The organism is Colwellia hornerae, from assembly GCF_007954355.1.
Lineage (GTDB): Bacteria > Pseudomonadota > Gammaproteobacteria > Enterobacterales > Alteromonadaceae > Colwellia_A > Colwellia_A hornerae.
The window spans coordinates 1-115,343 of record NZ_VOLR01000001.1 but is presented as its reverse complement, the minus strand read 5'-3'; the positions used below and the strand labels follow the sequence as shown (position 1 = coordinate 115,343).

Annotated in this window: 84 protein-coding genes, 1 tRNA gene, 1 pseudogene and 1 CRISPR repeat array (1 of these 87 running past the window's edge); of the genes and pseudogenes, 35 read left to right on the top strand and 51 right to left on the bottom strand. The window is 38.8% G+C overall.

The genetic code is table 11. From position 1 onward, the window contains the following. From ESZ26_RS00420 to ESZ26_RS00410, 3 genes are all read left to right on the top strand, one after another. Positions 1-2,716: the 3' portion of a hypothetical protein gene (locus tag ESZ26_RS00420; RefSeq protein WP_146795994.1), read on the top strand. It extends 947 nt beyond the left edge of the window; 2,716 of the gene's 3,663 nt are visible here — the last part of the coding sequence; the start codon falls outside the window, past its left edge; it ends in the stop codon at positions 2,714-2,716. A gap of 154 nt (positions 2,717-2,870) precedes the next feature. Further along, the gene (locus ESZ26_RS00415) at positions 2,871-3,950 is read left to right on the top strand and encodes a hypothetical protein (RefSeq protein ID WP_146795991.1); all 1,080 of its coding nucleotides are present in this window, start codon (positions 2,871-2,873) and stop codon (positions 3,948-3,950) included. Between the two features lie 93 nt (positions 3,951-4,043). Then, positions 4,044-6,035 (top strand): TonB-dependent receptor plug domain-containing protein, encoded by a 1,992-nt coding sequence (locus ESZ26_RS00410; RefSeq protein WP_146795988.1) that lies wholly within the window; start codon positions 4,044-4,046, stop codon positions 6,033-6,035. 69 nt (positions 6,036-6,104) lie between these two features. On the opposite strand, the gene ribBA is transcribed toward ESZ26_RS00410, so the two are convergent. The 11 genes from ribBA to ESZ26_RS00355 form a co-directional block, all read right to left on the bottom strand. Continuing rightward, positions 6,105-7,214 (bottom strand): bifunctional 3,4-dihydroxy-2-butanone-4-phosphate synthase/GTP cyclohydrolase II, encoded by a 1,110-nt coding sequence (ribBA, locus tag ESZ26_RS00405; RefSeq protein ID WP_146795986.1) that lies wholly within the window; start codon positions 7,212-7,214, stop codon positions 6,105-6,107. Positions 7,215-7,296: 82 nt separating this feature from the next. Beyond that, the gene (locus ESZ26_RS00400) at positions 7,297-7,962 is read right to left on the bottom strand and encodes a riboflavin synthase (protein WP_146795983.1); all 666 of its coding nucleotides are present in this window, start codon (positions 7,960-7,962) and stop codon (positions 7,297-7,299) included. 55 nt (positions 7,963-8,017) lie between these two features. Continuing rightward, the gene (gene ribD, locus ESZ26_RS00395) at positions 8,018-9,154 is read right to left on the bottom strand and encodes a bifunctional diaminohydroxyphosphoribosylaminopyrimidine deaminase/5-amino-6-(5-phosphoribosylamino)uracil reductase RibD (RefSeq protein ID WP_223271725.1); all 1,137 of its coding nucleotides are present in this window, start codon (positions 9,152-9,154) and stop codon (positions 8,018-8,020) included. 1 nt (position 9,155) lies between these two features. Beyond that, complete coding sequence (nrdR, locus tag ESZ26_RS00390) at positions 9,156-9,611, bottom strand: transcriptional regulator NrdR (protein WP_146795977.1); 456 nt, start codon at positions 9,609-9,611, stop codon at positions 9,156-9,158. A 230-nt stretch (positions 9,612-9,841) separates the two neighbouring features. After that, positions 9,842-11,098 carry a serine hydroxymethyltransferase gene (glyA, locus tag ESZ26_RS00385; protein ID WP_146795974.1) on the bottom strand — a complete coding sequence of 419 codons (1,257 nt, stop codon included), beginning with the start codon at positions 11,096-11,098 and terminating at the stop codon, positions 9,842-9,844. Positions 11,099-11,404: 306 nt separating this feature from the next. After that, the gene (locus ESZ26_RS00380; RefSeq protein ID WP_146795970.1) at positions 11,405-12,094 is read right to left on the bottom strand and encodes a hypothetical protein; all 690 of its coding nucleotides are present in this window, start codon (positions 12,092-12,094) and stop codon (positions 11,405-11,407) included. Then, on the bottom strand, positions 12,091-12,693 hold the full coding sequence (locus tag ESZ26_RS00375) for an RNA polymerase sigma factor (RefSeq protein WP_146795967.1): 603 nt from the start codon (positions 12,691-12,693) through the stop codon (positions 12,091-12,093). Before ESZ26_RS00375 ends, ESZ26_RS00380 begins: the two co-directional genes overlap by 4 nt. 32 nt (positions 12,694-12,725) lie before the next feature. Next, on the bottom strand, positions 12,726-13,889 hold the full coding sequence (locus ESZ26_RS00370; RefSeq protein WP_146795964.1) for an ABC transporter permease: 1,164 nt from the start codon (positions 13,887-13,889) through the stop codon (positions 12,726-12,728). Beyond that, positions 13,886-14,632 carry an ABC transporter ATP-binding protein gene (locus ESZ26_RS00365; RefSeq protein WP_146795962.1) on the bottom strand — a complete coding sequence of 249 codons (747 nt, stop codon included), beginning with the start codon at positions 14,630-14,632 and terminating at the stop codon, positions 13,886-13,888. Before ESZ26_RS00365 ends, ESZ26_RS00370 begins: the two co-directional genes overlap by 4 nt. A gap of 13 nt (positions 14,633-14,645) precedes the next feature. Continuing rightward, positions 14,646-16,112 (bottom strand): alpha/beta fold hydrolase, encoded by a 1,467-nt coding sequence (locus ESZ26_RS00360; protein WP_146795959.1) that lies wholly within the window; start codon positions 16,110-16,112, stop codon positions 14,646-14,648. 665 nt (positions 16,113-16,777) lie between these two features. Further along, entirely contained in the window at positions 16,778-18,361 is a 1,584-nt protein-coding gene (locus ESZ26_RS00355; protein ID WP_146795956.1) for an isocitrate lyase, read from the bottom strand. Positions 18,362-18,703: 342 nt separating this feature from the next. Here ESZ26_RS00355 and ESZ26_RS00350 point away from each other — a divergent pair, with 342 nt between their 5' ends. From ESZ26_RS00350 to ESZ26_RS00330, 5 genes are all read left to right on the top strand, one after another. Further along, positions 18,704-19,639 (top strand): LysR family transcriptional regulator, encoded by a 936-nt coding sequence (locus tag ESZ26_RS00350; RefSeq protein WP_146795953.1) that lies wholly within the window; start codon positions 18,704-18,706, stop codon positions 19,637-19,639. 9 nt (positions 19,640-19,648) lie between these two features. After that, positions 19,649-20,026 carry a CidA/LrgA family protein gene (locus tag ESZ26_RS00345; RefSeq protein WP_146795950.1) on the top strand — a complete coding sequence of 126 codons (378 nt, stop codon included), beginning with the start codon at positions 19,649-19,651 and terminating at the stop codon, positions 20,024-20,026. Then, complete coding sequence (locus ESZ26_RS00340) at positions 20,023-20,742, top strand: LrgB family protein (RefSeq protein WP_223271637.1); 720 nt, start codon at positions 20,023-20,025, stop codon at positions 20,740-20,742. Before ESZ26_RS00345 ends, ESZ26_RS00340 begins: the two co-directional genes overlap by 4 nt. Positions 20,743-21,213: 471 nt before the next feature. After that, positions 21,214-23,394, top strand: coding sequence for a malate synthase G (locus ESZ26_RS00335; RefSeq protein ID WP_146795947.1), 2,181 nt, complete (start codon positions 21,214-21,216; stop codon positions 23,392-23,394). A gap of 336 nt (positions 23,395-23,730) precedes the next feature. After that, positions 23,731-24,096 (top strand): hypothetical protein, encoded by a 366-nt coding sequence (locus tag ESZ26_RS00330; protein ID WP_146795945.1) that lies wholly within the window; start codon positions 23,731-23,733, stop codon positions 24,094-24,096. A 362-nt stretch (positions 24,097-24,458) separates the two neighbouring features. Here the strand turns inward: ESZ26_RS00330 and ESZ26_RS00325 are convergent, their stop codons facing one another. The 3 genes from ESZ26_RS00325 to ESZ26_RS00315 all read right to left on the bottom strand — a co-directional run bounded on the left by ESZ26_RS00325 (position 24,459) and on the right by ESZ26_RS00315 (position 27,625). Then, positions 24,459-26,030, bottom strand: coding sequence for an ATP-binding protein (locus tag ESZ26_RS00325; RefSeq protein ID WP_146795942.1), 1,572 nt, complete (start codon positions 26,028-26,030; stop codon positions 24,459-24,461). 163 nt (positions 26,031-26,193) lie between these two features. Further along, positions 26,194-26,520 carry a hypothetical protein gene (locus tag ESZ26_RS00320; RefSeq protein ID WP_146795940.1) on the bottom strand — a complete coding sequence of 109 codons (327 nt, stop codon included), beginning with the start codon at positions 26,518-26,520 and terminating at the stop codon, positions 26,194-26,196. Between the two features lie 706 nt (positions 26,521-27,226). Further along, positions 27,227-27,625, bottom strand: coding sequence for a hypothetical protein (locus ESZ26_RS00315; RefSeq protein ID WP_146795937.1), 399 nt, complete (start codon positions 27,623-27,625; stop codon positions 27,227-27,229). Positions 27,626-27,850: 225 nt separating this feature from the next. On the opposite strand from ESZ26_RS00315, the gene ESZ26_RS00310 reads away from it, so the two are divergent. After that, positions 27,851-28,540: a hypothetical protein gene (locus tag ESZ26_RS00310; RefSeq protein WP_146795935.1), complete on the top strand. Its 690-nt coding sequence runs from the start codon at positions 27,851-27,853 to the stop codon at positions 28,538-28,540. A 78-nt stretch (positions 28,541-28,618) separates the two neighbouring features. After that, positions 28,619-29,233, top strand: coding sequence for a hypothetical protein (locus ESZ26_RS00305; RefSeq protein ID WP_146795932.1), 615 nt, complete (start codon positions 28,619-28,621; stop codon positions 29,231-29,233). Positions 29,234-29,486: 253 nt separating this feature from the next. On the opposite strand, the gene ppiC is transcribed toward ESZ26_RS00305, so the two are convergent. Then, complete coding sequence (gene ppiC, locus ESZ26_RS00300; protein ID WP_146795930.1) at positions 29,487-29,765, bottom strand: peptidylprolyl isomerase PpiC; 279 nt, start codon at positions 29,763-29,765, stop codon at positions 29,487-29,489. 125 nt (positions 29,766-29,890) lie between these two features. Further along, positions 29,891-29,975, bottom strand: a tRNA-Leu gene (locus tag ESZ26_RS00295). 391 nt (positions 29,976-30,366) lie between these two features. Here ESZ26_RS00295 and ESZ26_RS00290 point away from each other — a divergent pair. Then, on the top strand, positions 30,367-31,131 hold the full coding sequence (locus ESZ26_RS00290; RefSeq protein WP_146795928.1) for an ice-binding family protein: 765 nt from the start codon (positions 30,367-30,369) through the stop codon (positions 31,129-31,131). Positions 31,132-31,313: 182 nt separating this feature from the next. Next, on the top strand, positions 31,314-31,814 hold the full coding sequence (locus ESZ26_RS00285) for an RDD family protein (RefSeq protein WP_146795925.1): 501 nt from the start codon (positions 31,314-31,316) through the stop codon (positions 31,812-31,814). 102 nt (positions 31,815-31,916) lie between these two features. On the opposite strand, the gene lptG is transcribed toward ESZ26_RS00285, so the two are convergent. Further along, entirely contained in the window at positions 31,917-32,984 is a 1,068-nt protein-coding gene (lptG, locus tag ESZ26_RS00280; protein ID WP_211361190.1) for an LPS export ABC transporter permease LptG, read from the bottom strand. After that, complete coding sequence (gene lptF / locus ESZ26_RS00275) at positions 32,984-34,129, bottom strand: LPS export ABC transporter permease LptF (protein WP_146795920.1); 1,146 nt, start codon at positions 34,127-34,129, stop codon at positions 32,984-32,986. The genes lptG and lptF overlap by 1 nt, the downstream gene beginning before the upstream one ends. A 241-nt stretch (positions 34,130-34,370) precedes the next feature. Here lptF and pepA point away from each other — a divergent pair, with 241 nt between their 5' ends. The 4 genes from pepA to ESZ26_RS00255 all read left to right on the top strand — a co-directional run bounded on the left by pepA (position 34,371) and on the right by ESZ26_RS00255 (position 39,874). Beyond that, on the top strand, positions 34,371-35,879 hold the full coding sequence (gene pepA / locus ESZ26_RS00270) for a leucyl aminopeptidase (protein ID WP_146795918.1): 1,509 nt from the start codon (positions 34,371-34,373) through the stop codon (positions 35,877-35,879). A 37-nt stretch (positions 35,880-35,916) separates the two neighbouring features. Next, a complete protein-coding gene (locus ESZ26_RS00265) occupies positions 35,917-36,396 on the top strand; it encodes a DNA polymerase III subunit chi (protein ID WP_146795915.1) in 480 nt (159 codons plus the stop codon). Between the two features lie 12 nt (positions 36,397-36,408). Then, the gene (locus ESZ26_RS00260) at positions 36,409-39,291 is read left to right on the top strand and encodes a valine--tRNA ligase (RefSeq protein ID WP_146795913.1); all 2,883 of its coding nucleotides are present in this window, start codon (positions 36,409-36,411) and stop codon (positions 39,289-39,291) included. A 373-nt stretch (positions 39,292-39,664) separates the two neighbouring features. Further along, the gene (locus tag ESZ26_RS00255; protein ID WP_070375833.1) at positions 39,665-39,874 is read left to right on the top strand and encodes a cold-shock protein; all 210 of its coding nucleotides are present in this window, start codon (positions 39,665-39,667) and stop codon (positions 39,872-39,874) included. A gap of 425 nt (positions 39,875-40,299) precedes the next feature. Here ESZ26_RS00255 and hemH read toward each other — a convergent pair whose 3' ends face one another. The 5 genes from hemH to ESZ26_RS00230 form a co-directional block, all read right to left on the bottom strand. Next, positions 40,300-41,328 carry a ferrochelatase gene (gene hemH / locus ESZ26_RS00250; protein ID WP_146795911.1) on the bottom strand — a complete coding sequence of 343 codons (1,029 nt, stop codon included), beginning with the start codon at positions 41,326-41,328 and terminating at the stop codon, positions 40,300-40,302. A gap of 124 nt (positions 41,329-41,452) precedes the next feature. Next, on the bottom strand, positions 41,453-42,718 hold the full coding sequence (gene ccmI, locus ESZ26_RS00245; protein WP_146795908.1) for a c-type cytochrome biogenesis protein CcmI: 1,266 nt from the start codon (positions 42,716-42,718) through the stop codon (positions 41,453-41,455). A gap of 9 nt (positions 42,719-42,727) precedes the next feature. Further along, the gene (locus tag ESZ26_RS00240; protein WP_395880321.1) at positions 42,728-43,201 is read right to left on the bottom strand and encodes a cytochrome c-type biogenesis protein; all 474 of its coding nucleotides are present in this window, start codon (positions 43,199-43,201) and stop codon (positions 42,728-42,730) included. Continuing rightward, a complete protein-coding gene (locus ESZ26_RS00235) occupies positions 43,201-43,767 on the bottom strand; it encodes a DsbE family thiol:disulfide interchange protein (RefSeq protein WP_146795906.1) in 567 nt (188 codons plus the stop codon). The genes ESZ26_RS00240 and ESZ26_RS00235 overlap by 1 nt, the downstream gene beginning before the upstream one ends. Further along, complete coding sequence (locus ESZ26_RS00230) at positions 43,767-45,782, bottom strand: heme lyase CcmF/NrfE family subunit (protein ID WP_146796366.1); 2,016 nt, start codon at positions 45,780-45,782, stop codon at positions 43,767-43,769. The genes ESZ26_RS00235 and ESZ26_RS00230 overlap by 1 nt, the downstream gene beginning before the upstream one ends. A gap of 366 nt (positions 45,783-46,148) precedes the next feature. Here ESZ26_RS00230 and ccmA point away from each other — a divergent pair, with 366 nt between their 5' ends. From ccmA to ccmE, 5 genes are read left to right on the top strand one after another with little or no spacing between them, the layout of a single operon-like run. Beyond that, positions 46,149-46,823 (top strand): cytochrome c biogenesis heme-transporting ATPase CcmA, encoded by a 675-nt coding sequence (gene ccmA, locus ESZ26_RS00225; RefSeq protein ID WP_223271636.1) that lies wholly within the window; start codon positions 46,149-46,151, stop codon positions 46,821-46,823. 11 nt (positions 46,824-46,834) lie between these two features. After that, complete coding sequence (gene ccmB, locus ESZ26_RS00220) at positions 46,835-47,527, top strand: heme exporter protein CcmB (protein ID WP_146795903.1); 693 nt, start codon at positions 46,835-46,837, stop codon at positions 47,525-47,527. Further along, on the top strand, positions 47,527-48,273 hold the full coding sequence (locus ESZ26_RS00215) for a heme ABC transporter permease (RefSeq protein WP_146795901.1): 747 nt from the start codon (positions 47,527-47,529) through the stop codon (positions 48,271-48,273). Before ccmB ends, ESZ26_RS00215 begins: the two co-directional genes overlap by 1 nt. Further along, positions 48,273-48,548 carry a heme exporter protein CcmD gene (gene ccmD, locus ESZ26_RS00210; RefSeq protein ID WP_146795897.1) on the top strand — a complete coding sequence of 92 codons (276 nt, stop codon included), beginning with the start codon at positions 48,273-48,275 and terminating at the stop codon, positions 48,546-48,548. The genes ESZ26_RS00215 and ccmD overlap by 1 nt, the downstream gene beginning before the upstream one ends. After that, the gene (ccmE, locus tag ESZ26_RS00205; RefSeq protein WP_146795895.1) at positions 48,545-49,060 is read left to right on the top strand and encodes a cytochrome c maturation protein CcmE; all 516 of its coding nucleotides are present in this window, start codon (positions 48,545-48,547) and stop codon (positions 49,058-49,060) included. The genes ccmD and ccmE overlap by 4 nt, the downstream gene beginning before the upstream one ends. A gap of 79 nt (positions 49,061-49,139) precedes the next feature. On the opposite strand, the gene ESZ26_RS00200 is transcribed toward ccmE, so the two are convergent. Further along, positions 49,140-49,361, bottom strand: a complete 222-nt coding sequence (locus ESZ26_RS00200; protein WP_146795892.1) for a TIGR02922 family protein — start codon at positions 49,359-49,361, stop codon at positions 49,140-49,142. Positions 49,362-50,303: 942 nt separating this feature from the next. After that, positions 50,304-51,404 (bottom strand): WD40/YVTN/BNR-like repeat-containing protein, encoded by a 1,101-nt coding sequence (locus ESZ26_RS00195; RefSeq protein WP_170246273.1) that lies wholly within the window; start codon positions 51,402-51,404, stop codon positions 50,304-50,306. A 202-nt stretch (positions 51,405-51,606) separates the two neighbouring features. Between ESZ26_RS00195 and ESZ26_RS00190 the strand changes: the two genes are divergently transcribed. Then, positions 51,607-52,458: an HDOD domain-containing protein gene (locus tag ESZ26_RS00190; protein ID WP_146795886.1), complete on the top strand. Its 852-nt coding sequence runs from the start codon at positions 51,607-51,609 to the stop codon at positions 52,456-52,458. Positions 52,459-52,496: 38 nt separating this feature from the next. On the opposite strand, the gene ESZ26_RS19535 is transcribed toward ESZ26_RS00190, so the two are convergent. From ESZ26_RS19535 to ESZ26_RS00165, 7 genes and pseudogenes are all read right to left on the bottom strand, one after another. Then, entirely contained in the window at positions 52,497-52,718 is a 222-nt protein-coding gene (locus ESZ26_RS19535; protein WP_223271638.1) for a response regulator transcription factor, read from the bottom strand. Positions 52,719-52,769: 51 nt separating this feature from the next. Then, positions 52,770-53,108: pseudogene (locus tag ESZ26_RS19390) on the bottom strand (response regulator); the annotation flags it as partial. 75 nt (positions 53,109-53,183) lie between these two features. Beyond that, positions 53,184-53,336: a hypothetical protein gene (locus ESZ26_RS19140; protein ID WP_170246272.1), complete on the bottom strand. Its 153-nt coding sequence runs from the start codon at positions 53,334-53,336 to the stop codon at positions 53,184-53,186. 375 nt (positions 53,337-53,711) lie between these two features. Continuing rightward, the gene (locus tag ESZ26_RS00180; protein WP_146795883.1) at positions 53,712-54,089 is read right to left on the bottom strand and encodes a YacL family protein; all 378 of its coding nucleotides are present in this window, start codon (positions 54,087-54,089) and stop codon (positions 53,712-53,714) included. 106 nt (positions 54,090-54,195) lie between these two features. Beyond that, positions 54,196-57,285 carry an efflux RND transporter permease subunit gene (locus ESZ26_RS00175; RefSeq protein WP_170246271.1) on the bottom strand — a complete coding sequence of 1,030 codons (3,090 nt, stop codon included), beginning with the start codon at positions 57,283-57,285 and terminating at the stop codon, positions 54,196-54,198. 1 nt (position 57,286) lies between these two features. Next, on the bottom strand, positions 57,287-60,607 hold the full coding sequence (locus ESZ26_RS00170) for an efflux RND transporter permease subunit (RefSeq protein ID WP_146795877.1): 3,321 nt from the start codon (positions 60,605-60,607) through the stop codon (positions 57,287-57,289). 53 nt (positions 60,608-60,660) lie between these two features. Then, on the bottom strand, positions 60,661-61,788 hold the full coding sequence (locus ESZ26_RS00165; protein WP_146795874.1) for an efflux RND transporter periplasmic adaptor subunit: 1,128 nt from the start codon (positions 61,786-61,788) through the stop codon (positions 60,661-60,663). A 318-nt stretch (positions 61,789-62,106) separates the two neighbouring features. On the opposite strand from ESZ26_RS00165, the gene ESZ26_RS00160 reads away from it, so the two are divergent. Continuing rightward, complete coding sequence (locus ESZ26_RS00160) at positions 62,107-63,006, top strand: MipA/OmpV family protein (protein WP_146795871.1); 900 nt, start codon at positions 62,107-62,109, stop codon at positions 63,004-63,006. 66 nt (positions 63,007-63,072) lie between these two features. Here the strand turns inward: ESZ26_RS00160 and ESZ26_RS00155 are convergent, their stop codons facing one another. Both ESZ26_RS00155 and ESZ26_RS00150 read right to left on the bottom strand, forming a co-directional pair. After that, positions 63,073-64,959 (bottom strand): Lnb N-terminal periplasmic domain-containing protein, encoded by a 1,887-nt coding sequence (locus ESZ26_RS00155; protein WP_170246270.1) that lies wholly within the window; start codon positions 64,957-64,959, stop codon positions 63,073-63,075. A gap of 79 nt (positions 64,960-65,038) precedes the next feature. After that, a complete protein-coding gene (locus ESZ26_RS00150) occupies positions 65,039-65,524 on the bottom strand; it encodes a DUF3015 family protein (RefSeq protein WP_146795865.1) in 486 nt (161 codons plus the stop codon). A gap of 524 nt (positions 65,525-66,048) precedes the next feature. Here ESZ26_RS00150 and ESZ26_RS00145 point away from each other — a divergent pair. Together ESZ26_RS00145 and ESZ26_RS00140 are read left to right on the top strand one after the other, a co-directional pair. After that, positions 66,049-66,669: a hypothetical protein gene (locus tag ESZ26_RS00145; RefSeq protein ID WP_146795862.1), complete on the top strand. Its 621-nt coding sequence runs from the start codon at positions 66,049-66,051 to the stop codon at positions 66,667-66,669. Between the two features lie 298 nt (positions 66,670-66,967). Next, the gene (locus ESZ26_RS00140) at positions 66,968-69,775 is read left to right on the top strand and encodes a bifunctional aconitate hydratase 2/2-methylisocitrate dehydratase (RefSeq protein ID WP_146795860.1); all 2,808 of its coding nucleotides are present in this window, start codon (positions 66,968-66,970) and stop codon (positions 69,773-69,775) included. A 247-nt stretch (positions 69,776-70,022) separates the two neighbouring features. On the opposite strand, the gene ESZ26_RS00135 is transcribed toward ESZ26_RS00140, so the two are convergent. The 7 genes from ESZ26_RS00135 to ESZ26_RS00105 all read right to left on the bottom strand — a co-directional run bounded on the left by ESZ26_RS00135 (position 70,023) and on the right by ESZ26_RS00105 (position 82,099). Continuing rightward, entirely contained in the window at positions 70,023-70,361 is a 339-nt protein-coding gene (locus tag ESZ26_RS00135; protein ID WP_146795857.1) for a hypothetical protein, read from the bottom strand. Between the two features lie 174 nt (positions 70,362-70,535). Continuing rightward, positions 70,536-72,488, bottom strand: coding sequence for a S9 family peptidase (locus ESZ26_RS00130; protein WP_146795855.1), 1,953 nt, complete (start codon positions 72,486-72,488; stop codon positions 70,536-70,538). 382 nt (positions 72,489-72,870) lie between these two features. Then, the gene (gene lpdA / locus ESZ26_RS00125) at positions 72,871-74,304 is read right to left on the bottom strand and encodes a dihydrolipoyl dehydrogenase (RefSeq protein WP_146795852.1); all 1,434 of its coding nucleotides are present in this window, start codon (positions 74,302-74,304) and stop codon (positions 72,871-72,873) included. 212 nt (positions 74,305-74,516) lie between these two features. Continuing rightward, entirely contained in the window at positions 74,517-76,202 is a 1,686-nt protein-coding gene (gene aceF / locus ESZ26_RS00120; protein ID WP_146795849.1) for a dihydrolipoyllysine-residue acetyltransferase, read from the bottom strand. A gap of 19 nt (positions 76,203-76,221) precedes the next feature. Then, entirely contained in the window at positions 76,222-78,897 is a 2,676-nt protein-coding gene (gene aceE / locus ESZ26_RS00115) for a pyruvate dehydrogenase (acetyl-transferring), homodimeric type (RefSeq protein ID WP_146795846.1), read from the bottom strand. Positions 78,898-79,194: 297 nt separating this feature from the next. Further along, complete coding sequence (gene pdhR / locus ESZ26_RS00110; RefSeq protein ID WP_146796360.1) at positions 79,195-79,956, bottom strand: pyruvate dehydrogenase complex transcriptional repressor PdhR; 762 nt, start codon at positions 79,954-79,956, stop codon at positions 79,195-79,197. Positions 79,957-80,485: 529 nt separating this feature from the next. Further along, the gene (locus ESZ26_RS00105) at positions 80,486-82,099 is read right to left on the bottom strand and encodes a hypothetical protein (RefSeq protein WP_211361189.1); all 1,614 of its coding nucleotides are present in this window, start codon (positions 82,097-82,099) and stop codon (positions 80,486-80,488) included. Between the two features lie 208 nt (positions 82,100-82,307). On the opposite strand from ESZ26_RS00105, the gene ESZ26_RS00100 reads away from it, so the two are divergent. Both ESZ26_RS00100 and putA read left to right on the top strand, forming a co-directional pair. After that, on the top strand, positions 82,308-84,086 hold the full coding sequence (locus ESZ26_RS00100; RefSeq protein WP_146795840.1) for a PhoX family protein: 1,779 nt from the start codon (positions 82,308-82,310) through the stop codon (positions 84,084-84,086). A 420-nt stretch (positions 84,087-84,506) separates the two neighbouring features. Continuing rightward, the gene (gene putA, locus ESZ26_RS00095; protein ID WP_146795838.1) at positions 84,507-88,331 is read left to right on the top strand and encodes a bifunctional proline dehydrogenase/L-glutamate gamma-semialdehyde dehydrogenase PutA; all 3,825 of its coding nucleotides are present in this window, start codon (positions 84,507-84,509) and stop codon (positions 88,329-88,331) included. 109 nt (positions 88,332-88,440) lie between these two features. Here putA and ESZ26_RS00090 read toward each other — a convergent pair whose 3' ends face one another. The 6 genes from ESZ26_RS00090 to proB form a co-directional block, all read right to left on the bottom strand. Further along, a complete protein-coding gene (locus tag ESZ26_RS00090; protein WP_146795835.1) occupies positions 88,441-88,692 on the bottom strand; it encodes a TIGR03643 family protein in 252 nt (83 codons plus the stop codon). Positions 88,693-88,820: 128 nt separating this feature from the next. Next, entirely contained in the window at positions 88,821-90,371 is a 1,551-nt protein-coding gene (locus ESZ26_RS00085) for a cryptochrome/photolyase family protein (RefSeq protein ID WP_146795832.1), read from the bottom strand. Between the two features lie 51 nt (positions 90,372-90,422). After that, positions 90,423-90,569, bottom strand: a complete 147-nt coding sequence (locus tag ESZ26_RS00080) for a DUF2256 domain-containing protein (protein WP_146795829.1) — start codon at positions 90,567-90,569, stop codon at positions 90,423-90,425. A gap of 6 nt (positions 90,570-90,575) precedes the next feature. Further along, positions 90,576-92,132 (bottom strand): cryptochrome/deoxyribodipyrimidine photo-lyase family protein, encoded by a 1,557-nt coding sequence (locus ESZ26_RS00075; RefSeq protein ID WP_223271635.1) that lies wholly within the window; start codon positions 92,130-92,132, stop codon positions 90,576-90,578. Next, complete coding sequence (locus tag ESZ26_RS00070) at positions 92,125-93,471, bottom strand: DASH family cryptochrome (RefSeq protein WP_146795826.1); 1,347 nt, start codon at positions 93,469-93,471, stop codon at positions 92,125-92,127. Before ESZ26_RS00070 ends, ESZ26_RS00075 begins: the two co-directional genes overlap by 8 nt. A 227-nt stretch (positions 93,472-93,698) precedes the next feature. Beyond that, on the bottom strand, positions 93,699-94,877 hold the full coding sequence (gene proB / locus ESZ26_RS00065; RefSeq protein WP_146795823.1) for a glutamate 5-kinase: 1,179 nt from the start codon (positions 94,875-94,877) through the stop codon (positions 93,699-93,701). Between the two features lie 382 nt (positions 94,878-95,259). Between proB and ESZ26_RS00060 the strand changes: the two genes are divergently transcribed. From ESZ26_RS00060 to ESZ26_RS00035, 6 genes are all read left to right on the top strand, one after another. Beyond that, complete coding sequence (locus ESZ26_RS00060) at positions 95,260-96,039, top strand: pyrroline-5-carboxylate reductase family protein (RefSeq protein WP_146795820.1); 780 nt, start codon at positions 95,260-95,262, stop codon at positions 96,037-96,039. Between the two features lie 189 nt (positions 96,040-96,228). Further along, positions 96,229-97,488: a glutamate-5-semialdehyde dehydrogenase gene (locus ESZ26_RS00055; RefSeq protein ID WP_146795817.1), complete on the top strand. Its 1,260-nt coding sequence runs from the start codon at positions 96,229-96,231 to the stop codon at positions 97,486-97,488. Between the two features lie 404 nt (positions 97,489-97,892). Further along, positions 97,893-99,065: a beta-aspartyl-peptidase gene (iadA, locus tag ESZ26_RS00050; protein ID WP_146795815.1), complete on the top strand. Its 1,173-nt coding sequence runs from the start codon at positions 97,893-97,895 to the stop codon at positions 99,063-99,065. A gap of 8 nt (positions 99,066-99,073) precedes the next feature. Beyond that, the gene (locus ESZ26_RS00045; RefSeq protein WP_146795812.1) at positions 99,074-99,901 is read left to right on the top strand and encodes a cyanophycinase; all 828 of its coding nucleotides are present in this window, start codon (positions 99,074-99,076) and stop codon (positions 99,899-99,901) included. 499 nt (positions 99,902-100,400) lie between these two features. Further along, entirely contained in the window at positions 100,401-103,220 is a 2,820-nt protein-coding gene (gene cphA / locus ESZ26_RS00040; RefSeq protein WP_146795809.1) for a cyanophycin synthetase, read from the top strand. Between the two features lie 285 nt (positions 103,221-103,505). Beyond that, complete coding sequence (locus ESZ26_RS00035; RefSeq protein WP_223271634.1) at positions 103,506-105,251, top strand: Mur ligase family protein; 1,746 nt, start codon at positions 103,506-103,508, stop codon at positions 105,249-105,251. Positions 105,252-105,761: 510 nt separating this feature from the next. Here the strand turns inward: ESZ26_RS00035 and ESZ26_RS00030 are convergent. The 3 genes from ESZ26_RS00030 to norR form a co-directional block, all read right to left on the bottom strand. Then, positions 105,762-108,098 carry a PAS domain-containing hybrid sensor histidine kinase/response regulator gene (locus ESZ26_RS00030; protein ID WP_146795807.1) on the bottom strand — a complete coding sequence of 779 codons (2,337 nt, stop codon included), beginning with the start codon at positions 108,096-108,098 and terminating at the stop codon, positions 105,762-105,764. Between the two features lie 17 nt (positions 108,099-108,115). Beyond that, positions 108,116-108,736, bottom strand: a complete 621-nt coding sequence (locus ESZ26_RS00025; protein WP_170246269.1) for a histidine phosphatase family protein — start codon at positions 108,734-108,736, stop codon at positions 108,116-108,118. Between the two features lie 559 nt (positions 108,737-109,295). Beyond that, the gene (gene norR / locus ESZ26_RS00020; protein ID WP_146795803.1) at positions 109,296-110,876 is read right to left on the bottom strand and encodes a nitric oxide reductase transcriptional regulator NorR; all 1,581 of its coding nucleotides are present in this window, start codon (positions 110,874-110,876) and stop codon (positions 109,296-109,298) included. A 186-nt stretch (positions 110,877-111,062) separates the two neighbouring features. Here norR and ESZ26_RS00015 point away from each other — a divergent pair, with 186 nt between their 5' ends. Both ESZ26_RS00015 and hmpA read left to right on the top strand, forming a co-directional pair. Further along, positions 111,063-111,335, top strand: coding sequence for a hypothetical protein (locus ESZ26_RS00015; protein WP_146795800.1), 273 nt, complete (start codon positions 111,063-111,065; stop codon positions 111,333-111,335). A gap of 290 nt (positions 111,336-111,625) precedes the next feature. After that, the gene (hmpA, locus tag ESZ26_RS00010) at positions 111,626-112,807 is read left to right on the top strand and encodes an NO-inducible flavohemoprotein (RefSeq protein WP_146795798.1); all 1,182 of its coding nucleotides are present in this window, start codon (positions 111,626-111,628) and stop codon (positions 112,805-112,807) included. A gap of 246 nt (positions 112,808-113,053) precedes the next feature. Here the strand turns inward: hmpA and ESZ26_RS00005 are convergent, their stop codons facing one another. Continuing rightward, the gene (locus ESZ26_RS00005; protein ID WP_146795795.1) at positions 113,054-114,400 is read right to left on the bottom strand and encodes an ABC1 kinase family protein; all 1,347 of its coding nucleotides are present in this window, start codon (positions 114,398-114,400) and stop codon (positions 113,054-113,056) included. Between the two features lie 574 nt (positions 114,401-114,974). After that, positions 114,975-115,242: a CRISPR direct-repeat array (repeat unit 27 nt; unit sequence ACAGTTAACTATGCCACCCATAATAAC). Positions 115,243-115,343: the final 101 nt, after the last annotated feature.

The window sequence follows — 115,343 nt, the reverse complement described above, 5'->3', positions numbered from 1 at the left end:
ACAAGAAATCACCTTAGAAAACCAATCAGAATATGAAGAAACCAATGAAGGCGAAGATGGTCGAAGTGAGACAGAAGTTGAGGTACTGACAACCGGTGATGCAATTGCTAAAGCAAAAGCTATGGTTGCTGATGTGCGTCTCTTTAGTCATTTATTTGAAGTGGGTAAAGATGCCAATACAGGTGTAACCACGGAAGGCGACAAATACATCGAGCTTATTGATAGCGCCGGTTTAATGGTTGAGGCTGAAGCAGCTAGCTTTTTATTACTGGCCGACGTTACCGACGCTTTATCAGAAATGGGCATAAGATATGAGGCTGGTACCATTACGGAAGGAACCTTCCCGATAGACCCCTTTTTGAGTATTGATGGCGCGGTAGGCTCTATAACACTTGATGAAGAAACGGCTAATGGCGGTATATTATTTAAAATTAGTGCCACATCAGGTAATGAAAAAATCACCTTAAATGCTTCAGCCGTCTTTGCTGAAGATGGCTTAAGCATTGTTTTGAACCTTGATGGTTCAATTGAATCAGCGGGTGCCATGCTATCGGTAACCCAAGGTAGCTTTGCGAAGGTTAATCTTGATAGTGTGGTCAGTCGAACCTCACTTGAAGATGATACCTACGCGGGAGAGATCACCTCTGGTGAGTTATCACTTGAAGTTATCTTAGAACAAAAAGCAAGTGATACTGTGCTAGACCCCGTCGCTTTTACCGGTATGATTAAAACTAAGTTAATGCCAGTTAAATCGCATGTTTTAGATGCTGTTGAAGAGTTTGCCAGAGATGAAGATGGCAGAGTTATAAGGGATGAAAATGAGATCCCGGTACGTGAAGTTGACCGATACAGGAAAAGTGTTGAAATTAATATTCTTCCTGAGATGTTAACGCTCAGTGGTGGATTTAGCTCACAAACAGGTAACCTGATTAAAGCCACGTTAACCGTTAATATTAATGATCTTGAAAATTATCAAGCACCCGAGTTTCAACATATTGGTGCTCCCGTTGCTGATATCCTTATGGTTACTGTTGCTGAAAATAATAACACGTTGACGGCAATGCCATCAGAATTAGTAGAAAATCCTTATAGCTACAATGTGGTTTTTACTGCTAACGGTGCGCAAGGTGCTTGGTCTATGATAGCAGAAACCTTCGAACTTGATGAAAGTACAAGCGTAGCTGCAAATACGACCACGACCACTCGTATCCCTAAACTGTATGGTTCTATGACAGGTTTTGATACGGCAACAAACTTAGATGACTGGGCTTACTTTGAGACAGTGACCCCAAATGATGACAATGATGATGGTATCGCTGATAGTTATACTTGGCAAGGCTTCTCTGGCTCAGCAATTAATGATGATAATGCCTTAGTTAACAATGAAGGTGATGTTCATGATTTAGTAACGCCTGAATGGGGTTCTCAAACGTGGGATACTTTTGAGCAATTAATGACTGCTCATCGGATGTACCCGGCATCAATAGCGAATGCCGCCGACGTTTATGTATTCGAAATAGACAACTTCAGACGTGGTGAGGTTGAAACTAATTTAACTACGGGTGCGCGCGCTTCGGTTTTCTTTAATGATGATGATTACGCTGCTATTTTAGCTAATTCAGTGACTAAGCTTGCTGCAAACATCACCTCCAAAGCTATTCTTGAAGACACTTTATCTATTCAAGTTAGCGCTGATGCCAATACTGTGACGACACTTTTTGGTAATTTAGTTAGCACAACAACCTTCACTGGTACCCGTGCGGCTAACTTCAGTAGTTCTGTAGAAAACATTTACCCTGATGGCTACTCTTGGACAGATAGTCGAGTTATTAGTACATCTGACAGTGGTTTTGCTACCGAAGAAGTAATGGTGCGAAGAACAAGAGCGAATAATGAAGACTTTACTTTCTATCAACAATTAAAAATCACTCCTATCGATGAGAATGATGATGGCCAAGAAGATGCCTTTATTGTTTATCGATTAGGCAGTAGTTATGCCAATGATAATGGTGAGTTAACTGATGAAGCAGGCACTGTTTTAACTTTTGAGAATGATGGCTGGGAAGCGGGTCGTTTTATCACTTATGATGAAGTTCAGTGGTCAAATTCTCCCTTTATATATGTCGTTCCTTTTAATCCATTTACCACTGAAAATGGATTAATGGCGTTCACAGCTAATGTAAGTAACCGCATGGGTAATACTTTCTATGGCTATGCAGATAATATTGGTGAAATTGAAAGTGAAATCAGCAGTGAAGATTTAGCAACACTTACTGCCGATAGCACCACGATGTTTGATGCTTATCTCATTCACCCTGACTCGCAAGAATCGTTAGAAAACGAAGATGTTTTCTTAGATGTCAGTGCGGCCCTATCATTAGAAGCTATTTTAGGTGATTACCAAGTAAACTTAATGTTATCAGGTAATCGTACGGCTATGAATGAAGGTAAGTTTGATCTTGAAATGAGTTACAAACTACCTGACGATGAAAATATGCGTAAGTTTATCGCTCATATGAAAACCGACCAAGCCGGTAGTTTTAGTGTCAACAATAGTGAAGGCGTATTACTGATAATCAATGAGTCGGATGATTCAACAACTGACGTAATTGGTCATATTGTCGTTGGCTCTTCAGCAACTAAAGTTGCCGATGTTGAAGACCGTGATGGCGTGATTTGGTTTGTGTTTAGTGATGAAACAACCGAAAGCTTATAACAATATTGATTTGTTAACTGAGCAGTAAAAGTAAATTACCAGTCATGAAGGTGACTGGTATTTTTTTATGGCTAAATAAATACGTCCACTAAACGGTAATGTCATTGGTATAGTATCAATACAATGGCAGAGCCGCTCAAATTTAAGGAAATTAATGAACCTTCATTACTTATTTTTATTATGCTTGGTACTTTTATCCCCGCTATCATATGCGGCTAAAAAAATAGAGTTCTTTGCTATAAGCCAATCATTTAGTGATATTTTACCCGTTAAGCAACTTATGGCAGACAACTGGCGACAATCACCAAATAAAAAAGCCAACGACGGTTTCACGCAAAATGAAGTCGGTGTTAGCAGCTATTGGCAAAACTTGTCATTGAGCGTATCCCATCGTTACGATTACTTTGTTTATTCAAACCCTGACACAGCAAAAGTATTCTATTTAGACCGAAGTGATTTAGCACTTGATACACAAGAAAAATACCATATCGCATTAAAGCTATTCCATCAGCGAAGTAATGGTTTACGTGTCGGCTATAAATTTGAATTTGAAAATTTTAGTAGTGAAATACGTGTCGGTTACTGGGACTTAAATGTCACGAGGGAGTCAAATTTAACTGGCACCCTTGCCAGTGATCTTAATGGTAATATATCTGCCACTGCACAATTAGATGAGTTTTATACGGCCAATAACTTCTTACATCGTCGCAATAGTCATGATTGGGATAGCAATGGATCAGGTATAACGATTGATGTTCACTTAACTTGGCAACCGACACAATACCTTACTATTAATGCTGATTTAAAAGATATCTATAGCAATTTCACCGTTGACAATTCTGGTTTTAGTGCAGGAAATATAGATACCGATGGGACTTTTATTAACAGTGTTGGCGGTGTCGCCTATTTACCTGTTTATCGTGGTAAGGAAACCGCTGACAAACATCAGTTTGAATTACCTGAACAATTAAGCTTTATCAGTCTTTATCATCACAGCGAACAAATAAGTTATTTAGCTCGCTACAAAAGACAAGGTGAGCAAAATTTTTATTATTTAGGGGTGGATATCACACACCAAAATTCGTCAACACGCCTTTCGTTTGATATTGAAAATACCGCGCCTGAAATTCAATATAAAAGTGACTGGTTTTCAGTTGTTTTTGCTATTGATAGTTTAAAAATCGAACGGGCGATGCTGCTAAACTTGGCTTTTAATATCTACTATCGCTTCTAAAGCTAGCCTAGGTTGCTGTGATACTGTTTTTAGCTTGCATTGCACGGCAGAACCAACTAATTTAATGACAAAGCTATTAATTTATTAATTTATATGAGAATTCTCGTTTGGGTTATTAGCTGTCTTTTCATTGTTACTCTTAATAGTAGTTTTGCTGCTGTCGCTGAAAAAGACATCTTTGATCTCAGCATAAAAGAGCTAATGCAAGTACGGATTAGCTTAGCCACAAAAACTGAAGAAACGGCCTTAACAGTACCTTCGACCATCACGGTCTTTGAACGTGCCGACATTGAATCATTAGGGGTGAAGAATGCCTATGATGTGATGAACTTCGTCCCAGGTTTTCAAATGACTCGTGGTGACTGGGTGGGTGCTGTACCTAAAGAACATGCTCGTGGCGTTTATTTAGATAATGGTTACCTGCTAGTCATGATCAATGGTGAGCGGATGAATGAAATATCTTTTGGTAAAGCCTCGGTTTATACCCCGCACATTCCTATTGATATCATTGATCGTATTGAAGTGATACGTGGTCCTGGTTCAGCACTTTATGGCAGTAATGCCTTCTTAGGCGTATTAAATATTATCACCCGAACAACAGATAAACAGCTTACGGTCAGTATAGGAGAAAAGGGTTATCAGCAGTTTTCGACAAGTTGGCAACAAGAAGTTTCTACCGATTTAAAGTTGCATAGTAATATTTCAGTGGAAAAATCTACGGGTCATCAATATCTTTCTCCTCTTAATCGCAAAGTAAGAGATCCTTATAAAAACACTTATTTAGAACTCGGTGCACGCTATAAAAACAGTCAAATAAACATTCGATACAGCGAAAATGAACTCAACGAATTTATCAATATTGGCAGTTACTCTGTTGATAACATTCACACCAGTAAAAGCTTTTCAATATCAGGAAAAAGTAAAATTTGGCACAATGAAACGCATCAAGTAGATATTAAAACTGCTTATAGCTTATTTAACATAAAGTCAGCAGGAATGGCTTTAGCAAAAGATTCTGGTTTTATTGAAGATGATTTTTTGGTCGGTCCTTTCTGGCGCACACAGTCAAGTGATTTAAGCCTAGATCACAGTTGGAAAATCAATCAGAATATTAACCTAAACTCTGGTTTTGAATATAGACAAGCCAAGCAATTTCAATCGGGAAATGCGGTTACACATTATGATTATAACCAAGAGCTTATTATTGTTAATGATGAGAATTACCTAGGGAGAATTGTCGCTATTGCCGATATGCCTGAGACTAAAGCATTAAATCAATCCCATGAAATGCAAGGGGTTTACAGTCAACTTAAGTGGCAAATAGCCAGTGATGTTAATTTATTTTTAGGAGTAAGGTATGACAATGTAAAAGGCATTGATCACAAACTGTCACCGCGTGCCGCAGCAGTTTGGCAAGTAAATGCCAACCATAGTGTAAAATTACAATATGGTGAGGCATTTCGTACGCCAGTTAATAACGAGCTTTATTCAAATGACAGTGTTACTACGGGTAACTCTAATTTAAGCGCTGAATTTGTCAAAACCACAGAATTAGTTTGGATATATCAGCACAGTGATTTTTCCAGTGAAGTGGTCTTTTTTCATAATGATTTACGGGACTTTATTAATAAAGTTCCCTACAGCGGTGAGGCACAATTTACTTTTGATAATTCGGTTGATATCAAGATTAGTGGTTTGGAAAGCAGTGCAAGTTTTGCACTAACTCAACAATTAACATGGTCGTTCAATTACACTCATCTCATTGATGAGCCTATTAATAAAAGTTTTAAACACTTTGCCAGCACTAATCTTACCTATAACTCAGGGCAATGGAAATTTAATGCTAATGCGATTTGGCGTGATGACGTTAAACGCCCAAAATTTGATGATGTGGGTTTTATTCAAAAACAATACTTGCTCGTTTCAGCAAAGGTCAGTTACGACTTTGATGAAAAACAAAGGCTTTCGTTAATCGCGCAAAACTTATTGAACAAAAACTATGTTGTCTTCGACCCTAGGGTGTTTAACGGCGAAGTGCCCGGAAAAGGCAGAGAAATATCGGTGAGTTATCATTATCAGTTTTAATCGCACCATCAGTATCGTTGCTCATCTATAAAAGTAGTTTATAAATGAGCAATATGCTGTTGTCAGTAATTATTCAGCTATATATTCAACAACTTCAAGGCCGAATCCAGATAACGAATGATACTTAGTTTGTGAACTTAACAAACGCATTTTACTGACACCTAAGTTAGAAAGGATCTGTGAGCCTACGCCAACGTTACGAGAGCCAACATGACGTTTTATTTCATTAACGACTTCACCCGCATCAATTTTTGCATACTTTTCAACTTGCGCAATTAACTCAGCAGTAGATTCATGCTTACCCAACAGCACTAAGACACCACCCTCTTTAGCAATTTTTTCTAAAGCATTAGCCATTGGCCATTGAGCAACACTCTCACGTTGGCTGAATAATAGATCTCTAAAGGTATTTTCTAAATGAACACGGACGAGTGTCGGTTCATCAGCTTTAATTTCACCTTTAGTTAAGGCAAAGTGCGCTTGACCATCAATAGTGTCTTTAAATACCGTTAAATCAAATTCACCGAAGGCTGTGGGGAGTTTACATTGAGAAACGCGCTCAATGGTTGTTTCGTTAGCATTTCGGTATTCAATTAAATCGGCAATGGTACCCATTTTTAAATCATGCTTTTCAGCAATAATTTCTAAGTCTGGTCGACGCGCCATAGTACCGTCTTCATTGAGTATTTCAACAATAACAGCAGCAGGCTCTAAACCGGCTAAACGCGCTAAATCGGTACCCGCTTCCGTATGGCCTGCGCGATTTAATACGCCACCATCTTTGGCAATTAACGGAAAAATATGACCTGGCTGAACAATGCTTAAATGATTGGCATCTTTGGCAACAGCGGCTAAAACCGTGGTGGCACGATCGCCAGCAGAAATACCTGTGGTTACCCCCTGGGCAGCCTCAATGGAAACAGTAAAATTAGTGCTAAATTGAGCATCATTTTTTTCAACCATCAGCGGTAATTTCAACTGCTGACATTTTTCAACAGTCATCGGCATACAAATTAAACCACGACCGTGAGTTGCCATAAAATTAATGGCTTCGGGTGTTACTTTTTCAGCCGCCATAATGAAGTCACCTTCATTTTCTCTATCTTCATCGTCCATCAAAATGACCATTTTACCTTGAGCAATATCGTCAATAATTTCTTGTGGGGTATTTAAATTCATGATCATCTCTTTTATTTAATTTTTTTCATAATTTTTGAGGAATACAATAGTGCGCTTAGTCTAAAAACGCCATATTGTTTGTTTACTTCATAAAACCGCTACGTGCTAATAATTCATGAGTCACGCCTGAACTATGATGTTCGGCTGAACTAGCATCTTTTTTTGTTAATAGTCGCTCGATATAACGGGCAATTAAATCAACTTCTAAATTTACTTTAGTGCCAGCTTTATATTGAGCAATAATGGTTTGCGCGTTAGTGTGAGGAACAATCGTTAAACGAAATTTATCATCGGTGACACTGTTAACCGTTAAACTTGTGCCATCAATAGTAATAGAACCTTTTTCGGCAATATATGGCGCTAAAGCACTGGGCATTTCGAGCCAGTATTCAAGACTATTACCATTATGTTCAATCGAGGTAATAGCAACTACAGCATCAACATGACCAGATACCATATGCCCACCGAAACGTGTGGTTGGTAACATGGCTTTTTCTAAATTAACAGACTGCCCCGTTTGATAATCAACAAAACCGGTACGCTGTAAGGTTTCATTAGAGACATCGGCACTATAAGTTGATGAGTCGAAAGCGACAACGGTTAAACAAATGCCATTGGTCGCTATTGAATCACCCAATTTAACATCACTCATGTCTAATAAACCGCTAGAAATAACAAGTCTTGCGCCCTGCCCAGTAATGTTTATCGCTTGAATGGTACCAACTGCTTCAATTATTCCTGTGAACATAATCACTCTTTAAGTCATTTTTAGGTCGAGTAAAACTCAACACCATACGAAAATTTTAAGCTAAAAATTTAGCAATAATACGGATATCTTCACCGATCATACGTAGATCAATAATATTTAGTTCTTTTGCTTGGCTCAAGCTTTCAATGTTTGCCATATTCACTAAGCTTTTACTGTCTGCCCCCATCAATTTAGGGGCTTGATATAAAACCAATTCATCAACTAAATCTCGTTCAATAAAAGCGCCGGCTAATTGAGCACCTGATTCAATGAGCACGTCATTCAAATTTAGCTTAGCTAAATATTGTAATAAAGCATGCAAGTCAATGTGCTGTTCATTGGCTGATGTGTTGACTATAGGTAAAGACACTTGCTTAACAAAATGAGGCCATTGATGAATGTTTTCAATGGTACGACGAATTAATATTATTGGGCTATGCTCATTAAATAAAGCTAAATTAGGCGTTAAGCGATTTTTTGTATCTATAATCACCCTTATCGGTTGCCTAACGTTTTCCTTTTGGTAGCTATTTTTTAACACTCCAAGCTCTGACCAACGTACCGTCATTTTTGCATCATCGGTTAATATACTGTCAGCACCACTGATGATCGCACAGCTTTGAGCGCGTAAACGCTGGACATCTTGTCGAGCTTGAGGGGAAGTAATCCATTTACTTTCGCCATTTTTCATCGCGGTTTTTCCGTCTAAACTCGCCGCTAATTTGCACCGGACATAAGGTAAACCTGTAGTCATTTGTTTGATAAAACCAACATTTAACGCTTCAGCCGCCTCCCTTAACAAACCGTGCTGCGAAGATATTCCCGCTTGTGCTAACATTTTCAAACCATTACCCGCAACTTTAGGGTTTGGATCAACCATCGCCGCTATCACATGCTTAATACCGGCAAGAATAAGTCCTTTAGCACAAGGTGGCGTTAGCCCGTAATGGCTACAAGGCTCAAGTGTTACATAAGCGGTTGCGCCTTGTGCATTTTTACCCGCCATTGCTAACGCATTAACTTCAGCATGACCTTCACCGGCTTTTTGATGAAAACCTTCACCAACAATCTCACCATTTTTTACCAAAACACAACCAACGCGCGGATTAGGCGAGGTAGTAAAATATCCTTGCTTAGCAAGCGTTATAGCGCGTTGCATAAAATGGTAATCTTTGGCTGAAAATTCTCTCATCTTATTTTTCATTACCCAAGCGCGCAATTTCCTCACTGAACTCGCGAATATCTTCAAAAGAGCGATAAACCGAGGCAAAACGCACATAAGCTACTTTATCTAATTCTTTTAATTGTTCCATGATGATATTGCCGAGCAGCTCACTCGATACTTCTCGCTCACCGGTAGCACGTAGCTTTGATTTGACTTTATTAATAGACAGTTCGACTTGTTCGACACTTACCGGGCGTTTTTCTAGTGCTCGCACTAAACCATTACGCATTTTATCTTCATTGAAAGGTTCACGTGAACCATCATTTTTGATAATACGTGGCATCACTAATTCAGCGGTTTCAAAGGTAGTGTAACGCTCATGACAAGCTAGACATTCGCGGCGACGACGAACTTGATGACCGTCAGAGACCAAACGAGAGTCAATAACTTTGGTGTCTACCGCTCGACAAAAAGGACAATACATGGAAAGCTCCAATAAAGGTTATACCAATGCCAAGAAGTATATTCCATCTCTTAATGGCTTCGGTACGCTCGGCACATAGCTCTGTTTAACTGACAGAAACAATAATGGCCGCTAATGCGGCCATTTTAGTCTAATTAAGCTATTGTTACATTAACTTATTTATCGCGATAGCCATTCGACTCCAAGTGCCAAAGCTATATCACTTAAGACTCTGAAGTCGTCAGCTTAATTTATGCGTAAACAGGGAAGCGTGAACAAAGTTCTTTGACACTGGCTTTCACATCAGTAATCGTCTGTTCATTGTTAATATCATCTAAAATATCACAAATCCAACCCGTTAATGCTTGTGTTTCAACAACGCCAAAACCACGACGCGTAATAGCCGGAGTACCTAAACGTAAACCAGAAGTTACAAACGGAGAACGTGGGTCGTTAGGTACTGAATTTTTATTTACCGTAATGTGAGCTCGGCCTAATGCAGCATCAGCATCTTTACCTGTAATATCTTTATCAATTAAATCAAGTAACAACAAATGATTTTCAGTGCCGTTAGAAACAACTTTATAACCACGTTCTTGAAGAACAGCAACCATGGCTTTAGCATTGTCTAAAACATTCTGTTGATAAACTTTAAACTCAGGCTCTAATGCTTCTTTAAATGCGACCGCTTTAGCAGCAATAATGTGCATTAATGGGCCACCTTGGCCACCAGGGAAAACAGCAGAGTTTAATTTTTTATAGATAGCTTCATCATCACAACCCGAAATAATTAAACCACCACGAGGGCCGGCTAATGTTTTATGGGTCGTTGTCGTAACCACATGGGCATGTGGCACTGGATTTGGATATAAACCCGCAGCAATTAAACCAGCAACATGAGCCATATCAACAAAGAAGTATGCGCCAACACCGTCAGCGATTTTACGCATACGCGCCCAATCGACAACACCAGAGAAGGCAGAAAAACCACCAATGATCATTTCTGGTTTATGTTCTTGTGCTAAACGTTCCATTTCTTCGTAATCAATATCACCTGTTTCTGGGTGAAGACCGTATTGAAATGCTTCGTAAGACTTACCAGAAAAACTGACATGAGAACCATGCGTTAAATGGCCACCGTGCGCTAAACTCATCCCTAACACTTTGCCACCTGGCGTCACAAGTGCTTGGAAAACAGCAGCGTTAGCTTGAGAACCCGCATGAGGTTGCACGTTCGCGTAAGTCGCGCCAAATAATTCTTTTGCACGGTCTATCGCTAACTGCTCAGCGATATCTACGTATTCACAACCACCGTAGTAACGTTTCCCTGGGTAACCTTCAGCATATTTATTGGTTAATTGAGAACCTTGTGCTTCAAGAACACGCGGGCTACAGTAATTTTCAGAAGCAATAAGTTCGATGTGCTCTTCTTGGCGAACTTTCTCATTGCTCATCGCTTGATAAAGTTCCGGATCAAAATCAGCAATATTCATATCACGTGTAAACATGGTTTTTCCTCAATTATTCAGCCTTGGCTGTTACAGACAATTGTCTAATGGATAGCAAAATTTATGCGGCGTATATTGCCTGAAATCAGCTTAGTTGTACACGGATAAAGGTACAAGTTTTAGCTCATTTAGTAATCTAATATGCCAAGAATGTTGCTATTATTTTCGATAAAAACTTTAAAAGCTCTAATCAACGTTACTAGCCAACAGAATATAACGAAGAAAAAAACCAATAACAAGGAATTTAAAACAGATTAATAAACAATAAACAAAATATAATATAGCTTACCAAGTAATAATCAGTGTTTATTTTGTTAAAACGTCATTTAGTTGTTTTAGCTCTTTTTGCCTTTTTATATAAAAATGCTGACTGACCAACCAAATACTCACCAGCAATATATTCAGAATAGCCAGCCCAACAATGGGCGATTTTTCTACTTGCTCGGTTACAGCAAAAACATACCAATTGGCAAAGGGCCCAATAATGAAACAAGAGAGCTTTATTAACTTAATGTAGCTAATAGACGACTGACAACCGACAATGGCATGTTCAATGGCTTTATCAGGGCTGCCACAATTTATTTTCCATGCCGATAAACGGGCTTTAGTGGCAAATATTACAAAAATAATGGACAGAATACCGCCACCAGCTAAGTAAATAATGGTTGCATGATCTTTGGAGTCACTAAGCCACATATAGGTAGCAGCAAACAACATAGCCAGCGTAGCCATAATATCTATGACTAATAAAGATTTAGCCCACACAGTTCTTTGCTTTGTTTGCTTAAGTAAACGGTTAATATCGGTTTTAATAATAGGTTGGCTTTGCCAGTCTTGGCTCATCTGCGCCCATTGCGCATCAATTACCGAACTATCAAGTGCTTTAGTCGCCTTATTCTTGGGTAAGGTTGTAACATCAAGCAGCGCCTCTGCTTGACTTTGGCTAGATAAAGTCACTTTACTCTTTTCATGTAACAGGGAATCTTTTTCGTTCATACCGCCTCCATTAACTTGCTCAAAGCGATTTTTGCGCGTTGTAAACGCACACCAACAAGGTTAACAGATATGACTAAAATATCGGCAATCTCTTGATAACTCATACCTTCGAGCGCTAAAGTGATCACTTGCTGCTGCTCTAGTTTAAGTTGCCGAATAGATTGAGCTAAACGTTGTTGTCTACGTTGTTTATCTAAGCTCTGAGGGGGTGTAGGTTGAATTTTATCTTGCTCTGTATCTTGGCAAATATCATCAATACTTTGCGCTACCTTAACGGTTCTCACCGCTTTGGCAACATGCGTCGCTAAAACGTTATGAGCAATACGAGCGACAAAAGTTTTTACCGTACAATCATGTCTAAAGCTAGGTAGTGCCCGCCAAAGATTAAGGGCTATCTCTTGAAAAAGCTCATCTTGAATTGCCGGCTTTGCTTCAAAGCCGGTAATAATATGACGGAGTAATTTTTCATACTCTGTCATCCATTGGGTGAATGTTTGCTGATAATTTGCAGTACGGTTCAAAGAATAACTCAATATATGTTGATACGCCGCTTTAGTACGGTCTTGTTGCTGTAATGTTAATTCTATCGAGTTATTCATCTTAATACCAATTCAGCGTATTGTCATAAAGATCAACTTAATGACATCACCACTTTCTCTGATTTTAATTTGTGCGCCAGCGCCAGCACTAATGCCACGGTCATCGCCACCGTAATTGCGGTTGTACTCGCAAGTACTGCCCAATCGACAGGTAAACCTTTGAAGACATCTTCCATCAACATTGATTGTCCTGAAATAGGTAACCAATTCACCCACTCAGGTTTGTCATCAATCATCATAATGGCAAACGGTACCATGGCAGGTAGCATAATCAGCATAGAGACAGTTGACTGCGCTTCTTTAAAACTTTTCGCTTGAAACGAAAAGAATAATTGTAATGCTGTTGCAAAAAAACATAGCGGAATAAGTAGCAGTAATAAGGCGGCAATGCTAAAAGCATTTAAGCTAAAAGTTGCCCCTATTTTAGTCAGGTCAATAAAACCAACAGAAACGGTGGTTAATACCAACATGATGACAATAGACAATACTGAAATAGCACTGGCACAGGTCATTTTCGCCAACACTATTTTAAGGGTACTGACTGGCTGGCATAATAGCATCTCTAAAACATTACGTTCTCGCTCACCGGCACTCGAGTCAATGGCGATTGATAGCCCGGAAACAAAAGCGCCCATCAGTAAGTAGATCCCTAAAAACATCGAGACCATCACTGCATTGCTGGTTGGAAGTGCTGTATCTTGCTCTTGCAAAACAATAGGTTGTAATAAATTAATATCAACACCTCTCACCAATAAACGCTTGTACCCAATAGCCAGTGAATACTCGCGCACCACTTCTTTTACTCTTCGGATCGGCGAACTTGACGCTTTTTTACCAAAATCTGCACGTAAAACCACGTCTATCGCCTTACCCGCTAACATTTTTTCGGCAAAATCTTTTGGTATATCCACTTCAATATTACGTTCTTGCCATGCGTATTTTTCGTCTTCAGGCACATTGGCAAATTGTAAAATATTATTGACTGCAAATTTTTCAATCAATTTTGGTGCAAATTCAGCACCGGTAAATTGCACATAAATCGGTGGGTTATCAACGATTTCTTTAATCATGGTTTTTGATATTACCATGATCATTATTGGCGCAAGTAAGCCCATACTTAACGCTACCATCAAGGCACGTTTATCACGAAAGGCTTCTCTTAATTCTTTAATTAATAACGCTTTAAACTGGATCATGCGGCAACTCCTTCATCTGAACCAATTAATTTAACAAAGGCATCTTCTAATAATTTTTCACCGGCTAAATCACATAACTCTTGTGGTGTACCTTGGGCAGCTAATTTACCGTTAGAAACAATAATGACTCGATCACATAAAGCGGCAACTTCTTGCATGACATGTGATGAAAATAAAATACAATGGCCCTTCTCTTTAAATTTGGCTAAGTGATTACGCAAAACTCGTGTACTCATTACATCGAGACCACGGGTAGGTTCATCAAGCACAAAGTTTTTCGGTTGATGCACTAAAGCCTGAGCTAACGTCACTTTCATCCGCTGGCCTTGCGAAAAGCCTACCGTTTTACGGTGCGCTAATTCTTCCATTTCTAAATCTTTAAATATTTGTACAATCGCCGCTTTTTTCTTCGCTCCTTGCATGCCATGAAGGCTGGCAAAATAGTCCACCTGTTCATAGGCAGTTAAACGTTCGTACAAACCAAATTTGTCGGGAAAAATACCTAATCGTTGCCTAACCGCCAAAGGGTCTTCTAAAACATTAATACCATCGACCAATACCGAACCTTCATCAGCTTTTAGCAAACCATAAAGAGTACGTAAGCAAGTCGTTTTACCCGCACCATTTGGTCCTAAAATACCAGTGATCTCACCATTTTTCGCTGTAAACGACAAACCATCTAGGGCTTTTACCATATTTTTTTTATCGATAAAGCTTTTATGTAAATTGTTAACTTCAATCATAATAATTATATCCTTATAGGTTGCCGTTTAAATGCGTCATAAATGTTTCACTTTTTAACTCAGCTAAACACGACTCATCTAAATTCTTCGGATCGAGTGTTTCGATAAACTCATTAACAATCTCAATACCGCAAGGCGTTGAAGCAACAATGTGTGCACTATTTTTAGAAACAATGTGGTGATTATTAGGTAAGGTTTTCGCAGATTCATCACCGTTACTCGGCGGTGTTACTGGGTCTAAATTTCCTGATAAAATAAGTGTTGGGATATTAGCGGTAACACTTTGATAGAAGTCCTCACTCACCGCATACTTAGGCCATAACGGACACGCTTGCAGCCAAGCACTATGACTATCATTGCCACCAAAGGTATTGTCGGCATCGCCAGCAAACATCTCAGTAGTAATTTTAGGAAAGTCTTCATTGCAGACAACATTTAACGTTAAGCCTACATACATACCCATGCCCCCTTCTGACATAGCAATTAAACCTACCATAGGTTGATAGTTACCTAAAAAAGCCTGATGTATAACCAAGGGCACTAAAGGTCGTGTTTGCATAGAGTATAGTTGCATGCGTAAATTACTAATAAACTTACTACGACTTAATACGAAATCAGTCTTTGTACCTAAGCGGGGATGAGCTATTTTAATATTTACCGGCGCTTGTTCTAGTCGAGTAATAACCGCTTTAAAGTCATCTTTTAATGATGGATAAGCAGTGTTACAACTTTCGTCTTGTTGGCAATTGTCGAGTAATAAATTAAATGAACGCGCGGAACTTTGACCAAAAGTACCAATAGGCACTTCAATCGGACCAACACTATCAAGTACCACACTTTTAAGGGCATTAGGGAAAAGGCGCATATAAACCAAAGCGGCACGTGTGCCATAAGAGCCACCATAGATATTAATTTTGTCATGGCCGAGCGCAACCCGAACTGCATCAAAGTCACGAATAGCATTTTCTGAATTATATTGACTTAAGTCGCCTGTAAATTGTGCGATACAGTCTTTGATTTCTTGTGGCGAAAAGTCTTCAGGTATAATTTCATAAGCGTTGCTTACTTCATTTTCATCACACGCTAAAGGATGTGATTTCCCCGTTCCCCGTTGATCCACTAAAATAATGTCATGCGACTTTTTAATTTCAGCAAAAGTACTAAATATATGCGCGGCTAATTCAACCGATGCTTGACCAGGGCCACCCGCTAAAAACATTAATGGGGTTTTATTTTGACTGCTATCAATAGCCGGTAGTACCGCAAAGTTAACGGTTATTGTTTCACCATCAGGTAAACTATAATTTTCAGGTACTTGTAATGTGCCACATTGAACTTGTGACTTAATGCCTTTTAAGTGGCAGTTTTCTAAAGTTAAAATTTCTTTATTATTTTTTTGTGTATCATTATTATCAGCCAAGAGTAGCGAGCTAAAACTCAGTAAACTTAATGCTAAAAGGCTTTGCCATTTTATGTTCATTATTTTATTCCTTTTAAAATATCGAACCTATAGTCTCAGCCTGAGGTGTTTTATTACAGTTTATTTTAATAAAGTTAAATTTACTTTTAAGTGATTGTTTATATATGATATTTAGCCGTATTATTTTAAGCAAAGATTGGTGGTTTCGACCAAGGCACCGTATTCCTGAGCGCTAAGCCTTCATCCAGAACAATACACAGTCATCCTGATACTTAAATACAGTTTTCTGTTCCAGACAAACACTAAGTCCCTACTTATGATGAGTCTGGAACTAAAATGACGTGCAGGAAGCACTAATGCAGCGAAGGCATGGATGCCTAAGAACTGTCCTGACCATACGTCGTTCATTGCCATCCATGGCACCACGACATACCGTACATCCTGACCATTCGTCGTTCATTGCCATCCATGGCACCACGACATACCGTACATCCTGACCATTCGTCGTTCATTGCCATCCATGGCACCACGACATACCGTACATCCTGACCATTCGTCGTTCATTGCCATCCATGGCACCACGACATACCGTACATCCTGACCATTCGTCGTTCATTGCCATCCATGGCACCACGACATACCGTACATCCTGTACATAAAAAAACCGAATAACAATGAATGCTATTCGGTTTTTTACTTCTAGAGAAAACTGTTTTTAATCGTGATTAGAACTGGTTAGAGGTGTTGTTCTCGCCACCTGCTTTAAGTGCGTTCTCACCAGCAAAGTATTCTTTGTGATCATCACCCATGTCAGAGCCTGACATGTTTTGATGTTTAACACAGGCAATACCTTGACGAATTTCTTTACGTTGTACACCTTCAACATAACCAAGCATCGCCGCATCGCCAAAGTATTCTTTAGCTAAGTTATCTACAGACAATGCTGTTGTATGATAAGTAGGAAGTGTGATTAAGTGATGGAAAATACCCGCTTTGCGTGAAGTCTCAGCTTGGAAACTGCGGATTTTATCATCTGCTGATGCCGCTAACTCAGTCGTATCGTAATCAACATTCATTAAATCACCACGTACATAGTTAGATACATCTTCACCTGCAGCAACCATAGCGTCAAACGCTTGCTGGCGGAAGTTTAATGTCCAGTTGAATGATGGGCTGTTGTTGTAAACAAGTTTAGCATTTGGAATTTCTTTACGAACTTCATCCATCATGGCCGTGATATCGGCAACGTTAGGTGTCGCTGTTTCTATCCATAACAAATCAGCGCCGGCTTTAATTGCTTCGATGCTGTCAAATACACAACGTTCTTCACCAGTACCTTGACGGAATTGGTATAAACCAGAAGGTAAACGTTTAGGACGAACAAGTTTACCGTCACGGTTAAAGCATACATCGCCTTCAGCCATGTCAGCTACGTCAATTTCTTCAACATCTAAGAAAGAGTTATAGATATCACCTTGATCGCCTGGCGTTTTAACAACTGCGATTTCTTTAGTCAGGCCAGCACCTTCAGAGTCAGTACGTGAAACGATAATACCGTTGTCGATACCTAGTTCAAGGAATGCATGACGTAAGGCACGAATTTTTGAATGAAAATCTGCATGAGGAACCGTAACTTTACCATCTTGATGACCACATTGCTTTTCATCAGCAACTTGGTTTTCGATTTGAAGAGCACAAGCGCCCGCTTCAATCATTTGCTTAGCCATAAGGTAAGTGGCTTCTGCATTACCAAAACCAGCGTCGATGTCAGCAATAATTGGTACAACGTGTGTAACATGGTTATCAATCTTATCTTGAATTGCGGCTTTATCAGCGGCACTTGCTGCGTCTAGGTCGCGAAAAAGACCACCTAGTTCACGTGCATCGGCTTGGCGAAGGAAAGTATAAAGTTCTTTAACTAAAGCAGCTACAGATGTTTTTTCGTGCATTGATTGATCAGGAAGAGGACCTAATTCTGAGCGAAGTGCTGCAACCATCCAACCTGAAAGGTATAAGTAACGACGGTCTGTTTTACCACCAAAATGTTTCTTAATAGAAATCATTTTTTGTTGGCCAACAAAACCGTGCCAGCAACCTAAAGACTGAGTATACTTAGAGCTATCAGCATCATAAGCATCCATATCGCGACGCATAATGTCTGCAGTATATTGAGCGATATCTAAACCAGTTTTGAATTTATTCTGTGCTCGCATACGAGCTATTGACTCAGGATTAATAGTATCCCACGAGGTACCTGCATTTGCTTTAATCGCTTTAACCGCTTCTATTGCATTTTGATAATTAGACATAGCACTCTCCAAGAGTCTTGTAATATTTTTAAAAGGTCTTGTTAGCTTCAACACTTAAAATAAAAAGTAAAAATTAAAGCAAACACACCGAACAAGACAAAGTCTAGAACATCCTGAGAGTATTCTTGAAATATATAATATCAATCACTACCATTCACAAGATAAATACCAAGTGTAAAAATAATAATTGTACTTTCTTTTCAATAACTAACGAGCATAAATATCAGTATTACCCGTTAAAAAGGTGATAAATATTTTTATTCAACACTGAAAACTTCTTGATTTATTTTTCTGCCCATGACATATACATTAGTTATATTATTTCTGTTGGTCATAAAAACTATGAATATTGCTAAAATCGATCTAAATCTACTTATTTACCTTGATGTTTTACTAAGAGAAAAAAATGTTACTCGTTCAGCAAGCCAGCTTAATATTACCCAACCGGCAATGAGTAACGGTTTAAAAAGACTAAGAAACTTATTTAATGATCCGATATTAGTAAGAACATCTGATGGCATGGTACCAACAGAACGCTCGCGCGCTTTAGCACCGGTGATCAGAAAAATTTTATTAGAACTTGAAGAAGCACTGCAGGGCGAAGAAGAGTTTAATGAAAAGCACAGTCAACGCGTTTTCCGCATTATGGCAAGTGATTATGCAGCTTCAACGTTACTGCCAAGTTTATTAAGAAAAATAAATGAAATTGCGCCGAATGTGACTATTGATATTATGACGCCAAGTGACGTAACTTTTCATGACGTTGAAGCCGGAAAAATTGATATGGCGATTAACCGCTTTGATGAATTACCACAGTCTTTTCATCAGAAAACTATCTGGCGTGATTCATTCTCATGTTTGTTAAGTGCTAATAGCCCTTATGTTGCTGAATTCAATTTAGACACTTATCTGTCATCAAAGCATGTTTGGGTGTCTAAAACTGGCTTTGGGGTTGGCGTGGGTATGGATCCCAAGGACGTACAAAAATTGGGTTGGGTAGATGAAGCTTTAGCGCGTTTAGGTAAACAACGAGATATAAAGGTTTTTACCCGTAATTATCATGTTGCCATGCAACTCGCTCATGAAGATGGCTTAATCGCGACTTTACCAACAAAAGCGGCTTTATTACACAAAGATGATAATAAATATACTATTGTAGATCCCCCTTTTGACATTCCTGATATCGAATTAAAAATGATTTGGAGCCCGTTATTACATCATGACGCTAGTCATATATGGTTTAGACAATTGGTTATTGAAGCGGCAGCACAAGGGTAATATCACGCGATGTTTAGTCATATAATCTACAGTATATTTTCGGTAGGGCTTTGTTTATTAACAGGAAAAGTGATTGAGGCTTTCCTGCCGATCCTCCCTGCAAGTTTATATGGCATGATGATATTTACCATGTTACTCCATTTCAAAATACTTAATGCTAAGCGCATTCAACCTTGTATTGAATGGGCGTTGGCTAATATGGCCGTTTGTTTTGTTCCGGCGGGTGTTGGCATCATTAATCATTTTGAGTTAATCAAAGCGCATGGTTTTACCTTAGTGACCATTATTTTTTTCACTACCTTTTTATTACTCACTTTTGTTGGCCTTGTTTATCAGCGACAACTTAATCGACAACAATTAACAGCAATTAAAGAGCAAAGTAAGTGATAAGCCCGACCCTAATATCAATGATAAGCGCTGCCTTATTTTTCATACTGCTTACCCTTGCGGTTTATCACAGCTATGCCAAATTGCAGCAAAAACTACAAAAAGCATGGTTAAATCCAATGCTATTATCGATTCTAACGCTGATCCCATTTTTGTTACTATTTAACATTCCTTTTGAACAATATTACCAAGCAACCACCTCATTAAATAAACTCTTAGAGCCTGCGGTTGTGGCTTTGGGCTTCCCGTTATACCAGCATCTGCAAACCATAAAAAAACAATGGCGACATATAATGGTACTATTATTGGTCGGGGTATTTATCGCAATATCGATAAGTTTTATTATTACCTTATTGACTATTAATCAATACGATATTGCCGTATCACTTTCTTTGAAGTCGGTAACAACTCCGATTGGCATAGCATTAACAGAACAGCTCAATGGCAGTAACTCAATCACCGCATTTGCGATAATTTTAGCTGGATTATTTGGCGCGTTATTAGGCCCACCTTGGCTATCATTAATTAAGGTCACCTCACCTAAAGCACAAGGCTTAGCTATTGGCGCGGCTAGCCATGCGTTGGGAACCGCGACAATTAGCAAAGTGAGTTATGAACATGCTGCCTACAGTTCATTGGCTTTGATTATTTCAGCGGTTATCTCTGCCATTTTTAGCCCCATGATCATTAATACCTTGGCCCATTTTTTACAATAACCACCAACAAAAATTGCACTATCTAGGATGATCATCATTAATACTCTATTACAGCTTTACAATAATATTGTTTATAAAAATAATTAAAGCTCTTTATCAAAACTACATTCACAGAAAAAACAAATCAAACAACTTACATTCACAGCACTTATGGTAGCTATTATTAATAACAATAATTAGCTATTGGGTTATTTTTGATAAAATAAAAAACTAAATAGTCTATAGTTATCATTTAGATATAATAAAAACCAATCATCAAAACACAAAAGCAATAACTAATTTTTTTAGGAAACTTTTTTCAGCTCTTGCATGAAAAAATAATACCTCCTACATTGCACTTAGATACTGTTATTAATTATCTTTAATCCCTTTTTAGAAAGAGGATTAAAATACATTTATGATAAAAATATTTACGCCATCGTTAAATATTCAAATAAAAGTTGCGTAAATGATTGCACAAGAGGAAATATGATGACCCCGTACATAAAGATCCAAAATATCCAAGTAGCGCAATGTTTACATCAGTTTATTGAACAAGATGTACTTCCTCATAGCCTAATTTCACCAACAGATTTTTGGCAAAACTTCTCAACAATCATTGAAAAATTAACGCCGATAAATAAAGCTTTGTTGGCTACACGTGATGATTTACAAGCAAGTATAGATGGTTGGCATCAGAATAATTTTGGCGATAACTTCGATTTTTCATCATATAAACAGTTTTTAAAAGACATTAACTACCTAGTACCTGAGGTTGATGACTTTACCATAACAACCGAAAACGTAGATGCTGAGTTAGCAACGATGGCGGGCCCACAACTCGTGGTACCCATAATGAACGCTAGATTTGCTATTAACGCCGTTAATGCACGTTGGGGAAGTTTATATGACGCCCTTTATGGTAGCGACGTGATATCAGCAGAAAATGGGGCTGAAAACGCTGGTGGCTATAATGCTGTTCGTGGTCAAAAGGTTATTGAATTTGCCCGACAATTTTTAGATCAAAGTATTCCATTAATGGCTGGCAGTCACGTCCAAGCGAAGCACTACAAAATATCTGATACTCATTTAACGGTTACACTTGAAAGTGGCGAAACCGTTAGACTTGAAAACGGCGATGCTTTTAAAGGTTATCAAGGCGCAATAGATGCACCAAGCGCACTATTATTTGCACATAATGGTTTACACTTTGAAATTAACTTTGATGAAAACAGTGTAATCGCAAAAAGTGATCAAGCAGGTATTTCTGACATCACCCTTGAGTCGGCTTTAACAACCATTATGGATTGTGAAGACTCTGTCGCGGCGGTAGATGCTGATGATAAAGTAATCGCTTATAAAAACTGGTTAGGCTTAATGCAAGGTAACTTAACCACAGACTTAATCAAAAATGGCAAAACGATTCAACGCACTATGGCGGTTGACAGACAGTATCAGCAAACTGATGGCGCGAATTTAACGCTAAAAGGCCGTAGTTTAATGTTTGTTCGTAATGTCGGCCATTTAATGACAAACAATGCCATTTTATTAGCCGATGGCTCTGAAGTACCAGAAGGTATTATTGATGCCATGGTAACCTCACTCATCGCTAGTCTCAATTTACAGCAAACGGCAGATACCAAGACTTTTTGTAATAGTGCAGAAAAATCTATTTATATTGTTAAACCCAAAATGCATGGTCCAGAAGAAGTCGCTTTTGCGAATACTTTATTTGAACAAGTCGAAGATGCCTTAGCGTTAACAAGAAACACCATAAAAATGGGCATAATGGATGAAGAGCGTCGCACAAGTGTCAATTTAAAGGCTTGTATCGCTCAAGCTAAGTCTCGTGTGGTCTTTATTAACACCGGCTTTTTAGACCGTACCGGTGATGAAATTCATACGTCGATGGCGGCAGGTATTATCGCTAAAAAAGCAGATATCAAGCTAACACCCTGGATAAGTGCTTATGAAGATAATAATGTTGATGTGGGCTTAGCCTGTGGCTTTAGCGGCAAAGCACAAATTGGTAAAGGTATGTGGCCAATCCCTGATCAAATGTTGAATATGCTAGCCACTAAAATAAATCACGTACAAGCTGGGGCAAATACCGCTTGGGTACCGTCTCCAACAGCAGCAACTTTGCATGCCTTACACTATCATAGAGAGAATGTTTTCGCGCTTCAGAAAAAGTTAATGCTACGCACTCCAGCTAACTTAGATGATATCTTAACTATCCCACTGGCAAAAGACACCAACTGGAGTGAGCAGGAGATCTCTGATGAACTCGATAATAACGCTCAGGGTATTTTAGGCTACGTTGTGCGATGGATTGATCAAGGTGTCGGTTGTTCAAAAGTGCTTGATATTAATAATGTCGGTTTAATGGAAGATAGAGCAACTTTACGTATCTCTAGTCAACATATGGCCAATTGGATGAAGCATAAAGTTTGTAGTGAAAAACAAGTGTTAGCCAGTTTGAAAAAGATGGCTAAAACGGTTGATAGCCAAAATAAAAATGATGCTAACTATCAACCAATGGCAAGTAACTTTGAAAAGAGTATCGCTTTTAAAGCCGCTTGCGATTTAGTGTTTTTAGGCACGACACAAGTTAATGGTTATACCGAGCCCTTATTACATAGTTACCGACTAAAAGTGAAGCAACTCGCTTAATCTATTGATTTTCAGTCTCTAAAAAAGAAATATTAATTTTAATTTTAATATTTCTTTTTTTATTTTAGCTCAATGAAACTTTTTCCCGCAATGACCTGTCTACCTAGCTAACACTCATTTAGTGATAAGTTGTCGTGATAAATAAAGGTTAACAGCTATTAAACTCAAATTTTTGGCCTTTGAACTTATATCACTAGCTATATATTTTTTAACAATTTATAGTTGGAGTGTAAACATTCTAGTTACAATTTCAATAAAATAGTAACGGTAACATTGTTTTCAATAGAGAAGTTTTGTAGTCAATGCTCTGTGAATTTATAAGACGAGGATCGCAACATGAAATCACATATTAAAACGCTAGCGTTAAGTGCCATATTCAGCATCATTGGATTGTGCTGTACCCTTTCGACTGCTTCAGCAGAATCAAGTAACCCCAAGATGAACAAAGCACTAACCACTATCACTTATATGTTTGCTTTTCCTAAAGTAGCTAATGAAGGTGGCGCAAAAGAAAAGCCATTACTAAAACCAGACAATGGCTTACAAGAGCTCAACACATGCACAACAACCACTAAAAATGAATATTTTGAGTTGGCCATCATTTTTAATGATAAATTACAGCAGTTGATTTCAACTTTATTTGTTGACGATAAAGCTAACACTCATGAGATACCGTTACAGCAATTAACTCAGCTAGATTAAACGCAGACGACTATTTTTAAATATGTTAAACCAGACATTACCCTAAGTTAGCAGTAAAAAAAAAGCCTCAAGGGCTTTTTGTTGTTCCAATGACCGAGTAAAGTTTAGGCTTCAAGTTCACCTTTTTTCTTCTTTCTCGGTACCCTAAATTAGAACCTGCTTTTGTAGCTAAGCAATACATCAATTTAGACTTCATTTACTAACAATATAAGTATGGCTCGTAATGCCAAGTTACAGCAATTAGCTCAACTAGATTAAACGCAGACAACTATTTTTAAATATGTTAAACCAGACATTACCCTAAGTTAGCAGTAAAAAAAAAGCCTCAAGGGCTTTTTGTTGTTCCTATGACCGAGTAAAGTTTAGGCTTCAAGTTCACCTTTTTTCTTCTTTATCGGTACCCTAACCTCAAAGCTACAGCCTTCTTTTGTATCTAGACATTTAATAGTGCCTTTTAATTTTGCATCCACTAAATTATATACAATATTCATTCCTAGGCCTGAGCCCCCTTGGCCACGTTTAGTGGTTACAAACGGATCAAATATACGGTTAACAACAGTGCTATCTAATCCCTTGCCGTTATCACTATAAGTCAGTGTTAAAAAGCCATCATCCTCAACAAACTTTATTGATATCTCGCCATTTTCTCTTTCGTCAAAACCATGAATGTGTGAATTAGTTAAAAAATTTGTCAGAATTTGATTCCATGCACTTGGATAAGTGATTAAATTAAGTTTTTCATCTATTTCAATATTAATGATATATTTTTTACGTTTAAACAGTGTTTTTACCGTATTAACAACATCGTTAACATGACTGGATAAATTAATCTTCAACTCTGGGTCTGTGTGTTGCTCAACAGCAACTGATTTAAAACCTCGAATTAATTCAACCGCTTTGTTTAAACTCCTTTCAATAATATTTTGGTATTCAATTAGCAGACCCAATGTTTTGGTTAAGTGGGATTTGGTCAGATTTTCAGTCTCTACCGAATGGTTTAATTCCAAGACCTTCTCTTTTAACGCCGTTATTGAGGTCACACAGATACCCAATGGCGTATTGACTTCATGCGCAACACCAGCGACCAATTGCCCTAGAGAGGCCATTTTTTCTGATTGCACTAGTTGATCTTTTGCTAACGTTAAGTCATCTAAGGATTGTTGTAATTGTTTATTGCTCGAAGCCAATTTAGCCGTTCGGTCATAAACCTTTACTTCAAGTTCGCCATTAAGGTTAATCAAGGCATTTTCAGCATCTTCCAGCTTTAAAATATCGTTTTTTAAGGTGGTACGCATATTGTTAATCGTTTCTGCAAGCTCATCGAGTTCGTCTTTGGCTTTTGGACGAGAGCTTAATACTAAAGGAGTATCTATTTTATCAGCAGCGACTTGTTGCGAGTAATAAGTAATATGATAAATATGACGAGTGATAAGCCAATGAACAATAAAAATAATAAAAAATGCGACAATAAAAATCTTGATCACTTCTGCGGTTAAAATAAAGCCCGCTTGCTGCCACAGTCGTTGATAGATATCTTTATAACTTGCAGTAACAATAAGCAAACCAATATCGTTTTCACTGTAAAATATCGGATACTCCACCACTTTATCAGCGGATATATTTTCATCACCAAATTGATAAGTTTTACCAAAGCCGGTGACAATTTTAACATGGCTAATATCGGGTAATTTTACAATACCTTGAATTTGTTGTTGAACTAACGGCTCGTTAAAATCCCACAGACTGGTCGATATGGACTGAAGATAACTTGTTTCAACATTGCTAAATCGTTGATCTAACGTGGTAAGACTTTCATGATAGTTAACATACAATTGAATAAAAGCTGAGCTGATAGATAACACCGAACTACATAGCAAAATGTAAATAAGTACTCTACGGCTTAATTTACTATTAAAGGATCCAGATTTTTCCATTTATCACACCATCAATAAAGCAGTAAAATAGATACGACTATTTGTATTACTTAAAACAAGTTTTATGACATCATTTAAATATTGATCTGGTTTAATGTCAATAGAAATAACCACGTAAACCTATCAATAAAAAATAACACAGGCGTATTTAACGAACTAAGTGTTATTTACTGGCAATAACATATTGAGCAACAAGTTTAGCGGCGCTAATATTTTCTAATACATATCCTACCAATTTCATAATAGTGATATCTGCTATTTTTCGTTCGAAAACATAATATTTATCACACAGAGATAATAAGTCAGCTTTAAGATGTTCAGCAACTATAACCTTAGCTTGTAACCGAAGAGCTAAATCGCCGGTGTCATATAAGGCGCTAAAAATATTATCAACACAAATGTGTGAGTGTAGTAAACATAGATCATCCATTTCACGCGTTTCGGGTCGGTAAGCTTCAACCATATCTAAATGTTGACCTTTTTGTACCATTTACCAACAATAAATCATTCAGTACTTAGCCTAGCACAAGAAATAATATCCGCCTTATTGATGTAGTCTTTTAAATTTTCAATCGCTTAACAATAGCTATCTTGGTATTTTACTTGCTGAGAAAGAAGCTGAGTTTTAACTAAGCTTTTACCCATACATAGGCTACTTTTAATTGCACAAGCACTCGCATGTGCCGCTATTAATTATGATGCCAGAGCACCTTACCAATAATATGTTAAGCGTCACTATTTGCTTTAAAAAGCGATCGATACGCTAATGAAGAAGTTGCCGCGGTGCTCTTTACAGTCAGTGATGGTTCATCAATACTGACTTTTAAAACGCCTGCTTTAACATTAAACAATAAACACATACCTTGAATTAAGGGAAGTTAATGAAGGGACAACAGGGGCACAGTAATAAGTTTAATGCAAATAATATCAAGCACTTGCCATACAAGCATTTCCAAAGCGCTTTTTTCGACTTACCGATGGGATGTTAATATCGAAATGTAACAAGGAAGCACGGTAAAATTTTGTAAAAGCGCCTTGCAAAGCATCAATAAATGTTCGCTATAATAAAGTCTAGTTTAGCGTTTCTGCGGAGGTAGTTTCTTTAATATTTTTATCATGGTTGATTAAAGAATAATATTAATTATTAGATAAACAATCATGATTAAATACTTTATAGCCAAACTTATTTAAGGGCTTTAGGCTAATGTTTTATATTTAGGTATCCGTCTCATTATTGCGCTGCTCAGCATAACAATTAATGCAGGAAATGCGGCATAGAGCATGGTTATTAATATTGACTGACTAAAGAGTATCGCTAAAATAATAAAGCCTAAACTTGGTAACATTAACCAAAAAGTATGCTCACTTGCACAAACATTGAAAAAGCTACGCATAATAAAAATAATAGCACCCGTTAACAAGAATGCGGTAAAAGCGGTTACCACACCAGCATGGTAGTTAAGTATAAAATGGGGGTAGGAATGAAATACTTCAGATATGGGAGCAGAAACCCCAAAACTCACTAACCAAAAAAACGTGCCTGCAATTAGGCAGCCGAAGTTAAACGACCACAACTTTTTATTTATAGATACCACTAACGATCCTTACTTTTACTATTATTATTATTTTTATATATTTTTTATATATTTTTTATTAATTTTCGTTATTCATCCTTTTTATATCCCATGTATAGTTTTTAATCAAGCTGAATAAAAAACACGCTCATTATCATTAAGTTCAGTTAAAATATATATCCATTTAAAATTCAATAATAAAAGTGCGTTATAATAAATTTTTGCTATACAACTTAGGATCAAACCTTGAACAAATTTGCAGCCATAATTTTTGTTTTATTATTATCGTGTGGTGCTGCGCTATGGTTTTTAGCCAGTGACTCTTTAAATTTTCATATTAAAAATCAACTACAGAGTATTGGTTCGCAACTAAGCCAACAAAAAGTAACGGTTGAAAATGTCACTGTCCATGGGTACCAGGGTACAGGCACCATTACCAAGTTTGTTATAAGCCCAACACCATTGTCGAATATTGCGACAACTAAAGAATCGACACTGAGCATTGCTGCCATTAATTTAGTGATTGACCGTGACAGTTTAAAAGAAGATATCATTATTATCGAGAGTATTACTATTGATGGCTTGAGTGCTTTTCTTCATTACAACGAAAATGGTAACAGCTTTAAAGAATTACTCGCAACAGTACAAAAAAATATTGCTCAATTCACCCTCAAAGACAACAGTATTGAAAGTCCCCAACAAATTAAAATAACGCCTCGTTTTTTAAAGGTGACTAAAATCACGGTAAACTCGGCAGTACTTAATTTAATAGGTGATAAAGACGCAGCAATAATCACTAAAAAATTACCTAGCTTTGCATTGAAAAGTATTGATAACGAAGCAGGTAGCCCAGGTGAAACTATTGGTATTAAATTATTTGAAGAATTACTGATCGCATTAAATAACCAAGCAGCTTTACTTACTAAAACTTTGTAAAACTTGAATTAGTCAACTAACCCAGCTAATAATAACTTACTCTTTAATTTTTTATCCCTATTTGAACAAGGTAGTAAAATGCAAACGTCATTAACGCCAGCAAATTTCATTTGCATCATACTTATCAATGCAGCTTTATTGTTATCTCCTATTACCAGCGATGCTCGAGATATAGAAATAACCCCCTTTGTTGGGCAAATGTTCAGTGCTGATCTCATCAACAGCCAAAACGGCACTCGCGTTGTTGTTGCTGATGATACAAATTATGGTTTAGCAATCGCTTGGCAGGATTCACCTAATGGTCAGGGACAAATATTACTTAATACCGTTAGCCACGACTTTATCAGTAGTACAGATTTCCAAGAGCATTCCTTCGATGTTAGCTACTTGCATTTCAGTGGTGTTACCCAACTTAAACAGCAAAATTATGTCACTACCATTTCGCTAGGTATCGGCGCCAGCTATTTTGAAACTGACAGTAAAGACAAAATCTACCCCTCCCTCACTATGGCTTTTGGCACGCGCTACGAACTATCAAATAATGTCGCTCTTGTTACAGAGCTTCGAGGTTATGCAAGTTATATAGAAGAAGATAATCAGTTATTTTGTCAAGAAAGTATCTGCCATGCTTTGTTAGAAGATGGTCTGTGGCTTGATGGAAGTATTTCTGTTGGTTTAGCTATTAAGTTTTAGTCATAGTTTATAAACCATTTCATTATCAACGTCATTACCTATTTATTATCGATAGCATAGATAGAGTAAACCTGCGGTTTTAATTAACATAGCGATCATTTTTTGACCTAGCCAGTGTTGCACACAAAATTCCCATAAAAACTTAATCTGATTAAAAACAGAGCTTTAAATGTGATAATAGCTGTAGGGCTTGAACAAAGATTCTTTGGGAGAAATTTTAAAAAGAAGCTGTATTAAACTCACTCGTTGTAAATTAAGTCCGATAAAGTACTTTAATGACATGCCAGCCAAATTTAGTTTTAACAAGATGAGGTTCTAATATTGCGCCGTTAAAGGCTATTTTATCAAACTGAGGTACCATTTGACCTCGTCTAAACTCGCCTAAATCACCGCCTTTTTTACCCGATGGACATGACGAATGTTTTTTAGCTAATGTTTGAAACTTAGCGCCTTTAGCTAGTTGCTTAATAATATCTTCTGCAATTTCTTTATGCTTAACTAAAATGTGAAGTGCATGCGCTGTTGATGCCATATTGAAACCTTTTTAATACTATCTAATAAACACGCATATTATAGCGGCTTATGACTCATCTATTTGAATATTATCTTTCGGAAATAAAAAAACCCCGACTCTTTCGAATCAGGGCTTTCTATATATGGTACCGCAGGACGGACTTGAACCGTCACTTCTTTCGAAACCGGATTTTGAATCCGGCGTGTCTACCAATTCCACCACTGCGGCTTAAATATTTTTCGTAGTAGCTACCAAAAATTTAAACTGTTTATCAAGAACGCCAGAGCATTAATGAATCTGCTCGGCATTATACGAAAATAACTTTATTAAGCAATAGTTTTTATTCCTCGTTGGTGTGTATGTTTATTATTTGGTCTATTTTGAGCTATTTAGACCTGTATAACTTTAAATGTGGGCCTAAGTTAGTCAACAGATTGAATTTAATCCTCAACAACCGACTCAGCTATACTCCTCGCTGATTGAAAATAAACTGCTTAATATATAAACAAGTCATTTGATCCCAATCTAAAGTGATTCTTGTGTGGTATAACATAGCTATGGAGTGAGCTTAGTAACAATTTACTTACTGTAAATTGATAATTCCATATGGAGAAATATTATGAAAACCTTAATAAGCAATTCGAAAAAAGTACTTATACCCTTAATTATGGGAAGTGTTTTTGCTGGAAATGTTATGGCCGCAGGCCCCTATGCGGTTGAACTTGGCGAAGCAGGTACTTTCACCATATTGAGTAAATCTGGCATTACTGATGTTTATCCGTCTGCTGTAACTGGTAATGTCGGTACTAGCCCAATTACCGGCGCTGCGCTTTTACTCAACTGTGATGAAGTATCCGGCGCTGTATATACGGTTGACTCTGCTGGTCCACTGCCCTGCTCGATAAACTCGCCCTACATTTTGGGATTAGCGGTTAGTGATATGGGCATTGCCTACAATGACGCTGCAGGTAGAGTACCCGCTGATCATACCGAACTTGGTGCCGGAGAGATTGGTGGCCTAACACTAAAGCCCGGTGTTTATAAATGGTCTTCTGATGTAAACATCAGTACAGATGTTACTTTTAATGGCACTATGGATGATGTCTGGATCATGCAAATATCGGGTAATTTAAATCAGGAAAATGCCAAGCGAGTCACTTTAACGGGTGGAGCTTTAGCCAAAAACATTTTCTGGCAAGTAGCTGGCTATACCGCACTTGGCACTTATGCATCTTTTGAAGGTATCGTACTCAGCAAAACCTTGATTTCTGTTAATACTGGAACCACTGTCAACGGTAGACTATTGGCTCAAACTGCGGTCACATTGCAAAAAAACACCATTAACGCACCGACTGAGCAATATATAGAAGACGCACCTCAATAACAGCTTAGAGGAAAGCCGCTAACGACATATAAGTTTAAAGATCGCAATATTCGATACTGCAATCATTTTTATATGTCGTTTCTTAACGCTATTCTAGTGATAAGAAACACAAATAATGATCTCTCTTATACTTTACCTATTGTGTTTGATAAACTGTTGAAAATTTATTATTCATGTGACTTATGACTTTCATTTCATCTCAACATTTCCCCCGTGCTGGTTTTCGCCGCCGCGTAGCTTCTTGGGTTTATGATCTTTTAATTGCCATTGCTGTTTATATGACTGCTGGCGCAATGTCATTTTTATTGATGTACTTAGGTTTTCACTTTGGTTTGTTTGGCTTACAAGGCTACGAACATTTTTCTGATGCTATTGCCAATACGGCTTGGTTAAAGTGGCCAAATGAGTTTTGGAAACTTGCTTGGGTGTCGTTTTTCTTTATTTGGTTTTGGTCTAAAACCGGTCAAACCTTAGGAATGAAAGCGTGGCGTTTACGTGTGCAAAACCAAGATGGTTCTTTAATTAATAAAGTGACTGGCCTAAAAAGGTTACTCCCTACGTTGTTAGGTTTAGGTAACTTTACGGTGATTTTTGATCGTAAAAATAAATTAAGTTTACAAGACAGGTTAACAGATACAGAAGTGGTGGTTTTAACGTTAGAGGCTAACCGTGGTCGTTTGTAGAGCAAATCCCCCCTAGATACAGTGCGAAAAAGTTAGGCATGATAGATGTGATTATCATGCCGTCTAATGACACATATCGGCTAAGAGGCGCGCGGGTAAAAGTTAACTGGGGCGTTTATTCATTAGATATAACGCTAATGATACAAAGATAAAACTGGGCATTAACGCGCCAAAAGCTGCAGGCAATTGATACACTAAACTTAACGACCCCAGTACTTCGTTAGTAATAAAGAACAAAATCCCTGTCGCTACTCCCATCATAATTCTTGCCCCCATCGAAACAGAACGCAAAGGCCCAAAGACAAAAGATAAGGCAAGTAACAGCATTACCGCAACAGTTAGCGGCTGAACTATTTTTCGCCAAAAAGCCAGTTCGTAACGACTTGAGTCTTGGTTGTTTTCTTCCAAATAACTTAAGTATTCAGACAAGCCCCGTAATGATAATGCTTCGGGAGTTACCATAACGACGCCAAGCTTTTCAGGGGTCAAACTTGATGTCCACATTTTTACCGGTGATGACTCGGTGACCATTTGATTTTCACTTAAATGGGTATCGACAACATCACGCAGCTGCCAGGCATCTTTTTGATAAATGGCACTATCTGCAGATAACCAACTTGATAGTTTTAATGACTTATCAAAGCGATATATTTGCACATCGTTTAATTTACCTTTATCTTCGACTTCACCAATATGAACAAAATAATCGCCGTCTTTCGCCCAAGTTCCATCAGCAGATGAAATTAAGCTACCGCCAGAAATAGCCTGTGCTTTAAGCTGTCTTGCTGCTAATTCTCCAACCGGCGCTAACCATTCTCCAACCGCCATGCTGATAAAAACAAGAATTATTGCCGACTTCATCACAGATTTAATAATATCGACTCGAGAAAGACCTGCCGCTTGCATAACAACAAGCTCACTGTTTGTTGCCAGCATGCCCATACCGATTAAACCGCCAATTAATGCTGACATCGGGAAAAACATTTCAATATCGGGTGGGATTTTATAAAGCACAAATAAAGCAGCATGGGCAATATCATAGTTGCCCTTGCCCACGGTTTTCATTTCTTCAACAAACTTAATGATACCACTTAAGCTAACAAACACCGATAACGTTAACAGCGTTGTAGATGCAATAATTCGACCTATGTACATGTCTAATATACGCATTATGATGATGTTCCTTTACGGGTAAAGTTACGAAATAATAGTGGAAGTTTAGCTTTAAATTTCATCCCGAAACTACGATCTTTAATCAGTAGACTTACCCCTAAAACAAGCACAAAAAAGTGTACTGGCCATAAACCTAAATTTTTGGGTATTGTGCCCGACTCAACACCAGAACGCACCGCAGTTAACATTAAAAAATAACCTAAAAATAGCAATAACGCTGGTAACATTTTAGCAAATTTCCCTTGCCTTGGATTGACAACACTTAAGGGCACGGCAATTAATGTCATGATCAAGCACGCAATGGGAAAAGCAATACGCCAATGACTTTCCGCGCTAAAAGCAGCGGTATCTTCTTCAAACAAATCTTGGGTAGGAATAGCTCTTAATTTTCTATTTTTGTGCGCCACTTTTTGATCTTGTATTTGAATATAGTATTTATCAAAAAAGACTTCCTTGAATTCTTTGCTTTTAGTATCGTTCTGATAACGTGTACCGTCACTCAAAACTAAACGCTGTGAGCCACTTTCTTCCTCAATCACTTGTCCGGTTTGTGCATAAACTAAACTGGCATTAATAATACTTTTATCCGTGGCTTTTTTATCGGGTAGTTGCGCAACAAACACTTTTTCAAAGGTGTTGTCATCACGATTTTTGTCATGAATAAAAATTACGGCTTTTTCATTACCTGTCGTTTGAAATCGACCAGCAATAAGCGAACTTAACCCTGAGTCTGCGGCTAATTGTTCTTTAACTTGATACTCATATTCTGAGGCCATAGGTGATAGGTATAGCGTAAAAATACCAGTAAATATCGCAGTCACAAAACTTAAAATCAGTGTAACCCGCACTACGTACCATTCGCTGACGCCACAGGCATGTAATACTGTCATTTCGCTATCGGCATAAATACGGCCGTAAGCGAGTAAAACCCCAAGAAATAAGCTCAAGGGTAAAATCATTCCCGCTAAGTCAGGTATCTTCAAGCCAATAAAGACCATAACCAAGTGTCCAGGGATACCACCTTCGGCTGCATCATCAAGAATACGGACAAATTTATTACTAATAAAAATGGTCATCAGCACTAAGAAAACCGCTAATTGAGTTTTAGCGACTTCTTTAAGTAAATAACGAAAGATAATCATAAGAATTCCCTATAAAAACATCGTTTTTTTCTGACATCTGCTCTATTTTTAAGTAAACTTGTCGTTTTCATAAGTAATATTAATTTTTGCTCTGAGGGTAATTCGCTTGCACCAAGCTATAATTATAGCCTGTAGCTGAATACTTTTAAAAGTAAGCATAACGATTATTTATAGATTTAAACAAGTTTACTCGTAAATTTCATTTAAAAACAGCTTGTTTTTGTACGAATTAGGAGAGCTCATGGAGTTCAACGTAAAAAGTGGTAGTCCCGAAAAGCAACGTAGCGCCTGTATAGTCGTTGGCGTTTTTGAACCTCGCCGCCTTTCAGCGATTGCTGAACAACTTGACGAAATTAGTGAAGGCTATATCAGTAACTTATTACGTCGCGGTGATTTAGAAGGTAAGTCAGGTCAAATGTTACTGCTTCATCACGTGCCTAATATCTTAAGCGAACGTGTTTTGCTGGTTGGCTGTGGTAAAGAACGTGAACTTGATGAACGCCAATACCGACAAATAATCAGTAAAACAATTAGTACGTTAAATGAAACGGGTTCGATGGAAGCGGTTTGTTTTTTATCAGAATTACACGTTAAAGGTCGCGATACCTATTGGAAAGTACGCCAAGCTGTTGAAGCGACTCAAGACTGCTTATACAGCTTTGACGGACTAAAAACTCGCAAGGTTGAAGCACGCCGTCCTCTACGTAAAATGGTTTTTAATGTCCCGACTCGTCGAGAGTTGCCACTGGGCGAACGCGCTATTTCTCATGCGCTTGCTGTTTCAGAAGGTATAACAACCTGTAAAAATGTTGCTAATATGCCGCCAAACATCTGTAACCCAGCTTATTTAGCAGAACAAGCTAAAATTTTAGAAAATGATTACGACAATGTCAGCACCGAAATAATTGGCGAGAAAGAGATGGAAGAATTGGGTATGAACTCATACCTTGCCGTTGGCCGAGCTTCTCGCAACGAATCGATTATGAGCATTATTAAATATAATGGTGCGGGTAGTGATGTTAATCCGATTGTTTTAGTCGGTAAAGGTGTGACTTTCGACGCCGGTGGTATTTCATTAAAGCCCGGCGAAGCCATGGACGAAATGAAATATGACATGGGTGGCGCAGCCGGTGTTTTAGGTGCGATGCATGCCCTAGCAGAATTGCAGTTGCCGATTAACGTTATTGGTGTTTTAGCCGGTTGTGAAAATATGCCCGGTGGTGATGCTTATCGCCCTGGTGATATTTTAACGACCATGTCAGGCCAAACAGTTGAGGTATTAAACACCGATGCAGAAGGTCGTTTGGTCTTGTGTGATGCCCTCACCTATGTTGAACGTTATGACCCTGAACTTGTTATTGATGTGGCAACCCTTACCGGTGCCTGTGTGGTTGCCCTAGGCAAGCATGCATCTGGCTTATTAAGCACGCACAACCCATTAGCACATGAATTATTGAATGCTTCAGAACAAAGTGGTGACCGCGCATGGCGTTTACCGTTATGGGAAGAATATCAAGAACAGCTAGAAAGCCCATTTGCTGATTTCACCAATTTAGGTGGCAAAGCCGCCGGTACTATTACGGCTGCCTGTTTCTTAGCCCGTTTCACTAAAAAGTACCATTGGGCACATCTTGATGTTGCCGGTACTGCTTGGCGCAGCGGTGGTAAAGACAAAGGCTCTACTGGCCGCCCGGTAAGCTTGCTGACGCAATTTTTATTGAATCGTGCTGGTGCAGAGCAAAGCGAATAATTTAAGATTTAAAAGAAATAAAAGGAACAACGCGAACATGCAAACACAAGTAATGTTTTATTTGCTTGAAGAAGATGCAAAGCATGAGCAGGTGGCTGAACAGTCGCATGCTCATGCTTGTTTGCAGGCTGCTAATTTTTATCGCCAAAATCAGCGGGTATTTATTTACTGCGCCGATCAACAGATGGCTCATCAATTGGATGAACTACTTTGGGCATTTGAACCTGACAGTTTTGTTCCTCACAATTTACCGGGCGAAGGCCCTAAAAATGGCGCTGCTGTTGAAATTAGTTGGCAACCGCCCACTAACCGCCGCGCTATTTTAATAAATTTAACCAGCACAGTGCCTCACTTTGCTAATCAGTTTTCACACATTGTTGACTTTGTACCCAGTGATGAAACCCTAAAACAACAAGCTCGAGAGCGCTATAAAGGCTATCGTCAATGGGGATTTCAAGTGGATAATCAAACCGCGCCACAACAGTCAAAGTCAATTAATGCACTTCAATCAAGTTAAGTAGTCATTCCCATGGAAAAAACATTCAATCCTTCAGAAATCGAACAGTCTCTTTATCAAAGTTGGGAAGAGCAAGGTTATTTTAGCCCAACTGGCGAAGGAGATGGCTATAGCATTGCTATACCACCACCAAACGTTACCGGTAGTTTGCATATGGGACACGCGTTCCAACAAACTATTATGGATACCTTAATACGTTATCAACGTATGCAAGGTAAAAATACTTTATGGCAAACCGGCATGGATCACGCAGGTATCGCCACGCAAATGGTAGTAGAACGCAAAATTGCTGCTGAAGAAGATAAAACACGTCACGACTACGGCCGTGAAGCTTTTATTGATAAAGTGTGGGAATGGAAAGACGAGTCTGGTGGCACTATCGGTAAACAAATGCGCCGTTTAGGTAACTCTATTGATTGGTCGCGCGAACGTTTCACTATGGACGATGGCATGTCTGAAGCGGTACAAGAAGTCTTTGTACGCTTATTTGAAGACGACTTAATTTATCGTGGCAAACGCTTAGTTAACTGGGATCCAAAATTCCATACCGCGATTTCTGATTTAGAAGTTGAGAACAAAGATAAAAAAGGTCACATGTGGTACTTACGCTATCCTTTGGCTGATGGCGTTAAAACCGCTGAAGGTAAAGACTACTTAGTGGTAGCAACAACTCGACCAGAAACTGTTTTAGGAGATACCGGTGTCGCGGTAAACCCTAAAGATGATCGTTATAAAAATCTGATCGGTAAGCATATTTTATTACCTTTGGTTAATCGTTTAATCCCTATTGTTGGCGACGACCATGCTGATATGACTAAAGGTTCAGGTTGTGTGAAAATCACACCTGCTCATGACTTTAACGATAATGAAGTCGGTAAACGTCATGACTTGCCTCTCATCAATATTTTAGATAAAAATGCGGCTATCTTAGCAAGCGCCGAAGTTTATAAAAATAATGGCGAGCCATCGACTGCCTACAGTACTGAATTACCGAGTGAATTTGCAGGACTCGACCGTTTTGTGGCCCGCAAAGCCATTGTCGCTAAATTTGACGAGTTAGGTTTACTGGTTGAAGTAAAAGATCATGATTTAGTCGCACCTTATGGTGATCGTTCAGGTGTCATTATTGAGCCGTTATTAACCGACCAATGGTATGTTCGCACCGCACCTTTAGTTGGCCCAGCCGTTGCCGCGGTAGAAACTGGTCAAATTGAATTTGTACCTAAACAGTATGAAAATATGTACAACGCTTGGATGCGTGACCTTCAAGACTGGTGTATTTCTCGTCAGCTTTGGTGGGGACATAGAATTCCAGCCTGGTACGATGAAAATGGCGGTGTTTATGTGGGCAGAACCGAAGCAGAAGTGCGTGCTAAATACACACTATCAGCCGATATTGTTTTAAAGCAAGACGATGATGTGCTCGATACTTGGTTCTCATCAGCATTATGGACGTTTTCAACCTTAGGTTGGCCAAGTAATGTGGAAGATCTTAAAAAATTCCACTCAACTGACGTGCTCGTTACCGGCTTTGATATTATTTTCTTCTGGGTTGCCCGCATGATCATGATGACCATGCATTTTATTAAAGATGAAAATGGTCAGCCACAAGTACCGTTCAAAAAAGTCTACGTTACCGGTCTTATCCGCGATGAAAATGGCGATAAGATGAGTAAATCAAAAGGTAATGTGGTTGATCCACTTGATATGATTGATGGTATTGCCCTTGACGAATTATTAGAAAAACGCACCGGCAATATGATGCAGCCAAAACTGGCAGCAAAAATAACTAAGCTGACCAAGAAAGAATACCCAGCAGGCATTGAAGCACATGGTACTGATGCATTACGCTTTACCTTAACCTCTGTTGCTTCTACGGGACGTGACATTACCTGGGACATGAAACGCTTAGACGGTTACCGTAATTTCTGTAATAAACTATGGAATGCGAGTCGTTATGTATTAATGAATACCGAAGAGCAAGACTGCGGTAAAATCGTGAATGGTCAACAAGGTGAAATGGAATTTTCATTAGCTGACCGTTGGATCTTAGGTCAATTTCAGCAAACGGTAAAAACTGTCCATGAATCTTTTGAAGCCTTTCGTTTCGATTTAGCTTCACAAGCATTGTACGAGTTCACTTGGAACCAATTTTGTGATTGGTACCTCGAGTTAACCAAACCGGTATTATTTAAAGGGAGCGAAGCACAGCAACGTGGTACTCGTCATACCTTAGTAACCGTACTCGAAAGCTTATTACGTTTAATGCACCCTATTATGCCATTTATCACTGAAACAATTTGGCAACGTGTTGTGCCATTAAGTAACTTTGTTGCTGATGATAAAGGTAATGAAAGTGCCAGTATTATGGTGCAGCGTTTTCCACAGTTTGACGAAAGTCAATGTGACCAAACCGCCATTGACGATTTAGAGTGGGTAAAACAGTTTATTGTTGCTATTCGTAATATTCGCGGCGAAATGGACATTTCACCAAGTAAAGAGTTACCGGTATTGCTTAAAAATGTTAATGCTAATGACCAACGTCGCTTAGATGAAAATCAACAATTTTTAAGTGCCTTAGCCAAACTTGACAGTATTACGGTATTAGCCGATAACGACGATGCGCCACTTTCAGCTACCGCTGTTGTTGGCGATTTATCGGTATTAATTCCAATGGCGGGGTTAATTGATAAAGAAGCTGAACTGGCTCGTTTAACAAAAGCGATTGATAAACTAGAGATAGACGCTCAAAGAACCCGCGGTAAACTCAGCAATGAAAAGTTTGTTGGTAAAGCACCGGAGGCAGTAATCAACAAAGAAAAAGCTAAGCTAGCCGATGCCGAGTCGGCCTTAGCCAAGCTTGCTGAGCAAATGGTACAAATTTCAGCCTTGTAGCGTAGTTTATTTTATAACTGATAATAATAATGATTATCAGTTATAAATATTCAATAAAGCCAGCATCTTAGCTGGCTTTTTTATGTCATAAAAAAGTCATCAAATCTTAAGATTTTTATAGGATTTCAAGAAAAGATTGTGCTAACATACTTTCGCGTTGAGTTTTTGCGTTTCGGGAGAAGGATATTTCAACTATTTACCTTAATTTAACAAGGTCGATTATTGATTAACCTCAGACGCTACTAGTTTGTGTTATTGGAAACCTTTCTCTGTCTGTACTTTTATAGGTAGAGAGCATTTACTCCGTATATTTCATAGTGGATAATCCACTTTATTACTATTTTTTAATTAATGACCTACGGGAAATGTTGACATGTCTGATTCAGTAACTGGTAAAGTAAAATTTTTTAACGAATCTAAAGGATTCGGTTTCATCGAGCAAGATAACGGACCTGACGTTTTTGTTCACTTCAGCGCTATCTCTGGTGACGGTTTCCGTACACTAACTGACGGCCAAGCTGTTACTTTTACTATCAAGCAAGGACAAAAAGGTCCTGAAGCTGAAAACGTAATTGCTTCTTAATAACGATTATTGTCGTTATTAAAGGATCTTAAGATCCGAATAAAAAAAGCGGAACAATGAAAATTGTTGCGCTTTTTTTTATAGTTAAATTTAACCTACCACGCTCTTTATAATCTGCACTTACCGTCAAACATCCCTTTGCTCTCAAACTCATTAATAAAGTCATCACTAAGCATCATCAAAAACGCATCGGTAATTGATCGATAGTAGGTGATCTCATTGCTATGCGCTTATTTTTGACAGCTGTGGCGGTTAAATCGCACTTTAAAAGCGGGTTATTGGCAAAGCCACAGTGTTTTATTAATGAATGAAAAGAAGCGGGTTAATTAAAGCAGGCTTAGCATTGTGACACCGTCATTAAATAGCAGAGCGAAAATAGCCGTTAAAGGTATCAACAATACTATAAAATACGGTGTCTATTTTAGTTAGTGGGTTATCTCTGCAGAAATGATATCTACAATTGCATCAATGTGCATTTCATCTGTATTTAAGGCTGGAATGTAATGATACGTTTCGCCACCAGCACCAATAAACATATCACGGTTTTCGTGTACTAATTCTTCTAATGTTTCTAAACAATCCGCACTAAATGCTGGGCTAATAATAGCCACATGCTTATTGTTAGCCGCAAGATCGATAAGCGTTACATCGGTATAAGGCTGTAACCACTCTGCTTTACCAAAACGTGACTGAAAAGTCATCACAAAGTCATCCTCAGTAAAGGCTAACGCTGCCATTAATAAACGTGTTGTCTTTGCACAACAACAATAATAAGGGTCGCCCTGCTCTAAGAAATATTTAGGCATGCCATGAAAAGATAACACCAACTTATCGGGCTTACCATGCTCGGCAATATGCTTGTTTACACTTTCAGCAAGCGCTGCTATGTACTTAGGATTGTCATGATAACCACTAATAAAACTTAAACTTGGGATCCAACGCCACGACTTAATTTTATTAACGACCGCGTCAAAAGTAGAACCCACCGTCGGCCCCGCATATTGTGGATACAGAGGTAAAGTAATTATTTTACTTACCCCAGCAAGTTGCAATCTATCTAAAGCCTCGCTAATTGAAGGCTTGCCATAGCGCATTGCCAGCTCAACTCTGACATCATCACCATATTTTTCTGTAAGGACTTTAGCAACTTCATCTTTTTGCTGTTGGCTAATAACCAGTAAAGGTGAGCCTGATGGTGTCCAAATACTTTCATATAGTTTGGCTGATTTTTTAGGTCTGACCCGTAAAATAATGCCATGCAAAATTATCAACCAAATAAGTCGAGGTATTTCAACGACCCGAGGATCAGATAAAAACTCACCTAAATAACGTCTCAAAGCCGAAGCGGTCGGAGCCTCAGGTGTACCAAGGTTAGTGAGCAACACACCAACTTTTGCAGTTTTATTATGTATTTCTTTGGTACGGCCGTGAAAACGTCCACTAAATTTAGGCATGAATACGATACTCTATTGTTTTAAATTACGACAAAAACACTACGGGTTCGTTTACCCTAACACACCAAACAAGAATCAGCTCAATCTGATGTGTTAAAAGGCTCAAACCCATACTATTTTTAAATTATTGAACGATATTACTAATGACTAAATTTAATTGCTCTGTAGTCGTTACTGCCACATTGTTAAGTTCAGCTTTAAAATCACCTGATTTAATACCAGCACCACCTGCAGCGGAAACGACTGCATAAATGTGCACCACATCGACATCACTCAACTTAGCTTGTGGCGTCATTGCACTTGCATCATTAAGTACTATGGTTATCGGTAAATCACTTGCGACTAATTTAACCGCGGCAAGAGGCATACGCCCCCGCGAAGTATCTGCAGATATCGCATAGATAAAAACCGTTTTATCATCGCCAAGTGACAACAATGCTTGTATTTTATCACTTAATGTAACATTAACCGTTAGCTGGGGACCGACAACATTTGACTCAATTTGATTACTGCTGTCGTCTGCCATATTCGGTTGGGCAAGACGCTTTTTCGCTTCATCAATAACTTCAATTAATGCTTGTTTGTTGACATTCTTTTTATCTGAATCGACAACACGCTGCCAATGAGAAATAGCCACTTGATAATTACCGGCAACAAAACTATGCATACCTAATAATATATTTGTTGAGGGATCATTAGCGTCTATTGCTAAAGCCTGATCAATAAATCCTTGCACCCTTTCATCAATTTTTTGCTCGTTCTTGTAGTAAATCGCTTGGGCTTTAGCACCAAAAACATCGGCTTGTGGGCCTTCTATGCGTAAGACTTGGTCATAAGCTTTTACTGCACTGTCAAATTCACCTACAGTCACCAAAGACTGGCCTAAGCGGTACCACGCATCTGAGTTATCTGGTTCGGTTTTAGTGACATCCATTAAGCGCTTTATTTCATTAATAGTTTGCTGTTCAGCATTAACCGATTGCTGCATTGGCTCTTGGGGGGTCATTGTTGTCAGTTTTTCATAAGTGCCTATTTCGGCATATAAGTAAAAACTAAAAGCTAAAATAAAAACAGACAAGCCAACAGGCCAGGCCATAGCCAATACTTTAGTTTCTTGTGGCGCTTTATCTGCAAGATCCTGATTTTCCATATCTTGCAATAAAGTATTATCAAGCTCAGTTAATAAATATTGGTAATTTTCATCATCAATATTTTTTTGCTGAAAGTCTTTTTCTATCTCAGCTTTATGTTCATGATATAAACGCACATTGGTTTCATCACGCTGAGTGTCATCAATCGAGATGTTATTTTGGTGCTGTTTGATAAAAGGTGCCCACACTACTGCTAATATCAGCAATAAAAAAACGATAATGATAAAAATTAATTCCATGAGACAGCCTTATTTATGCTTTAGAATTTGATCAAGTTTATTTTTTTGATCATTGCTTAATGGTTTTTGGGCATTTTTAACTGGCTTTCGACGAAGAATAATAACAACGACTATCACACCAATAAATAATAACCCTGCTGGGCCATACCATAAAAGATAAGTTAAGCTAGAGACCCTAGGACGATATAAAACAAACTCACCGTAGCGCGACACCATAAAATCAACAATTTCCATATCAGCCTTGCCTTGTTGAAGCATGTCATAAACTTCACGGCGCAAATCTGCAGCAATAGGTGAATTAGAATCGGCCAAATTTTGATTTTGACATTTTGGACAACGTAATTCTTTATTGAGGGCATTAAAACGAATTTCGGTGACCTTATCTTTAAAGACATAAGTATCAACGGGGCTAGCTAAAACCGATGAACTGAACAAAGTAACCGTTGCTAAACATGCGGCAATTAACAATTTACTGAACATCATTACTGGCTTCCTTTGCTCGTTGACGAGGCTAAAAATTCTGCTTCTATTTGAGCAATAAGTGGCTCAAATTCATTTTGCCAAACTTGTGGAGTCAGTGGACCTGCATAGCGCTTACGAATAATATTACTGTGATCAACCACAAAAGTTTCCGGTGCTGCGTAAACGCCTAAATTAACACTTAATTTCCCCTCTTCATCAAAGGCTGAAAATTGATAGGGATTACCTAACTCGGTTAACCATTTTGCCGCATCAACCCGTTGATCATCATAATTTAAACCATAAATAGTAAAACGATTGGTTTGTGACAATTCGTTCAAGTATTCATGCTCATAACGACAAGATGGACACCAAGTCCCCCACACATTGACCAGTTTAATACCTGACTTAAAATCAGCAGTTGTCACTGTTCGCTCAGCATTTAATACTGAGTGTAAGCTAAACTCCGGGAATTTTTTGCCAATCAACGCCGAAGGTAACTCGGTAGGATTAAGCGACAAACCGCGAAATAAAATAGCTCCTAAAGCGATAAATAATATCAGTGGAATTAAACGAATTAACTTACCCATTACATATTTCCCTGATTACTTGTCGCTAGTTCATCAGCGCTAGCTGTGTTTATCGACTTTTTCTCTGAAGTATTAATGACTTTTTTACGACGGTAGCGTTTGTCTAATATCGCTAAAAACCCACCAAATGCCATAAATATTGCGCCCAACCATATCCAACGAACAAAGGGTTTGTAATGGACACGAACTGCCCAAGCATTTCCTACTAAGGGATCTCCTAATGCCACATAAATATCACGGAATAAACCTGGGTCAATACCCGCTTCAGTCATTCCCATGGTTTGTACTAAGTACGTGCGACGTTCAGGTTTCAACAGCGTAACAAATTCACCATCATTATAAACTTCGATCTGGCCTTGCTCAGCACTAAAGTTGGCGCCTTTTACCTGTTTAATACCTTTAAAAGCAATTTCGTAATCGGTATCAGCAATTTGAACTTTCTCATTAACGTGCATTTTTACGTTAGTTTCACTTTCATAAACTGATACTATCGTTACACCAACGATAGTGATGGCTATTCCCATATGAGCACAGGTCATGCCCCATTGGCTTAACGTCAGCTTAGAGAAGTTCCATTTATCATTACCCGAGTTTATTTGATTAATTAACTCTTTTAGAACGACCAGAAAAACCCAACAGGCTAGACCTACACCCATAGTAACCAAAGGGACGAATTCACCACCATACAAAAATGGGAAGGCAATGCCAACAATAACGCTGATCACTAATGGACTCATCATTTGTTTACGCAATTCACCTTGCTTAGCTTTTTTCCAGCGAATTAATGGACCAATCCCCATAACGACAAAAAGAAAACTCATGATCGGCACAAACACCGCATTAAAATACGGAGGTCCAACAGAAATTTTTCCTAAGCCCATAGAATCAACTAACAACGGGTACAAGGTACCAAGCAAGACGGTAAGCGTTGCCACTACTAAAATAATGTTACAAATAAGCAGTGCAGTTTCACGAGAATACAAGGCAAATCGACTAAAGGTTTGCACGGTACTGGCTCTAAAGGCATAAAGCGTTAATGAACCACCGACCGCAATCGCCAGCAATAATAAAATAAATAAACCACGACCAGGATCAGCAGCAAAAGAATGCACAGAAGTAATAACCCCTGAACGTACTAAGAAGGTGCCTAATAGACTTAAACTAAAGGCAAATATTGCCAATAATACGGTCCAATTTCTGAATGTGCCACGTTTTTCAGTCACCGCTAAGGAATGAATCAGTGCCGTACCAACCAACCATGGCATAAAAGAAGCATTTTCTACTGGATCCCAAAACCACCAACCGCCCCAGCCAAGTTCGTAGTAAGCCCACCAACTACCTAAAGCGATACCTAAGGTTAAAAATATCCAGGCGGCAACAGTCCAAGGTCTTGCCCATCGCGCCCAAGCAGCATCTAGCTTGCCACACATTAAAGCAGCAACCGCAAAAGCAAAAGCAACAGAGAAACCGACATAACCTAAATAAAGCATCGGCGGGTGAATAATTAAGCCAATATCTTGTAGCAGTGGGTTTAAATCACGACCTTCAGTCGGCACCATTGGCCACAAGCGTTCAAAGGGATTAGAGGTTAATAACGTAAACAGCATAAAACCAACAGCGACCATACCCAGTACAGCTAATACACGTGCAATAAAGGCTTCATCGATGCCCTTACTAAATTTAGCGACGGCGGCAGTCCAGGCTGTCAGTGAGAAAACCCATAACAACAGCGAACCTTCATGTCCGCCCCATACGGCACTTATTTTAAAGTAATAAGGTAAATGAGAATTAGAATGACCCGCAATATATTTGACGGAAAAATCGTCAACGACAAAGCTCCAACCGAGAATAATAAGGCTAATGGCTGTAAAGGCAAACATACCAAAGGTTAAGGGTTTAGCATAGCCAACTAACCGTTCTTGATGACTTGCCAAGCCTACTAATGGAATGATGCTTAAACATATAGCAAAAGCCAAACCAATTATAAGGGCGAAATGTCCTAACTCAGGGAGCATTACTTCAGGGATCATTATTTTCTCCGATTCAGCGAAATCACTGAATACAAAAATTATCAATTAAAGACACCATTATTATGGCGTTTTAGTGAGTTTATTGTTCAGTTAACTGCAAATAGCAAGCTAAAGAAAAACAATTCAAACTAAAAATTTTGGTAATTCTAGCACTATATGGTGAGTAATTTCATCAATGTAACACGAAAATAAATGATTAATTTTCTCATTGCTAGGGCTAGCCTTTACCGACTGATATAGTATGATAATACCCGACTTGGTATTACGATCTAAATCAACTCTTTATCTGGCAAATTACGTTAATATTTGTTTCATAAATTTGGTATTAAAATTATTCAAAAAGTGATTCTTTTGGCAAACTCTCAAAATATTCAACCATCAAACGAACAAACGGATAAGCAAGTGTTGCTGTCTGCTAACGAATTAACGTGTATTCGTGAAGATAGAATATTATTTGAAGCACTTAATTTTTCAGTATCTAGTGGTGATATTATACAGGTGGAAGGTCCAAATGGATCAGGTAAAACCAGCTTATTACGAATTTTAGCCGGTTTATCACAACCCTATGACGGTAGCGTGTTATTCCAACAACAAAATATTGTTGACCATGCTGATGCCTTTCATCAAAATTTACTCTACTTAGGGCACTTGCCTGGCGTAAAAGGTGAAATGACTGCGCAAGAGAACCTAGCATTTAATCTCGCCTTACATGGTAATGACGTTTCAACAGCAGAAGAAACCTTAGAAGAAGTAAACTTATTAGGTTTTGAAGATGCCCTTGCTTCACATTTAAGTGCCGGGCAGCATCGCCGTATTGCCCTTGCACGTTTATGGCAAAGTATCGCACCTATTTGGATATTAGATGAACCTTTCACCGCAATCGATAAGCGTGGTGTCAATACATTAGAGCAATTGTTTCTCGCACATGCTCAACGCGGGGGCTGTGTTATATTAACTACCCATCAAGACTTATCATTTCCTGAAGATAAGGTGAAAAAAATCACTTTAGATTACCGATTTTATTAGAGATAATAAGCATGAAAACCGATCATAATTTATCATATAAGTCCGCTTTTAGCTTAATCATCAAACGAGATCTTACTATTGCCTTTCGTCATCGTGACGATATTATTAATCCATTATTATTTTTTATCATTGTCGTTACTTTGTTTCCACTTGGTATTGGTCCTGAATCAACAACCTTAGCGCGTATTGCGCCTGGCATTATTTGGGTTGCTGCTCTGCTTTCGACATTATTATCACTCGACCGCTTATTTAAATCTGACCATGAAGATGGTTCTTTAGAACAAATGATGCTCAGTCCTCATCCCATTTTTATCTTAGTACTGGCTAAGATTATTGCGCATTGGCTGGTTACCGGCTTGCCGCTTATTTTTATTGCGCCGTTACTTGCCGTATTGTTACATTTAAATGAAAATAGTTACGGCGCATTAATGCTAACGTTATTATTAGGCACACCGGTACTTAGTTTATTAGGCGCTATTGGTGTTGCGCTAACGGTCGGTATTAAGAAAGGCGGTGTTTTACTCAGTTTATTAGTGTTACCACTTTATATTCCGATATTAATTTTTGCGACTAGCGCCATAGATACTGCAGCAATGAACTTACCTTACAGCGGACAACTTGCTATAATTGCCGCACTGTTTTTTGGCTCGTTAACCTTAGCCCCTTTTGCTGTTAGTGCAGCACTAAAAGTGAGTACCAACTAATGTGGAAATGGTTACACCCTTATGCAAACCCTGAAGTGTCATATCACTTTATCGGTAAATTATTACCTTGGCTTGCCAAGATCACTATGACTTTACTTGCTATTGGCATGGTCTGGGCATTAGTTTTTGCACCCGCAGATTATCAACAAGGCGACAGTTTTAGAATTTTTTATATTCATGTTCCAACGGCTATATTATCGATGAGCATATACTTGGCTATGGCATCAGCAGCTTTTTGTAGCTTGGTATGGCAATTTAGACTTGCCGATGCTTCGGCTGCGGCTATGGCGCCAGTAGGCGCTGTTATTACTGCCATCGCATTATTTACTGGTGCCGCTTGGGGTAAACCTATGTGGGGAACTTGGTGGATTTGGGATGCTCGTTTAACCTCAGAGTTGGTATTACTTTTTCTTTACTTAGGCGTTATTGCTTTACATAATGCTTTTGAAGATAAAAACCTTGCCGGTAAAGCAGCAGGTATTTTATCACTGGTCGGCGTCGTTAACATTCCTATTATTAAGTACTCTGTCGAATGGTGGAATACGCTTCATCAGGGGGCAACGGTCAGTAAAATGAGCGCTCCCTCAATGAGTATGGAGATGTTCTGGCCGTTTGTGATCTGTTTTTTAGCTATCGCTATGCTGGTAACATTTGTTATTTCTATCCGTTTTCGTACTGAAATATTAGCGCGTAATAGTATGCGTCCTTGGGTACGTGAATTGATCACCGCAGAGGGCATTAAATAATGCAGTTTGATAGTATTTCAGCATTTTTTGATATGGGCGGTTATGCTTTTTTTGTTTGGTTGTCTTATGGCGTCAGTGCTTTTTTATTAGCGGCGTTAATTTATAGTAGTCATAGCAACCATAAAAAGGTTAAACAAAAAATAGCACTTCGTTTACAGCGCGAAAAGAAGTTACGCAAAGCGGCTCAACAAAATTCAGTACAAGCAGAGCAAGCTGATAGCAATACCGCAGTTTTACAAAATTTACCCAAAAACTCTAATAAGGTTGTTTCATGAATCCACGTCGTAAAAAACGTTTAACCATCGTTATTTCTATTTTAGTCGGCTTAAGTGTCGTTGCTGGATTCGTGCTTTATGCATTAAGCCAAAACATAGATCTCTTTTATAAACCCTCTGAAATATATCAGGGTAAAGATGATACCGGCATAAAACCTATTAACGGCCAACGTCTTCGCATTGGTGGTTTAGTGGTACCTGGCAGTGTTAAGCGTGACCCGTCAAGTTTAGACGTTACTTTTGAACTGGTTGACATGAGAATGCCGATAGTTTTTAAGGACTCTGATCCCGTCATTAAAGTGCATTATGATGGCATACTGCCTGATTTATTTCGTGAAGGACAAGGTATCGTTGCAAACGGTATGTTAGTTAACGGCAATTTTATTGAAGCATCTGAAGTATTAGCTAAACATGACGAGAACTACATACCCAAAGAATTAGCCGATGACATGGGTGAAAAACATCAAAAACCTAGTTATAGTAAAGAACAGTTAGAAGAACAAAACTACTAGTAAAAATATAATATAAATCGCCATAAAAAAGTAGGCTTTCCCCCTATTTTTTGTGGCGTTTTTTATTCTCTACGCTTAGCTAAATAACCCCATAAGCCGATACTATTCGGTCACCAACCTTATTCATAATATTAATTTCACCTTCACAGACAGCAATAATCGACTTACCTTTCTTAAAGCTTTCAGGAATAACCACGCGCCCTTCTGCAGATTGTAAAAATGATTCAATCTTATGTAAAAGTTCTAGAGAGTCATCACTGTAATAAATCAAGGTTACTATCTTTTCTTGGTAGACTTGCATTATTCACTCTTATTATTGTTGAGTTATAAATTTATCAAGTTAATGTCACTTATAATCTTTATTGTTCAGCAATAGCAAAAAAATAAAAAATCCGTAAACATCATATCGAAGCAAAGTAACACAGCCAAAAACACAAAGCTAATTATACAATAAAATCAATCAATTAAGTTAACACCAAGTTAACTCTTAGTTATCTTTAAGCAATTTTTGTATCTTGCTGTAAATTTTAAGTAAAAAAAAAACTGAGTATATAACCCAGGGTTAAGCAAATGAGATTGTTTAACAACTTTCTAGAGATTTAATATACGCCCTGCCTCTTAATTTATAAAAATCAATGAAATTAAATAGCATCATCCAGTAAGTTGATTGGTATTAATATTGGCTGGAAATAAAAAACGTCAACAAGTGGTTAGGGGTTTTCGATCAAATTAAAATGTTATTAAGTCTTGTTATAATAGTGTATTAACTTAACCCTTAGAGTTTTAGAATATGTAACTATGACAGCGCTGTCGATTTAATTGATGATCATTTATTTGTCTGAGTCAGCAAAAAATTCAGTTGTTTTTATATAGGTGATTGCCGCGCTGCCTAATAAAAATAAGCTGTGCATCGCGATAGGCTTACATAACAAGAATAAGATACAAGGCTTTAACGGATGAAAGCGACAATTAACCTGGGATAAGATTATGACAGCGGTGAATGCATGACATTATCAGCCCAACTTAGCCGCACGTAATTTAGCCGTTGCTACGGCATACAGCATTGCTTTTATTTACAATACCCACAATGTACACATTTAATTGGATTATCCATGATTAACCGGTAAACATAGCTAGCAGTTAATTATTACAAACCAAATTTTATCGACGAGCGCAACACTTAAACGATAAAGTTTGGTTTGCTTATGACTTTAAGCACATATTAATAAGCGGGTATGAAGAGTTACTTTTGTCTAAATGAATAAATGCCAACTTTACCATCCGCGCCTGCCGCCAAAAACATCATCTTATCGCTCGCCAGTGTATAGAAGCCTTTATCGTCTTTTTTACCTTGTGGGTTTGCTAATACTTGCCAAGTTTTTCCAGCGTTAAACGAAATATCACTACTGGTTTTCCCTGTCGCAAGACAAATATCTCCCTGACAACTCATTGCTGAACGCAAACCATATTGTCCGGCATTTACTGACTGCCATTGATTATCAGTAAAAGTTGCCATATTAGGATAGCTTGCAGGGCGCTGCTCATAGTCGCCACCAACAACAAATATTTGTTGGTGGGCATTTAATGCTAAACCATAACCACCCGCGGTTTGTGTTTTAGAGAACAGTGGTACAGTATCGCGTTGCCATGTTTCACCAAAATCAATGCTGCTGTAAACTGATGCTGAAAACCCACCCGTTGTTAGCCAAGCTTTACCTTGTTCGCCAACAATTAAGGTATTCCCGCTGGCTGCAAAAGCCGCTTCTTTTTCAACAAATGTAGGTATATTGGTTTGCTCGATACGACGCCATGTTTTACCACCATCACTGGTTTTTTTTATGACATAAAAGCCATCAACGGGGTCGCCCATCAACAAGCCATTGTTATTATCCCAAAAAGCGATAGAGTCAAAAAAGCCATCTTTATCTTGGTTTTGGTAAAGTAACTGCCAGCTATCGCCGCCATCAATGGTTTTGTAAAGTACGGATTGTTCTCCACTGCCAACGCCCATAACAATAGCTGTGTGCTTATCAAATAAGGCAATATCGCGAAAACCTGTTTTTATAGAGCTATCTACTGATTTATCTAACCATGTTTTGCCTCCATCTTGACTAACAAAAACAGTATTATTACTACCACTAACCCATAATGAATTATCGATAACAGCACTTCCGCGCAAAGAAGGTGAACCTGGCAGTGCCGTATGTTGCCAAGACGGCAAATCAACTATAGTGCTATTGGCAATCGCTGAGTAAAAGACAGTCGCGACACTGAGATATTTTATGGCGCTAATTAAGCGAGTACTTACTTTAACTTTGGCTAGTATTAAAAGAGTCGACGACATGATAATTATCATTTTAAGTGAACATAGCGCTACTATTCAATATTTTCAAATATTTAACAAGTGATAACCCTCAAACGCTGACCAAGAGCAGAGCAACAAAATTCTGTGCCATTGAGTTGTAAATATCGTTAATTTCGGCGATAGTATAATAATAAAAATAGCCGCCATCATACTTAATTGATTAATAAAACAGTAAACTCTTATGCTAGAAGTTGATGATAAAGTACTCGCTGATATACGCCGTGGATTTTCTATTCCAGCTCAGCCAAGTTTGTTGATTAAACTACAAAAAATAATGGCCGAAGCGGAGCCAGACCTAAATGCCTTAGGCGATATTATTTCACAAGATGTCGCTGTCGCTTCAATTATACTAAAAACTATTAACTCGCCACTTTATGGGTTGTCACGTTCAATATCTGATATTCATAAATCCGTACGTTACATTGGTTTACAGGGGATAAACTCATTAGTAACCAACACGCTAATTAAACGTAGTTTTGACCAACAAGGTTGTAGTATTGCTTTAGAAGAGTTTTGGGACAGTGCCACACATATTGCCAACACTTGTGTTCATATTGGTAAAACACTTAAAGTAACGACATCAAAAGATAAGCTTTTTTCACTGGGATTATTCCATGATTGTGGCATTCCCATCATGGCAATGAAGTATAGTGATTATAACGATACCTACCAACTTGCTTATAGCACCCCAGATAAAACACTGCCGATGACTGAAGACCAAGCTTATGGTGTAAACCATGCCACCATTGGTTATTATGTTGCCTCGTCTTGGCGATTACCTAAGGATATTTGCGCGTTGATTTTAGTGCATCACGATCGTGATTTTCTCAAGATGAATAATTCTTGTGCTCAAGAAGTTTACTATGCGATATTAAAACTGGCAGAAAACCTAGTACACAACCATAAACACAATCGCGATTGCGCAGACTGGTTTTATATTCAAGAGATGATTTTTACCTTACTCGATATTGATGAAGACAACTATCAAGATTATCTTGAAGATAGCGAGTCATTCGATGTAAAAGCTGATTAACCGTTGAGCTACCTTAAATAAATCTGTCAAATAAGCCATTAGTTAAGTGCTATCAATACCGCCCGTATTCTGTCTCGGGTATTCAGTTTTGATAGTATCGTTGACACATAATTTTTAATTGTGCCTTCAGCAAGAAAGATACTGCTGGCGATTTCTTTATTGGAAAAACTACCCGCCATCAACTTCAAAATTGGCTGTTCTTTATCGGTCAACTTATCGATAACTGCCGACTCGTTTAAGCCTTTATTTAATTGCTTCATCACTACAGGTTCAGCCACAAAACCGCCGTCAGCAAGTGTTTTAACGGCATTAACGAGCTTATCTAAGGAAACATCTTTGAGTAAAAAACCATTGACACCTGCTTGTAAGCCTTGCATAAAAAGTTCACTATTATCAAAGGTTGTTAGCATTAAAATAGGTAAGGTACTCCCCTGTTTTCTCAGTATTTTTACTCATTCAATACCATTTACTTTTAGCATTCTAATATCGAGTAACAACACATCGGGCGATGGCTCACTGGTCAACATTTGTTGAGCGTGTTCGCCGTTTTCAGCCTGCCAAATAATACTGATATCGTCACTTAACGAGAGTAACCCTGCAATCCCCTGTCTCACTAACTGTTGGTCGTCAACAAGCGCAACATTAATCATAACAATCCTCTACTTGTATTTTTAAGGTGTAGCCACTGTCATTAACAATAAGATCTACCTTGCCAAAAAAATCAATCAATCATTCATGCCCGCTAAACCACTGCCAAAGGCTACCTTATTATTGGCGTTAACTGTGCCGTTATCTGATAATTCAAGCACTAGGTTATTGTGATTTTTCTCACAACAACAGAGCATGACTTTCGGTAGAGTAAGAAAAAAACTCGCCATGAATAATGAATTAATGTTGTTTAATAATGAACAATCTCAGTAACACTTATGGGAAAAATGTCTCTGGCCAACAAAATATAAACTTGTGCAAAGTAAAGTAACCATCAATTAACCGGTATAGTTAACCGATAAACCTACCCTTTTAGGTTGCGGCGTTTTATCAATAGCTAGCTTAGAAAGTTCGAAAGAGGATTTTACTGATTATCGGCATTTTATTCTCTTACAACGTTTGTAAAAGAATAAGAAAAATAGGATTCAGGCAACAGTGCCAAAAATCATTGTGGTAGAAAAGGATTTAATAATAAAAGGGTAAGTCGAGTAAACCGCACTATTCACTCGACAAATAACACATAATGCTAAAACTAAAGAGGTGCATTAATGCGTGGTAAATCTCGCCCAAGACAATAATAACTCGCGAAAGTCTTCCAAACCGCAACTCGCTGATTCTTGCTCATCAAAATCTATATCATCGCCACTGAGTGCTTCAGGTAGAGATTCAATACCATTTAAGCTAGCGTTAGCTGCAATAGCAACATCCTTTTCAATAATTCTAACCGTATACTCACTGCCAACGATTTCATGTTCTTGTGTACTTGCGTGTTCGGCTTTATCGATGAGGTTTAACAGCGCGGTTAATTTTTGTGGATCATTGCCAACTTCAACTTCGAGCCAAGGACCAAAAACTTCATGCTCAAAAGAGAATTTTGCTTTTGCGTAGCGAGTAGTAGGGTCGTTTATAAATTCGTATTCCATAGGATAACTCGGAAATTTTTTGATATCTTTATTATAGAATATTTATCGCATAAGGGGGAGTTAACATTTGCTCTATCCCCCTTGATGAAACGATACAAGTGATAAACTACAGCGGAATTTTTTTATCAGCAAAAGCTTTAGCGATAGAAAAACGCTTGCTTGACCGTTCACCCAATTTAACCAGCATCAAATAACAAAACGGTACCAAAAACAAGCTGGTAAAGGTTGAAAACAACAAACCACCAATAATAGCAACCGCCATCGGATAAGCTTGGCTATCACTTGATGCTAATGCTAACGGCACCATACCAATAATAGTTGTTGCTACCGTCATAAATATCGGCCGAATACGGCTAACACAAGCGTCGATAATTGGCGTCATTATATTCTCCGCGTCTACTTTTAACTTGTTGATTTGATCGATGAGGACAATGCCGTTATTCACCACTATCCCCATTAAAATCAACATACCGATCATGCCTGTATCACCCAAACCCATGCCTAAAATAGCAAAGGTCCAGTAAACACCAATAAAAGCTAAACCAATCGAAGACAAGATAGCGATTGGCATTAATAGTGATTCAAACAGCGCGGCCATAACAATAAAAATAAGCGCTAAGGCAAGCATCATGTTCATCATCATGTCTTTCGCTGCTTTTTCATCTTGCGCAAATTGGCGTCCTAAGTTCCAATCATAACCCGAAGGAAAAACAATATTCTCCATCACTTCTTTAATTTTCATCGACGCTTCAACACGGCTTAAATCAGCTAAATTAATAGAAATCCCTAAGGTGGTTCTGCGGCTTGAGCGCGTAATTTGTTGCATGATCGGTTGTGTGTCAAAAACAACGAGTTGCTGTAAGGTAATCACTCTGCCGTTACTCTCATAAATAGGTAACTCTTTAATACGTTCCAGTGGCACTGCCTGTTCAGCGTGGTAAACCAAGCGAATATCAACTTCACCTAGCTTAGCATCACGAAACGAACGCAAGTTAGTCCCGCGTAGTGCACTCGAAATACGACTAGCGATATCTTGGGTATTTAAACCTAAACGCGACACTTTTTCTCGGTCGATACGTAGCACTAACTCCATATTTTTGTCTTCGTTATCAATGCCAACTTCAGCAAAACCTTCAACATTACTTAACTGACTAATTACTGATTCGCTCAATTGCATTAAACGCTTGGTTGAACTGCCATTTAAAGTAAGTTTGACCAAATTTTCTTTTTGTTCTGACCAGTCAAATGAGGGTTTTGCAATCGCCGTATCGGGGAAACCTTTTTTAATCTCTGCTTTTAAATCATAAAGTGTTTTTGAATAGCCATCATTAAGCTTTATGCGAGACATGGCAAAATCTGACCAAATTCGACTATTCACTTGTTTAAACTCAAAGGCTTGTTGATTATCGTATAAGTACTGCTCCATCTCATCGACTAATTTACTGACATCAGCTAACTTTTGTTGTCCTTGGATATGGTAAACAATATTAATTTCTTTGACAGTTTTCCCCTTTTCGCCATTAATATTGACCATTTGCTTGGTTAACACACCACTAATGCAAAGTAATAAAATGAAAACACCCGTTGTTTTAGGGTGAGTCAGTATTCTTGTTAAATTAGGACGATACCAGTGGTCTAACTTTCCTTGGGTAACGACTGACGACAAGGCCTTTTTGTTAACACGACTAAGCATTAATGGAATGGCGGTTTTTGAAATAATTAATGATGCCAATAAAGGTAAACAAATCGCCACGGCTATTTGCTCAACTAAAATGGTAATAAAGTTTTTTTCACCCATCAACAAGGGCATAAAAACAATGGTGGTGGTGAGTGTGCCACTGATAATGGCAATACTGACATTATCAACGCCATGAAGGATTTTGTCTATTGAGGTTAAGGCTTTATCTTGTTGTTGAAGAATACTTTCACAAATAACGACTGAGTTATCAATCAGTAAACCAACCGCAATAAAAAGCCCCGCCAGCGAGAGCATATTTAAGGTGTAGCCCATAAAATACATGCCAGCTAACGCAAAACTTAACGAAATAGGCACTGAAGCAACAACAATAAAAGTAATGTGGCTATTGCGCAGAAATATAAATAAAACAATAAAAGACAAGACAATACCTAAGGCGCCCGCCTTTAACAAATCACCTAAAGATTCTTGAATTTCTTCACCACTGTTATCTTTAATGCCAATGGTAATTGCTTTAAAATCATCTTCTTGGCGAAGCTCTTCAATTAAAGCAACAATGTTATTTGTTACCTCGACAACATTGGCATCAGACTCTTTAAAGACTTCTAAGCCAACTGACTTCTTTCTATCAGTTCTAATTTCGCTATTCTTAGGAGGAGCGGCTAAACTCACTGTCGCTACTTCACTTAAACGAACTCCTGCTTTAACTTGAAAGTTTTTAATGTCGTCTAAACTGTGATATTCACCGTCAGGGGAAACTCTGAACTTTCTACCCCCATTGAGAATAGAGCCTGACTTCACTAAAAAATTACTGTCACGTAAATCTTGCAATAACTTTGCTTGGTCGACACGATTCATCGCCAGCTTAATACTGTCTAGATGAATTTCTATATGGGGTTGAACAACGCCACGCATTTCGACTTTACCGACACCTTGGAGCCTTTCTAGTGGGTTTTTTAGTTTGTTATCGATAAAGTCATAAGCGGTGGAAAGATTTTTATCACCCGATAACACTAAACTCATAATCGGCAGATCTTCAGTAGAGAACTTTTGTACCATTACTCTTTGCACATCTTCCGGTAAAAGATGGCGCACCATGTCAACTTTTTCTCGCACCTCTAATATCTTACTATCGAGATCACTACTAAGATCCATCATTACCTGAATAGAAGCACCGTTGGCACGGCTTCTTGACTGCATTTCAGTAATGCCACCTAAAGTCGAAACGGCTTCTTCTATCGGCCGGGTGATTAGGCGCTCAACTTCTTCAGGTGTGGCGCCGTTGTACGGCACATTAATAAAAGCCATCGGAATATTCAGTGATGGCCAGCTTTCTTGTGGTAATAATTTACTGGCGACAAGCCCAGTAACAAAAAGCGACAACATCAACATGGCCGTAGTAACAGGTCGCCTTATTGCTAAAGCGGTTAACCAAACAGTAACCGGTAAGTCAAAAATGCTTTGTTTAGCGACTTTCTTTTTAGCCGAAGAGTGTGTCATCTTATGCCTCGGCTGTATTTGTAGACGATTCATTATTAGCTTGCTGACTTTCGAAGCCGTCACTAGCTAGGTCATCATCGCTAACAATATAGCTTTTTCTGTCAAACAAGCTATACAAGACCGGAATTAATAATAAAGTTAACATTGTTGCGACAAGTAAACCGCTCATAACAGTTATGGCAAGAGGAGCTCTTAGTTCTGCCCCTTCACCACTACTAAATGCCAGTGGTGCCAACCCTAAAATAGTCGTTAAAGACGTCATAATAATCGGGCGAAAACGTGAGCGACTGGCTTCCATAATTGCAGCAAGTTTATCAACACCTTGCAGGCGTAATTGATTAATTCTATCCACTAAAACAATGGCATTATTAACCACGATCCCCGTTAGCATAATAATACCAATTAAGACGATAACGCTGATATTAGTGCCGGTAACATACAGACCTAACACTGAGCCTAACACTGCTAATGGTATAGAAAATAAAATAATAAATGGATTTAATAACGACTCAAATTGTGAAGCCATGACTAAATAAACAAGGAATACCGCTAACGCTAACGCCATCATTAAGGAAGAAAAAGAGCTTTCCATTTCTTCATTTTGCCCTGCGACTCGTGCTTTGATATTAAAAGGTAAATAGAGTTCTTTTACTAAGCTTTCAGCTTTCGCGGCCGCTGCGGATAAGTCGCCATAAGCCAGTGATGCGGAAATAATAGCAACACGACTTTGGTCAATACGATTAATTTCATTAGGGCCAATACTTTCGGTAATATCGGCGACGGCTGCTAGTGGTAATGATTTGGCCTGCTGCGAGTTAACCGTTAATTGACGAATAGCTTGTGCGGAATTTCTCGCGTTTTCATTGGCGCGCACTAAAATATCAACTTGTCGGTCTTGTAAGTTGTATTTACTCGCCACCGAGCCGGCAATTTTAGTGACTAACTGATCGGCTATATCCGACGCTTTTAACCCTAAACTTGCTAAGCGCTCATTATCAAAGCTGATTTTTAACTCAGGTTGACCAGCACGTAAACTATTGTTTAAGTCAATAAACTGATTATCCATCGACATAGTTTGTATTAATTGGTCGCTGTATTTTTTCAAGGCCACCAGATCGTATCCTGACAAAATAATTTGCAAAGGACGCTCGGTGGTAAACATTTCTGTTTGCGCTATTTCAGCAGTAACATCGGCCATTTCAGCAACTTTCGCGCGGACCACTGCTTTAACTGATTCAAGATGGTCACTGCTGTAAAGTGCCACTAACAGTTGTCCCCAGTTTTCACCGCCTTTACTGGCTGAGCTCATCATTAAGCTACCGCTACCTGCTAACGAATAACTGTGCTTGACTCGTTTATCTTCGGCAATGGTAGCAGCAAGGTCTTTTAGCCGTTGATCGGTAACATCTATAGGCGTTCCTTGTGGTAAGGTTAATTCGATAGTAAATTCTGACTTTGCCACTTCAGGAACGAGTTCAACCGCAATTTTTGGTAATAAACTGCTAACTGCAAGTGCAAAGATTAAGCTAAATGCCACTAAAATAGCTCTATTTTGCAAGGCGATTTTTAATAACCGACTGTAAGCTGATGCTAGTTTTTCAAAATAATAACTAAATGCTTTATGTGCCGGTTTAAAAATAAAGCTAACCACCTTAGTGATTAAATGAGTAATCAATAACAAGGCTTTGGTTAATAATAAAGGTAAGTAATTAAAAATAAATAAAAACGGAAATCCCAAAATTTGCACAACGACATTAACGATTTTTTTTCTTTTAGTTAGCGGTGCTTTATCGGTTTTTTTTTCTAATGAGTCATCATTATTGCCATTTTCAGGCGTTACTTTATTTTCACTAAATTGACGTGATGCCAACATAGGAATTAAGGTTAACGCAACGATTAAAGAAGCGAGTAAAGCGAAAGTCACCGTCATCGCTTGGTCACTGAATAATTGTCCAGCAAAACCGGTCACAAAAGCTAAAGGGAAAAACACCGCCAAAGTGGTCAGTGTAGAAGCAATAACAGCGCCCGATACTTCATCGGTACCCTTTATTGCCGCTTCAATAATACTGGCGCCTTTTTCGCGATAGCGCGCAATATTTTCTAGCACCACAATCGCATTATCAACTAATAAGCCAACAGCTAAAGCAATGCCCCCTAACGACATAATATTAAGACTAATATCATTAGCAAACATTAAATTAAAGGTCGCGATAATTGAAATAGGTATCGCTAGTGAAATGATAATCGTATTGAAAAAATTACCCAAGAATAAATATAAAATCAACATGGCGAGGAGACCACCAACAATAGCCGCACTTTTTACTTCATCGACAGCATTGACAATAAATTCAGATTGATCATAAATGATCGTAAAAGTAAGTGCTTCGGGTAAGGTCTCTTCAAGCTCGGCTAATTTCTTATTTACCGCTTTTGCTACGGTTACCGTATTAGCATCACCTTCTTTATAAATCGCCAGTTCTATCGCTTCATTATTATTGATACGAGTAATATCGGTACGTTCTTTTTCGCCATCAATAACTTGTGCAATATCTTTAAGATAAATAGTTTTGCCATCAGCTTGTTTAACAATCATATTGCCAAGTTGTTTGAGTGAAACAAATTGATTCACGGTTCGAACTAAATACTCTTGCTGACCATCGTAAACACGACCTGCCGACATATTAATATTTTCACTTTGAATACGTGCAACAATACTTTGTGCGGTTATACCTCTGCGTGCAGCCTTTTCTTGATCAAAAACAACCTGTATTTCTTGCTGTAAACCGCCACCAAGCTGAACAGCGGCAACACCTGAAATAGTTTCAAGTTGTCGTTTTATTTCTTGCTCAGCAAAAGTACGTATCTTTTTTAATGCCCGGGGATGCGTATTTTCAGTGGAGAGCCCTAAACGTATAATAGGGTCTAATGCCGGGTTAAAACGTAAAATAATGGGTTTGTTAACATCTTTTGGCAGTGCTATTATATCAAGCTTTTCACGGACATTTTGCGTCGCAAAGTTCATCGCTACGCCCCATTCAAACTCAATAACGACATCAGACTGTCCGGCTTTTGAGATAGAATGAACCTTGCGTATCCCTTTAACAACACCGACTGACTCTTCGATGGGTTTACTGATCAACTGTTCTATTTCGGCAGGTGCCGCGCCGGCGTTATCGGTTCTTACCGTTAACGTTGGATAAGAAAGGTCGGGCAACAAGGCAACAGAGAGTCGTGAAAAACCCACCATGCCAAATAACATCACAGCGAGGGTAAACATCGCTACCGTTACCGGACGCTTAACCACAGTACTAACAATACTCATAAATAATAATTCCTTTAAATTTAATGATTAGGTAAAAGCAAGTTCACAACTTATTAGTCTTGTGTTGCTTGCTTATCAGCATTTTCCTTAACGGCATTATTAGTAGTGGTTAGTTCAACGTTCTTCTTTTGGGTTTCTTCTTCACCTATTATTTTTACAGCACTATCAATCTTTAAACCTTGCTGACCAACAATCACTACCGGTTCAAGGGCATTTAGTGGCGTTAATATTTCAACAAAACCATCTTGTTCAAAACCGGTCACCACTGTAACTTTCTTCGCTTTATTATCTTGAATAACGAATAAGCTGGTTTCAGTGTCGGTAACCAGTAAGGCTTTTTGTGGCACAATTTGCGCATTATCATGAACATCAAGTGTTAGTGACACTTTAGCAAACATCCCTGGTTTTAAGACATGGTTATCATTATTAACTTTTAAGGTCACTTTAAATGTACCCGACTCGGTATCAATGATTGGTGAGATTAAGTCAACCGTTGCAGGAAGTTCTTTCGCATTTGCCGGAAAGTTTAAATACGCTTGTTGGCCAACATGAACATTATTCATTTCAGATTCGGGCAAATAAACAACCCCTTGTAAGGTATCGAGTGCAACAATGGTAAACATTTCACTACCAACATTAGCGGTCATATTACCTTCTTTCACAACTCTTAAAGCAATAACACCCGCTATTGGCGCCCTTACTTTTGAATCACGTACTTGTATTGCCGCCACTTTTTGTTGGTTTTTTCTTGTTTTCACTAAAAACTCAAGTTTCTCTAGATCTTTAACCGATATCAGTTGTTCACCATCTATTGGTCTACTGCGATTAAATTCTGCAACCGCAGAGTCAACATCTATGGTGGTACGTTCGAGTTCTAATAAATAATTTTCAGAATCAATTTCAGCTAAGATTTGTCCTTTAGTAATCGACATTCCCTCTTCAACCAATATCTTGTTAATCATGCCGGTGACTTTATTGGTGACTTTGCTTTCGGCTTTTGCTTCAAGTACAGCCGTTGTTCGATAAGTATTGGTGATGGTTCTATTGTCAACGAGTGTTGTTTCTACGGGCACCTGATAAACTTTCTTTTCTTTGTCTGCTACTTTTTCTTCATTACAAGCGCTTAACGCTGTAACCAAAAATAGTGATAATAATGAAGTTGCTAGTGAATTAAGGCGCATAACGGTCCGCTGTTTTATAATTATAATTATCGTTATTTTATCCGGATAGGTAAGTAAGATACAAATAGCTTTTGATGGTTATGAAACATTCAATTGTAACGAGTTATGATTACTTACAAAGATAAGAAGTTTTCAAGTAAGGAAATATTTTTGAAATTTTTTATCACCTCGCCATTAAAGATTGTCCATTGAGCACACGGTCACTTTCCATTATTTAATTAAACGTCGACCTTTAAAAGCCAATAAAATAGTTTTAATCACCGCACACAATGGTTTACGATTAATAGATACACTTTTACTTTCTATCAAGGTTATTTAATGTATTTTATAAGACTGTACTTTTTAGCCATTTTTACTGTTGTATTTTTTGTTTCGCCTGTTATTGCTAACGACAAGGACGAGTCCCCTGTCCGCGGGCTAACCGGCTTTGAAAACATCAACGAAAGCCAGCCTTTATGGGAGTTTGGCGTTGGTGGTGGTGCGATAGAAGTCGCTAATTACCCGGCATCTAGCGAACGAAATTTTATTGCCTTAGCAGCACCCTATGTCGTTTATCGGGGCGATGTCTTTCGGGTTGGCGGCGGCGATGGTATGCGTGCTGTTGTCGTTGAAACAAGTGATTTTGAATTAGACCTCTCCTTTGGTGGTGCATTTTCCGCCGACAGTGAAGACAATACATCACGGGCTGGCATGCCTGAATTAGACTTCTTATTTGAAGTAGGACCCCAATTAATTTATCGCGTTAAAGACTACAAATTTGCCCAAGGCGGAGATGCAAGGCTTAAAGCTCGCTTGCAAGCAAGAGCGGTATTTTCTACTGACTTTGATCGCATCGACGATCGAGGCTTTGTGATAGAACCAACTATTTCATACCAGCAGCGTGGTGTACTTTTTAAAGAAGCAGGCTTAAATCTTGCCTTGAGCTTAACTTTTGCGACTGAAAAATTACAAGATTATTTTTATCAGGTTGACCGCAGATTTTCCAATAGTAATCGCCGACAATATGATGCCAAAGGAGGTTATTTGGGCGCCGAACTTTCGTTAGGTCTGTCATTACCGATACGAAAAAATATCCGCGCATTTATCACTGGCTCAGCGCAATTTCATCAAGGAGCAGCCAACCAAAATAGCCCTCTTTATGAAAAAGACATTACTTACAGCATAGGTCTAGGCTTTGTTTGGCGCTTATACGAAAGTGACAAAAAAGCAAGTTGGTAGCAAAGTGAACGCAAAAGCCACAATCAATTGTGCTCGCTATTTTAACGAGTTAAAGACAGCGCTAAATTAGAAACCCCAATAGTAATTTAGCGCTAAGGCTGCAAATGTAGTTTCCTTATTCTCTAAGGTAAATCGTACATCCCAATCCTGAGAAAACTCGTAACTTATCGCTAATTTCACTGAGCTGGCATAATGGCTCGACAAAGCAATATTTGAGGTTCTTTGTAGTTCTATTTTAGCTTTTAAATTTTTGGTTATTGAAGTTAACAAGCCTAATTTAGCATGGATAGTTACATCATTTTCTTTGCCAAGAAAAGCTTTCCCCCCCATCATTGCAAAACCTAACGTATTATTTCCTATGCGCACAGACTTTCCCAGATTGCCTTCAGCAAAGTATATTCCACAATCAATGCAAGCATTACTCAGTTGCTCATAACCTGCTCGGACAGACCAAGCTGCTGCAACTTTATTTTCCCAAGGCATTGCAGGAAGATACAAAGAACTAATATCAATTAAATCTAATCTCAAAATTTTAGTCTGGTTTCCATCACTAATTACCTCGACATCAACCATTTCCAAATTAGAAAAATCACTACGCCCAACACTGGATGATAAATCGTCAAAATAAGTCATTCTAAAGCCAGCTGTGCTGTAGAATTTTGTTTGATCAATAGCTGCTATTCCCAAAGAAAATTTTGATGGTTTGCTAACTAAATGAGGTGGGGCATGCGCTTTATTTTCGTTAAACCGAATAGCCGTGCCAACAGGAAATTTTAAGCGTTCCTTTATTAACTTTCTTTTACCTGTTTTAGCAAACTCGTAATCCTTTTCTTTTTGTTTAACTACATTTATATATTGGAATAAAGACTCAACAATTACTTTTTTTTCATCATCGTTTAATACTTGATATTTATCTATTGCAAAGGAAAAATCGTTCACTATTATCGACAACGCTACTTGTTGTTGCTCAACAGTAAGTTGTTGATAATAGTTAAGCAGTAATGTTTCTCTTGAGGGAATAAAATTAACCTTGGCCAATAATGGTGTACTTTTATATGTTGCCTGCGCTAACCCAGTTGCAACTGAATTTGGCAGCACCCATAAGCTGTTATCACTAATAATAGGTTCGTCTAATACCAGTTCAATTAATTTAGCAAAATGATAAGCACAATTTTCATCAACAAAATAATAGTCGAATTTAGTCGGTAGAATTTCCCATAAATGATCAACAATTAAGGCGACATCCTCTGGTGTCAGTGACAGTTTATACTCCCACATGTCCCTTAATTCTACGTTGCCATAATTGTGCTTATGCTTAAAGAACTGCTGATCTGAAAAGCTTGCATTATAACCACCTAAGATACCCTTAAGGACATAAAGTAATGGGTTCTCTTTATTAGGAACAATTGCTCCATAATTGAGACTGGTATCTAAAAGTTCATTACTTTTATTACCATCAACATCACTAAATTTCAATAATATATGACCATACATAGAAGCGGGGTTACTCATATAACCGGAAGCAAAAACCAAGCTAACCGAGTCATCTTTTATTTGCTGACGCCATATTTTATACTGAGCACAGTCAATAGTCGGTAATTCACCATAAACGTTTAAATTAAGTTGTTGTTGTATTAACTTAAGTCGAGCTGGAAATCGGCACCTAGCATGAGAATCTGTCGATTCATTTTTATTTATTGGTAGGGAAAACGCTGCAATAGTTGCTTTCAATTCTTCAAGTGATGAACTGACAACAGCTGAACTTAGAAAGAATTCTGGGCTTGTGATATAACTTTCAGAAGAATGATCTGGTTTGTAGTGTAATAATTTCAACCATTGTTTGTTTGTTGAGAGCTCTATTAATGATTGGTCATTCGCCAGGCTTGAATGTGAAAAAATATAAAGAATAAAAATAAATGCTGATTTCATTATCTTTGCAAAGAATTTGTTCACAAAACATCCAATAATTGACTGTTGATTAAAATAAAAATGGACCATAAAGGTCCATTAATAGTGCTGATAATTTTACTTGTTATGCGCTTGTACAAGAGCCAACAAAGTTAGTTGCTACTTGATCTTCAACAACATTATATAATGCTTCAGCGTTATCAGTAGATTTTTGTGCGATATCATTACGTACTGCATTGATTATAGCGTTGTGACTTGTTGCTTCACATCCACGTAATTCTAACATTGCTGTTAAATATTCGCCTTCACCAATGGCTACTTCTTGCTCAAGTACGGGTAAAGTTGCTTGGATAAACATAGCTGTTTTAGCTTGATTACTAGCACAAGAATTTTGCGAAGAAATATTTGAACTTACTGCTGTTGTACCTAAATCCCAAATAATATTCGAAATTGCTGCAGCAATGCCATGAGAAGGAAATACCATTGCACCAATACCGCAGTCTTGCCAAGGATTTAATTTTTTAGTATTGACTGTCTCAGCTGCTGCAGAGTTCATTGTTGCTAGTGTTAAAGCACCAACGATAAGAGATGTAATAATTGCTGTTTTCATGTTATTTACTTCCTTGATTTATTGTTATTAGTAAGACCCATGTCTTAGTAGCATTATAAGTAATTGAAAATTATAATGCTATTCATTTTTATAACATTAAATTTACTTTAAATTATAATCTTATTAAATAATTCCTTAAGCATTAGCAGTAATTATGGGAATCAAAAATACCACTAGATGACATTTAGCAATAACTGATAAAACAGCCTATTTATCGGTAAAAAAACTCCGTTTATAGTGGTTAGACAAGCTTAGTACTGGATAAATTGCACTTAATTATAGAATAATGTTGTTGAGAAAATGAACTTACATATTTATTTAGGGTCTATTTAATCAATAAAAAAAATTAAGCTAACCCTCGCTTAACGAGCAATTATATTAAATTAAAATCAAAGGGTTATAAAAAACCGTTAACAAGGAGTGTTACGATACTAGGTTATAAACTTGCAGTTGCTGCTTCGATTATCTTTCATATACTTGTTGTTTTACTGTTAAGTAATACTAGCGATAAACCGAACGATATTTTGATCAAAACGCCAAAAAAAACACCTATTAATAGTTTTATTTATTTAAAACCGATTGAAAAAAAGATAGAAAAAATAGCCAGAGTCCCCGTTACTAATGAGCAGATAAAAGCATCACAAAAAACGCCCTCCATCAAAGAAGCGCTTCAACCATCGATTAAAAACGTGGTACAACAAAAGACATTGACTAAATCATTAAGCCCTTTAAAAGAAGCGATTACGACTCCACTAGCAAGTCAAGAGCGGGCCTTAGTAAAAAATGCTACAAAGTTACAAACCTTATCCCGCCTTAAAGATAAAATTAACCAGCAAATAATCAACCAAGCCATGCAAAACTTCGCAAAACCTAATACCGGCTCGCTAATGCATGGTACACCAAGTTATGTACCACACTCTTTTGTAGAAGATACTGAAAAAAAGGTTATTGCCTCAACACCTAGTCAGGTAGGAAATGGCTTTAGTATTACCAAAGGTGATAATGGAACTTGTACTTTAACTGAAGATTTATCGCTTATTGGCCTGCAAGGTAAAACGACATCACGCTTTGGCTGTGGTTTATCAAAAGATGAGCAAAACTTTAAAAGTCATATGAAAAATGTGCTAAAAAAATTAGGAAAATAACTAAGAGGAATAATTTATTGATCCTTTTGCTTTAATATAGACGATTATCGAAATGCAGAAAATTAGACCTTTCTACTAGTATCATTAAATTGAGGGGATTATTTCTTACTATTATCCTCTGATACCCTACCTACATAACCATTGCGACTAAAAACTCTATTAGTTATCACTGCAATGAATAGTACTTATTTAATCAAATGATTCGTAGTAGCCCAAAAATCAGGTAAACTATAAGCAAAATTTTTCCTTGCTAATGATGATAATGTTATTAGCCCATTAGAACTAGAGAGAGTTTTAAATGAGTCTATATTTAGAGTACATTAAAGAAATTGAAAATCGTAAGAATGAGCTAGGATTAGCTCCTCTGCCAATTGATTCTGCCGGTCTATTATCAGAAATCATTGCTCAAATTAAAAATTCTGCAAGTGAACATCGCGAAGATTCGCTTAACTTTTTCATTTATAACACTTTACCAGGCACGACAAGTGCTGCAGGTGTTAAAGCTGTATTTCTAAAAGAAATAATTTTAGCTGAATCAGTTGTTGCAGAAATCACCCCAACATTTGCCTTTGAATTGTTATCTCACATGAAAGGCGGCCCTTCAATTGAAGTACTTCTTGATTTAGCATTATCTGATGACGCAGCAGTAGCGAAACCAGCGGCAGAAGTTTTAAAAACTCAAGTATTTTTATATGACGCTGATACAGCACGTCTTGAAGCTGCATTTAAAGCAGGCAACGCACTGGCGAAAGATATTTTAGAAAGCTACGTCCAAGCTGAATTCTTTACTAAGTTACCTGAAGTTGAAGCAAAAGTTGAAGTAGTCACTTATATTGCCGGTGAAGGTGATATCTCAACTGATTTATTATCTCCAGGTCATCAAGCACATTCACGTGCTGACCGTGAATTACATGGCCAATGCATGAGCACGCCAGAAGCTCAAGCAGAAATTAAAGCATTACAAGTTAAGTACCCTAAAGCGAAAGTCATGCTTATCGCTGAAAAAGGCACTATGGGTGTTGGTTCATCTCGTATGTCGGGTGTTAACAACGTTGCACTATTGGCAGGTAAACAAGCAAGTCCATATGTACCGTTTATTAACATTGCACCTATCGTTGCGGGTACTAATGGTATTTCTCCAATCTTCTTAACAACCGTTGATGTAACTGGCGGTATTGGTCTTGACCTTAAAAACTGGGTTAAGAAAGTCGATGCAAGTGGCAACGCAGTTGTTGATGCCAATGGTGATGCCGTTTTAGAAGAAGCATACTCTGTAGCGACTGGTACCGTATTAACTATCGATACCAAAGCGAAAAAATTATACAACGGTGACAAAGAGCTTGCGGATATATCTTCAGCCTTTACACCACAGAAAGTAGAATTCATGAAAGCTGGCGGTTCTTACGCGGTAACATTTGGTAAGAAATTACAAACGTTCGCAGCTGAAACACTTGGCGTAGCAACACCACCTGTATATGCCACTTCAAAAGAAATTTCTCATGAAGGTCAAGGTTTAACCGCCGTTGAAAAAATCTTTAATAACAACGCAGTTGGTGTAACATCGAACACACCATTACATGCAGGCTCAGATGTTCGCGTTAAAGTAAACATTGTTGGCTCTCAAGACACAACAGGTCCTATGACATGTCAAGAGCTTGAAGCTATGGCAGCATCGACTATTTCTCCGCTAGTAGACGGTGCATACCAATCAGGTTGTCATACAGCGTCAGTTTGGGATAGCAAAGCTAAAGCTAACATTCCTAAATTAATGGCATTCATGAACAAGTTCGGTCTTATTACTGCACGTGACCCGAAAGGCGTTTACCATGCAATGACTGATGTTATTCATAAAGTATTAAATGATATTACCGTAGACGATCGCGCAATCATCATTGGTGGTGACTCGCATACTCGTATGTCTAAAGGTGTAGCCTTTGGTGCTGACTCGGGTACAGTAGCAATCGCGCTTGCCACAGGTGAATCGGCTATGCCAATCCCTGAGTCTGTAAAAGTTACTTTTAAAGGCAAGATGCAAGGCCACATGGATTTCCGTGATGTAGTTCATTCTACTCAAGCGCAAATGCTTAAGCAATTTGATGGCGAGAATGTCTTCCAAGGTCGTATCATTGAAGTGCATATCGGTACATTATTAGCTGACCAAGCATTTACCTTTACTGATTGGTCTGCAGAAATGAAGGCAAAAGCCTCAATCTGTATTTCTGAAGATGAAACATTAATTCAATCACTTGAGCTTGCTAAGAGCCGTATCCAGATAATGATCAACAAGGGTATGGAAAACGAAGCGAAAACACTTAACGGTTTAATCGCCTTAGCTGACCAACGTATCGAAGGGATAAAATCAGGCACTACGCCAGCATTAGCACCAGATGAAAATGCTAAATACTACGCGGAAGTGGTAATTGATTTAGATATTATCGACCAGCCAATGATTGCGGATCCAGATGTAAACAACGACGATGCTTCTAAACGTTACACCCATGATGTTATTCGCCCTGTTTCATACTACGCTGATAAATCAGTTGACTTAGGCTTTGTTGGTTCTTGTATGGTTCACAAAGGTGATATGCAAATTATCGCTCAAATGTTCCGTAATATGGAAGCACAAGGTAACAAGATAGAATTTAAAGCTCCATTAGTTGTTGCACCACCAACTTACAATATTGTTGATGAGCTTAAAGCTGAAGGCGATTGGGATATTTTACAAAAATATTCTGGTTTCGAATTTGACGATGCTGTACCTAAAAATGCTGCACGTACTAAGTACGAAAACATCATGTACCTTGAGCGCCCAGGCTGTAACTTATGTATGGGTAACCAAGAAAAAGCTGAACCTGGTGACACGGTTATTGCAACATCAACACGTTTATTCCAAGGTCGTGTTGTAGCAGATACTGCTGAGAAAAAAGGTGAATCGTTACTTGGCTCTACACCATTAGTTGTGCTTTCCACAATGCTTGGTCGTTTCCCAACAATCGAAGAGTATAAGTCAGCAGTAGAAGGTATCGATTTAACACGATTCGCTCCTCCTACACATGAGATGACGACTAAGTACACTGCACCAGCAGTACCGATTAAAGTAATGTAATTAGCTATATAGAGTCCTTAATGGGGACTCTATTTTAAGTGATACATTAAAATAGACTTAGAAATATCAGGGTTATTTATTTTGGTTGAGTGAGGTAAAACTTACTATCAACTAAAATAAGTAATCCTTTTTTATTTTAATCTTCTAGTTATTAAAAATGGCACAGCAATGCAAGGACTATACTCACTTAACTGGGTCTGTAATTAAGTGAGCACGTCAGAGAAGTTTACATTGAACAGAAATGCTTCTACTGACTAGCGCATTCAATATTAGCGGATAACGAAGGCATAATTAAATTTGGAAACGATTTTCTGTCATCAAACTTTTCAATACCTTTTAACACTTCAATGGTAAAACCATAAGTGCCACAAATCTCGTAAGACTGCCTCATCATAAAAGTAGCCAGTTTATCAAAATGAGTATCAGACTTAGGATTCACCGCTAAGTGATATTTGTTGTCTGACAATTTTGTTTGTTTAAACTGGATATTGTGATCAAAATCCCATTGTGAAGTACCGTTTTCAGAGACAATATTGGTACAAGCAGATAGAGCAAAACAAGTAATAGCTAAAGTAAATAAACGCATAATAAGTCCTTTTCAAATAATAATTTATATTATAAAACAGCTGTACTTTACCATCGACGTACAAGGATGGACTAATGCCAAGAAGGCATAGCGGCGATGGTGCTGCGACATACCACTCATCCTAAACATAAAAACCAGCAAGATGCTGGTTTTTATATGAAGCTAGTCAAGCATTTACAAGTGCTTTTCTAAGAATTCACCAACCACCTTAAATGCTTCTATACGGTTCTCATTTTCATCAAGATAATGTGTACCATTAGCAAACTCAACAAAATCAATATCTAAATCAGCGTCTTTAGCTGCATCATAAAAATCGTCAGATTGGCTAAACCTTACCTGAGTATCATGTTTACCATGAATTAATAGTATCGGTGCTTTTATCTGATTAAGATAGTTAATCGCAGAAGTCGCTTTAAGCCCAGCAATAATCTTATCATCCGTTGGGTTACCAATGGTTTTATTAATAAAAGGTCGTTTAGATTCGTATCTATATTCATCTTTTGCTAACTCAAGTAAGTCACCAATCCCCGCTATACTGGCAATACATTTAAATTGCTTGGGTCTTTGAAATGCCGCCGTTAATGCCACATAGCCGCCGTAGCTAGCGCCAACAATACAACTATTATTAGTATCAACCAGTTCAGTCTCTGCTAACCAATCTATCGCCTCATAAATATCATCTTGCATACGTTTACCCCACTGTTGGTAACCAGCGGTTTGGTAAGCGTTATTAAAGCCGGTAGAGCCACGAAAGTTAACTTGCAGTACCGCATAACCCTTACTGGCGAAGTATTGCACAAACGGACTAAAGTATTGGTAATCTCTTGATTGTGGACCACCATGAGGGTGAATAATCAATGGTGGCTTTTTATTATTACTCATTGGCGTTGTTGGCAACGTTAAATATCCGTGTAATGACATGCCATCAGATGCTTCAAACTGAAACGGTTGAACGCTAGCCAGCGGCTTGCCTTCTAAATATGGGTATTGACTGATCCAAAAACCACCCGATTTTTTAGTCAAATCTAACCAAAAAAACTTAGGGGGTGAATTATCACGCTGAGCCGCCACTAAAATTTTCTTTTTATCTTTACTCATACTGTAAATACTGGCTTGGTATTGCTTGAAACTGTTTTTTACGATGTTATAAATTTCAGTGTCGGCATCAGTAAAAAAATGATTTTTACGGTAGTGCTCAATATAAATAGCACCAATAACTTCATTTCTATCCGCATTAAAAATGGCACCTTCTACGGCATAGTTATCATTAGCATATAAAAGTTTATCGTATTTTCCTGACTTAATATCATATTGCCAAAGTGCATCTCTGTGTACCTTGTGATCAGAGATAACAATCGCTTTGTCATCACTAACCAGAATAGGAGAAAAGGTTTCACCTTCGAATGCTTTTTTAGAGTGTAATAATTTCCACTCGTCAATATTGTCTTTTCTGTACCATATATTGGTAATGGTACTGTCACTATCGTCAGAGCCTACACCCAGTACTACATGCCCAGCTTTATTAGCAACCCATTTATAAACGTTATATTTATTAACGAATAACTTTTCGAATTTATTTTCATAAATATTAACTTTATAAACAGATTGTCCTTTATCTTTAGGAGAGTACATTTGTAATAATACAAACTGTTTTTCTGCTTTTAGTAACGAAACAACTTGTTGAGAGCTGTTTAAGTCATACATAGCGATTTCTGCACCGGTTAAGCTGCGAAGGTTTGCTGCACGATTTAATTCAATTAAGTTACTGCCGTCAATGTTAACCGAAAATAATCGATTAACCCGAAATCTATCACCCCATTGCTTTTTAGAGTAACTCGAGGATACTAGCAAACGTTCATTATTTGCCCACATGACCGAGTCTATTCTGTCTTTGGATTTTTTAAGACTAACAAGTTTAACAATGTCACTTGAGCCAAAGTCACTCATCACGACCGATGGACCATCCTCACTGTTAAATATTCCAGCAATATGTTTGCCATCCGGTGATACGGTAGGTTCTTGGATTATCGGTAAATGACCAAACTCCTTATAGCTTAAGCTTTGTTTTTCGGCATGACTTAGAAAGGCCACGCTGAGCAATAGAATAGTGATTATTATTTTTTTCATTATGGCATCCTAGCGACTTGTTGATTAACGGTATTTATCATTATCGATAATACGATAAAAATGATTTACCCATATCTTTACAAATTATTTACAAAATTACCAGTAAACTTACTATATTATTAATAAAGATATACCTAGCTAATAATGACTTTGGTTATTGAACAAAAAGTGATTGATAAGCATGATCAGAAAAGCGAAAACATAAGGTATATCGCTGAGTCTCACTAGATAGCTTAGTTGTGGTGGGTTATGACTTAGACACTGAGTTCAGTAAAAATTAAGCGCTAACTAAAATAATAAGCCATAAAAAATGCCATTCACTATCAATAGTGAATGGCATTTCAGCATAAGTGCGGGGTTATTGTTTACTTAAAAACAATAATTATTTCTTTTTCTTTACCGCTTTTGCATTGGGTAAGTCAGTAATTGAACCTTCAAAAATTTCAGCCGCTAAGCCAATAGATTCATTTAATGTTGGATGAGCATGAATGGTTAAACCTATATCTTCTGCATCAGCACCCATTTCAACGGCTAGACAAATTTCGCCCAACATTTCGCCTGCGTTGATACCAACAATAGCACCACCAAGAATACGACCCGTTTCTTTTTCAAAGATTAATTTAGTTTTACCTTCAGTACGTCCAGAAGCGATAGCACGACCAGAAGCTGCCCAAGGGAAGTTAGCCACTTCAATGTTTAAACCTTGTTCTTTAGCTTCAGTTTCAGTGACGCCAGTCCAAGCCATTTCAGGATCAGTATAGGCGACAGAAGGTATGCAGCGTGGTTCAAAGGTATGCTTTTTACCTGAGATAACTTCTGCTGCACAATGCGCTTCATGAACCGCTTTATGTGCAAGCATAGGTTGGCCTACAACATCACCAATCGCGAAGATATGAGCAACGTTGGTACGTAATTCATTAGAAACATTGATAAAGCCACGCTCATCAACATTAACGCCCGCTTTGTCAGCGGCAACTAAGTGACCGTTTGGCTTACGGCCAACAGCGACTAAAATCTTGTCGTAACGTACCGGTTCTGCTGGTGCTTTTTTACCTTCAAAAGTCACATACAAACCGTCAACTTTCGCTTCAACAGCAACAACTTTTGTCGACAACATAATGTTGAATTTTTTCTTGTTGTAGTTAGTATAAATTTTAACGATGTCTTTATCTGCAGCAGGTACTAATTGATCAGCAAATTCAACAACACTAACGTTTGAGCCGAGTGCAGCATAAACTGTACCCATTTCTAAACCAATAATACCACCACCCAACACTAACATTTCACCAGGAATATCGTGAAGTTCTAAAGCACCAGTTGAGTCCATAACGCGCGGGTCATCACTTGGAATGAAAGGTAAGTCGATAACAGAAGAACCCGCAGCAATAATAGCGTTATCAAAAGTAACGGTTGTTTTCTCGCCGTCATTACCTTCAACTTCAATGGTTTTATCTGAAGTGAATTTACCATAACCGTAAACTGTAGTAACTTTACGTGCTTTAGACATACCACTTAAACCGCCAGTCAGTTGAGCGACAACACTGTCTTTCCAACCACGGATTTTATCTAAATCGATTTCAGGCTTACCAAAAGTAACCCCGTGTGAAGCCATTGCAGCGGCATCATCAATAACTTTAGCAACATGAAGTAATGCTTTTGATGGGATACAACCCACATTTAAACAAACGCCACCTAATGTTTTACGGCTTTCAATTAAGACTACATCTAAACCTAAATCTGCAGCACGGAATGCCGCTGAATAACCACCAGGGCCTGAACCTAATACTACTACTTGAGTTTTAATTTCGTTACTCATGTTTACCTCAATTAACTTGTTGTTTTGTCATTTATCGCTTTCCAAGATGGAAAGCCATAAATATAAAATTATTTTCTACTTTGCTGGGCGGAATTTTACTTAAACTCCTACCAAAGTACCATCTTTAATCGCGTCTTCTTTGACCAAAGTAGTAAAAAGTGAGAAGCACTTTGGCATTCTCACTTTTATCTTAGCGTCAAAGCCTCTATAAATTATAAGATCAATTGACGAATATCAGACATTACACTGGCTAAGTGTACCGTAAAGCGCGCGGCTAATGCACCGTCGATAACACGATGATCGTATGACATTGATAATGGCAACATAAGCTTAGGCTCAAAGTCCTTACCATTCCACTTAGGTTTTATTTCTGATTTTGAAACACCTAAAATGGCCACTTCTGGGGCATTAACAATCGGCGTAAATGCCGTACCACCAATACCACCAAGGCTAGAAATAGTAAAACAGCCACCTTGCATATCGGCCGCTTTTAATTTTCCATCTCGTGCTTTCATGCTAATTTCTAGGAGTTCACGAGAGAGTTGATGAATACCTTTTTGGTCTACATCACGTACTACCGGAACTACCAAACCATTAGGTGTATCAACAGCAACACCAATGTGAATGTATTTCTTGAGAATTAAGCTTTCTCCATCTTCACTCAAACTTGAGTTAAAGGCAGGGAATTCACGTAGAGCATCGGCAACCGCTTTTAAGATAAAGACTAGTGGCGTGATCTTAAAACCTAGTTTTTTCTTTTCACAGATTACATTTTGTTCTTTACGAAAGGCTTCAACATTAGTGATATCAGCTTCATCAAATTGAGTAACATGTGGAATAGTTACCCAATTACGATGGAGAAATGGACCTGATATTTTTTGAATACGCGTTAGTGCTTTCGTTTCAATTTCGCCAAATTTAGAAAAATCGATAGCCTTAGCACTGACCACCTGTAAACCACCTTCACCCGCAGCAACAGAGCTACCAGCGTTAGCTTTAGGTCGAGACAGTTCGTATTTCACGTAAGACTGTACGTCTTCTTTTAAAATACGACCTTTTCTGCCCGTTCCTTTAACCAAAGTTAAATCAACACCATATTCACGTGCAATACGACGAATCGATGGCGAAGTATAGATACTCCCCGATGAAGCCACTTTACCCGCTTGTGGATGATGTGGAACAGGAGCAGCCTTTGCTTGTTGTGGCGCTGGTTTAGCTGTTGGTGCTTCAGCAGCTTTTTCAGCGACAGGAGCAGGAGCAGCAGCCTCAACAGGTGAGCCACTTGACGTTTCAAGCTTAATAACAATAGCGCCCTGCTTTACTTTACCACCAACGCTAACCAGTACTTCTTTAACAGTACCCGCATGTGTAGAAGGCACATCCATGGTAGCTTTATCAGTTTCTAAAGTAATTAAACCATCTTCAACTTCAATAACATCACCAACACTGACTAAAACATCGATAATTTCTACTGCACCGTCCTCACCAATGTCAGGAACAGCAATATCAATAATTTCGCTTTGTGCTGATACAGCCGCTTTAGCAGGAGCCTCAGCAGGTGCAGGAGCTGACTCAACTTCTGCAACAGTTTCTTCTACAGCTTCTGCCGGCGCTTCATCTGTAACTTCATCTGTAGCTTCAGCTGTTTCGGGTGCTGCTTGCGATGATGTCATTTCAGCAATCACATCACCTTCTTTAATCTTATCGCCAACACTAACCATTAATGCTGATAACTTTCCAGCAAATGGTGCGGGTATATCCATTGATGCTTTATCAGTTTCAACGGTAACTATACCTTCGTCTGCTTCGATTGAATCACCAACAGCAAAACAAATTTCAATAATTTCTACTTCGTCGCCACCAACATCAGGGACTAGAATTTTTTGACTATCTGACATATTAATTCTCCTAGTCTGCTTATGCGTAAAGTGGGTTAAGTTTTTCAGTATCAATGTCAAAGCGTTTGATCGCTTCAGTGACCACTGAACGTTTAACATCACCACGATTAGCTAACTCAAATAACGCAGCAACAACAATATAAGCAGCATTCACTTCAAAGTGAGTACGTAAATTAGCTCGACTATCACTACGACCAAAACCATCGGTACCTAAACAGCGATATTCGGTGTCAATGTAGGCACGTACTTGCTCTGAATAGTTTTTAACATAATCAGTTGCTGCAATTGCAGGACCGTTTTCTCTAGTAATAATGTTAGCAATGTACGCTTGTTTTTGCTTTCCCTCTGGGTGAAGCATATTCCAACGGGCAACATCTTGTCCGTCACGGGCTAATTCATTAAAAGAGGTTACCGAGTAAACATCACTTGAAATACCGTAATCAGCACTTAAAATTTGTGCTGCTTCACGTACTTTTTCCAAGATAGTACCTGAGCCCATTAACTGTACGTTAGCTTTCGCTTTTTTCGCCGCTACGGTTTCAAGTTTATAAATACCTTTAATGATTTGCTCTTCAACCTCTTTATTTTCAGGCATCGCCGGATGTTTATAGTTTTCGTTCATTAACGTTAGGTAAAAGAAAATATTTTCATTTTCTTCATACATACGACGTAAACCTTCACGCACGATAACCGATATTTCATAACCGTAAGTAGGATCGTACGTCACACAATTAGGGATCAAACCTGCTTGCACATGTGAATGACCATCTTGATGTTGTAAACCTTCACCATTTAAGGTTGTTCGACCGGCTGTAGCACCTAATAAAAAGCCTTTGGCTTGGCTATCGCCCGCAGCCCAAGCTAGATCGCCAACGCGTTGAAAACCAAACATAGAGTAGTAGATGTAAAATGGGATCGTGGTCGCATTACAAGTAGAGTAAGACGTACCCGCGGCAACCCAAGACGCCATAGCACCTAATTCATTAATACCTTCTTGTAAAACCTGACCTTTTTTATCTTCACGATAATAAGCAACTTGGTCAGCATCTTGAGGAACATATTTTTGTCCTTCATTGGCGTAAATACCCACTTGGCGGAATAAACCTTCCATGCCGAATGTGCGCGCTTCATCGGGAATAATTGGCACAATACGTTTACCAATTTTTTTATCTTTTAATAAGGCATTTAAGACACGAACAAAGGTCATTGTTGAAGAAACCTCACGGTCTCCACTGCCTTTTAATATCGCATCAAAAACTTTCAGTGATGGAATTTCTAACGTTTCATCGGCTTGTACACGACGAGCAGGTAAAGAGCCGCCTAACGCTTCACGACGCGCTTTCATGTACTTGAACTCTTCACTGTCTTCAGGGAAGCGATAAAAAGGTAAATCAGCAATTTCATCGTCATTGATCGGCATATTGAAACGATCGCGGTAAAGCTTAATAGATTCAACATCCATTTTCTTGACGTTATGCGCAACATTCAATGCTTCGCCTGAGGCACCTAAACCAAAACCTTTCACTGTTTTCGCTAAAATAACTGTTGGGCGACCTTTAGTTTCTAAGGCTTTTTTATAAGCGGCGTAAACTTTAACCGGGTCATGACCACCGCGATTTAAACGGTAAATGTCTTCATCTGACATATTAGCAACCAATGCTGCTGTTTCAGGGTATTTGTTGAAGAAATTCTCACGGGTATATTTACCACCCTTAGCTTTACAGTTCTGGTATTCACCATCAACGGTTTCTTCCATAAGTTGTAAAAGTTTACCTGAAGTGTCACGGGCAATAAGCGCATCCCAGTAAGAGCCCCAAATAACTTTAACCACTTCCCAGCCAGCGCCACGGAAGGTACCTTCCAGTTCTTGAATGATTTTACCATTACCACGAACGGGGCCGTCTAAGCGTTGTAAGTTACAGTTAACAACAAATGTTAAATTATCTAAACCTTCACGCGACGCTAAACCAATAGCCCCTAATGATTCAGGCTCATCGGTCTCGCCATCACCTAAGTAACAGTAAACGCGTTGTGCTGAACAATCTTTGATACCACGATCGGTTAAATATTTAAGGAAACGCGCGGTATAAATTGCCTGTAATGGACCTAGACCCATAGAAACCGTTGGGAACTGCCAGAAATCTTTCATTAAATGAGGGTGAGGATAAGAAGATAACCCTTTACCATCACACTCTTGACGGAAGTTATCCATTTGAGATTCAGTTAAACGACCTTCCATAAAGGCACGTGCATAAATACCCGGAGAGATATGTCCTTGTGCGAAAATAAAGTCACCACCGTCTTTTTCAGAAGCCGCTCTGAAGAAGTGATTAAAACCGACATCGTATAACATTGCAGAAGAAGCAAAACTGCCAATATGCCCACCTAAATCTAAATCTTTTTTTGACGCACGAAGTACCAACACTAATGCGTTCCAACGGATAGCAGCACGAATACGCGCTTCAATCGTTTGGTCACCTGGCATATTAGGCTCTTGCCCAGGAGGTATGGTATTTACATAAGCTGTTTTTGCTTCAAAAGGTAAATGTGTGCCACTGCGACGAGCGCGGTCAATAAGTTTTTCTAAAATGAAATGTGCGCGATCTGGACCTTCATTTTCCAGAATAGAATCCATAGATTCCAACCACTCTTGGGTTTCCAATGAATCTAAATCAATTTTTGGGAGCTCAGACATAATTACTTAGTTTCCAATAGTTAGTAAGTATATATAGTTATCATTACTGTACATGTAGGTTTATTGCGCTTCAAAACTAGCACGATGGCGTTACTCATTCTTGCAATAGCAAACCATTGCTGCAAACGAATGCCTTGTCTCTATAATTTTGCACTGACACTAAACTTCCGCATCTTAAATTATGATAGCTATAAGTTAAATTTCTGTGTTTAAAGATAGTCAACTTTTGCATATTTACATGCTTTGATTAACGTTAAACGGTTATTTTCTAAATTTTATTTTGCAAGGTAATAGCTGTTAATATTCACTACGTTGCATTCTGCGCATTGATCTTTCCATGCGACTATCTTCTTGTGACATTTTTAGTAGCACTTCCTCTATAAAAGCGAGGTGACGGTGACTTGCCCCCCAAGCTTTTTGTGGCTGACCACTAATAATAGCGTCTAACAAGCGTTTTCTAAATTCAGCCATTTGCGCAAATATATCTGGACGCTTAGCTAAAACTGTTAAATTTTGCTCGATGTTATCAATCAATAAACTCGACATGCTGCGTGCTAAGTGCAAGGTCACCGCATTGTGCGATGCTGCACATATAGCAAGATAAAAGTCGAAAATAGCTTCGGCTTCTAAACGTAAATCATTTTCTAACTGGGCATTACCTATGCCGTCGTGTTTTTTCTGTATTTCAGCAAAATCATTTTCAGTGCCACGCATCGCCGCATAATATGACGACATACCTTCAATACCATGACGAAACTCTAAGAGATCAAATTGTGACTCTTTACTTTTCGACATTAATTCAAATAACGGATCAGACAAGCCTGATAAAATTTGGTCACTGACAAAGGTGCCACCACCTTGGCGACGATTAACTAAACCTTTCGCTTCCAGTTTTTGAATCGCTTCGCGTAACGAGGGGCGAGAAACATCAAATTGTTTTGCCAACTCGCGTTCAGGCGGTAATTTCTCACCCGCTTGCAAGCTGCCTTCAAGAATTAAGGTCTCTAGTTGTCGTAAAATTACATCCGACAACTTTGCTTGTTTAACTGGCTTTTGGATACCTGACAATGTCATAACTAACAGCCTAACCTATAGTTTTATTGGCTTAGAGTAAGATAAACTTAAAAAAGCAATTGAGCTTCCTTTGCAAATTATCTAAAAACCAAGAGGTAAATTGGTCTTACCAATCATAAAATTGGTGTAAAAATACCAAAAAAACCATATTTTGTAAAGAGAAGATAGAACAGCTGGCCGGATTTTCCAAGTACTATTTTAGAGCTCAAACTCCAAACGACCGTTTGAATAGTTAATAAAACAACTCAAATAAAAGCTCTTTATGGCTCACTATTCAACCAATAAAGTGGTCGTTAAGCTAAATTTCCTACACTGTTATTCTGGCTTTTATACGCCTTGTAATTCGATACCACTCAAAAAAATATAATAAAAATGATTAAGAAACGCTTTTAACATAAGGCTAGAATCGTCAAAAAGGGCTAAGTTCTCAATAAAAATAGCCCTTTAGAAAGTCTAGTTACCGGTAATTTATCCGCAATTAAAGCCAAACAATCATTACTTATTGGATTATTTTTTAATTTATAGCTTTATCTGACCAATCTAAACGAATATCCCACCCCTCTACTCGATGTTCTGGCTCTAACGGCGCAACGGATTCATCGATTGTCTTATGAACGTTAATTGCAGGCGTAATATTGACATCACGGCCATGAATAAAACTCTGCGTTCTAACAATTTGGGTATAGGCTTTATTCATCGCATAAGCACGTTGCTTGGACGGGGTAATTAACGTGTAAACATCCGCTTGCTTTACTTTTTCCTTGTCAACCGAACCATCTTCTTTATACCACTTGCTGTGCATTTCCATGTTTTCTCGAAACTCATTACCGCCACCATTAATTTGCAAATATTGTAAAATCTCCCCTTCCTGCTGACCTATCGATGGTGCATCTTTCATGCCTTTCAAATCAATATAGCCCCAACCTGCTCGTCCGGTTACTTTTCGTGGAAAAGCAAACGTTTGATCAATCGTGGTTCCTATGGCGGAGTGACAGCCCATGCAATAAAAAGTTTCTTCGTAAGATTGAGGTCGCAACTCACCGTTATAATCTTCAATGTAGCCTTGAATAAGCCAGCCAAATTTATTATTAAAGCCACGGTCTTTAACGCGTATATAACTTGGTAGTTGCTCATCAAGTTTCTCTTTTCGCTCTCGCCGATAAGCACTGTCTATTGCCGAGTCATTTAATAACTGCGTTTTAGTCATATAGCGCAATTCTTTCATCCGTTGCGGAATAGTGGTTTCACCCTTTGCATTTATACCCACATAACGCACTGAATGCATAATTTCTGTGTTAACTGGGTATTGCTGACGAGGCACTTTAATCTGCTGAGCGTCGCCAACAAAGTGCTCTTGAGCAAACAATAATTCAACTTGGCCGGTTAATTGACCATCCATATTTAAGTCACTGTTGAGTTTTGTTTCATCGGCTGGAAAAATATCTATTTGTGGTAATGCCTTGATACTCATTTCAACTAGCGAAAGATTAATTAAATAAATATCTTCATTATACTCACCGTTAAGTTGCCTAAACTCAGCAGACAAGCGAATTAATACATCATCTGTGGCGCCATTGGTTGGCCAAAAGGTTCCTGGAAAGGGCTTGTAATTAAACGCCACCCAACCAGTACCATCTTTAGCAATACCTTTCTCATTAAAGGCTTCACCGGCTAAATTATAGTTTTTCAAGTCAGGAATAAAACCTTGCCAGCCATTATCTTTTAATGTTGTTGATAATTGACTGTAGTTATCTTGATCTATGTATTGTGCTATTTGTTCATCAGATATTTTTGCTGTCCAAGGTTCACGGTTAACAAATAGGTTTTTCCAGCTATTACGCTCACCTTCATCTGAAAAGTTGTAAAGCCCCTGATTAACACCATCATTACGTAAATTATTGCGAGAATTGTCAGTTTCACTATGACTATAGGTTTGATGGCAGGTGTAACAGGGATTGTTACTTCCTGCAGTTTTGGTATAACACTGCGATGGAATGGGGGCTTCTTCATTAAAGCTACCATTAGCTGTTGGCGTAATGATTTCACTCGTGTCAACATCGGGCAATAAGTCCTGAGCCATTTTTTCACTTTTTGATAAACTCGAAAAACCAATAAAAGAAATCGTCATTAGTAAACTAAATATTAACACGTAATTTTTCATAAACTTTAATCGCCCCTCATTTATATATTCAGTAAATTATACAAGGCTTTTATTACAGTTATTTGAAGCACACGTTCATATTTTCTTAACAATAAAGTCAAAAAGACGTCACCTAATTGTCACACCCCGATATTACTTTAATAGCGTTTTTACACATAACTCTAGGAAGATAGAAATGCTGAATCTAAAAAAAAGAAAAATAGCGACATTAATAGCAGTAATTCTCGGTTCGTCAATGTTAGCGGCCTGTGGTGGAGATAACGGTGCGGATGGCACAAGCGGCACTAATGGCACTATTGGACTAAACGGTAGTAATGGTACTGATGGTACTAATGGCTCAGATGGTTCGGATGGTAGTAACGGTTCTGATGGACAAAATCTAACGGGCGCAGCTAAATTAACCCGCTTAGCCACAGTGCCAGTAGGTGCAGAAATTACTGGTATGTTTTTAACTGATAACGATGAACTTTTCTTTAATGTGCAACATCCTTCAGATCTGTCAGGTAACGAAACGCCAGCAAAAGTGGGTGTAGTAACAGGATTTGACTGGAGTACCCTTGACCCTATGACTGAGAGCTTATCGGTGCCTACAACAGATACAGAAAAAATGGCAGTACGTGTCGTTGCCGGAACTTACCAAGTTTTGGGTCAAGCGGGTGATACCTTAAATAACCAATTACCGCATGGTTTAGGTGCGATTACCACGGCCGATGAAGCCACTGAAATTAAGCAATCTCAAGATCCAGATTTCAATGCTTTCGTACCAACATCTGCCAGTGGTGACACAGGTTTTTTATTCACCGCATGGGAAGACCGGCCTGGCGCAATGAGCCGTATAGAGCTTTCGAAAGAAGACAGTGGCACTTGGACGATAGGTGATGCGATCAATGTTGATTTTTCAGGCGTATTAGGCACAATAATTAATTGTTTCGGTACACTATCTCCTTGGAACACACCATTAACATCCGAAGAGAACTACGAGGCTGAAAATACCGAGCAGTGGAATAATACCGCCTACTTAGATGGCTATCCTAACTATCCAGATGTTAAAAACTTACAAAGCTATTTAGCAAGTTCAACATTACCCAACCCTTATGATTACGGTTATATAATTGAAATTACCGACCCAACGTCAACGAGCCCAACCCCGGTAAAACATTTCACTTTAGGCCGTGTTGCCCATGAAAATTCAGTGGTCATGCCTGATTGGAAAACAGTTTACACCACAGATGATGGTTCCAATAAAGCCTTTTATAAGTTTGTTGCTACCAACGCCGGTGACTTAAGCGCCGGTACATTATATGCCGCTAAATTAACGCAAGACGCAACAAATGCGCCAGCAAAAGCCGGCTTTGATATTCAGTGGATTAAATTAGGTAGCAGTGATAATAGCGAAATAAAAACCTGGATAAATTCCTACAACGGTATTACTGAAGCTGATTATATTGAAGGTGAGACCAGCTATATACCGCAAGCAGAAATTGATGATTGGGCAATCAATGGCACTGGCGATGACCGCTACGCATTTTTAGAAACATTACGAGCAGCTAAAGCCAAAGGGGCAACCACTGAATTTCGTAAAATGGAAGGTGTGGTCATTAACTATGACGGTGTTGCCAGTGGCGCCGTACCTTATATGTATGTTGCTATGTCTTCCGTTGGAAAAGGCATGGTTGATAACGAAGGCGATATTCAACTTGATTCATCAGCTTACTGTGGCGCAGTCTATCGCTTTGGTGTGCAAACAGACTTTAACGTTAACCGCATGGAACCAGTCGTTGTCGGTGGCGCTTATAATTCAGACGGCGATGCCAATGGCAACAAATGCGATGTCAATGGTATATCCAACCCCGATAACTTAGCGGTGATGGACGATGGTCGCGTGTTAATTGGTGAAGACACCAGTAAGCATGTTAACAACGCCCTATGGATTTATAACCCTAAAGGTGAATAATCCTTAAAACTTCAGTATTATTTTTGATAAAGCCCAGCATGTCTGGGCTTTTTTTTATCTAAAAAATGACAAAAATATAGGTCTATTTATAGTGTTTCATCAATCGCTAAATGTCGATTTACTTTCACCATTAAAAAACGACGCAGCGATAAAAAATACTGACTCAATACTGACTAAACAGTGCCAAGTAAATACTAAGTAAATGCCATGGCAACTTAGCGTAAACAGCCGTTTTTTTAGGCAATTATATATATTATACCGTATATTTTATATCTTATTTGGCCAGGAAATACATTCTATGGTGGTATTGTACTATAGCGACATTTATAATTAGGCAAATCAGAATTAAACAAACAAATTCTATTGTAACTATCGCTACATAGTACCAAGTTGCTATGTAGTCATTTTGAGGAAGAGTATATGCTTTTTAATGGTTCGTTTAGCACAGACTGCCCAATTCGTCAGAAAATCCGTGAATTTTATCGTATTGATGAAAATATAGCAGTAGATCATATTCTACCTGTGGCAGAAGTTAATGTAAGTGCTAGAAGTAGAGCTTGGGAAAGAGCTCGTAAAATGGTTTTACAAATTCGTGAAGACCAGTCTGGGAATGGCGCAATTGATTCCCTATTAAAAGAATACTCACTCTCCAGTGAAGAAGGTGTGGTATTGATGTGTTTGGCCGAAGCCTTATTACGTGTGCCAGATAAGCATACTCAAGATGCCTTAATTCGTGACAAAATTTCTCAAGGTCAATGGAGCAGCCATTTAGGCAGCAGTGACTCACTGTTTGTTAATGCTTCATCATGGGGCTTATTAATTACCGGTACTATGGTTAACTATGCCGATAAACGCAAAAAAGACAGCTTTGGTTTATTGAAAAAAGTCATTGGTCGCTTAGGCGAGCCCGTTATTCGTAAATCGATGAACTATGCCATGAAAATAATGGGCAAGCAGTTTGTCATGGGCGAAACTATTCAAGCGGCAACCGTGCGTGCCGCCACGAAAGAACAGCAAGGCTATGTCTATTCCTACGATATGCTTGGTGAAGGTGCACGCACCATGGCGGATGCTGATCGTTACTTTAAATCTTATCAAGTCGCCATCGATGCGATTGGCGCGGTTGCTCGCGCTTCAGGAAAAAATGATCCTCGCCGCGTGCCCGGTATATCGGTTAAGCTTTCAGCGATTCATCCTCGCTACGAGTTTACCCACAAAGCCCGCGTAATGGCCGAAATTGTGCCAAAACTTAAAGCGCTTTGCTTACAAGCAAAAAGTTATAATATTGGTTTAACCGTTGATGCCGAAGAGTCTGAACGCTTAGATATCTCGCTTGATATTATTGAAGCGGTTTTTAGTGATAGCGAATTAGGCGATTGGACCGGTTTTGGTATGGCTTTACAAGCGTATCAAAAGCGTGCGCTTTTTGTCGTCGATTGGTTACGTGATTTAACGCTACGTGCTAACCGAAAAATGATGATCCGTTTGGTCAAAGGCGCTTATTGGGATACAGAAATTAAGAATGCCCAAAAAGATGGTCTTCAGCACTTCCCTGTTTTCACGCGTAAATCTTCTACCGATGTTTCTTACCACGCTTGTGCTAATAAATTACTGGAATACCGAGATACCATCTACCCACAGTTTGCCACGCACAATGCTTACACAGCGGCAACTATTGTTGAACTGGCTGGCGATGACAAAGAAGGTTTTGAGTTCCAATGTTTACATGGCATGGGCGATTCTTTGTATGACCAAATTGTTTCCAGTGAAAATATTCAATGTCGAATTTACGCCCCCGTCGGTCATCATGAAGAGCTTTTAGCCTATCTAGTCCGTCGTTTATTAGAAAACGGCGCTAACTCTTCTTTTGTTAATGCTATCGTTGATGAGTCTCAACCCGTCGAGTCTTTATTGGGCGATCCCGTTGAAAAAACCCAGCGCTTAAAAGACAAATATAACCACCAAATAGTCAAACCTATCGCCTTGTATCATGATGCGAAAGGTCTGGGTCGTGACAATTCTAAAGGGCTAGACTTAACCGATATTCATGCTATAGCGCCATTGAAATTGGCATTAGATAACTGGTTTACCGATCACCACATCAATGAAAATGATGTGCCTGCCGGCTCGGTAGCGGTTAAAAACCCCGCCAACCATAGTGAAGTTATCGGTTTCCATCAACATCACACTAAAGATGAGATGTTGGCGATGATCGACACCGCGCAAGCAACATTTGCTTCATGGTCGAAAACACCGGTATCTGAACGTGCCGATTTGTTATGCCGCGTTGCCGATATTCTTGAACGCCATATGGACGAACTTATCGCCTTATGTATTAAAGAAGCCGGTAAAATTGCTCAAGATGGTATTGATGAAGTTAGAGAAGCCGTTGATTTTTGTCGTTATTATGCCAACCAAGCAATTGAACTCGAAGAAGATGACCGTTTAGAAGCGCGTGGTGTGGTACTTTGTATCAGCCCGTGGAACTTCCCCTTAGCGATATTTTTAGGGCAAGTAGCGGCAGCCATTGCCACCGGTAATACAGTCTTAGCCAAACCCGCAGAGCAAACCAGCTTAATTGCCTTGCGCACCATTGAATTGATGGAGTCAGTGGGTTTACCTGAAGGTGTCGTGCAAGCGGTTATCGCGCGCGGTAGCGAAGTGGGTAGTGTTATTGTGCCCGACAGTCGCATTCAAACGGTTATGTTTACCGGCTCAACAGAAACCGGCACAATAATTTCGCAAACATTGGCTGATAGGGGTGGCGATCAAGTGCCTTTCATTGCTGAAACTGGCGGTCAAAACTGTATGATAGTTGACTCGACTGCTCTGCCTGAGCAAGTGGTTGACGATGTTATTTCTTCAGGGTTTCAATCGGCAGGTCAACGCTGCTCTGCGCTGCGCGTATTATTTTTACAAGAAGACATCGCTGATAATGTTATTACTATGCTTAAGGGTGCCCTAGCAGAATTACATGTCGGTAACCCTGAATATTTAAGTACTGATATCGGCCCCGTTATTGATGACAAAGCCCTGAGCGCATTGAACGCGCACAGTGACTATATGCAAACCCATGGTCAATTGTTATATCAGTGTGAAATATCAGCTGAAGTCGCTGGTAACGAGCATTTCTTTTTTGCACCTCGTCTTTATGAAATTAACGATATTAGTGTCCTTAAAAAAGAAGTCTTCGGCCCTTGTGTGCACGTTGTCCGTTTTAAAGGCAATGAAATCGAAGCGGTTATCGATAAAATTAATGGTACCGGTTTTGGCTTAACGATGGGAATTCATACCCGTATTGAACACCGTGCCTTTGATTTAGCTAAGTTGTCACGCGCAGGTAATGTTTATATTAACCGTAATATGATTGGCGCCATTGTTGGTGTCCAACCTTTTGGCGGTCGTGGACTTTCAGGCACTGGGCCAAAAGCAGGTGGACCCAATTACTTAAGCCGTTTAGTGATTGAAAAAGCGACACCCGATGCCGAACAATTTAACTTGTTGCCTTCGCAAGTAGAAGCCTTAGACGGTGATGACAAGTCAGATAAAGAATCAATTTTATTCATGGACAAGGCAAATGCCGCAGAAAAAGGCTGGCGTTCAACTGAGTTGAATACTCGTCTTTCTTGTGTTCGTCAATTGTTAGCTAAAATTGCCCATATTGATATTGTTGATGATTTAGCCGACGATTTAAATCTCACTTTAAAAGGCGCTCGTTCGCAGTTGATTGATATTGAAAAGCGTTTGAAAAAGCCAACCTTTTTACCGGGTCCAACTGGTGAGTCAAATGTCTTGTATTTGGAAAACCGCGGTAACATTATCTGTTTTGCTGATGCTACGGTGAGCTTTCACTTCTGGGTACTGTCTATTGTAACGGCGTTGGCGACCGGTAATACCGTAGTCAGTGTGGTTTCTGATTTGTATTATGATGAAGCCATCGCCTTTAGAGACAAGTTCTTATCAACGGGTGCCGATGAAGGTGTTTTTCAGGTTGCTCGCTTACGTCACTTATCAACGATGTTAGCGCATCCTGCTTTGTCAGGTGTTGTGGTCGACAGTCATTGTGACCGTAAACACTTTATCAGTGAAAAATTAGCTGAACGTCAAGGGGCGATATTGCCAGTGATCAGTTCAGAGTATTTCGATAATTTGATCCAGCGTCTATTAACTGAAAAAACCATCAGTATTGATACAACGGCATCGGGTGGTAACACCTCATTGATGACCTTAGTTGAAGAAGATTAGCCACTGATGGCCTAAAATTATGACCCGTTATGGGGCATTACTCACCAATAAAACCAAAAAGGGCATCATAAGATGCCCTTTTTTTGGATGTTTTTTCAAATAGCTGTCATCAACGCTGTTTATATTGCGTTGGGCAGTATCCTCTCGTAACATCGGCACTTCTTAGTTTTACATGCTTGGTTGAACGTCCACTTACTCTTTCGCGCCATAATCTAAAGCTGCTAGGTTTTAAGTGACTACGCATAAACTTAATAACATCAGGCTCTTGCAAACTAAACTGATGTTCTATTGCTTCAAATGGTGTTCTATCTTCCCAAGCCATTTCTATAATTCTTGACTCTTCGTCCATAGAAAATTGCATAAAAGGATCCTAAAGGTAATAAATAAACATAATCGTTATACGCGCCACTAATAAATAAAGACCATTAGCGCTTAACTTTTATCGATTAACTGAACGTTTGCCTATCCAGGCAGCGCTAATTCATCAGCCTATAAATTATCGAGATTATTCAATAACTGTGTTGCGTGCTCTCTAATTTCAATTTTTTTCGCAGGCGCCATTTTATCCCAATTACGAATAGGAAAACTCATTCGATGATTGCCGGCAAACTTATCATAATTTTGATCAATAAAATTCCAATATAAACTGTTTAATGGACAGGCGTTAGCACCCACTTTTTCTTTAACGTTGTAATGGCAACCTTTGCAATAATCACTCATTTTATTGACATAATTACCGCTAGCCGCATAAGGTTTTGTCGCTATCCAACCACCGTCAGCAAAAAGTGCCATACTGCGGGTATTGGGTAATTCTACCCATTCAATCGCGTCAATGTAGATACCTAAATACCAATCATCTACTTGGCTAGGGGCGATGCCAGCGAGTAAAGCAAAGTTTCCGGTGATCATCAATCGTTGAATATGATGAGCATAGGCATGTTTCAATGATTGCGAAATAGCACTTCTTAAGCACTGCATTTTAGTATTAGCGTTCCAAAAAAAAGCAGGTAAATCACGCTTTGCCTCTAAAAAATTCTGCTCGGCATAATTAGGCATATTAGCCCAATACATACCTCTAACATATTCTCGCCAGCCTAATATTTGCCTAACAAAACCTTCAATTTGCGCTAGGGTTATTTTACCGGCAGATGCTTGATAGGCAGCAAGAGCGGTTTCAATGACCTCGAGCGGATTAAGCATTTTACAGTTCAATGAAAAACTCAGCCGCGAATGATACAAACTCCAAGCATAAGGTGAAGCTACGGTCATCGCATCTTGAAAGTTACCAAAGTTTTCTAACTGATGTTCACAAAAGAACGTTAATAGTTCCAGCGATTGTTGGCGATTAATAGGATAAGCAACATGCTCAGATTCACGCCCTATCGTGTCAATCTTATGATGTTTTATCCGTTGTAAATAATCACTTGCTGGGTTGTCAAAGACCAGTGGTTTAGGAATAAATTTAAGATCAGTTTTTTTAAAGGATTGACGATTATTGGCATCAAAATTCCATGCATCACCTTCAGGCTTGGCGCCATTCATTAAAATAGCAAAGCGTTTACGCATAAAACGATAAAAATTTTCCATTCTTACGTGGGTAGCTGCTTTAAAATGATCAGCGAGTTCATCAAAAGGTAATAAAAAGTGTTCACTGTCGACTTCATAGACAGGTACTGCTAATTGAGCTGACATCTCGCTTAATTGCGCACGCAGTCGATATTCATCCGGTCGCACATAACTAAAATCTTCACTGGCATAAGTTGTCACTAACGTGGCGATCAAAGCAGGTAAATCTTGATATTTTGCTGTTTCATCTAAGGTTAAATAGCAAACCTGATGCCCTTTGCTCTCCAGAGTTTGAGCAAAGTTATCCATGGCAGCAAAAAACGCTGTTATTTTCTGACTGTGGTGCTTAGTATAATTGGCTTCTTGATAAAGCTCTGCGATGACATAAACAACATCGCTATCGACCTGTTCAAACCAGCTGTGCATAACATTAAGTTGGTCGCCTAATATAAGCCTAAGATGTTTTGCTTTCATTGATTTACCTTACTTTACCTTTAACGGTGAATTGAGCTATAAATAATTATTTTAGCTTATGCTGGCATTTTTACTACGTCGGCAACGCTCAGAGCAATAGCGGACATCTTGCCAACATGCTTGCCATTTTTTTCGCCACAAGAAATTTTTGTTACAAGTATGGCAATTTTTCTCGGGTAATTTTAATTTTTTATGCATAATAACTTAATCACTTTCTGCGATTTTTAACTGTTGAGGTTTTTTAGCTTTGCTTATTTTTTTATTGCCTCTAACATGCTTAGCTACAATACGTTGCCCTTCTTTTTTGGTGGTAAAACGTTGACGAAATCCCCATAATAAATCGCGAGCAATCTTGCCTGTTTCGTTAATATCTACCATAGGAGATGGGTAATTATCACCTAATTGGCATTGATAAAGCTGTTGTTCCATGGGTGACAATAACCACGGCGTATGAATAACTTCATTGGGTAACTCAGCTAATTCAGGTAACCATTTTCTAAGAAACTCACCGTTACTATCTTTCTCTAATGATTGTTTAACCGGGTTATAAACCCTGATGATATTAGTACCAGTAACACCAGACTGCATTTGAAATTGCGGGTAATGAATGCCGGGTTCAAAATCAAGAAATAATTGTGCTAAATGGCTGACACCTAATCGCCAATCCACCAGTAAATGATGGCATAAAAAACTCACTAGCATCGCCCGCATACGAAAGTTTATATAGCCAGTTTGCTCTAAGCAACGCATACAGGCGTCAACTAATGGGTAACCGGTTTGCGCAGTTTTCCATTTATCTAGTCGTTCTTCAACACTCAATCCACAATGAATATCTGGATACATTAAGTCATTATAGGCTTTATTGACGGGTCGCCATTGCATTTGATGTTCACTTTCAAATTTTTGAATGAAATGACAATGCCAATGTAGCCGAGAAGCCAGCGCGTCTATTGGACGTTTCCAACCCCGTTCTGATCTTGTTATCAAAATAGTTTGATAGAACTCTCTTAAACTTATATTGCCCCAAGCTAAATAAGGTGACAACCGAGAGCAACTTTTACGACTCGCTTGCGGTTTAGAGATATCAAAATGATAACCTTTACCACGCCCCTTTAAAAAGGATTGCAGGGTTCTTTGTGCCCAAAGTTCGCCACCTTTGAGCATAAAGTCATCGGTTATTGACCATGATATTGGAAAACTTGCGGCAAATAGCTTATCTATTAATGTACAACTCGCTAGCGCATCATCCGACAGTTTGGCTTCTTCCAGTGGCGCTTTCATAATTTGGCGCCAGTGTTTATCCCAATCAATTCTATTTTTTTTACCACGACTTACTGCACCAAATTGACTCTCACTCCAAACTATACCTTGTCCTTGGCACCACTGTTGAACCGATTTATCTCGCTCAAAGGTCGATAACAAGCCAACTTCTTCGTGGCTAAATAACCCGCTTATTTTAAAGACGTTGTTGATTTCAACTAAACCCGCTATTGCATCACCAAAATATAAATATACACGTGAATTAAAAGCGGCTAGCTGACTATTGATATCAGCAATAGATTGCCAAACAAAACGCCAATGGCGCTCATCATAATGAGGATCGTTTATCAGCAAGGGTTCAAAGACATAGTAAAGCAAGGTTTGACCCGATTTAATCGCTTGCACTAGAGGTTGATGATCACTGAGGCGTAAATCACGTTTCAGCCAAACAACATTGACTGCAGTCTTCATCGGTGTTTCTTCAATAAGTGTCTCAGTCATTTAGTGGTTGCACCGGCCAATCAGCAGCGTCGACAGAATCAAGTGGCTTACTCGAGTGATCTCCTCGAGTTAACCACTTAGCCTGATAAACCCCATCAGGGTCATACAGTGCTGTTTGCTTTTCAATGTTGAAATGTCTGCCACCTCTAGGATCAACGCCAACACCCGCAATATACTGCCAATTACCCCAATTAACGCCAGCATCATAATCAATTAGTTGTTCTTCAAACCAAGCCGCGCCATATCGCCAATCAACACTGAGTTCATTAACCAAGCAACTGGCGACGATTTGACGGGCTCGGTTACTTATATAACCTGTGGTAATTAACTCATTCATACAAGCATTAACAAGCGGATAAGGCGTCTGACCTAAGCACCATTTATTAAAACGCTCAGGATAAAATGAGGTTAAGGGGGGATGTTCAGCCAGACCTTTAAATTGATAGGTTTTCGCACCAACCTTAAAGTGTAACCACTGGAAGTATTCGCGCCATAATAACTCTAAATACAAGCATTCAGTCGAACTGTTTTGCGTATGCTGCTCTTCAAAAACAGTAATCGAGTGGTTCACTTGCCGCGCAGAGATACAGCCATAATTTAACCAAGCCGATAACTTACTGCTATTATCCCAGCCATCTAAATTATTTCTAACCTGTTTATAATCAGCCGGTAAAGCCAATGAAAAATAACGACTAAGCTGCTTTAAACCGGCAGTTTCACCACCCTCAAAATTATAACCACACTTTGCCCTTTGATAAGGGGCGTTAGGTAACCATGGTGGCCTAAAAATGGTGGGCGAAGGCATATTGGCAAACATACGGGGCAAAGATTCAATGCTGGGTGTAACAGCAGCGATGCTAATATCAGCCATCACCTTTCTAAACTTAGAATAACTTATCGGCAGTTGCTCAAGTTCAAAAGGTAAAATGTGATGTGGGAATAAAGTGAATTGATCGACCTGATGAATATCCACGTCAGGCATACGCTGACCGAGCTCATCGATTAAATTGTTTTCATATGTGCCAGGAAGACGCGTAGTAGTAACATCGGTAATGTCATATTTTTCACAGAGCGCGGTTAAACTCGACAAGGTGTCTCCGTAAACAATGTAGAGTTGTTGATCTAATGCTAATAAACTTTGATTAAAATCACTCAAACACCCCTGTAAAAAGTGCCAGCGTTTATCACCCAAAGGTTTAGATTGATAGTTCTTTGGCTCGAACCACTTTTTATCAACAACATAAACACAAAGTAATTGTTCACTTTGGCTGGCTAAGTTAAGTGCAATGTTGTCATTGAGACGAAGATCGTTAGTCACCCAGTATAAGGAACGTTTCATAGCTATAATTCAAAAAGGCAAAAAATTATATACGAATTAACTTAGTGATTAGATCAACACAGTTGAGTGATTATATATCGATGTAGCTGGCGTAGCTGATGGAATGAGGCGCTTGCAGACAAGGGTGGTTTAGTCGATTAGCTGAGGCTAACACTGAGTGGGTAAGAATAATGAATGTATTTAAGCGATAAAAAACCTCTGCATTGCTGCAGAGGTCATTTAATCAATTAAGCATCTTGAACAGGTTCATCCCAAGAAAGATGATGTTCACTTAAGACGACCAAGTTTTCACTATTGATCAAGCGTTGTGAAGCGCTATACCCGAGGATATTTTGCACCGTTTCGTCTGGACGACTAGCAATAATGGCTGTTTCATCCGATGAGAAGTTACACAAACCACGTGCTATTTCTTCACCTTTTTCGTCGTAGACGTGCAGCACATCTGCGCGTTCGAAGTTACCATGTATTGAAACAACATCGTGACAGGTAAATCCTTCGTCACCGCCATATAAGGCATCAGCTACGTCTTGTTTTATCACTAAACTACCGGCCATTTGTAGACGATCGGTTAGCCAGATGTTCCATGCTGATGAAGGTGATGAGTGAGCAATACACTTAGTGTGCCTACGTTCACCGTGCAATACACCGGTAACCGGCGCTTCCATCGTTCCTCTCGAAATTATGGTCGTACAACCAGCATTTTGCGCCATATTGGCCGCTTGTAGTTTAGTTAGCATGCCGCCGGTACCTAAAGAACTGGTGCCGCTTGCCGCTTCCATATAACTACTAACATCTTCGATAGACTCAACGAATACTGCGCCTTCTTCTGAAGGGTCTCGGTCATACACGCCATCGATACAGGTAAGAATAAACAAATACTCTGCGCCAATCATTTGTGCGACTTTAGCAGCAAGTCGGTCATTGTCTCCGACACGAATTTCTTCTGTAGTCACCGTATCATTTTCGTTGACGATAGGCATTACACCTTGTTTTATCAAGCGATGAACAGTATTTTTGATATTGAGAAAGCGACGTCTATTTTCTAAATCATCTAAGGTAACTAAAACCTGCGCTATATCAAAACCATACTCAAGTGCAATTTGCTTGTAGGCATGCATTAAGATCGGTTGTCCACAAGCGGCAGCCGCTTGCTTATCTTGCACACTCGCATTTTCAATAGTGCAACCAACTGTATTTAGACCTAATGCTACTGAGCCAGAAGATGTCAGTACAACTTCGTAGCCTTGCTCGCGTAACAAAGAGATGTCACTTAACAGACCATGCATAAAAGCAAAACTAGGTGTTAAATTTTTAACATTTGCTAAGAGACTCGAGCCCACTTTAATAACGATACGTGGCTTGCTTCGAGAAGATTTTTCAGTTTTTTGTTGTTCAAATGAGGGCAAAATTACTCCGTGCTCTGATTAATTAAATTAAATAGCAGCGTTGAATCGTTTACAAAATTGATTCAACAAATTGCTGCTATTTTCGTGATATTTTATTGTCGTATTAGAATTATTGCTTACTACTGATAATATAATTTTAGCTGCGGTTGACCGCATTAAAAGTAGATGATAAAAAATTATTGAAACGTTGGTAAAAACGTTAGAATTTGACGGCAATCGACAAATGAGTGCGGATATCATATACTAAAAAAGATAATTTTTCAATTGCACGCAAAATCAACGCATTGAAAAATATAATATCGGGCTTTAAAAAGTTCGTACTGAACACCTGCAAAACGATCTGCATTTCATTCAATGTAAGCTAAAAAACATCAGGAGTTTCATGTCATTACTTATGATTGGTTGTGGTAAAATGGGCGGTTCTTTATTGACTCGTTGGGCAACCTCTACAAATCACACTATCACTATTATTAATCCCTCATTAGTTAAAGCACCGCAAGGTGTTATCATCAGACAAGCCATTGAAGAGCTGGCTGACCAACGTTTCGACATTATCGTTATTGCGATTAAACCACAGCTTATTGAAAAAATATTACCAAGCTACCGTCGTCACCTTGCTGATTCGGGTTGCATTATTTCTATCGCTGCTGGCTACTCGGTTTCTTCAATAGAGCAACTGCTTGGCGAACAAGCTATTGTCCGAGTTATGCCAAACCTACCCGCACAAATAGGCAGAGGTGTTAGCGGACTTTACGCAAACTCGCGTTGCAGCGCTGTTCACATTGAAAACGCTATGGCGTTAACCAATGCAGTTGGTTATACCCACTTAGCAAACAGCGAAGACGAACTAGACCGAGTAACCGCAGTCGCTGGAAGTGGTCCTGGTTATGCCTTCGAAATAGCACGTTGCTGGATAGAGTCGGCCATTAAACTTGGCTTTTCGCCGCAAACCGCAACAGAGTTGGTATTGAACACACTCGGTGGTTCAATGGAGTTGGCTTTAACGAGTAAAGAAGATATCGATACTTTACGAAACTCAGTGACCAGTAAAAATGGTACAACAGCTGCTGGATTAAGCGCGCTTATGCAAGATGAACAATTAGCGTCTTTGTTTGACTCAACCGTTTCATCGGCTTATCAACGTGCAGTAGCCTTGCGCTAACTTTAGCCCCGTCAGCGATGACGCACTCGAATATTTTTGATGAAGACCCTAAATTCTTAAACTGAACTTTTATTATTACTGATATTAATATCAGTAATAAAAAATAAAAGTTAAGATCATTCAAACAAAAAAGTTCGATTTGATCAAACAGTTTAGCGTTAAACGAATAAGTAAAAGGAAAAAAAATTAATGTCGAATACAGATATAGAAACAATGATCACCACGCTTGGTAAACAAGCAAAAGCTGCGGCAAAAGTACTTGCCTGTGCAACCACTGAACAAAAAAACCAAGCATTAACTATTGCCGCAAATGCACTACGCGAAAATATGGATGCACTACTTAACGCTAACGCACTCGATGTGTTAAGCGTTAAAAAAGCCGGCAAAGCCGACTCATTTGTAGACCGACTAGAGCTTAACCCTGAAAGAGTTGAAGGTATGGCTGTCGCGTTAGAAGATATTGCCAAATTAGCCGACCCTGTCGGTCGAGTATTAGCCGAATTTGACCGTCCAAATGGTCTTAAAATAACGCGTGTAGCAACACCTATTGGTGTTATTGGGATGATTTATGAATCACGTCCTAATGTTGGCGCAGATGCGGGCGCGTTATGTCTTAAGTCAGGTAATACGGTAATTTTACGTGGCGGCTCTGAAAGCTTAAATTCCACACGTATTATTGTTGAGTGTATGGCAACGGGTTTACGTGCGGCTGGCTTACCGGCTAACTGTATACAACTGGTTGACACCGATGACCGCTCTGCCGTTGCCGCTTTGCTGCGCTGTGCCGATTATGTTGATTTAGTTATTCCTCGTGGTGGCCGAGGTTTAGTTGAGCTAGTCAGAAACGAAGCTCAAGTGCCAACCTTGTTGCATTTAGATGGTAACAACCATATTTATGTTGATAAAGACGCGGACGTTGCTAAAGCACTAAGTATTATTAAAAATGCCAAGTTACGCAGAACCGGTGTTTGTGGTGCAACAGAAAGTTTAGTGTTAGACCAAGCAATAGCAAAAGAATTTTTACCACAACTCGTTGAGACCTTAGTTGGTTGTGAGATTCGTGGTGATGTTGCCGCTCAAGCCTGCGATCCCCGTATTAATGTTGCAACTGATGCCGATTGGGATACTGAATACCTTGATGCCATTTTATCGGTTAAAATAGTCTCTAGCTTAGATGAAGCGCTTGACTTTATTGAAGAGCATTCCTCTAAGCATACTGATGCTATTATCACTGAAAATGCGGAAGTCGCAGAAACATTTATGCGCTCTGTTGATTCGGCCGTGGTGATGCATAACGCCTCAACTCAATTTGCTGATGGTGGTGAGTTTGGTATGGGCGCTGAAATCGGCATTGCTACCGGTAAAGTACATGCCCGTGGACCAGTTGGTTTAGAGCAGCTGACCATTTTTAAATACCGTGTTGCCGGTCAAGGGCAAACTCGCCCTTAAAGGCTCTGTAATAAACACTGCAGCGCATAAGAGTGCGATTTTTTTAGCTAAAGCTGTGGTGAGTTAACCTTTTTTGTAAACTATAATAGTGCCGCTAACATCGTGTTAGCGGCTAACTATTTACCTTAAGCTCAGAGCCTTTTCACACGGACATCATCCATAGACTTACCAAACTATTAAGACGTTAAAACCTACCCTTGGTTTATGGCGATGAATTATTATCACTTTCGTTAATATGATTAATGCGCTATTGGCTTAAATGCCCAGTAAAAACAGTATTTAAACCTTTCGTTTACAAATGTAGTTGGCTGAGAAATTATAGCTATGTTATAGTTGCCGCCCTAAGGACTAGGTGTAGAATAGTCTATACTCGTCTGCTATTTATAAAGTCTTGCCGTAAATTTATGATTTCATTATTAAAGAATGTAAACCTTTATAACCCTAATCCTATGGGTATTAAAGATGTGCTGGTTGCTGGTGGAAAAATCGCTGATATATTTGATGTATCCGATAATGGCCATCATAATATCCCTGATAACTGGCCAGTAGAAGTCATTGATTTTAATGGCGCATATCTAGTACCAGGCTTTATCGACAGTCATGCTCATATTACCGGTGGCGGTGGCGAAGCAGGTTTTTCAACACAGGTTCCTCCGGTTTCTCTGTCAGAATTTACCCAAGTGGGTGTGACAACCGTTGTAGGGCTTTTAGGTACCGATGACACCACGCGAAGTATTGCCAACCTGATCAGCAAAGTTTACGGACTACGCGAAGAAGGTATGTCGGCATATTGTTGGACCGGTGGTTATCATTACCCATTAACAACGTTAATGGGTAGCGCAAAAGCAGATATTACTTTTTTAGAGCCCGTTATTGGTATTGGTGAGTTTGCTATTAGCGATCATCGTTCAAGCCAACCGACCTTCGAAGAAGTGATAAAATTGGCCAGTGAAGCACATGTCGCGGGCTTATTAACCGGTAAAGCCGGTATTATTCATTTTCATCTTGGTGATGGTGAGCGACGCCTCGAATTAATAGAACGAGCGATTAGTGAAACAGAAATTCCTGCTCGTGTCTTTAATCCGACGCACGTTAATCGTAATAAACCGTTATTCGAAGACAGTTGCAAATTATTAGCGCACGGCTGTTATATCGACATTACTGCCTTTCCTGAAGGCACAGCAGAGCCTGGTTTAGAGGCATGTGATGCGATAGAAATTGCCGTAAAAAAAGGTTTACCCTTGGACAAAATAACCGTCAGTTCAGACGGTGGTGGTTGTTTACCTTGTTTTGATCAACAAGGCGAATTACAACACATGGACTTTGGCCGAGCCAGTACATTACTGGAAACATTACAAGCAACATTAAGAAAGAATATTGCGCTTGAGAGTATTTTGCCGATGTTTACGAGCAACGTAGCTACGTTGTTACGTTTACACAGTAAAGGAAAAATAGTACGAAATAACGATGCCGATATGCTCGTACTTAACAACAAATTTGAAATTACTGACGTGATGATAAAAGGTCGTTGGCATAAACGTGACAACACAACAGTAGTAAGCGGAACTTTTGAGTAGAGGTAGGTATGTGTCCAGCAAAAATTGCTGATGGTCAGCAAAGGGGATTTATAATTCCAATCGGGGGGGCAGAAGAGCGTGTTGATGACCCAATAATTTTACAACGTTTTGTAGAATTATGTGGTGATGAAAATGCTAATATAGTGATTATTCCAACCGCGTCACAGCTTGCTGAGACTGGGCCAAATTATGAAATTATTTTTCGTAATCTCAACGTCAAAAATGCGATATCTTTACCGATAAACAGCAGAGAAGATGCTGAGCGCGAAGATTATTTAGCCGCACTTGAAAACGCAACAGGTATTTTTATTACCGGTGGTAATCAATTACGTTTGTCGACTATATTAGGCGGTACTTCGGTTGCGCAGAGTATACGAAAATTAAATTCCGAAGGTGTTCATGTTGCAGGAACATCTGCAGGTGCTGCTATTATGCCTGAGCATATGATCGCAGGTGGCTCTACCGGTGCATTACCTAATGAGCAAGGCGTGACTTTTGCTCCGGGCTTAGGCTTGATAAGTAAAGTACTGCTAGACCAACACTTTAGCCAACGTAATCGTTTAGGACGTTTACTTTCTGCTGTTTCATATAACCCTTTTGCTTCTGGACTAGGGATTTGTGAAAATACTGCCGCTTTTATTGCGCCAGATGGGTTACTAGAGGTTGTTGGACACGGAAGCATCACGGTAGTTGACCCTTCTGATTTACAGCACAGTTCAATGGCTGAAGCGCGTACAGGAGATTCAATCACCTTGATAGGGTTAAAGCTTCATATGCTGAGTAATGGTGATACTTACTGTTTAAATACTCGAGTCGCATCACCTAAAGCGGTTTAGTATTTCTAAATACAGCTGAGCTAAAATTTGCCCATGAATAAACGCATTATTTATGGGCAAATCTATTAAAAAACATTGCAAACACTGCCTCTTTTCATTGATTAATGATTAAAAAAACATCTTTATCCCCCCTAATCCACGATAACTTTTTGACTAGCTTTGCTACCGTATTCAATCATTAGCGACTTTAATAAATAATTGTCTTGTCTATTAGCAAAAGCGTGGTATCTTTTTGGTATACCATTATTTATTTATGGCAATTTTTTACTTCTATTCGATCTTGTAAAGATCTTAAGTGTAATGCGTTGAAACTTCTCGGTTTGTAACTCAACATATGCACATCAATAGAACCTGTGCACATATTCAGTTCAATATCACCGTGATTTATTCCTCCCAATAATTGTCATATCATATTTTGTTGCACCCTATTTTTAAAAATAAGGTTCAACTCGTAGGTACACATAATAATAATTCTAATCACCTGATTTTTGGACATATAATGAAAATATTAACAAGTAATGTTTATGTTGGCCCTAATGTTTACGCCCATTTCCCTGTAATTCGACACGCTGTTGATGTTGGCATATTAGAGCACTACCCTTCGGTAAAATTAGGTAAAGAATTCATTGATGGCTTAATAGAAGCCTTACCCGGCTTAAAAGAGCATGGCTGTTCATATGGCGAATCTGGCGGTTTTATTAGACGCTTGCAAGAAGATGAAGGTACTTGGATAGCTCATATATGGGAACATGCAACCTTAGAACTGCAATGCATGGCCGGTACTGAAGTTACTTTTGGCAAAACTAGAGGCAATGGCGAAGTTGGTCAATATGACATGGTATTTCAGTACAAACAACGAGATGTTGGCTTAGCTGCTGCTGAACTTGCCAGAAATCTGCTTATCTCAGTGATGCCAGCAGATATTCAAGCACAACTGCAAACAAAATTAGCAGCCGATTTCGATTTTGCAGAAGAGCTATCAAACTTTATTCGTTATGCACAGCGCAAAGAATTTGGCCCCAGTACTCAATCGTTAATAACGGCAGCCGAAGAACGACATATCCCATGGCTACGTTTAAATCAGTACAGCTTAGTACAATTTGGCCATGGTAAATACCAACAGCGCATTCAAGCGACCATTACTAGCCAAACCAATCATATTGCCGTAGAAATATCCTGTGATAAAGAAGACACCCACAACTTATTAAATGATCTTGGTTTACCTGTGCCCAGACAACAAATGGTTTATTCTGCTAAAGATGCCATAAGAGCGGCAAAACGCATTGGCTTACCAGTAGTGCTTAAACCATTAAACGCTAACCATGGCCGTGGCGTCTCTATCGATTTAACCACTGACGAGCAAATTAGTACCGCATTTGATTTTGCCCGTGAACAAGGCACCAGTCGAGCCGTGTTAGTCGAGTCATTTTTAACCGGTTTAGATCACCGTATGCTTGTTGTTAATGGTGAACTTGTTGCTGTCGCAAAACGTGTACCGGGTCATGTTGTTGGTGACAATAAACACACCATTACGCAATTAATTGATATTGTAAATGAAGACCCGCGTCGTGGCGTTGGTCATGAAAAAGTACTCACTCAACTCGAAATGGACTCGCAAGCGACCCGTTTAGTTGAAGAAGCTGGCTATAGCGTTGATACCATATTACCTGAAGGCGAAATTTTCTATTTACGTTCAACCGCTAATTTATCAACTGGTGGCACAGCGATAGACATGACTGATGTTGTCCATCCAGACAATAAAGTGATGGCTGAACGAGCAATAAGAGCAGTAGGTCTTGACGTTGGCGGTGTTGATTTCCTGACCTCTGATATTACTCAGTCATATAAAGATATCGGCGGTGGTATCGTTGAAGTAAACGCCGCGCCAGGTTTTCGTATGCATGTTGCGCCGAGTCATGGCAAACCTCGCGATGTTGCCGGTAAAGTTATTGATATGCTCTTTCCGCCAAATACCCCCACTTGTATCCCTATTGCTGGCATCACAGGTACCAATGGTAAAACAACAACCTCACGGATGTTATCGCACATTTTAAAAACAGCGGGACATGTTGTAGGCATGACATCAACCGATGGTGTTTATGTTGATGGCCTGTTATCGGTAAAAGGTGATATGACCGGACCGGTTGCATCACAAATTGTCTTAAGAGATCCTTCGGTTGATATTGCCGTTCTTGAAACCGCGCGTGGCGGCATCGTTCGCTCAGGTTTAGGTTATCGCGAAAGTAATGTTGCCGCCTGCATTAATGTTCAACCCGATCACTTAGGCTTAAAGGGAGTTGATACCTTAGAGCAGCTCGCTGAAATTAAACGTATTGTCGTTGAAGTAGCCAAAGACGCGGTCATACTTAATGCCGACGATCCACTTTGTTTAAAAATGGCCGACCATACTCAAGCAAAACATTTGTGCTATGTAACGATGAATTCAGGGCATGGTTTAGTCAGAGAGCATATTCGCGCTGGTGGACGTGCCGTGGTGCTTGAAAAAGGTATCAATGGTGAAATGATCACTATCTTTGATAATGGTGCGCATATTCCCTTACTTTGGACACATTTAATTCCTGCGACACTTGAAGGTAAAGCCACTCATAACGTACAAAATGCGATGTTTGCCGCTGCCCTCGCCTATTCTCTAGATAAACCGCTTGATGCGATCCAACAAGGGTTGAGAACGTTCAACACCACCTTCTATCAAGCACCAGGGCGAATGAACGTCTTTGATGAACACCCTTTTAGAGTTATTTTAGATTATGCTCACAACGCTGATGGTGTTCGCCATATGAGCGAATTAGCGACTAAATTAGACGTTAATGGTAAGCGTATTGTGGTATTAGCCGCACCTGGTGATCGCCGTGATGAAGATATTGAAAACATCGCCAAGGCAGCCGCTGGACACTTTGATTTATATATCTGTCGTGCCGATGACAATCTTCGCGGCCGTGGTAGTGATGAGGTGCCGCAAATGTTAGCTGCAACGTTGCAAGCACAGGGTATCAGTGGAGATAATATCTTGATGATACCAGACGAGGTTACTGCCACTGAAACAGCTTTATCGATGGCAAATAAGGATGATTTAGTGATTGTTTTTGGTGATGCGATTACCCGTTGTTGGAAGCAAATTATTAATTTTAACGGTAGTGAAGATAATCCAGCGGAAACATTAACAAAACCCGTGCATACCGTTGTTTCTATGTTAAACACCGATGAACCCGATCCTTTTATTCTAGAATCAGGTATGAAATTGGTTAAAGATGATCGAGGCGTACGCATTGTTTCGACAATAGAAGAAGAAAGTGACTAAAACCAAGTTGCTGTAATTATTTGTCATTAGCTAAAGATGAATAAGCTAAACCTCGCTAGGTTATGTTTTAGCAACATAACCTAGCGGCATAAAACCACGCGGCGTATTGTTAAACCAATAGAGCTGCATGTCGGCTTTTACAATCATCATTGGGAGCTAGTCATACAAATGATAACCTGACAAAACTGTCTCAACGTTAATGATGATATTGACACAGTTTTATCTCCTTCTCACTTTCCTAACAGCTTGCAGCGTTGGGAATAAATTCAATCAAATTGGTATGCCATGAACAACACTATAACCTTAACATTAGATGACCAACGACGGCTTACCGGTAAAAGCCTGCTTTGGGATAAATCAGGCGCGATTATTGATGCTTTTGTCTCGGGCATTGATAAGCAAGCAGTCGTGGATCAATGGTTGGTTTACGTTAATCAGTTATTGACAGCAATCGATTGGCAAGAACAATCAACGTGTTATCGTATCTTTGAAGACGGTATAAGTCTCGCGATAAGTGCGCCAATGGATGCCCTGTATGCATCTTGCGATGTCAACGAAGCCGCATGGGATTTTACTTGTCACCAAGTTTTAACCGGCAGCATAAGTGACACTCACCAGCAAGAAATGAACGAAACTGTCACTCGTCTTAAACAAATGATTGCCGAAGAGGCTAACCCTGCCCTACTCAACTTAATACATATAGCGACAAAAAATCATCTTCATTATTTAGTTGATGATGATGAGTTTTCGCTAGGTTATGGTAAAAGCTGCCAACGTTGGCCAGTGACATCATTACCCGATCCAACCCAGCTCAATTGGCAACAATACCAATCGATTCCTATTGCATTGGTCACTGGCACTAATGGAAAATCTACCACCGTGCGTATCATGTCTGAAATTATTAAGCAGTCTGGTAAGTGTTGCGGTGTCACCTCAACGGATTTTATTCGTGTCGGTGAAAAAATAATAGATTATGGCGATTATTCAGGACCTGGCGGTGCACGAATGTTACTTCGACACCCAGAGACAGAAACGGCGATTCTAGAAGTCGCGCGCGGCGGAATATTACGCCGAGGCCTGCCCATTGAACAGGTAGATGCCGCATTAATTACCAACATAGCTGAGGACCATTTGGGCCAATATGGTATCAATACCGTAGCAGGGCTTGCACAAACTAAAGCGGTTGTTGCAAAAGCGCTAACCAGTGGTGTCTTAGTGCTTAATGCTGATGACCCCTATTTAACCGCACTGGCGCCAACATTAAGCGTAAATAAATGTTGGTTTTCATTACATGAAAATAATCCAGTACTGCAACAGCATAAAGCCATTGGCGGTGCTATTTGTTTCATCCGTGCTGGCGCACTGTTTTATTGTGCAGAAAAAACCCGTAAAGGTGATCGTACTGAATCAATGATCGTTGCCGTTAACGATATACCGATGACGTTAAATGGCGCTGCTCAACATAATGTTCAAAATGCCTTAGGGGCGACCGCTCTAGCTAAGAGTTTAGGCATAGCTAGCTCAGTAATTGGTCTTGCGTTACAAAAGTTTTCAAGTAATGTTGACGATAATCCAGGTCGCGGTAACCAATTTCAACTCAAAGGCGCATCGGTTATCATGGATTTTGCCCACAATGTCCATGGTATGAATGCCATGGCATTGACCACGGCCAACATACCAGCAACGCGAAAGTTTTTAATGTTAAGTCATGCCGGTGACCGCAGCGATGACGACATTATTAAGATGACAAAATCAGCCTTAAAAATGAAACCTGATATCTTGGTTGCAGCAGAAACTGTTGAGTACTTAAGAGGAAGAGAGCTCGGCGAAATATCAAATTTAATTGCCAGAACTGCGATTGAAGGTGGTCTATCCGCCGATAACATCTATTTTGCAGAAAGTCCTTATCGGGGTGCACAACAGATTGTCAAGCAACTATCAGCTAATGATTTAGCGCTGTTAATCGTTTTATCCGAACGAGAGCAAGTGATTGATTTATTAACCACAAAGGCAAATGAAACAGCAAGCTAGTCATAATGTATTTAAGCAAAGTTCGTCGATAAAATTTAAGCAGTTGTTGTCAGCTTAATTGCTGACAACAACTAGACTTTCACCGTAAGCAGTCACTAGCTCTTCTGAACGGTAAAGTCGAACAATATCAGCTTGATTTTTGTTGAAATAGCGCTTATAACTACCGAAAATCTACTATCTTCAAGGTAGCTGACATTAGCCTATATATTCTCTATCGCATGACTAACTGAGTGAGGTAAAAAGGTTCAAGTCTATAACTTGGTTCATTATTTAATAATGAAAGTGAAATACCCACTATCAAGCGCTAAAGTACCCAAAGAGGTTATACGCTAACTAATATTATGCCGCCAGAATACTCAATCTATCTACATCAATAACTTAAAATCAACGGTATCTAACAAAGGGGATATTATTTGAAACGCTATAGTAACGCTATTCGCAGAGATTAATTTTAGCCGACAAACCTTATAATCCGTTTTAATATTGAACTTGTTTATAAGCTAATTAACATTAACTTAAGAGCCAAAACGTTAATTTTTCCAATAATATATCAGGATCAATCGGCTTAGTTAGGTAATCATTCATGCCGGCTTGCAAACATTTTTCACGATCACCTTTCATGGCATTAGCAGTCATCGCAATTATAGGTACATCCTGCTTATTTTCACGAATACATCGAGTCGTTTCGTATCCGTCCATTTCAGGCATTTGGCAATCCATCAAAATTATATCAAAAGGCTCATGTGCCTCTTTTAGTATTGATAATGCCTCAAGACCATTAATAGCAACCTCTGCTTTTAGTCCAAAGCGTTTTAATAAGCCTAGGGCCACAAGTTGATTAATGCGATTGTCTTCAACCAATAATAAGCGCGTATTTTCAGGCCATAGGGGAATAGTCTGTGGTGATGAAATCATTTGATCTATGGGTGTTATTTCCAAAGCTTTTGTACTTTTATCCAACTCAATAACGCACGTGAAGCAACTGCCTTTTCCTTCTTCACTCCTAACGATGATTTCACCGTGCATTAACTTGGCAAGCCGTTGAGAAATGGCTAAGCCCAGCCCTGTACCACCATATTTTCTAGTATTAGATATATCTACCTGACTAAAAACATCAAATAAACTTGCCATTTTATCTGCGGGGATACCAATACCGGTATCACTAATGGAGAGCTTAAACTGCCAGCGTTTATCACTGTGCGAAATGAGTTCTCCGTGAATATTAATTTCACCTTGTTGAGTAAACTTAATGGCATTACCTGCAATGTTAGTTAAAATTTGACGCAACCTACTTGAATCGCCAACAACCATTGATTCGTTCATTTCACTACAGTTTAAACTCAGTGTTAGGTTTTTTTCTTCGGCTTGAAAGCGCATAAATTGGGTGAATTCTTCAAGCATCTTTTTCAAATCAAAATCAATAGACTCTATTTCAAGTTTTCCTGCTTCAATTTTTGATAAGTCGAGAATGTCATTAATTAAATTTAATAATGATTTTGAACTACTGAGCGCTATTTGGACGCGCTTCTTCTGTTGAGTGTCTAATTTATCATCTAACATTAACTCTAACATACCGATCACCCCATTCATTGGGGTGCGTATTTCATGGCTCATGGCAGCTAAAAACTGAGATTTTGCAACAACGGCTGATTTGGCGACTACATTCGTTTCAATTAACTTTTGGAACTGTTTTTTCTTTTCAGTGATGTCAGTTCGAATTGATATATAACCTGTAATTTTATTGTCCGTAGAGGTTATTGGGATAATACTCGTATCAACCCAATACAAATGACCGTCTTTTGCTCTATTTAGTATTTCGCTATGCCATACATTGCCTTTTGACACCGTTTTATACATGTCATGCCAAAATGCTTTCGAGTGGTTGCCTGAGTTAATAATGCGATGATTTCTTCCAATTAACTCCTTTGCAGAATAGCCACTGACTTCACAAAATTTAGCGTTAGCAGAAGTAATAATGCCTTTAATATCAGTCGTTGCAATTATAGCGTGTTGATCAAAAGCGAATTTTTGCATAAGTAAATCATTCTTATAAATTTCGCTTTTCTCGATAGACTCTTTAAATTCTGATACTGCATTCCAAATATCTTGAATATAAGTATCTTTATTTCTGTAAATAACTATATCGGTAGATCCCGTTGATAGCTTTATTAACGCTTGATAAACTTGATTCAGCCGGTTAGAAGTGTTTTTAGAGAAATAAAATGCAGACCATATCATGAGTATCAATAAACCTATGGTTAGTTCGGTAATATAGGTTTTTTTATAGATATTATCTTCAACCAAAATGGCCTGTCGGGATAGTTCGTTGGTATAGTATTTTGAAAGTTTTAAAAACAGTTTATTGACTACTTTTAATTTATCATTAGCTAATACAAGTTCATAGGATGCTTGCTTTACATCAACTGAGGACATTTCAATTGAGGATATAATTTGGCCTTTATAGGCTGTAAAAGCGACTTGCACTTGGTGGAAAATATTTTTGCCTTCAATAATCAGCTCATCTTTTTCATGGATACTTTTATTGAGCCGTTCCTCAATTAGATATATCTGATTAAGGCGTTTTTTTCCTTCTACGTAGATCCCTTCTTCATCGAGCTTATCAGATTCAAGCAACAAGGTAATAATTTCGCTATTACTTGCTGTAATAAGGAGAGTTATTTCACTGATTTCACTAATTTGAACTAAGTTAGTTTCGCTGAGATTTTGAAATAACTCAGCATTAGTGCGGATCACTTGATTACTGGTGACATAAAGTATCAGAGTTAATAAAACACCAATGAATGGTGCGATCAGAAATTTTGTTTGTAACGAGAGAGAACCAAACATAAATATGCCTTGAATGATTAAAGTTTTGGCCAATCGTCAGGCTTGATCATGCCTTTAAATATAATTCTGTTATCCTCTTTTTTAAATATAACCATAACACCTTCAGGTTTTGGCCAAACACCTAAGCCATCTTTAAGGTTAGCAGTATGGCCTACATAAACAGTATTTTTTTCTCCATCGTTCGACGCCAACATTGAATCTAATAAATATTGGCCTAACATCGCCGACTCTTTGTTCTTTTTCGCGATAGAAAATTGCAATTTATCATCAACTTTAAAGTCGCCAAACACTTCTCTTGCTGTATCTTTTGTTCGGCAATACGGGCTTGATTTCACTTGACCAATAGGAATATTTAATGATTTTATCAATACCCCTATCTGTTGGACTTGGGATTTTCCAGCTTCAGTTAAATTTCTTTGTGTTTCACAACGGGTTAAATCAATAAGACTTTTATCACGACTCATATCTTTTCTGGTTGTTAATCCATGGCGCATATAAATAATATGACCGCCTGACTGTAATGCTTGAATAAGTGCTAACGGGGGTTGAGTATTTAAAATTTTGCTTTCAGCATTAACCTTATTCCCACAGAGAAGCATCAGACTAATAACAAATAAACTTTGTATTGAAATACTCAAATTAATTCTCATTCAGTTTTTGAATTATTTACCTTAACCTTTATTACTCATAAAAATTAATACATCAGTTAGCTTAAATATACACTAAGTTTTTCAAATAATTAAGTGGAAAATAAATTAATTATTATAATGGTTAATCGACTTCCTCCTTTTAACTGTCACCTGCAGATAACTATATTGTGGTAGCTATTGACGCTTAAAACTACTCTCTAGGTAATAAGGAACAAGATCACTTATTTATGAGCATCAACTAAAAAGCTGAATGTACATAAGTCTTTAACTTATCAAGCAAGCCGTTAAGCCTAAATGTATTGCGAAGGTGAATTCAGTGTCAAGGTGAGTAAAGAATAATAAAGATAAAAATCAGCACTGTATAGTTAACCCTGTACTATTATTTTAATTTAAGGTTAGATGATTTTAGTAACCGTTTGAACAATTATAAAGAGATAAAACGGTTACTAAAGTTTAGCCGTTTCCTTGAAAGCAACCGCTGTTTTATATCACTGAGGTAAAATTTAATTAAAAACTATAAACCTTCATATCCAAAGCAAAGCTAGTATTAGTTTTCGATCACCGATTTTATTACCTGAATATTTAATCGTTTAGCAATACGATTTAAATTTGCTCTGTCGATAGATAAACTTCTTGCCGCCGCAGCCCAGTTTCCATTTGTTTGCGTTAAGGTATTTCTAATTAGTTGACGTTGAAAATGATCTGTTTCTTCTCGAAGATTAATCCCAATAGCTGTTTTATTTGTCAAAGCGACTTCATTGCTCGGTGTTAACTTATCGTTTGAGACAGTATTTAGCGCACCGCAATCATCACGGTCAATCGCGATAATCGTTTTATGCTTTTGCCGTGATCTTGCCTTTAGCGCAGCACGACTGATCACATGCTCTAATTCACGTACATTACCCGGCCAGTTATATTGTTCTAAATGAGTGATCGCTTGTGCGGTTAATTTCAGTTGTGAGATAGCCAACTTTTGCTTGGTTTGCTCAACAAAATAGCCACTGAGTAACTGAATATCTCCGACACGCTCTTGTAGTAGGGGAACTCTGATCGGATAAACGCTTAGCCTATGATATAAATCAGCTCGAAAGCGCCCCGCGGTAACTTCTTCTTTTAGATTACGATTGGTCGCCACTATAATGCGAACATTCACTTCCTCGACATTATCTTGGCCAACAGGTTGTATTTCATTACTTTGTATTGCGCGCAGAATTTTACTTTGAGCCGCTAAAGGAAGTTCTCCTATTTCATCTAAGAACAAAGTACCACCATTGGCCAAAGAAAATTTACCGGCACGGTTTCTTTCAGCGCCAGTAAAAGCCCCCTTAACATGACCAAAAAGTTCACTTTCTATTAAGTTTTCAGGTAAAGCCGCACAATTAACATAAACCATAGGGCCATTTTTTCGTAATGATTTTTGGTGCAAAGTACGTGCGACTAATTCCTTACCAACACCCGTTTCACCATAAACAAGAATATTGAAGTCTGATGGAGCAACAATGTCTATTTCCTGTTTAAGCTGCTGCATGACCTGACTTTCACCAATGAGCTCACCACCATCACGTTTCCAGGCTTGCTCGGTTAACTCGGTAACAACCTGCTGAGAATGATCAGCCTGATGTTCTAATTGTTCAATTAAAAAAGCCGTATTGAGTGTTGCCGACGCCATTGCTGAAATCACGTCTAACGTGCGCTCAGCAATATCTTCAAAGATGTGGGGGGTTAAGCTATCAATGGTTAACAAACCTAACAGTTTATCATCGTAATAAAGGGGTAAGCCCATGCAAGAATGAACGGGTAAATCTCCGATACGGTCAACTAGCAAGCCATCATAGGGATCGGGCAATGGCGAGTCTGCCGGAAATCTAATTGGCGCTTTTGACTGACACAATGCCGCAAATCTTGGATGTTCCGCAACAAGAAACCTTCTACCTAGGGTATCTCTACTTAAGCCCTGCAATGCAATAGGCTTTAGCATATCACCATGATAAGACAATAAGGCAACTGCATCACATACAATCGTTTTTCTTACGGTGTCTAACAAACGGTCAAATCGGTCGTTTGTATTTAAACTACTTGCTAGGTTAAGTGCTAACTCGATAATGGCACTCGATGATATTGGGCTCATATTTATCTCCTGTTAATTACACAATAACACTAACGTGTCATTAAGACTACGAAATAAAAGAGTCATATAGACTACATACAGATACAAAAAAAGATTAACCAATTGATTAGTAGCGCTTAATTATATTGGCACTGTCTTTGCAGATACCTATTGCAAATATATAATTATGCAAATAAGGAGTCATCTATGTATTCACAATTCACCGTCGCTAATGAATTACCCCCAACGCCCGATGCTTTAAATTATCAAAAATGTTTAATTGTTGGCAACTACCTGATGATAATTTCTCTGCTTGTGGTTACCTCAAGCATTTTTATAACTTTTGCTTTCGATCAGCTCTTTTCTATTGCTGTGCAAATTTCTGCACATATCTCCACAATAGTTTTTGCTGGTTTATTGAAGATTGGTTATGTCTTACGTTGTGTGGCTTTGCATGGCTTTGGTCAAAGGAGTTTTTGAAATGTTAAATATTCAAGACGCAGAGATAATGCTACTAATCCATCAGCAAAAATCGCCTAGTGAGCTTAAGCAGTTAAAGCCGTATCCTGTTTTTAACTGCTCTTTTAAAAGCAGTTTTTTGTTATCTGTTTATTTTTCGTTGATCGCGCTAGGTCTTAGCAGCCATTATTTATAGTATCACTGCCCATTTTTACTACAGAACTAACCCGAACCTCATCCACCCATCGCAATAAGAAAGGTATTTCCTTTTGTTGTCTAAACAATTAATTGAGTTTAAATTAGGAATAACAATGTTAACCGAACACCATATAGATATCATAAAAAGCACTATCCCCCTGTTAGAAAATACCGGTCCAGCCTTAACTAAGCACTTTTATCAGCGGATGTTCTCGCATGAGCCTCAGTTACAAGATATTTTCAACATGTCTAATCAGCACAACGGCAAGCAACAAGTCGCTCTTTTTGAAGCGATAGCGGCTTATGCAAAAAATATTGAAAACGTCACGGTGTTACAAAGTGCTGTAGAACGAATTGCTCAAAAACATACCAGCTTAAATATTAAAGCCGAACACTATCAGCTTGTTGGTCACCACTTAATTGAAACGCTGCGCGAACTCGCTGGCGATGTTTTTACTGTTGATGTAGAGCAAGCATGGACGAAGGCTTATCAATTTTTAGCTAAAATTTTTATCGATAGAGAAAACGAACTTTACCAGCAGCGATCACTAAGTCATGGTGGCTGGCGAGATGCTAGAGCGTTCAAAGTGATTGATAAGATTGTTGAGTCGGCACTCGTTAAAAGTTTCATTTTTTCTCCGGTAGATAAGCAAGCTGTGATTGATTATTTACCGGGTCAATACTTAGGGATTGAATTTAGCCCTACTGTTGGCGACTATAAAGAAATTCGCCAATACTCGTTATCAGCACAACCCAATGGTAAGACATATCGTATTTCAGTTAAGCGAGAAGCGAACGGTGTTCCTGGCAAAGTATCGAATTACCTTCATGATATAATCGACGTTGGCGACGAAATTAATCTGTACGCCCCCGCGGGAGATTTTATCTTTGTCAATCGCCAAAAGCCCGTAGTGTTAATTTCAGCGGGCGTGGGTGTTACACCGATGCAAGCTATGTTAGAAACGTTAGCTGAGCAGGACTATCAACAAGCAGTAATATATTTACATGCTTGTGAAAATAGCGATCAGCACTCTTTTAAAGAGCGTACCAAAACGTTAATAGCGATAAATAATTGGCAACAGCATATTTGGTATCAAGATAGAACCGCCACACAAGAAAATGTTCAGCAGGGCTTTATGGATTTAACCCCGCTTACTTTACCGATAAATGAAGGAGACTTTTATCTGTGTGGTCCTAGTGGCTTTATGTTATTTATCAAGCAGCAATTACTTGCTCTGGGTGTAACAGAAACTCGTATTCATTACGAAGTTTTTGGACCTCACCAGGTTTTGTAAAAAAAGTTAGCGTTGAAGCTTATTGAAATTAGGCACTGATTGGGCATTTAATACTAAGCTAATTTTGATAGTGCCGTATTAATAGAAATATATTCTATTTGAATTTTTAGAAAACCAATTAATTATTTATCAGATAATCAGTTGGTTATTAAATCGTTGAACTTACACTGTAAATCAGCACAACAAAAAGATAAAACATTTTAACAAGACTAAAACAGCAGCTTCTGTTTTGAAAAGTCGATTGTATTAGGTTTCATCACTTAATTTCTTTGCGCTTTCGCGTAAATAAGGCGCAAGTGCGCTTTTAAAATCGAGTGTCGCACCTAACTTATTGGCTAGTAATATCATACCAGTGATTTTACGATTGACTAATGCAACTTCAAATATTGGCGATGCTATCGCTGTTTTATCGGTCATTAATGGCATACTAATCTGTCTGATTTTTTTAATCAGTTGCTGCTTTTTTAAGTTGTATCCTGTATTACTTTGTAAGCAATAACTAGCTTCAAAACACGCCTTTAGCACAGTATCTATCGCTTTAGCACTCATGTTATTGTCAACTAAACCAAGCGAATACAGGGCTAAACGCATGTCGTTATTATCTTGACGCTGCATAGCATCAGCCATAGCAAGATAATGTACTGAGGTATGCTGAGAAAGCTGCCGACAGGCTCCAAAATCAAGTAATACTATTTTTTGTGTATCGCTCTGATACAAGAAATTAGCAAAGTTGGGATCACTTTGCATAAGTTTATGTGTAAATAGCTCTTGGTAAGTTAAATCCATTAATTGGCTACAGACTAAATCCACAATGTTAGCACTCATGGTACTAATATCAGTGATGGGAGAACCTTCGATATATTCCATCGTCAGTATATTTTCGTCCGTCAGTTCGTCAACAACAAAGGGCACAATAAAGCGAGGGTCGTTACGCAGGTTTTCACGATAAGTGTTAAGAAATTTCGCCTCCTGCAAATAATTAGCTTCAGCTTTAAGTTGTGCTTTAGCTTCAGCAAGCAAGCTAGTCAAGTCAAGATGTTTAGGTAAGACACCACTGAGTTTTAGTAAATCCATGACGTTATCAATATCACTGTCAATACTTTCTCTAACACCCGGGTATTGGACCTTAATCGCCAACTGACGACCATCTTTTAGTGTTGCCCGATGAACCTGACCGATACTTGCTGAGGCGATGGGGGCAAATGAAAAATAACTAAATTGTTGATGCCAGTCTTTTGACCAGGACGCTTCTAGGGTTTTGACTAACTGTGCTTTAGGCATAGGGTCGGCTTCTTGGCGCAGTCGTGAAAGGATGGGTTCCCATTCGACAGGCAGTAATTCACCGGCATCCATGGAAAGTAGTTGACCAAGTTTCATCGCCGCACCACGCATATGAGCTAAACGCTTGGTAATAGATATAGCATTGTCGATATTACGTAAAGACTCAGTTAATGATGGACGCTGACCACTGAGCATCTGCTTTGTCGCACCTTTGACAATATTGCCGGCAACCGCTGAGGCCAAACCGCCCAACTTAGCGAGACGAGCAATTTTTCCAGAAGGTACTTTCCGCTCTTTACGTTTGTCTGTCATCACAAAATGGCTTCGTTGAGCATATTAACTATTACCTTAGTGGTGTTTAATCTCGCCGCTTGCTATTTATAACAAGCGGCGAGGGACATTAATAAGATTAACAAAAATTTAGCCGACAACCAATAATATTACAATCACAGTTAACTATGCCAGTTAACTATGCCACCCATCACAGTTAACTATGCCACCCATAATAACAACAAGCACAGTTAACTATGCCACCCATAATAACGACAAGTGATAACCATGAGCCAATTTTCTCTTTCTAGCTTATCAAAATACCGATTGATACAGTAAAGCGAGTTTATGTCGTCCTTTATCTCAACAGTTTACTCATAACATCAAATGTCACAGTTAACTATGCCACCCATCACAGTTAACTATGCCACCCATAATAACGACAAGTAATAATGATAAGCCATTTCTTGTCTTTCTAGCTTATTAAAATACTGATTGATAAAGTAAAGCGAGTTTATATCGTCCTTTATCTCAACAGTTTACTCATAACATCAAATGTCAGCCGTGGTAAACCTACCACTTTAAAATAGTAACACAGTTAACTATGCCACCCATCACAGTTAACTATGCCACCCATAATAACAACAAGCACAGTTAACTATGCCACCCATAATAACGACAAGAACAGTTAACTATGCCACCCATAATAACAGTTAACTATGCCACCCATAATAACGACCACAGTTAACTATGCCACCCATAATAACGACAAGTGATAACCATGAGCCAACTTTCTCTTTCTAGCTTATCAAAACAGTTAACTATGCCACCCATAATAACGACAAGTGATAACGATCACAGTTAACTATGCCACCCATAATAACGACAAGTGATAACCATGAGCCAATTTTCTCTTTCTAGCTTATCAAAATACCGATTGATACAGTAAAGCGAGTTTATATCGTCCTTTATCTCAACAGTTTAC

Bases quoted from the DNA above. Each gene is read 5' to 3' on its own strand.
- ESZ26_RS00235 (WP_146795906.1), bottom strand. From the start codon at position 43,767: ATGGGTAAGTTAATTCGTTTAATTCCACTGATATTATTTATCGCTTTA.
- hemH (WP_146795911.1), bottom strand. From the start codon at position 41,328: ATGCCTAAATTTAGTGGACGTTTTCACGGCCGTACCAAAGAAATACAT.
- ESZ26_RS00175 (WP_170246271.1), bottom strand. From the start codon at position 57,285: ATGACACACTCTTCGGCTAAAAAGAAAGTCGCTAAACAAAGCATTTTT.
- ccmD (WP_146795897.1), top strand. From the start codon at position 48,273: ATGCAGTTTGATAGTATTTCAGCATTTTTTGATATGGGCGGTTATGCT.
- aceE (WP_146795846.1), bottom strand. From the start codon at position 78,897: ATGTCTGAGCTCCCAAAAATTGATTTAGATTCATTGGAAACCCAAGAG.
- ESZ26_RS00190 (WP_146795886.1), top strand. From the start codon at position 51,607: ATGCTAGAAGTTGATGATAAAGTACTCGCTGATATACGCCGTGGATTT.
- ESZ26_RS00400 (WP_146795983.1), bottom strand. From the start codon at position 7,962: ATGTTCACAGGAATAATTGAAGCAGTTGGTACCATTCAAGCGATAAAC.
- ESZ26_RS00170 (WP_146795877.1), bottom strand. From the start codon at position 60,607: ATGAGTATTGTTAGTACTGTGGTTAAGCGTCCGGTAACGGTAGCGATG.
- ESZ26_RS19535 (WP_223271638.1), bottom strand. From the start codon at position 52,718: ATGAAGCAATTAAATAAAGGCTTAAACGAGTCGGCAGTTATCGATAAG.
- ESZ26_RS00325 (WP_146795942.1), bottom strand. From the start codon at position 26,030: ATGGAAAAATCTGGATCCTTTAATAGTAAATTAAGCCGTAGAGTACTT.
- ESZ26_RS00360 (WP_146795959.1), bottom strand. From the start codon at position 16,112: ATGAACATAAAATGGCAAAGCCTTTTAGCATTAAGTTTACTGAGTTTT.
- ESZ26_RS00070 (WP_146795826.1), bottom strand. From the start codon at position 93,471: ATGAAACGTTCCTTATACTGGGTGACTAACGATCTTCGTCTCAATGAC.
- iadA (WP_146795815.1), top strand. From the start codon at position 97,893: ATGATTTCATTATTAAAGAATGTAAACCTTTATAACCCTAATCCTATG.
- ESZ26_RS00130 (WP_146795855.1), bottom strand. From the start codon at position 72,488: ATGAAAAAAATAATAATCACTATTCTATTGCTCAGCGTGGCCTTTCTA.
- ESZ26_RS00085 (WP_146795832.1), bottom strand. From the start codon at position 90,371: ATGAAAGCAAAACATCTTAGGCTTATATTAGGCGACCAACTTAATGTT.
- ESZ26_RS00075 (WP_223271635.1), bottom strand. From the start codon at position 92,132: ATGACTGAGACACTTATTGAAGAAACACCGATGAAGACTGCAGTCAAT.
- ESZ26_RS00165 (WP_146795874.1), bottom strand. From the start codon at position 61,788: ATGCGCCTTAATTCACTAGCAACTTCATTATTATCACTATTTTTGGTT.
- putA (WP_146795838.1), top strand. From the start codon at position 84,507: ATGCTTTTTAATGGTTCGTTTAGCACAGACTGCCCAATTCGTCAGAAA.
- ESZ26_RS00150 (WP_146795865.1), bottom strand. From the start codon at position 65,524: ATGAAAACAGCAATTATTACATCTCTTATCGTTGGTGCTTTAACACTA.
- ESZ26_RS00055 (WP_146795817.1), top strand. From the start codon at position 96,229: ATGTCGAATACAGATATAGAAACAATGATCACCACGCTTGGTAAACAA.
- ccmE (WP_146795895.1), top strand. From the start codon at position 48,545: ATGAATCCACGTCGTAAAAAACGTTTAACCATCGTTATTTCTATTTTA.
- ESZ26_RS00035 (WP_223271634.1), top strand. From the start codon at position 103,506: ATGAACAACACTATAACCTTAACATTAGATGACCAACGACGGCTTACC.
- ESZ26_RS00240 (WP_395880321.1), bottom strand. From the start codon at position 43,201: ATGATGTTCAGTAAATTGTTAATTGCCGCATGTTTAGCAACGGTTACT.
- aceF (WP_146795849.1), bottom strand. From the start codon at position 76,202: ATGTCAGATAGTCAAAAAATTCTAGTCCCTGATGTTGGTGGCGACGAA.
- ESZ26_RS00380 (WP_146795970.1), bottom strand. From the start codon at position 12,094: ATGAACGAAAAAGATTCCCTGTTACATGAAAAGAGTAAAGTGACTTTA.
- ppiC (WP_146795930.1), bottom strand. From the start codon at position 29,765: ATGGCATCAACAGCGCATGCACTTCACATTTTAGTTAAGCATAAAGAA.
- ESZ26_RS00230 (WP_146796366.1), bottom strand. From the start codon at position 45,782: ATGCTCCCTGAGTTAGGACATTTCGCCCTTATAATTGGTTTGGCTTTT.
- ESZ26_RS00335 (WP_146795947.1), top strand. From the start codon at position 21,214: ATGACCCCGTACATAAAGATCCAAAATATCCAAGTAGCGCAATGTTTA.
- ribBA (WP_146795986.1), bottom strand. From the start codon at position 7,214: ATGAATTTAAATACCCCACAAGAAATTATTGACGATATTGCTCAAGGT.
- ESZ26_RS00255 (WP_070375833.1), top strand. From the start codon at position 39,665: ATGTCTGATTCAGTAACTGGTAAAGTAAAATTTTTTAACGAATCTAAA.
- cphA (WP_146795809.1), top strand. From the start codon at position 100,401: ATGAAAATATTAACAAGTAATGTTTATGTTGGCCCTAATGTTTACGCC.
- ESZ26_RS00160 (WP_146795871.1), top strand. From the start codon at position 62,107: ATGTATTTTATAAGACTGTACTTTTTAGCCATTTTTACTGTTGTATTT.
- ESZ26_RS00195 (WP_170246273.1), bottom strand. From the start codon at position 51,404: ATGTCGTCGACTCTTTTAATACTAGCCAAAGTTAAAGTAAGTACTCGC.
- ESZ26_RS00080 (WP_146795829.1), bottom strand. From the start codon at position 90,569: ATGCATAAAAAATTAAAATTACCCGAGAAAAATTGCCATACTTGTAAC.
- ESZ26_RS00290 (WP_146795928.1), top strand. From the start codon at position 30,367: ATGAAAACCTTAATAAGCAATTCGAAAAAAGTACTTATACCCTTAATT.
- ESZ26_RS00090 (WP_146795835.1), bottom strand. From the start codon at position 88,692: ATGCAATTTTCTATGGACGAAGAGTCAAGAATTATAGAAATGGCTTGG.
- ESZ26_RS00350 (WP_146795953.1), top strand. From the start codon at position 18,704: ATGAATATTGCTAAAATCGATCTAAATCTACTTATTTACCTTGATGTT.
- ESZ26_RS00285 (WP_146795925.1), top strand. From the start codon at position 31,314: ATGACTTTCATTTCATCTCAACATTTCCCCCGTGCTGGTTTTCGCCGC.
- nrdR (WP_146795977.1), bottom strand. From the start codon at position 9,611: ATGTATTGTCCTTTTTGTCGAGCGGTAGACACCAAAGTTATTGACTCT.
- ESZ26_RS00100 (WP_146795840.1), top strand. From the start codon at position 82,308: ATGCTGAATCTAAAAAAAAGAAAAATAGCGACATTAATAGCAGTAATT.
- pepA (WP_146795918.1), top strand. From the start codon at position 34,371: ATGGAGTTCAACGTAAAAAGTGGTAGTCCCGAAAAGCAACGTAGCGCC.
- ESZ26_RS00005 (WP_146795795.1), bottom strand. From the start codon at position 114,400: ATGACAGACAAACGTAAAGAGCGGAAAGTACCTTCTGGAAAAATTGCT.
- ESZ26_RS00345 (WP_146795950.1), top strand. From the start codon at position 19,649: ATGTTTAGTCATATAATCTACAGTATATTTTCGGTAGGGCTTTGTTTA.
- ESZ26_RS00135 (WP_146795857.1), bottom strand. From the start codon at position 70,361: ATGCGTTTATTTACTTTAGCTATTACTTGTTTTGCTCTATCTGCTTGT.
- ESZ26_RS00415 (WP_146795991.1), top strand. From the start codon at position 2,871: ATGAACCTTCATTACTTATTTTTATTATGCTTGGTACTTTTATCCCCG.
- ESZ26_RS00260 (WP_146795913.1), top strand. From the start codon at position 36,409: ATGGAAAAAACATTCAATCCTTCAGAAATCGAACAGTCTCTTTATCAA.
- ESZ26_RS19140 (WP_170246272.1), bottom strand. From the start codon at position 53,336: ATGGCGAGTTTTTTTCTTACTCTACCGAAAGTCATGCTCTGTTGTTGT.
- ESZ26_RS00410 (WP_146795988.1), top strand. From the start codon at position 4,044: ATGAGAATTCTCGTTTGGGTTATTAGCTGTCTTTTCATTGTTACTCTT.
- ESZ26_RS00045 (WP_146795812.1), top strand. From the start codon at position 99,074: ATGTGTCCAGCAAAAATTGCTGATGGTCAGCAAAGGGGATTTATAATT.
- lpdA (WP_146795852.1), bottom strand. From the start codon at position 74,304: ATGAGTAACGAAATTAAAACTCAAGTAGTAGTATTAGGTTCAGGCCCT.
- lptF (WP_146795920.1), bottom strand. From the start codon at position 34,129: ATGATTATCTTTCGTTATTTACTTAAAGAAGTCGCTAAAACTCAATTA.
- ESZ26_RS00200 (WP_146795892.1), bottom strand. From the start codon at position 49,361: ATGCAAGTCTACCAAGAAAAGATAGTAACCTTGATTTATTACAGTGAT.
- ESZ26_RS00140 (WP_146795860.1), top strand. From the start codon at position 66,968: ATGAGTCTATATTTAGAGTACATTAAAGAAATTGAAAATCGTAAGAAT.
- ESZ26_RS00375 (WP_146795967.1), bottom strand. From the start codon at position 12,693: ATGAATAACTCGATAGAATTAACATTACAGCAACAAGACCGTACTAAA.
- ESZ26_RS00180 (WP_146795883.1), bottom strand. From the start codon at position 54,089: ATGGAATACGAATTTATAAACGACCCTACTACTCGCTACGCAAAAGCA.
- ESZ26_RS00305 (WP_146795932.1), top strand. From the start codon at position 28,619: ATGCAAACGTCATTAACGCCAGCAAATTTCATTTGCATCATACTTATC.
- glyA (WP_146795974.1), bottom strand. From the start codon at position 11,098: ATGTTTACACGTGATATGAATATTGCTGATTTTGATCCGGAACTTTAT.
- ESZ26_RS00320 (WP_146795940.1), bottom strand. From the start codon at position 26,520: ATGGTACAAAAAGGTCAACATTTAGATATGGTTGAAGCTTACCGACCC.
- ESZ26_RS00030 (WP_146795807.1), bottom strand. From the start codon at position 108,098: ATGTTTGGTTCTCTCTCGTTACAAACAAAATTTCTGATCGCACCATTC.
- ESZ26_RS00370 (WP_146795964.1), bottom strand. From the start codon at position 13,889: ATGATCCAGTTTAAAGCGTTATTAATTAAAGAATTAAGAGAAGCCTTT.
- ESZ26_RS00060 (WP_146795820.1), top strand. From the start codon at position 95,260: ATGTCATTACTTATGATTGGTTGTGGTAAAATGGGCGGTTCTTTATTG.
- ESZ26_RS00015 (WP_146795800.1), top strand. From the start codon at position 111,063: ATGTATTCACAATTCACCGTCGCTAATGAATTACCCCCAACGCCCGAT.
- ESZ26_RS00265 (WP_146795915.1), top strand. From the start codon at position 35,917: ATGCAAACACAAGTAATGTTTTATTTGCTTGAAGAAGATGCAAAGCAT.
- ESZ26_RS00105 (WP_211361189.1), bottom strand. From the start codon at position 82,099: ATGACGATTTCTTTTATTGGTTTTTCGAGTTTATCAAAAAGTGAAAAA.
- ccmB (WP_146795903.1), top strand. From the start codon at position 46,835: ATGAAAACCGATCATAATTTATCATATAAGTCCGCTTTTAGCTTAATC.
- norR (WP_146795803.1), bottom strand. From the start codon at position 110,876: ATGAGCCCAATATCATCGAGTGCCATTATCGAGTTAGCACTTAACCTA.
- hmpA (WP_146795798.1), top strand. From the start codon at position 111,626: ATGTTAACCGAACACCATATAGATATCATAAAAAGCACTATCCCCCTG.
- ESZ26_RS00355 (WP_146795956.1), bottom strand. From the start codon at position 18,361: ATGTCTAATTATCAAAATGCAATAGAAGCGGTTAAAGCGATTAAAGCA.
- ESZ26_RS00330 (WP_146795945.1), top strand. From the start codon at position 23,731: ATGAAATCACATATTAAAACGCTAGCGTTAAGTGCCATATTCAGCATC.
- ESZ26_RS00215 (WP_146795901.1), top strand. From the start codon at position 47,527: ATGTGGAAATGGTTACACCCTTATGCAAACCCTGAAGTGTCATATCAC.
- ccmI (WP_146795908.1), bottom strand. From the start codon at position 42,718: ATGGAATTAATTTTTATCATTATCGTTTTTTTATTGCTGATATTAGCA.
- lptG (WP_211361190.1), bottom strand. From the start codon at position 32,984: ATGCGTATATTAGACATGTACATAGGTCGAATTATTGCATCTACAACG.
- ribD (WP_223271725.1), bottom strand. From the start codon at position 9,154: ATGAGAGAATTTTCAGCCAAAGATTACCATTTTATGCAACGCGCTATA.
- ESZ26_RS00365 (WP_146795962.1), bottom strand. From the start codon at position 14,632: ATGATTGAAGTTAACAATTTACATAAAAGCTTTATCGATAAAAAAAAT.